The following is a 113,106-nucleotide window of genomic DNA, read 5'->3' as shown; positions in this document are numbered from 1 at the left end:
CCAGCGAGCCGATTTCCAGCACGGTCGGCGGCACGAAGGTGCCGGCCTCCAGCAAGCTGCTTGGGAGTTCAAGCGCGAAGTGGCTGCGCGCGGTGGCGCGCATGCGCTCGATGTGGGCCAGCAGGTTGCGCTGGGCTTCGGCATCGATCACCGGGCCGATGTCGGTGGCCAGGCGGTCCGGGCTGCCCACGCGCAGTTCCAGCATGGCGCCCTTGAGCATCTTGATGGTCTTGTCGGCGATGTCTTCCTGCAGGAACAGCACGCGCAGCGCCGAGCAGCGCTGGCCGGCACTATCGAAGGCCGAGGACAGCACGTCCGAGACCACTTGCTCCGGCAGTGCCGACGAATCGACGATTAGCGCATTCTGGCCACCGGTTTCGGCCACCAGCGGGATGTCGCTGCCCTCGATTTCGGCACGCTTGGCCAGGGTGCGGTTGATCAGCTGCGCCACTTCGGTGGAGCCGGTGAAGATCACGCCTTTTACACGCGCATCCGCGGTCAGGGCTGCCCCGACCACTTCGCCGCGGCCCGGCAGCAGCTGGATCGCCGCGCGCGGGAAGCCGGCTTCATGGAACAGTTCTACCGCGCGGTGCGCGATCAAGGGGGTCTGTTCGGCGGGCTTGGCCAGCACCACGTTACCGGCTGCCAGCGCTGCTGCTACCTGGCCGGTAAAGATCGCCAGCGGGAAGTTCCACGGGCTGATGCAAGTCACGGGACCCAGCGCGCCATCCGCTTTCGAGTCGCGCACCTGCACGGCGTAGTAGCGCAGGAAGTCGACCGCTTCGCGCAGTTCGGCGATCGCGTTCGGCAGCGACTTGCCGGCTTCGCGCACGGCCAGCGCCATCAGCTCCAGCCCGTTCTGTTCGAACAAATCGGCGGTGCGCTCGAGCATGGCGGCGCGGCTTTCCACCGGGGTGGTTTCCCACTCGCCGGCGAAGGCGGCAGCCGCGGCCAGCGCCGTCTCGACGTCGGTGCGCGAAGCCTCGGCTACCCGTCCGACGATATCGCTCGATTGTGCCGGGTTGATGATGTCGGCATGTTCGCCTGCTTCCACCGGGCCAGCGATCAAGGGCGCCGCGACGTGCTGGCGCTGTTGGGCCAGGCCGTCGGCGACGATGCGCAGCGTGTTTTCGTTGACCAGGTCCAGGCCCGCGGAATTCGCGCGCTCGGCGCCGAACATCTGCAGCGGCAGGGCGATCGCCGGGTGCGGCTTGCCGCCCGCGGCGCGGGCCTGCTCGAACGGGTCGGCCAGCAGCGAGTCGATGGCGACGCTTTCGTCCACGATCTGGTTCACGAACGAGGAGTTGGCGCCGTTTTCCAGCAGGCGGCGCACCAGGTAGGCCAGCAGGGTTTCGTGCGAACCGACCGGCGCATAAATGCGGCAGGCCTTGTCCAGCTTGTCCTTGCCGACTACCTGGTCGTACAGGGTCTCGCCCATGCCGTGCAGGCACTGGAATTCGTAGTTGCTGACGCCATCGGCCTTGGCCCAGGTGTAGATCACCGCCAGCGAATGCGCGTTGTGGGTCGCGAACTGCGGGTACAGGATGTCGGCGGCTGCGAGCAGTTTGCGCGCGCAGGTGAGATACGACACGTCGGTATACACCTTGCGCGTGTACACCGGATAGCCCGGCATGCCTTCGACCTGTGCGCGCTTGATCTCGGCATCCCAGTAGGCGCCCTTCACCAGGCGCACCATGAATTTCTGGCCGCTCCTCTTGGCCAGGTCGACCAGGTAGTCGATCACGAAGGGGCAGCGCTTCTGGTAAGCCTGCACCACCAGGCCGATGCCCTCGAAGCCTTTCAGCTCCGGGTCAAAAGCCAGCACTTCCAGCATGTCGAGCGAGATCTCGAGGCGGTCGGCTTCTTCCGCATCGATATTGATGCCGATGTTATAGCTCTTCGCCAGCAGCACCAGGCTGCGCACGCGCGGCAGGAGTTCGTCCATCATGCGCGCATGCTGCGAGCGGCTGTAGCGCGGGTGCAGCGCCGACAGCTTGATCGAGATGCCCGGGCCATCCTTGATGCCGCGGCCGTTCGAGGCGCGGCCGATCGCGTGGATCGCGGTTTCGTACGAGGCGTAGTAGTTCTTCGCATCGCTTTCGGTCAGCGCCGCTTCGCCCAGCATGTCGTAGGAATAGCGGTAGCCGCGGGTTTCGTTCTCGCGGCTGTTCTTCAGCGCCTCAACGATGGTCTGGCCGGTGACGAACTGGTTGCCCAGCATGCGCATGGCCATGTCGACGCCCTTGCGAATCAAGGGTTCGCCGCCCTTGGCGATGAGGCGTGTGAGCGCCGAGCCCAGGTTCTTTTCGCTGTTGGTCGAGACCAGCTTGCCGGTGATGAGCAGGCCCCAGGTGGCCGCGTTGACGAACAGCGAAGGCGATTCGCCCAGGTGCTTGCGCCAGTCGCCGCGGCTGATCTTGTCGGCGATCAGGCGGTCGGCGGTTGCGCTGTCCGGGATGCGCAGCAGCGCTTCGGCCAGGCACATCAGCGCCACGCCTTCTTCCGACGACAGCGAGAACTCATGCATCAGCGCGTCCACGCCCGACGACCGGGTGCGCTTTTCACGCACGCTCGAGACCAGGCGGTGGGCCAGCATGTGGGCATCGCCGTTGGCGCTGGCGCCCTGCGCCAGCAGCCACTGCACGGCTTCAGGCTCGTCGCGGCGGTAGGCCGCGGTGATGGCGGCGCGCAGCGGGGCCTGGTCGTGCTTGACCTCAGCCTGGAGGGCGTCGAAAGGAACAAAGGTGGTGGCCGGGGTGGCGGCAATCTGCATGGCTGATTCTTTAAAAAAGGAAACGGGTGTGGTCGACCGCCCAGCAAAAAACGCCGTGCTGCTCAACATGCAGCCGGCGCGGTTCCGGGAGTCGACCGATGATTCGGTGGAATGATCGATTGTAGAAGGAAATCTTCTGGATTAATTCTGTTTTTAAGACAGACTAGCAATAGATAGTTTTTGGTGCGACAATCTGACCAAATAATATTTACATGGCAGGAGATGACCATGCTCGACAAGATCAGCAAGAAAATTCTGGCGGAGCTGCAAAACGACGGGCGCATCAGCAACGTCGAGCTGGCCGCCCGTGTGAACCTTTCTCCTGCCGCTTGCCTGGAGCGCGTGCGCAAGCTCCACGAGTCGGGCTACATCATGGGCTATACGGCCCAGCTCAACCCGCAGCTGCTGGACGTGTCGCTGCTGGTGTTCATTGAAGTGGTACTCGATCGTACCACTCCCGAAGTATTCGACGCCTTCAAACAAAGCGTGCAAATGATCCCGGAAGTGCTGGAATGCCACATGGTGGCCGGCGGCTTCGACTACCTGGTGAAAGCGCGCGTGAAGGACATGGCGGCCTACCGCGAATTCCTGGGCAAGACCCTGCTGCAGAAAGGCGTGCGCGAGACGCACACCTATGCGGTGATGGAAGAAGTCAAGAACACGACCAAGTTGCCGATCAGGTAGGCGTGATCTGGTCCAGTGGACCAGATCACGCTCTGCCGACCTGGTAGGGTGGTCGGCTCTGCCGACCGCGCGTTCAAATCACGTATTCAATACTGGCGCGGCCATTCTATTGCTGGCTGAACGCGCGGTCGGCGAAGCCGACCACCCTACGAACAACCCGATTACTCCACCTTGCGCGACCCGCTCTTCGGCGCCGCGGTCTCCGCCATGCTTTCCAGGTTGGTGCGCAGCCAGCGGTGCGCATGGCTGCGGCCGTCGCGTTCGTGCCAGAGCATGTCCAGGTGCACGGCCGGCAGCTGGAAGGGCAGCTCGCGCCAGATCAGGGCATCGGTCGAGCCGGTCGATGCGATCAAGTGCTTCGGCAGCACGGTAATCAAATCCGAATTCGCCACTACCCGCCCTGCCGTGAAGAACTGGTTCACCGTCAGCAGGATGCGGCGCTCGCGACCAATCTGCGCCAGCGCTTCATCGACCAGCCCGTGGGCGCGGCCCGAAAAACTCACCAGCAGATGATTCGCCTTGCAGTAGGTATCGAGGTCGAGCTTTTCCTTGGCCAGCGGATGATCCTTGCGCATCACGCACACATACACCCCCGAATACAGGCGCTCGTGGCGGATCGGCGAGCCGGTCTCATAGGACAGCTGCGCCGCCACGCCGGGGAAGAAGCCGACTGCCAGGTCGATATCGCCGCGCAGCAGCATCGGCCGCGGTTCGCGCGTGGTCAGCGGCACCATGCGGATGTTCACGCCCGGCGCTTCGCGTTCGATCGAGCGCATCAGTGACGGCAGCCACAGGGCGGCGGTTGCATCGGCCATCGCCATCCGGAAGGTTGCCTGCGCCTTCGACACGTCGAAGGTTTCCGGCATCACGGCCGCTTCCAGCGCCGCCAGCGCCTGGCGCACGGCCGGCCACAGAGCTTCGGCGCGCGGGGTCGGCTTGACGCCATAGGCGGTACGGATCAGGAGTTCATCCCCGAGGCTTTCGCGCAGGCGCTTGATCGCATTCGAGACGGCGGGCTGGGTCATGGCCAGGTGGCCGGCCGCGCGGGTGAGGTTTTGCTCGGTCATCACTGCGTCGAAGACGCGCAGCAGGTTCAGGTCAAGCGTGAGAAAGCTCATGGGACGGTGTAATGGCAATGCGGATAGTGCCCACAAGTGTACCTCAACTATTCACAGAATGCATAAGCGTCATCAGTGAACGGAATTAGATTTATATGTTGCATCGCACTATATTGTCGCCATGTCTACCACGCTCACCCTGATCCAGTCCGCCGGCGCCGCCGTTGTCGGCGTCCTTGCTACCGTTCCTGTCGGCCAGGTCGTCCGTAGTGCCGCAGGGCTGGCGCTATTCGGTGGGGTTGCGATGGTCTTCCGTCCGCTGCTCGTCGGCATTGGCCGCGCCGCCATGCTGGCCGTGCGTCCGCGCCCGCCGAAGTCCTCGCTGGCCAGGCATTCCTGATTCCCACGCTTTCCGTTTGACGCGGCCTCCGACCTGGACGCCGCGTTTTTTTACGTCCGCTTTTTCCGTTTCCCTTCGTTGTAGACCATCCAGCGCTTTGCACTCGGTGACTCTTCGTCACCGGAGTTTTCACGCCCCGTGGATTTAACAAAGTTCACAAAGAGTTACCAATGATGAAAATCGTCACGCCTGCATGAATGAAAATAATCGACAAATTAAAAGGAGTAGTCGAACAATAGCTCAACTATATGCACTATTTGAAGCAAAACGCAGGCGGGCCCCGAGGTGCACGTTCTGAGTGGAAAACTGTGCAGATCAAGCTAAATATAGGGATCTTGTTATCTGATAGATGAGTAATAACAGGTGTTACATAAAATTCACGTTGATTCAGTCGCTATTGATGAGAGTTGGTAATATCAGAGGCGACATCAGGCGCGGTTCGTCCTGAAGGCCGATCAAGGAACCTGCGCAGTCGATTATTTGCGTTCGCAGTTGAGCTGGGCGCCCGACTCTTCGATGATGGACAGGACCGCTTCGGTATCGGTCGGCCTGGACAGCTCTTCGGCCTCGTGGTCGACCTTGTTGCGGACATTGGGCAGGTCGCGGCGCAGTTCTTCCAGCATCCCGATGATCTTGCTGCTCTTTTCTTCCGCCAGCAGATTGACCTGCAAATCGAGGTGGGCGTGCTGGTTGGCGAGGGAGGACATGCGATTCTGGCGAATCAGCACGGCGGTAGAGATGACGAAGGCATTCAGGGCAATGAATCCCTGCAGCCAGAAGAAGGGCGGCTCGTCCCACTGGTCGAAGCCCAGTCCAGGCGCCACCAAATTCCAGCCCATCCACAAGACGGCGCCCACCAGGTTGGCGCCGACATAGGCCGGGGTGCCGAGGATGAGGCTGATATTTTCGAACAGGCGTTGTCCGGCCGTGGCTTTTTCTTCATGCCGGGCATAGAAATCGGATACCGTGCCGACGTGCTCGTGCAGGGCGGACGGCAGGGTTTCCTTGGGCTCGTTGGGCGTCTCCATGAAAATCAGGATAGCACGCAGGATAACGGGCTTATGCGCGTGCCCGCACACAAGGGCGGCGCATTCGGGTCAGGCCAGGGACGGGAAAAAGAAAGCCGGCTGGGAAGCCGGCTGGATCTAAGCGTTTGCCTTGTCGGCAGTAAGGCGTTCGTATTTCGCCTGCAGTTCCTCGCGCGTTTCGCGCCAGGCCGGGTCGAGCGGGATGCAGGCAACCGGGCACAGGACCTGGCAGGTCGGTTCGTCGAAATGGCCGACGCATTCGGTGCACTTGTGCGGATCGATCTGGTAGAACTCGACGCCCATCGAAATGGCGTCGTTCGGGCATTCGGGTTCGCAGACGTCGCAGTTGATGCAGTCGTCGGTAATCAGCAGTGCCATTGGTTAAAGCTCGCTCAGGCTGCCGGCGCCGCTTTGATGGCTGCGATCTTCTTTTGCAGCCAGCGGTCCACCGACGGGAAGACAAATTTCGATACGTCGCCGCCCAGCATCGCGATCTCGCGCACGATGGTGCCGGAGATGAACTGGTACTGGTCGGACGGGGTCAGGAACAGGGTTTCGACATCCGGCAGCAAATAGCGGTTCATGCCCGCCATCTGGAATTCGTATTCGAAGTCGGACACCGCGCGCAGGCCGCGCACGATCACGCGCGCATCGTGCTTGCGCACGAAATCCTTGAGCAGGCCGGAGAAACTTTCCACTTGCACGTTCGGATAATGGCCCAGCACTTCATTGGCGATTTCCAGGCGCTCGTCGAGCGAGAAGAAGGGCTTCTTGTTCTTGCTGTCGGCCACGCCAACTACCAGGCGGTCGAACAGGCCCGAGGCACGGCGCACTAAGTCTTCGTGGCCACGCGTGAGCGGATCGAAAGTACCTGGATAAACGGCTACAACCATTGCGGCTCCCCTGGAGAATCACCTAATCGGAACGCGCATTATGCCTGAAAATCCGGCAGCCGCCCCAGCCTGGGGCGGTCTTTGCCCAATCCTTGTGCAGATTGGAGGCGCAAGGCGCGCTCAGCTAACTCGCTTATGCAACTTTTTCGTGCAGCTTCAGCAGGTAGTAATAGACCATGCCCGCTTTATCCGCGCGAATGGCATCCCACCCTAGCAGCCAGTCGGGAATATCGTCGCCTTCCTGCGGCAGCGGCTCGCCGGTTTCTGCATACACCAGGCCGCCTTCATTGAGGATGGCCGGGCACAGCGGCAGGATCTGGCTGAGCAGGCCGAGCTGGTAGGGCGGATCCAGGAAGATCACGTCGAAGCGCTGGCCGCGGGCGCCAAGGTCTGTGACCAGGGTCAGCGCGTCCGCACGCAGCACCCGCACGTTGGCGGCTTTCAGCTTTTCCTGGTTGGCCTCTAACTGGCGTGCCGCCGGACCATGGTTGTCGACCATCGTCACCGAGGCCGCGCCGCGGCTGGCCGCTTCGAAGCCGAGGGCGCCGGAACCGGCGAACAGGTCGAGGAAGGCGGCCTGGTCCCAATCGCCGCCGAGCTGGTGGTTGATCCAGTTAAACACGGTTTCGCGGACGCGGTCCGGCGTCGGGCGCAAGCCTTCGGCATCGAGGACCGGGAGCAGGACGCGTTTCCAGGCGCCGCCGATGATGCGGACCTGGCGCGGCGCCAGGCGCGGGGCGCCGTGGGCCTTGGGTTTGGCTGGCTTTTTTTGCATGGGCGGCACTATATCATGGGCACCAGCACCAGGATCGCAGCGCCCTGCCCCCGCCAGCCAGCCTTTATTTACCTACGGCCAGTCCCTGGAAATCGGTGATCCAGCCCTGCATGCGCTCCTGCGCGTGTTTCTTCTGCGCCGGGGTCGCGATGCGGATCGCCGTCAGGATGTATTTCGTGGTCTGGTCGAGGCTGGTGTCATAGAAGGCCTTGCGCTCCGGGGACTCCATGCGGGTAAAGAACTCGCGCTGCATGGCCTGGATCTGCGCAGCCGCCTGCTCGCGGTTCAGCTTTTCTTGCTGGATCTTGCGCAGCACGCCCACGATGCGGCGCTGGCGCCAGACCCGCTCTTCGAGCCAGGCTTCGTTGTCGAGCGGACGCGCATCGGACGCACGGCGCAGGGTCGCTTCCTGCTCGCTGCTGAAGTTGCCGAACCACAGGTCGAACTGTTCCATCGACTTTTTAAAGCGGGCTTTCTGGCGCTTCTCCGTGTTGCCCTGGATGAATTTCTTGCGGTATTCCTCGTTTTTCGACTGGAATTTGCGCTCGATGTTGGCGATCTGGTCCGGTTTGATCGACAGTGCAAGGGTCGTGATTTCCGGAACGGCACGCGCGGCCAGGCGCTCGCCGCGTACGCGGATCTCGCGGTAGGCATTGAGCAGGTCGGCCTGGGTCGGGTTGCCGGCCAGCTGGCGCTGGAAGCCGCCGAGCAGGGCCGCATAGTCGCGCAACTGGGTCTGGCGGTGCCATTTGAACAAATTGTCGATATCGCGCTTGGCGATGTCGGCTTGCTGGCCTTCCAGGTCGGCATAGGAATCCATCCACCAATACAGTAAGGTATCGCCTTGGTTGTAGGTGAACTTGACCGAGCTGCAGCCTGCCGCAAGGGCAAGCACAGCAACCATGAAGAGCGCAATCGTGCGCCGGAGCAAGTTGTCTGGCGTGTTAAACTTTTTCATATTATCAACTTTTTGAGAACGGCTTATGAACGTTGTGATCCTCGCCGCCGGCATGGGAAAGCGCATGCAATCTGCGCTGCCGAAAGTCCTGCATCCACTGGCGGGGAAGCCGCTGTTGCAGCATGTCATCGATACGGCGCGAAGCTTATCGTTGAGTAAATTATGCGTGATTTACGGTCACGGGGGCGCAGCGGTGCCGGAGATGCTCGGCAAGCTGTCCGCGGCAACCGGTACCGCGATCGATATCGCCCTCCAGCAGCCGCAGCTCGGCACTGGCCACGCGGTCATGCAGGCGGTGCCGCAGCTGGATGAAAGCGTGCCGACCCTGGTGCTCTACGGCGACGTGCCGCTGACCACCGCCGCAACGCTCGCTCGCCTGGTCGAGGCCGCCGGTAGCGACAAGCTCGCCATCCTGACCGTCGAGCAGGGCAACCCGTTCGGGCTGGGCCGCATCGTGCGCGAGAACGGCAGCATCGTGCGCATCGTCGAAGAGAAAGACGCCAGCGAGGCCGAGCGTGCGATCCGCGAGATCAACAGCGGCATCATGGTCGTGCCGACCCCGCACCTCAAGAAATGGTTGGCCGCGCTGTCGAACAACAATGCCCAGGGCGAGTATTACCTGACCGATATCGTGGCCCAGGCAGTTAGCGATGGCGTGCCGGTGGTATCGGCCCATCCTTCGGCCGAGTGGGAAGTGGCAGGCGTCAACAGCAAGGTGCAATTGGCCGAGCTCGAGCGCCGTCATCAGCTGAACATTGCCAATGCACTGCTGGAAAAGGGAATCACCCTGATGGATCCGGCACGCATCGACGTGCGCGGTGAACTGATTTGCGGCCGCGACGTGACGATCGACGTCGGTTGCGTGTTCGAAGGCCGCGTCGAGCTGGCCGACGGCGTCACCGTGGGCCCGCACTGCGTGCTGGTCAATGCGCGGGTCGGCGCGGGCGCCACCATCAAGCCCTTCTGCCATATCGAAGACGCGATCGTCGGCGCTCAGTCCCAGATCGGTCCGTACGCACGCCTGCGCCCGGGCACCGAGCTGGGCGAGGACGTCCATGTGGGAAACTTCGTCGAGATCAAGAACAGCACGGTGGCCGCGCACAGCAAGGCCAACCACCTGGCCTATGTCGGCGACGCCACCATCGGTTCGCGCGTGAACATTGGCGCCGGCACCATTACCTGCAACTACGATGGCGCCAACAAATTCCGCACCGTGATCGAAGACGACGCCTTCATCGGCAGCGACAGCCAGCTGGTGGCGCCCGTGACCGTCGGCAAGGGCGCGACCCTGGGTGCGGGCACGACGCTTACCAAGGATGCGCCGGCAGGCAAGCTGACCATCTCGCGTAGCAAGCAGATGACCATCGAAGGATGGAGCCGTCCGGTGAAGGCCAAGAAGTAATCCACCGTCAATTCACAGCAAAGCCACAGGATAAGCACAGGGTCATACCGTGCTTATCCACGGCTCTTACCCCTACCAGTCCACAGCCTTATCCACAGGACCTCACACAGTAATGCGCGTGTCGAACTTGCTGCGGTGGGTGGAGAAATAGGCTTTGACGTTGCGCACGTTGGCATGCGCCGTGAACAGGCGGTGCGCCAGCTCGTGGTAGGCCGGCATGTCCGCCACCTGCACGACGAGCACGAAATCCGGGCCCGGCGTGACGCGGTAGCATTGCAGGGCGGCCGGCTCGAGCGCCACCAGGCGTTCGAATTCCTCCATGCGCTCGGCTGCCTGCACGTCCAGCGTGATCTCGACGATGGCCGTCAGGCGCGCACCAAGCTTGTCGGGGGACACGATCGCTACTTGCCGCTCGATAACACCATTGTCGGTGAGCTGTTTTACGCGGCGCAAACAAGTGGGCGGTGACACGTGCACCAGTTCAGCCAACTCGGCATTCGTATGCGATGCATCAGCCTGCAATGCATTGAGGATGCGACGATCAAGCTCGTCGAGAAGTAATTGATCTGACATGGTGTGAAATAATTAAAAAATAATTGTGCGTTAAATGAAATAATATTTCATCGCGAGTAGCACGTGGAATAATATTTCAAATATGTGTTAAATCTGAAAGCTTATTTCACACTGGTTGCTCTACGATAGGACTTATTGCTAATTTTTAAACGAGGTCTACCATGTGCGGTATCGTCGGTGCAGTCGCCAAGCGCAACATCACTCCAGTCCTGATCGAGGGCCTGAAGCGCCTCGAATATCGCGGTTACGACTCCTGCGGCGTCGCCGTGCACCTGGACGGCAAACTGACCCGTTCGCGCAGCACCTCGCGCGTGGCCGAGCTCGAATCGCAAGTGCGTGAAGCGCGCCTCGAAGGTTTCACCGGCATCGCCCACACCCGCTGGGCCACCCACGGCGCACCGGCTTCGCACAATGCCCACCCGCACTTCTCGCCGACCGAAGACAATGCCCGCATCGCCCTCGTCCACAACGGCATCATCGAAAACCACGACGAGCTGCGCGCCGAACTGACCGCCCTCGGCTACGTCTTCACCAGCCAGACCGATACCGAAGTCATCGCCCACCTGGTCGACCACATGTACACCGGCGACCTGTTCGAGACCGTGCAGCAGGCGGTGAAACGCCTGCATGGCGCCTACGCCATCGCCGTGTTCTCGCGCGAAGAGCCGCACCGCGTGGTCGCGGCCCGCCAGGGCTCGCCGCTGATCCTGGGCGTGGGCGAAGGCGAGAATTTCGTCGCTTCGGACGCGATGGCGCTGGCCGGCACCACCAACCAGATCATCTACCTGGAAGAAGGCGACGTCGTTGACCTGCAACTGGCGCGCTACTGGATCGTCGACGTCGACGGTCGTCCGGTCGAGCGAGAAGTGAAAACCGTGCACGCCCACACCGGCGCAGCCGAGCTGGGCCCGTACCGCCACTACATGCAAAAGGAAATCTTCGAACAGCCGCGCGTCATCGGCGACACCCTCGAGGGCGTCACCGGCATCATGCCGGAGCTGTTCGGCGACGGCGCCTATGGCGTGTTCAAGGAAATCGACCGCGTGCTGATCCTGGCCTGCGGCACCAGCTACTACGCCGGCTTGACCGCGAAATACTGGATCGAATCGATCGCCAAGGTCCCCGTCAACGTCGAGATTGCCAGCGAATACCGCTACCGCGACAGCGTGCCGCACCCGCAGACCCTGGTCGTGACGATTTCCCAGTCCGGCGAAACCGCCGACACCCTGGCCGCGCTGAAGCACGCACGCAGCATGGGCATGCCGCACACGCTCACCATTTGCAACGTCTCGACCAGCGCCATGGTGCGCGAGTGCAAGCTGAACTACATCACCCGTGCCGGCGTCGAAGTCGGCGTCGCCTCGACCAAGGCCTTTACCACCCAGCTGGCGGCGCTGTTCCTGCTGACCCTGACCTTGGCGCAAGTCAACGGCCGCCTGACCGAAGAAGCCGAAGCCGAACACCTCAAAATGATGCGCCACCTGCCGGTCGCGATCTCCGCGGTGCTGGCGCTCGAACCGCAAATCATCGCCTGGGCCGAAGAATTCGCGCGCAAGGAAAACGCCCTGTTCCTGGGCCGCGGCATGCACTACCCGATCGCCTTAGAGGGCGCCTTGAAACTCAAGGAAATCTCGTACATCCACGCCGAAGCCTATCCAGCTGGTGAACTGAAGCACGGCCCGCTGGCGCTGGTGACCGAAGAGATGCCGGTAGTAACGATCGCCCCGAACGATGCCCTGCTGGAAAAACTGAAATCGAACATGCAGGAAGTGCGCGCCCGCGGCGGCCAACTGTACGTCTTCGCCGACGTCGACTCGCGTATCACCTCGGGCGATGGCGTGCACGTGATCCGCCTGCCGGAACACTATGGCGACCTGTCGCCGATCCTGCACGTGGCCGCACTGCAGCTGTTGGCGTATCACACCGCGCTGGCACGTGGTACCGACGTGGACAAGCCGCGCAACCTGGCGAAGTCGGTGACCGTCGAATAAGCCTGGCGACCTGATTGTTAAAAAGCCTGAAGAGTGCGAGCTCTTCAGGCTTTTTTTATTTGATGGCAATGGGAAACGCGTCTCGACAGGCCATGCTAGAGCCCATGCGACTTCCCTCATTCCGGCACGGTGAACCGCGGAAATTTTCGTCCGGTTTACACGACTCTGCGTACCGGGCTCAAGCGGGAATTCGGTTGACTTCGCAAATGAACAAACTTATCTTAAATTTAATCGATGAGCAGCCAAGAGCATTGCTAGTCCGATATTGATTGCTTCGGGCGGCGAGGTGGAGACGCACCCTGCGCGTGTCTCAGGGTACGTTTGTGCGTGCTTCCAAACCTGTTGCCGCTTCTGATGAACCTGTTAATCAAGCCGCCGCTGCCTTGCGGACCAGGTCGCTGACGCTTGCCGCGTCGTGCCCTTGCTTGGTCGAATGGAGGACGCATGAACGTGTTAATGGTTGGTGCAGGCAATGCCGGATGTGCGCTCGGCGCAATCCTCGCGCAGGAAGGAAACCGCGTCGTCCTGTTCAAGACGTCGCACTCCCTGCATGACGAGAATTTCGACATGGTGCGTGAATCGCGCACGATCCGGATCGTCAGCAATCCGAAAGGGGGCGAGACCAGCATGGCCTCGATCGCGCTGGCCACGCGCGATGTCGACGAAGCCTTTGCAGTGACGCCCGACGTCATCTACATCACCACCCAGACCCAGTGCCATGCCGCCATCGCCGCACTGATCGGCCCCTACCTGAAGGCGCACCAGCTGGTGCTGCTGGCGCCCGGCTACATGGGGTCCTGCCATTTCCTTCCCTACCAGGCCAGGGAAGCTTTCCTGCTGGCTGAAGGTGAAAGCCTGCCCTACGATGCGCGCATTACGGCGCCGGGTGTGGTCAATGTCCTGTTCCGCAACACGCGCAATGCGCTGGCCTTCCTGCCGCGCGACCGTGCCGCCGAAGGACTCGAACGTGCCGCCCAATTGTTCCCGACCTATGTCGCAACGCGCAGCAACGTGGTCGAGTCGGCGATGCACAACCCGAACCTGATCGTCCACACCATCGGCGCGCTGCTGTCGGCCAGCCGCATCGAATATGCGCAGGGCGAATTCTGGATGTACCGCGAAGCCTTCACGCCTTCGGTCCTGAACCTGCTGTACCGGCTCGATGCGGAAAAGAGCGCCGTCATCGCCGCAACCGGCGGCAAGCCTTCGCCCTATTTCGACGAATGCAAGTTCCGCAACGAAGAAGACCTGTCGCAGCCCTCGCTGTCCGTCTTCCGCCGCTACGCCGCTGAAGGCGGGCCCAAGGGACCGGCCACCCTGCAGACCCGCTTCATTACCGAAGACGTGCCGATGGGGCTGGCGCTGCTGTCCTCGATCGGCCGCCTGATGGGCGTACCGACGCCCACGGCCGATGCCTTGATTGTGATCGCCAGCGGCCTGCTCGACCGCGATTTCACTGCGGAGGCGCGCACCCTGGCCAGCCTGGGACTGGGTGAAGTGTCCCCGGACGAATTCAAACGCATCCTGAACGGGTGACGCGTGGCCCTGCACGACGTCCTTTCCAAGCATTACTACGCCTGGCGCCGCTATATTCCGAGCCGCGTCCTCTATCACCCCGACTTCTTCCGCGTGCGCGAACTGCTGGCACAGGACAGCACAGTGGTTGCCGCACAGGCTGGCCTGCGCCTGCGCCAGGTCCTGGTCCACGCGCTGGAACATGTGCCGCACTACCGCCGCACGGTCAGGCTCAGCGCCCACGAGGCGGCGAATGAGCCGCTGCAAGAGGTGCTGGCAGCCTTTCCTTATCTCGCCAAGGAAGAGGTCATGGCGCAGCAGCGCGAGTTCCTCGACGAGCGGCTCGACCCGTCCAAGCTGATGTATGCCACCAGCGGCGGTTCGTCCGGGCAGGGCATCGGCATGTGGCGCACCAAGCGGCTGGCGGACATCGAAAAAGCCTTCTTCACCCACGAATGGGGCAAGCTCGGCTTTTCCTTCGACAAGTCCCGCATCCTGCGCATCGGCGCCGACGCCCGCCGCCTGGCCCATGAAGAACCGTGCCGCGTGGTGGGCAACCGCTTGATGCTGTCGCCTTATCACGTGCACGAACAACACAAGGCGGCGATCCTCGATGCGATTGCTCGCTTCCGCCCCGAGTACGTGCATGGCTATCCGAGTTCCGTGACGGCGCTGGCCGACTTGCTTCAGCCGGGCGAGCTGGACGTGCAGGTAAAAGCGGTGTTGCTGGCGTCGGAGCCGGCGACCCCGGCACAGCTCGGGTCGATCCGGCGGCTGTTCCACGCCTCGGTGTCGCTGAACTATGGATTGTCGGAGCGCACCAACCTGGCTTTCCTGGATGTGAACGAGCAGGGAAGGTCCGACTACATGTTCCAGCAGCTCTACGGTTGGAATGAAAACCGCATGGATGGCGAGCGCGCTGAAATCGTGGGAACTTCGCTATGGAATGACGTGATGCCGCTGATCCGTTACCGCACCGGTGACTACGGCCGCATCGATGCGGACGGCCGCTGCCCGGTGATCGATGGACGCGGCCATGAATTCCTGGTTGACCGGGCCGGAAAGCGCATTCCCGGACTCGCCATTGTCATCGATGAAGTGACCTGGGACTTCGTGCGCCTGTACCAGGTGCGGCAGGCACGGGCCGGCGAGATCACGCTGGCCGTGGTGCCGCGTCACGGCAGCCTGAATCCGGAACAGCGCGCCTTCGTGCTCGATGCCCAGCTACGGCGCTGGGGCGGCTTCTTCGATATCTCGCTGCAGGAAGAAAATGATATTCCGCTGGCGGCGAACGGCAAGCGCAAGCTGGTAGTCAGCTCACTCAGCGTTTAAGGCCTTGCATCTGCAGCGCAGCTCGCGGGGCGCATCAGTGCGGCGCTGCGCAGGTAGGGATCTTCGTTGCTGATGCACAGGACCGGCGCACTGCGCTCGAGTGCGTAGTGGCGTGCCAAGGCCAGGGCGGTCAGGAAAGGCACGGCACCGCAGCTTCCACTTCCCAGGCCGACACGTACGACATCGTCGGCAGCATCGAGTTGCGGGATTGCTGGTGCGGTAAGGCCCATCAGCTCGAGGACACGATTGGGGCGGTGGGCGGTATCTGCGACGATCATGGAAATCTGCGACAGTTCGATGGCGCCGGCCTTGCAGAGCTGCTCGGTCATGTCCAGCAACAGCGCCGAATCGGCGCGGCGGGTGTCATCGGCCGAGCTGTCGCGGCGGCGCTCGTGGAGGGCGGCGAGCAGTACCATATCTGCGCCATTGATCGACTCCGCCCGGCGCAGGTCGGTTAGCAGCAAGCCGCAAGCGCCCTCCCCTGGGATCTGGCCACTCCCTTTCGATGAGTTGAACAAAGCCGAGTTCGCAGCCAGGCGGTCCACGCTTTCCTGGCCGATCAGCGACGCGCAGGCAATGACGATCGCCACCAGCGGTTTGTGGTCTGCCGATGTGATGGGCAGCAGTTGCGCGAGGATGCCTGTGGGGCTCGTCAGGTGCATTTGCTCAGGTTCCGGCGTGGCGATGGCGGTGTCCGGCCAGCCGTACTGGCTGACGGTATGCCTGAGCCAGATGGTTGCCGCGCGGCGCACGTTCACGGCCCAGTCGTGCGGCAGCATCAGCTTCAGCTGGAGCATCGGGGGCTGTCCCTCGGACGGCATGCACTCGTTGGCAACCAGGCTGGCCAGCTCGTCAGCCACGCCGGTCGCGAGGATCAGCGCGCGCCACTGCTCTTCAGTGAAATCCATTGCCGGCATACCGTGGCTCGCCAGCCATTCAGCAATCTCATCCTGCAGCATGTCATCGTCTGCACCATCAACGCGCGCGGTCATGACCGGAAATCCATTGTCATCGACCAGTTCCTTGTCCAGGTCGGCACGCGCTTCGTTGTCGGCGATGGCGCAGGCAAGCTCTTCCACCGACCCACCGTAAGGCGAACGCAGCGCTGTGGCCATGGCAGCCACAACGGGTGTTGTCACAGGCGCTTGGGCTGCCGGGGAGGCTGCAGCTGGCTTCGACAGGCCGGCAGGCAGTTCCGACATGCGTGCCGCCACGAGTTTACTGCCACCCCAGAACCCGAGCAACAGGACGACAGGAAGCAGGAGCAGTGCCATCGCCAGGTCACCCGTTGCCGGATTGTGATTGGTTGAATGCCAATACCAGAGCACGATTGCCCAGCACACCACGAAGGTAGTTGCGATTACCGCGCCGAGCTTGAGCCACACAGCGGGGTGACGCGTTGGTGAGGATGGAGCCGAGGTCGAAATAGTCGTCATGTCCGTCGCTCAGAGTTTGTCGATGGTTGCCTGCTGGCCTGCGATCAGGGAGGCGCCGCAGGCTGTCTTGTCGCCATGCCGTGCCGCCGGTTTGCCGTCGATGATCAGCGACGAGTCGCCGCTGATGATGGGACTGGAACCGTGTTTGGGACAGACTGTTTTGTCACCCATGCGGGCAATACCGATGCCGCCAGTGTCGGTTTGCATGGATGCCTCAACGACAGCACCACCATGGGAAGTTTTATCTCCGAGCTTTATTAATGGACCTGCCATATATGCTCCTGAAACTTTTAATAATCGTTGCTGAAAATGCACAAATCTCTGTCGAGAAACTTATATCCTCTTTATAGAGATCGAAACGCGCGAAGCGAATATCTACTATTGAGATTCGATCGTATAAAAAGGAGGATCCGCTACTCTAGGGCAGTTGCACAACTTCAATGTCTATCTCGTTTGACTGATACCCGGCATATTCGACCGTTATGCGATAACGTGCAGGTACCAATGGCAGCTTTATGTAATCTACTGCATTGATGTTGAAATAGCTGCCGAAGGCCTGGTTTTTGGAAGGCTTGACTGGACGCGACCGGGGAGGCGGGATGGTCCGGTCAGTGTCATATTTGACAATTTCACCTTTAAAAATATCCCCGGATGTAACATCCGTAGCGACCAGGATTTGATGTCCCGGATGATTAAATGCAGCCTCGAGATCAACAAGGTATAGGCCGCATATAGGAATAATGAATGCAGCGTCATCTGCCGATTTTTCAGGCAGCACAACTCGAGAAGGGGCGCGCAAGCTGATTCCGCGCCAATTGATACCTGGATCAGTAGGAGAGCATATATTTTGGGTACTTGTATCTAGTGGAATTTCTTGAAATAAGCTGTCGTTGACCATTGCGCTGACTCTCGTTGGGAGTGTGGGTGCTGTAGGGCTTGCCGTTTGCATGGAAATTTGTCCAAATACTGCACTGCAGCCGGCAATAAAAATCAGTCCTAATGCACATATGATATTCACAATATTGGCCTTCATCGGAGAATGTCTTAAAGAGGATCCCATCCCTCGCTTATATCGAGTTTACGGACAATCGGAGCACAATTGATACAAAAATCGCTCCTGCCATTGGTGGTGCCATACATAATACATTTAGACTGCTTTTCATCGCCATTTAAGTCGTAACGACTGCGATTTGCCGGAAGTCCATGAAAGCAATGATCTCCAACATGTCCTTTTTCATTGTCGTACCAAGTTGGCGGCTTGTCTGGCAGTTTTCTGCGACCGTCTGCCACCATTCCTATCTTATGCCCCAATTCGTGGATAATAATCTGATTTTGCTCAGTCTGTTCGATAGTTTCCCACCATGCCATAGTGCAAACACATATCAGGTTCATGCCTCCGAAAGCCATACCTGCACGCATCTTGTCCACAACATTGACTATTAGTTCGATCGATCCAATCGCTTTAGGTAGGTCGCTTACGTCAATGCTAACCTCCATCGATGATTGCGAGGTTTCAGGCATAGGCAGAGCTGAACATTTTTCTAAGGGAATCTGGATCACATCAGTAAGCTTTCCTCCTTCTTTAACGAATCTTGCTGATACGAACCAACTATCGTTTTCTGTAAGTCCTTTCCAGAGAAACCGGTGTTCGGGCAATGGTGATGATGGCGTTTTTTCTTTAACTTGAATAATTACTGGAGTAGCATTAGGCCCAACTTGAATCGAAGTTTCTAGCATACGAATACCGTCCTTCTTGACTGCCAGTTGGCCAGTGTATGCAATAGCTATAACGTGCGGGGCCTTATTAACTGCGTCAGAGCTACGAAAAGCAGTCGTCGCATGGTCTAAGAATTTTCCTTTTTCATCATGTCCAATATTAGGCATATACGTCATCTCAACTGAAGGGAGCTTCAGTAGCTTGATATTATGCTTAGTATATTCTTCCTGGGCGATAGATAAGTCTTTGGCACATGTAGAAAGCGAGCGCATCTTTAATTCAATATAGTAAATTAATCGTTGTACTTCCAAATTTCCGGTGGTTATGGTCTTGCCACTATCATCGGTTGCCTGAAAAAAATATCTGTCATGCCCAGCTGCACTTACATAAAAATCTTGTGCTGGCAATATCAGACTTCCGCCACTATCCGTCGTATAAGATTTTGGTTCGCTCTGCCATTTAAAACGGGCGTTTCGTGCCAATTCCTCGCTGCTATATTTGGCGTTGCCATCGAGAGGCAAACATTTAACTGTAAAATGGTGATTGCCTGGTCTATCAAAGCAAATTTTGACCCGCGGACTATACCCGACACGGTCGAGGCTACGGACTATTGAGCCATCAACGAAATTCGCCGAACGACTCAAATTGACAAATTGGCTAACACTCTTGGCTTTCGAATTGTCAGAACCATCAATAAAAAATATTTGATCTATCTGAGCATTGCTCGATCTAACGATGATTTCTTTTCTTTTTTTATTTTCTAAAGGACTCAAACGTGAGGATCCAACGGGTTTGGACTTTGAGTTGGCCATATGCTATATAAGTTGAATTTGAAATGAGTGGTGTTCGCTAGCGTCGGCTTGAATAAAATTTCGCATGGCGTTACATCGATGTTAAAAGAATGCTAGGCTCGGTCCGTTAGAACCGCTATCCACAGAACGAACATTCGTCATGTCTATTGACGAGCTGATTTGTTTGCCAGCATGGTCCTGTTGGCACATCCTTTAAAAGAGATGAAGCTTAAGTTCTTTTGCCTCAGCATCTATAACGACGTGAGTTTGTCCCTCCTCGTCAGTAATTCCATCCTCAAAGGTCCCATCGGGTAATTCGATTCGGTAACGCAGCCCAGCAACCGCACGACCGTCAGAATCCTTAATAGTGAAAGCTTCGTCGAAAAGCTTTAGGCGGGAATCAGGTAGGGACTGAAGCGATGCAGCGACGCTCGCACCCTTATCAAAAACATGCTGCCCCCCCTTCACCGAAAACGTCCCCGGACACGCAAACGTAATATCCCCACCCTCCAGCGTGATCGAGGACTCCCCCGCCTGCAGTACGATCTTTTCCTTGGCCTTGATCTCGATGCAGTCATTCACCGAGATCACGACGACTTCCTTATCCGCCAGGATTTCCAATGCATCCGTATGCGCCTGCAGCGACACCGGCCCGTTCGCCGCGATCGCCTGGATCCCACCCGAGTGCGTAAAGAAGCTGGCCGCCCCGCCGGCCACAGAAGAAAACGTATGCCCGGCCGTCATATGCAGATCCGACTGCGTCGTCCACTGCAGGTGTTTTCCCGCAAACAGCACGGTCGATGCCGGCGTCGCCCAGTTGATGCTGGCCGCCGAATCCATCAGCACGATGGGAGAACCAAACTTTTCCACAGGCTGCGAGGCATCGATCTCGCGCGATCCCGCCTTGGCCTTGAATGCCTGCTGCCCATTCACCGGACCGTCATACTTGCCCTTCGCCTGCGGATCGACCTGCTCGATGAGTTCCGACAGCGCCTTCGCTGCATCCTTGCTGAACAGCGCCTGCTGCGCCGCCGCCGCATCGCCCAGCGCAGTCGTCAGTTCCTGCGCACCCTTGAACTGCGCCACCGCTTCCGCCACATCCATCTGCGTCGAGCTCACGCTACTCCCCATTGCAAGACGGGCGCGCGTCGACAGCAACACGCCTTCCCCGCCGCGGATGACGGCCCAGGCATCCGTACGCAGCTCGAAGCCGCTGCCGCGATAAGCGCCGCGTTGTGCGCTGCCGGGCTCCTGGTGGATCAGGTAGCCAAGGTTCAATTGCGTCGCGCCGACGCTGGTGGCGAGCCGCATGCGCACCTGGCCAGACGTATCGTCGACCTGCCACTGGTTGTAGCCGCTGCCATCGAAATTGCGCGTGTGGATCCCCGACAGCGCGCCCGCATGATTGGCGCCGGAATCCACACCGGCCGAGAATGGCGGCAGGTCCGCCCCGTTGTAGAGCTGGGCCACGATCACCGGCCGGTCGATATCGCCTTCGATAAAATCCACCAGCACTTCGGTGCCGATGCGCGGCGTGAATACGGTGCCCCAGTTGGGTCCGGCCAGCGCCTCGGCCACCCGCACCCAGGTACCCGACGTTTCATTGCCCGGCGCACAGCCCTTGCCGTCGGTGTTGTGTGCCATGCCGCCCACGTTCGGATTGGCGCCGCGCTGCCATGCGAACTGGACACGGACTTGGTGGTCGCGCGTGGTGGTCGAGACGTCGTTCGCCAGTCCCATCACCAGCGCACATTGCGGCCCGGGTGCGGTGATGCGCTGCGGCGCGGCGATCGCGCGCGGTACCAGCGGCACCACCTCGCGCACGCAGGCAAAGGAGTTGCGGTAAGTTCCATTCTCGACGCTGGCTGCATCCAGCCCAACAATCCCCGTCTGGAAATTGTTGCGGGCCTCATGCCGCACCCACAGCACCTTGAAGGCATTCGCCCCCTCGGGATAGCGGTCGTGCTGGGTCAGCTGGAAGGCGCAGCCGGCTGCCAGCCTGCGCACGGCGCCAGTTCCCTCGAATACCTTGTTCTCGAGCTCGAGTGCCTGCAGCATCAGTTCGCTGTGCGAGTCGGCCGCCTGGCGCTCGGCGACAATACGTTCGGCGCTGCCGTCATAGACCTGCAGGAAGGGCAACTCGCCCGCATCCAGCATCGATTCGTGCTCCGCGCCTGGCGCCAGCAGTTGCGCCGGATCCCAGCTGCTGATCGACACGGCATTGGCCTGCACCGTGCGGCGCGCCCGGAAGCCGTCGATCGCATCGTCATGTTCGGTGGCCCGCACGCCATGGAAGCGCAGCACGTCTCCGCCCGGCGTCGCGGGTGCCGTTGCCCGGCTATCGAAAATCACCAGCTTGTGCCGCGCCTGCCCATGTGGGCCATCGTCGCCGTCTTCCGCCTGGTCGTGCTCAAAGCGCCAGTTCAGCCCTTCCGAGGCCAGCAGCCGCAGCAGGAAATCCAGGTCGCTCTCGCGGTACTGGGTGCAGACCGCGTGCGGCGCGAGTTCCTGCGACACCTGGAAATCGAAACGCACCTGTGGATAATCCGCCAGTAATTCACAGGCGATGTCGCGGACGTTCTTGTCCTGGAAGATATAGCTGTCGCGGCGCAGCGCCAGCATTGCCAGCGCCGGTTCCAGCCGCAGCCGGTAGCGCGCCAGGCCACCGTCCGCGCCCAGCCAGGAGGCCCCGGTACAGAGCCCGTGCCACATGCGCCGTCCGCCGTCCGGCTGCAGCAGGCCGACAGTGAGCTCTTCGCCGATGAACAGCGCCAGGTCGAGGTCGGTCGAGGTGCTGAGTGCCTCCACGTCAAAGGCGAACAGCTCGTTGACAGCTTCGCGTCCGGTGAATTGCTCCGCGACCAGGGATTCCGGCAGGCCGCTGTCCTGGGCGCTGGCCAGCGTGATCAGGCGCGCGTGCTGGCTCAGCCCAGTACCGAACAGCCCCAGTGCGACGCCCAGGGCGGCAAACTCCGGCGCCGCCTTCATGCAGCGACGGCCAGCAGTTCCAGGCGCAGCTCTTTCATGCCAGCCGGGACATAGATCGAGATCGATTGCGCCTTGAGCATGCGCTCATACATCGGCCCCTTCGCCTCGAGGATGAAATAGCAGGTCTCGGGCCGCACCGGCACCGCAGCCGGCAGTTGCGGCGCGTATTGCAGGCGAACGCCGGGCAGGGCCGACAGCACGAATTTCTCGACATCGTCGGGCGCGCCGACCTTGAAGCGCAGCGGCACCACGTCCACCAGTTCCACCGCCGGGATCGCGGCCGACACGGCGACATAGAAGGTGGTCTTGTCGTCGATCTTGCCGGAGTCGAGCATGCCGATGTGGTAAGACGGCCGCACTTCGTTGAGGGCGATCGCGAAATACTTCGACGAGATCACGGTGTCGAGCAGCTCGCGGATGATCATGTGCAGCTTGGCGAAGGCCGGACCCGGGTCGCCGTGCTGGTAGGGCGGCAAATCGGCCAGCGTCCAGCTCTTGGAGAAGGTCATCAGTCCGCCCGCCACGTCGAGCAAGCCTTCGTACAGGCGTTCGGGATGCAGCGCCGGATGGTGGAAGTGGTGGGTCAGGCTCGCATAGGCCGAGCTGGCCGTGTGCAGCAGCCAGAACGAGGACATATCGCCGGAGCGGAACTCCACCACGTTGCGGCTCGGCTCGCGCTGGTGGCCGTAGAGCGCGGCGACCTTGGCCTGCAGCGCATCGAGCAGGCGGCGCAGGGCCTGGAACAGCACCGGCGCCGCGCTAAGGGACAGCGAAGGCGGCACGAAGCTGTCGTCGATCTCGAATCCGCCGGTGGCCGCGCGGCGCAGCCGCAGCAGCGGGAAGTGAACATAAGAATCGCGCGGCTCGAACTCGGACACCAGCCGCACCGCCTTTTTCAGGTAGGCCAGCTGCACCGGCGCCGCCTGCGTGTACAGGTCGGGCGTGTCGCCGTTGGCCTGGACGAAGCGCGCCGTATTGGTCGCCTGTCCTGGCGGCGCGAAATTGCCGCTGAACGGTTTCATCCCGGGCAGGGCAAGGTAATAGGTGACCGTTTGCTGCGATTGCTGCAGCAGGCTCAAGTCCACCGTCTCGGGCAGCGCGTCGATCTCGGGCGCGTCGACCAGTTCACCGTCCTGGAAGCGCACCGACAGCGCCAGCAGCCGCAGCATGCTGTTGGCCAGCGCCTCGCGGTCGACCTGCAGGTTGTCGACGCCCCAGGCATAGGGGTGCACGGCCTTGATGCTCTTGTGGAGACATTGTTCGTGATAGTGGTCTTGCCGCTGGAAGTGCTGTGGACGCAATAACAGGCCTTCGCCCCAGAGAACCTTGCTGGTCATGTCTCTGCCTTCGCTCAAGTTTTTGTCGTATTCAGTGGAACAACTCTCCGGAAACCATAACAACTCCAATGGGTTGCCTATGTGAAGTTGATCAAACGTTGGTGCTGCGCGCCGTGGCAACATCGGGTTTGGTTTTTTTCCGTCCACACGCGGTGCCCGGGTCAACCGGAGACAGGTAGAGGAAGCCCCATGAAGGGATATACGCCAGGCTTGTTCGACCGCCTGCTGGGTGTGCCGAACCGCGGCCAGGGCCAGTCCGCAGCGGCGCGCATGACGATCGAGGAACTGAAGGACACAGTGGCGCGCGACCTCGAGTCGCTCCTCAACACGCGCTCGAGCATCGTGGACGGCGCGCTCAAGGCCTATCCGGAATGCAGCCGCTCGATGGTCACTTATGGCCTGAACGACTTTGCCGACCTCTGCCTGTCGAGCCCAACCGACCGCGCGGCGATTTGCGCCAGCATCGAAAAAACCATCGGCTGCCATGAGCCGCGCCTGCGCAACGTGCGTGCGCTGCTGGAGATGCGCGACGATTCCGTGAACCGCCTGAACTTTTCGATCACGGCCGTGCTGGTGGCGAGCGTGTCGCAGGAACCGGTCAACTTCGACGCCGTATTGACGCCATCGACCCTGCAATACAGCATCAGCAAGGCCGGTAAAGTAATGCGTCCGGCACCGGTCGGAGCCTGAACATGGAACAACTGCTCCCGTATTACGAAGGCGAGCTTGGCTACCTGCGCCGCAACCTGCGCGAGTTTGCCGAGCGCTATCCGCGCATTGCCGGACGCCTCCTGATCAGTGGCGAGGTGTGCGAAGACCCGCATACCGAACGCATGATCGAATCGTTCGCGCTGCTCAATGCGCGCATCGCGCGGCGGCTGGACGACGATTACCCTGAATTCACCGAAGCCCTGTTCGAGGTGCTGTACCCGCATTACCTGCGTCCCTTCCCCTCGTGCTCGATCGCACGCATGGACTTCGGCGGCGCGGCCAAGCAGGGCGGCGCCAGCCTGATTGCACGCGGCACCCAGCTCAACACCCGGCCGGTACGCGGCGCCGCGTGCACCTTCCGCACCGTCTATCCGGTGGTGGTGGCGCCGGTCGCGCTGACCCGCGCCAGGTTTTCCGCCATCATCGACGCGCCCGAGGCCGTGCGCCTGCCGGGGGCGGCATCGTCCAGCATCAGCTTGACCCTGGCCTGCACCGCCGAGCAGGGTGCGCTGGCCCAGCTGGAGCTGCCCAGCCTGCGCATCTTCATCGATGGGGAGCCCTCGTTCTGCGCCGCCCTGCGCGACGCGCTGTTCATGCGCACAGTAAGCGCCTATGTCGAAGCCGGGGACAGCGGGCGCTGGACAAGCTTGCCGGCGGTCCCGGTGCACCCGGCCGGCTTCGGCGAGGACGAAGCCATGATCGATTTCCCGGCGCGCTCGCATGCCGCCTACCGGCTGCTCACCGAATACTTCTGTTTTCCCGAAAAGTTCAATTTTTTCGACATCGACCTGGCCGCGCTGGCGGCTGCTGCCCCGCCGGGGACGCGCACGCTGACGCTGCACCTGGCGCTGTCCGGCCTGCGCTCGGATTCGAACACCGCGCGCATGCTCGGCACCCTGTCCACCAATAATGTCCAGCTGGGCTGCACGCCGGTGATCAACGTGTTCCGCCAGCGCGGCGAGCCGATCCGGGTGACGCATACCAGCGCCAGCTATCCAGTGCTGGCCGATGCGCGGCGCGCCTTTGCCTACGAGGTGTATGCGATCGAATCGCTCAACCTGCTGCGCCAGACGCCGCAGGGTGAAACCCTGGTGCAGTTCCGCCCCTTCTATGCGCTGCGGCATGCGCAGGCGCCGGAAGACGCTGGCCACTATTACGCGGTGCGGCGCGACGAATCGCTGGCTGACAAAAGCCCCGGCTTCGAGACCCAGGTGTCGATCGTCGACATCGATTTCGACCCGGCCGAAGTCGAAACCGACACCCTCAACATCGAACTGACCTGCACCAACCGCGACCTCCCCGCCTCGCTGAGCTATGGGCAATCGGGCGGCGATTTGTTCATGGAGGGCGGCTCCAGCGTGCGTGCGATCGCCTTCCTGCGCAAACCAACGGCCTCGTACCGCTTTGCGAGCGGGCGCGGCGCGCACTGGCGCCTGATCTCGCACCTGGCACTGAACCACCTGTCGCTGGCCGATGGCGGGGTCGAGGCTTTTCGGGAGATGCTGGCGCTGTACGACCTCCCTCGCTCGCCCTCGTCGCAGCGCCAGATCGGCGGCATCAAGGCGATCGCGCAGCGCGCCGCCACTACCTGGCTGGCCGGTAACCCGTTTACCTGCCTGGTGCGCGGCGTCGAGGTGCGCTTGAGCATCGATGAAGAAGCGTTTATTGGCAGCGGCATCCACGCCTTCGCGCAGATCATCGAGCGCTTCCTCGCCCTCTACGTGCATGCCAACAGCTTCACCCAGCTGGTGATCGTGTCGAACAAAACCGGAGAAGAGTTATTGACATGCCAGCCACGCAGCGGCGATTTGAGCCTGCTGTAATCGACCGCCTGTTCCGGGAGCCCTACCGCTTCGAGTACTTCCAGGCGGTGCGCATGCTCGAACTGTGGGCGCGGCGGCGTGGCCTGCCGTGCAAGGACCTGGTGGCGAACTTCCTGCGCTTCCAGAATTCGCTGTCTCTCGGTTTCCCGGCCAGCCAGGTCGAGGCGATCCACACCGAACCGCGCGACATCGACACCCAAGCTGCGCCACTCGGCGCCGCCCTGAAGGATGGAACCCTCAAATACATCCGCCTGACACCCGCCTTCATGGGATTGCTGGGCGGGCAGGGCATCCTGCCCCTGCACTACACCGAGCGCATCGCCGAACACCAGTCGCTGGAAAAGGACGAGGGCGCGCGCGCCTTCCTCGACACCTTCTCGAACCGCTCGCTGGCGCTGTTTTACGAAGCCTGGCGCAAATACCGGCTGGCGCTGCAATACCAGCTTGATGGCCAGGACAGCTTCCTGCCGCTGCTGCTGAGCCTCGCAGGATTGGGCGACAAGTCGCTGCGACGGCGCCTGGCCGCCAGCGAGGATGGCACGGTGCTGGATGAATCGCTGGCTTATTTCGCGGCCTCGATCCGGCACCGCCCGGCTTCGAGCGTCCAGCTGGCGCGGGTGCTGTCGGAATATTTCGGCCAGCATGTCGTCGCCGAGCAATTCGTCGGCTGCTGGTACGATGTGCCACCAAGCCAGCAAACCATCCTGGGGAGCAGCAATGCGGTGCTGGGCGTCGGCACCATCGCCGGCGTCCGGGTCTGGCAACGCGACCTGCGCCTGCGGCTGGTGGTGGGGCCGCTCGACCGCGCGGGCTTCAACAATTTCCTGCCCGGCGGGCTGGCCGCACGGGCGTTAAAGAGCATGCTGTCGATGTTCACCGGGCTGTCGCTTGAATACGAAGTCGAGCTGGTGCTGCTGGCGGCGGATGTGCACAACATCCGGCTGGCCGGCGATGAAGGCCGGCTCGGGTGGGATGCCTACCTGGTGGAAGGCCTGCAGACGGAAGACCGGCGCGACGTGCGCTACGAACTGCACAGCCTGTAGCCGCAGTCGGCAATGCAGGCAGCGGCTCAGCTAACCGTTCAGCTAGCCGTTCAACTCCCGCTCCAGGTCGACGCGCAGCATGTAGATGGTCGGCGTCAATCCCCGCTCGCCTGGCGTATAGAAAATGCCCGGCAATACGCCGTCTTCCTCGAGCTGCGGCAGCAGGTCGGTCATGAGGTCGTCCAGTGGGAAGGATTGCGGCTCGTAGCCGTCCCATTCGAATTCCGCGCACAGGTCGGCGAATTCGCTGGCCGGCCACATGGCGAACACCAGGGTGCCGTCATCGGTCTTGGCCAGCGCCCAGCCGTCGCGGTACAGCCCCCAGACTTCGCCGTTCTCGGCCACTTGCCGCACGAAATGCGTGTAGCGCCGCGGCGCCGGCAGGGTGACGACGTCCGCCAGTTGCTGCGCGCCCAGCTTGATTGCTGAAAGAGTGTGCTCGCTCAAGATGTCCACCGCCTTTCGTGCCTGGGCCGTGTTCGGATAGTCATGCTCTCAGCATGAGAATACTGCACATCCTGAACCGGTGGCGCAGGCAGGTCAAGCTGCGCGGCGTGAATTGGCAAGGGTGGGTGGCAGTTGATAAGATTAAAGTTTTCCACAAGCCAGCCTGACCCATCCGCCGATGTCCTTCGACCTGCTGTCCACCGGCCGCCTCGCCGGCCTGTTCTTCATTACCGCCGTCGCCGAGCTGCTCGGCTGCTACCTGCCGCTGCTGTGGATCACGGGTAAGGGTTCGGCGTGGCTGCTGCTGCCGGCGGCGCTGAGCCTGGTGGCCTTCGTCTGGTTGTTGACGCTGCATCCGGCGGCGAGCGGGCGCGTGTACGCGAGCTATGGCGCGGTGTATATCGCGACCGCGCTGGCCTGGCTGGTTGTGGTGGACGGCGTCAAGCCGATCTGGAGCGACTACCTGGGCGTGGGACTGGCGCTGCTCGGGGCCGCCTGCATCGCCCTCGGCCACCGCCAGGCCTGACCCTGCCTCAGGCCGCGATCTGCCCCAGCAGCTCCTGCACGGTCGCCAGCTGCACCGGCTTGGTGAGATGGTGGTCGAAGCCGGCCTCGTTCGACTTCTGGCGGTCGCTGTCGGCGCCCCAGCCGGTCAGGGCCACCAGCGTCATGCCTTCCAGGCCTGCCACCTGGCGCATGGCGCGAGCGGTGTCGTAGCCGTCCATGCCGGGCATGCCGATGTCGAGGAAGGCAACCTGCGGGCGGAAGGTCCGCGCCACCTCCACCGCCCCGGCGCCGTCGTGGGCCACCTGCGCGGTATAGCCGCAGGCTTCCAGGATCATCGACAGCGTGACCGCAGCGTCGACGTTGTCGTCCACCACCAGGATCTTCATGCCTTCGCCGGCTGCGCCGGTAGTGCCAGCGTGCGCGTTGTCCGCAGCGAGGCCAGCTTCATCGAGCGCTGCCAGCGGCAGGCGCACGGTGAATACGCTGCCGGCCTGCAGCCCCCTGCCTGCGGCCGAGACCCAGCCGCCGTGCATGTCCACCAGCCGGCGCACCAGCGACAGGCCGATCCCGAGGCCGCCCTGCGAGCGGTCGGTATGCTGGCCGATCTGGCTGAACATCTCGAACACGGACGACAGCGAATCCTGCGGGATGCCGATGCCGTTGTCCGACACGGCGATCACGGCTTCCCAATCGTCGACCTCCATCGACAGGCCGATGCGCCCGCCCGCCGGCGTGTACTTGGCTGCGTTGTTGAGCAGGTTGGCTACCACCTGGGCGATGCGGGTGATGTCGACGTCGGCCATCACCGGCGCTTCCGGCAGGTTGACCGACAGCTCGTGGCGGCCGCTCTCGATCAAGGGCAGGCTGGTTTCGATGGCGCTGGACAGCACGGCGCGCAGGTCGGCGCGCTCCTTCTTGAGTTCGAGCTTGCCGCCGCTGATGCGGGCGATGTCGAGCAGGTCGTCGATCAGGTGCACCATGTGGCTGACCTGGCGTTCCATCATCTCGCGCACGCGCGCCACCGTGGCCGGGTTGTCGCCTTTCAGGCGCATGACGCTCAAGCCGCTGCGGATCGGCGCCAGCGGGTTGCGCAGTTCGTGCGCGAGCGTAGCCAGGAACTCGGTCTTGCGGCGGTCCATTTCGGCCAGGTCGGCGGCCAGCTTGCGCAGGGTGTCTTCGGATTGCTTGCGGGTCGTGATGTCGCTGAACAGCAGCGCCACCTTGTAGTTGCCCGGCGCGCCGATGCGGGTGGCGTAGACGTCAAACCAGCGGCTCATGGCTGGCGCCTCGTTCTCGAAGCGTACCGGCTCGCCGGTGAGCGCCACCCGGCCATAGGTCTCGAACCAGAAGCTGTCGAGCGTGGGCAGCATCTCTTTCGCGGTCTTGCCCACCGCGTCGTGCAGGCCGGTGTGCGCCTCGAACATCTTGTTCATCTCGAGGAAGCGGTAATCGATTGGCCGTTCCTGCTCGTCGAAGATCATCTCGAAGATGCAGAAGCCCTGGTCGACCGACTCGAACAGGGTGCGGTAGCGTTCTTCGCTGGCGCGCAGCTTTTCGGCGGCGCGCTTGCTCTCGGTGGTATCGACCACGATCGCGACCAGGCCCTGGAATTCGCCGTCCGGGCCGCGTAGCGCGTTGACGCTGCTGGTGGCCGGCATCAGGCTGCCGTCGGGGCGCAGGTACTGCTTGTCGACGATGACGCCCGCTTCGCCTTCGGCCAGCCGGCGCACCGCCTCGAAGGTGACCGGCAGCGAATCGGGGGCGGTGACGTCGAACACGCTGGTCCCCAGCAGGTCGGCTTCGGAGCGTCCCACCATGTGGCAGTATTTCTGGTTGACCAGGGTGATGCGGCCTTCCGGATCCATCTGCACCACGCCGGTGGCGGCCTGGCTGACGATCTTCTCGAAACGCTCGCGGCTTTCGTACAGTTCGATCTCGGCCAGCTTGCGCTCGGTCTGGTCGACCCCGTGCACCAGGATCCCGGTGACCCTGCCTTCGGCATCGCGCAGCGGGAGGTAGACCTGGTCGACGAAACGCCGCTCGAGCGGCGCGCCCGGGCGCCGCCGCAGCATGACCGGCACGTCGGTGCCGGTAAATGGCTCGCCGGTCCGGTACACCCGGTCGAACATCTCGATGAATCCCTGGCCGGCGATCTCCGGCAGCGCTTCGCGCAGCGGCACGCCGACCGGATCGCGGCCGCCGACCAGTTCCAGGTAGCGTTCGTTGATCATCTCGAACACGTGGTCCGGGCCGCTCAGCACGCACATGAAGGCCGGCGCCTGCCGGAACACGTCTTCCATGCGGTCGTTGGCGGCGCGCAGCTGGCGCAGCAGGCGTTCGCGCTCGGCGTCGGCCTGCACCCGGGCAGTAATGTCGCGTGAGACCACCAACAGTCCGTCGCTCGGCGCGCCCACCGCGCTGATCGTGACATCCCACCACTTGGGCGTGCCCGCGGCCGTCGGGCAGGCGCCGCGGAAGCTTCCGTTGCCGATGCTGCGCGCAGCCGCGATCGCGGCGTCGATCTCGGCATGGCTGGCGGCCGGCCACAAGGTCGCCCAGACGCTGCCCACCAAGGGTGTAAGGTCGGCGATGTCCATCGCGCGCTGGCCGTTACGGTTCATGGCGACGACGCGTCCCTCGGCGTCAAGCAGCTTGACGCAGTCGGGACTGGCTTCGAAGAGGTGCAGGCCGAGGGCGGCCGGGTCGATGGTGGGGGCGGGGGTACTGCGATGCTGCATGCAATCTGTCCTTGGTGGGCCGCTGCTGCGCGAGATGGGAGGGTACCGGGCAGTATATCTGCACGGCGCGCCACACGGCGCTGGATAGACTGGTTTGTCACGAAACTGTTATCGAATCGTCACAAGGCAGTCATCTGGGCTGCCTACCATGCAGGGACTTCTCCCACAACCAACAGGACCATCCGTGAACAAGCCGCCAGACATCGCCCGTATCCCTGTCGACCATGACGACATCGATACGAACGTCTCGTCGAATGAACACTTCGGCAGCGTGCTCGAAGCGCGCCTGAGCCGCCGCAGCCTGCTGCGCGGCGGCGCCGCCTCGGCCGCCACTGCGATGCTCGGCGCGCTGGGCCTGGGCGGCTGCGGCGGTTCCAGCGACGACGCCCCGGCCACCAGCACCCCGCCGGTGGTGGTCACGCCACCGGCGGAGAAGCTGCTCGGCTTTACCGCCGTGTCCAAGAGCCTGGCCGATACTGTCGTGGTCCCGGCCGGCTACACGGCCAGCGTGCTGTACGCCATGGGCGACCCGCTCACCGCGTCCACGCCGGCGTTCAAGAACGACGGCACCGATACCGACCATGAAAACCGCGCCGGCGACCAGCACGACGGCATGGAATTCTTCCCGCTTTCCAGCCTGGGTGCGGCGTCGACCACCGCCAACGACCGCGGCCTGCTGGCGATGAACCACGAAGCGACCATCGACGAGAAGCTGTCGGCCTTCTTCCTGCACCCGAACGGCGGCACCATGAGCCTGCCGCGCCCGGCGGGGGAAGTAGACAAGGAAATGGCGCTGCATGGCCTGTCGGTGGTCGAAGTGCGCCGCACCGGCGCGAAATGGGAAACCCTGAAGGATTCCAGCTTCAACCGCCGCGTGCACCAGCAGACCGAGATCGAGATCTCGGGCCCGGTGCGCGGCAATGCGCTGGTGGTCACGAAGTATTCGAACAATGGCACCAAAATCCGCGGCACGCTGAACAACTGCGGCACCGGCAAGACCCCGTGGAACACCTATCTGTCGGGCGAAGAGAACTGGTCGGGCTATTTCACCCGCGCCAGCACGGATGATGCCGCGCGCGGCGACAAGAGCGTGGTCTCGCTCAAGCGCTACGGCCGCGACGCCGGGGCCGCCTCGCGCCATGGCTGGGAAACCGGCGGCGTGGAAGATAAATACCAGCGCTGGAACCTGGGCCGGAAGGGCGCCTCGCTCGATGGCAGCGACGACTACCGCAACGAGATGAACGGCATGGGCTATATCGTCGAGATGGATGCCTACGACAAGACCCGCGCCATCAAGAAGCGCACCGCGCTGGGCCGCTACGCGCACGAGAGCGCGGCCTTCGGCAAGGTGGTCGTGGGCCAGCCGCTGGCCGTATACATGGGCGACGATTCGCGCAACGAATACATCTTCAAGTACGTGTCGACCGCGCTGTGGACGGCTGCCGATGCGACGCCGCTGGACCGCATCGCCACCGGCGACAAATACCTCGACAACGGCAAGCTGTACGTCGCCAAGTTCCTGGCCGACGGCACGGGCCAGTGGATCGAGCTGTCGATCGCCAATCCCCTGATTGCCGCTTATGCAGCGTATAAATTCGCCGATCAGGCCGACGTGCTGGTCAACGCTCGCCTGGCGGGCGACGCCGTGGGCGCCACCAGGATGGACCGGCCGGAATGGTGCGCGGTGAACCCGGTCAATGGCGAGATTTACTTCACGCTGACCAACAACAGCAACCGCCGCGTCGAACCGAGCGGCGCGAGCCAGGCCGCGCCGGATGCCGCCAACCCGCGCGTCTACACCGACATGAAAGGCAGCACTGCGCAGGTGGGCAACCCGAATGGCCACATCATCCGCGTCAAGGAAGGCGCCGCCGGTTCGGCCGCCACCAGCTTCCGCTGGGACGTCTACCTGTTCGGCGCCGAAGCCGCCGCTGCCGCCGCCACGGTCAACCTGTCGGGCCTCTCCGCCGACCAGGACTTCTCCAGCCCGGACGGCCTGGCCTTCAGCGCCGCCACCGGCATCTGCTGGTTCCAGACCGACGATGGCGCCTACACCGATGTCACCAACTGCATGATGCTGGCCGGCGTGCCGGGCCAGGTTGGCGATGGCAAGAAAGTCACCCTGAGCCATCCGCGCGCCAACGGTACTAGCCTGAACGTGGACACCTATGTCGGCCTGGCCGCCACTCCGGATACGCTCAAGCGCTTCCTGGTCGGCCCGGTCAGTTCGGAGATCACCGGCATCGCCGAGACCCCGGACGGCAAGGCGCTGTTCGTGAACATCCAGCACCCGGGTGAAAGCACCGCGTCCGCCAACGTCGGCGATCCGAGCAAGTACACAAGCCAGTGGCCGTCGAATGCCGGCTACGGCGCCGGCAAGCGCCCGCGCTCGGCGACGATCGTCATCACCAAGAACGACGGGGGCCGTATCGGCACCTGATCGTTTCGACAAACGTTCTCCGTTTCCCTTCGGGCTGGATGCGCAGGCATCCGGCCCTTTTTTCGTTCATCGCAAGAAACGCTCGAAGCAGGCATGGCAGCATCGGGAGATGCGCAATCCAGCTGCAGGAGCAGGCCATGCCGAGCATGTCGTTATCAAATTATTTCCACATCACGCGTGCCAGCGCGCTGTACGACATCGTCGTCACCGCGCCCTTCGCCACGCCCTGGACCTTCGCCATGCTGCATGCCCAGTTATCAAGCACGAATGTCTGGCTGGGAGGCGAGCCGCTGGCGCCGTTCGCGCTGGTGAACATCCTGATCACCGGTTTGATGGGCAGCCTGGTCATGCTGTGGTCGGCCATGCGGCTGTTCCAGCCCAGCCTGGCGCTGGGGCGCTACGATGGGGCCGGGCGTTTCATGTTTGCGGGCTGGATGATCTGGGCGCTGGCCCAGGGCGGGCTGCTGCTGGTGTGGCTGTTCCTGATCCCCGAAGTGTTGTGGGGCGTGGCCCAGTTCTGGCCGGTCGAGCGGACGCAGGCCGTGGAGCGCCGCCGGCCGTCGCGCCTGCGGCTGGTCAGCCTGTCGTCAACGCCCTAAGGAAGCGGCAGCAGCGCGCCGCGTGCGGCCTTCAAAAGCGCCGCACCCATGCGCTCCAGGCGCGGCGGCTGGATGCGCCAGGCGTGCCAGTACAGCGCCACGTCCACATGCAGGTGCGGCGTCAGGTCAACCATGGTCCCGTCGAGCAGCATCGCTTCGCACTGCTCCAGCGGCAGCAGGCCGTAGCCCATGCCGAGGCGGATCGCCTGGCCATACGGGTCGCTCGCCGGCACATAGTGAAACGGATAGGCGCCTTCCGGCAGCCCGAAGTGCTTCAGCAGGAAGGCCGATTGCAGCGAATCCTTGCGGTCGAAGACCACCACCGGCGCACGTTGCGCGGCGTCGCGGTTGAAGCCATCCGGGAACCATGTGTGCGCAAAACCCTTCGAGGCCACCATCCGGTAGCGCATCAGGCCCAGCGCGCTCACCGTGCAGCCATGCATGGGCGTGGCTTCGCCCGAGATGCAGGCCACCACGCGGCCCTGCTCGAGCAGGGCGAAGGTGTGGCCCTGGTTGTCGAGCACGAATTCCACCAGCAGTTCTTCGGCGCGCAGGATCGGCGCCAGCACCGGCAGCAGCCAGGTGGCCAGCGTGTCGTTGTTCACCGCCAGCGCCACCCGCGCCGGCCCTTCGTCCATGCCCATCTCGGCCAGGAATTCCGATTCCAGCAGCGTGCTGCGGCGCAGGTATTGCAGCAGGCGAGTGCCCGGCCCAGTGGGGCGGCACGGGCGGCTGCGCACCAGCAGCGGCGTGCCGAAATCCTGCTCCAGCGCCGAGATGCGCTGCGAGACGGCGGACGGCGTGATGGCCAGCTGCACGGCGGCCAGTTCCAGGCTGCCGGTATCGACAGCGGCCATGAAGGCCGCGCTGCGGCGGGGATCGATCTGCATTGGATTAATTTTTCTTATGCGTCTTTAAATATCATGAATATATTTGAATTAGCGGGCTTTGACATGGAGCATGTCGGTTCTCGCAAGGAGTCCGCATGTTTTCGCAACAAATTTTTCTACAGGGCCTCGGCCTGGGCGCCAGCCTGATCATGGCCATCGGTGCCCAGAACGCGCACGTGATCCGCACCGCCGTGCGCGGCCAGCACGTGCTGGCCACGGTCCTCACCTGCATCGCGGTCGATGTGCTCCTGATCGCCCTCGGCATTGCCGGCCTGGGCGCGATCGTCGAAGCCTCGCCTGTGTTGCTGGCGGTGGCCCGCTATGGCGGCGCCGCCTTCCTCGTCTGGTATGGCTGGCGCTGCTGGAAGAGCAGCCTGCGCGGCGGCGCTTCGCTTGAACTCTCTGGCCAGCAAGCACAGACGCTGGGCCGCGCGCTGGCCACCGTACTCGCGCTGTCGCTGCTGAACCCGCACGTCTATCTCGACACCGTGGTGCTGCTCGGCGCCGTCGGCAGCAGCCTGGCGGGCGACGCCCGCCCCTCGTTTGCCGCGGGTGCGATGACGGCGTCGGTGCTGTGGTTCGCGGCACTTGGCCTCGGCGCGCAGCGCTATGCACAGGTGCTGGGGCGACCGGCAGTATGGCGCGCGATCGAAGCGTTTACCGGGACCCTGATGCTGGTGCTGGCCGTCCTGCTGGTGCGCCAAGCGTAAGTGGGCGGCATTGGCTACCCTTCGCTATAATCGTGTTCCGACCTTCACTTGCCGGAGCCGATCATGCGCCCCAACCTGCTGTCGATGCTGAACATCCGCTACCCGATCATCCAGGCCCCGATGGCGGGCATCTCGACCCCGGCGCTGGCGGCAGCCGTTTCGGAAGCGGGCGGCCTCGGCTCGATCGCGGTCGGCACCAGCACGCCGCAGCAGGCGCGTGCCGCCATCGCCGCCGTGCGCGAAATGACCAGCAAGCCCTTCAACGTCAACGTGTTCACCCATGCGCCCGCGACGGGCGACCCGGCGCGCGAAGCGGCCTGGTTAGCGTGGCTGCGTCCGCATTTCGCCCACTTCGGCGCCGAACCGCCGGCCGCCCTGACGGAGATCTACCGCAGCTTCATGACCGACGACGCGATGTTCGAGCTGCTGCTGGCCGAGCGCCCGGCCGTGGTCAGCTTCCACTTCGGCCTGCCGGCCCAGGTGCATATCGACGCGCTGAAGAAGGCCGGCATCGTGCTGTTCACCACTGCCACCTCGCTGGAAGAAGCGCAGCAGATCGAAGCGGCCGGCATCGATGTGATCGTCGCCCAGGGCATCGAGGCGGGTGGCCATCGCGGCATGTTCGACCCGTCCGCGTCCGATGCGGCCTTGCCCACCTTCGAGCTGCTGCGCGAGTTATCCGGCAAGGTCTCGGTGCCGCTGGTGGCCGCCGGCGGCATCATGGACGGGAAAGACATCCGCACCGCGCTGGAGAATGGCGCCAGTGCGGTCCAGATGGGCAGCGCCTTCATCGCCTGCCCGGAATCGTCGGCGCCGCCGCACCACCGCGCGCTGATCGCACAGGGCGCCGGCTTGCAGACCGAACTCACCGCCGTCATTTCGGGACGGCCGGCGCGCGGCATCGTCAACCGCCTGTTCCTCGATGCCGGCGCGCCCGGCCATCCGCCGCTGCCGGACTACCCGATCGCCTACGACGCCGCCAAGGCGCTGCACGCCGCAGCATCAAGCAAGGGCAACCAGGATTACTCCGTCAACTGGGGCGGCACCGGATTCGCGCGGGCACGCAGCATGCCGGCCGGCGAACTGGTAGCCGCGCTGGTCGCGGAGATGAACGAGACGCCCTAACCAAGCGCAAGCAAGGCCAGCGCCAGTGGGCGGCAGCGCTCCTCGATCAGCGCGTGCAGCAGTTTCACCGCCGGCGAGAACTGCTTGCGGTGCGGGCAGACCAGGCTCAGTGGGGTCGGTTCGCCCGCTACGCCAGGCAGCAGCACCTCGAGCCGTCCAGCCGCTACGTCGGCGCTGACGTCGAGCCACGACTTGTAGACGATGCCCTCCCCCGCCACTGCCCACCGGCGCACCACGTCGGCATCGTCGCTAACCAGGCGGCCCGATACCTGGATGACCCTCGCGCCCTCGCTCGAAGGAAAAATCCAGCGGTCGTAGGTGCGGCCAAGCAGCCGGTATTGCAGGCAGTTGTGTTCCGCCAGCGCATCCAGCGACCCTGGCCGTCCATGGCGGGCGATGTAGTTGGGCGAGGCTACCAGCACGCGCCGGTTGTCGGGCGCAATCGGCAACGCGATGAAACTGGCGTCGTCGATCTGCCCGTAGCGCACCGCGATATCGACCGGATCGCGGAACACGTCGGCCACCTGGTCCGACACCAGCAGCTGGATATCGAGGTTCGGGTGCGCGCGGCGGAATTCCGAGATCCATGGCAGTAGCATGTTGCGCCCGAAGTCCGACGGCGCCGCGATCTGCAGCGTACCGCTCAAGCGGGAATCATCGCCGCGCAAGCCTTCATGGCCGTCGCGCAAGGCTTGCAGCGCATCCTGCGCGAACGGCAGGTAGCGCTTGCCCTCCTCGGTCAGGCGCAGGCTGCGCGTCGAACGCGCGAACAGGCGGATGTCCAGCTCGCGCTCGAGTCTCCCGATCGCGGCGCTGGCCTGCCCGGGCAGCAGGTTGACCTCGCGCGCGGCCTTCGAAAAGCTGCCAAGGGCAGCGGTGCGCACAAACAGCGCCAGATCGTCAAACCGGATCATTTTCTCTCTGGATGTGAAAGTGAAATCGCTCCAGGCTGGTTTTTCGTTGCAGGAGACGAGATTAGAATCTCCTCCAAGTCAAACTTACCGGAGATTCAACATGAAAGCAGTAGTGTATACGCAGCACGGCCTGCCCATCAGCGACGCCGCTGCCTTGCAGGACATCGAGCTGCCGATGCCGGAGGCCGGCGCCCATGACCTGCTGGTGGAAGTGCGCGCGGTGTCGGTCAACCCGGTGGATACCAAGATCCGCCTCGGTGCGAAAGTAGACCAGCCGCGCGTGCTGGGGTGGGACGCCAGCGGTATCGTGCGCGCAGTCGGTGCTGGCGTGACCCTGTTCGCGCCGGGCGACGAAGTGTTCTACGCCGGCTCACTGGTGCGTCCCGGCTCGAACAGCCAATACCAGGCCGTGGACGAGCGCATCGTCGGCCGCAAGCCGGCCTCGATCGACTTTGCCCAGGCAGCGGCCCTGCCCCTGACCTCGATCACCGCGTGGGAACTGCTGTTCGATCGCCTGCAAGTGCCGGAGCAGGGCGGCGCCGGCAAGACGCTGCTGGTCATCGGCGCCGCGGGCGGGGTCGGTTCGATCCTGGTCCAGCTGGCGCGTACGCTCACCGGCTTGACCGTCATCGGCACCGCATCGCGCGAAGAGACCCGCAACTGGGTGCGCGAGCTCGGCGCCCACCACGTCATCGACCACACGCAGCCGCTGCGCGAACAGCTCGAGCTGCTGCGCATCCCGGCAGTGGACATCGTCATCAGCCTCACCCACACCGACCAGCATTACGCCAGCATCGTCGACGTGCTCGCGCCGCAAGGCCAGTTCGCCCTGATCGACGACCCGGCCACGCTCGACGCCGTGCCGCTCAAGCGCAAGTCGATCTCGCTGCACTGGGAACTGATGTTCACGCGCTCCATGTTCGGCACCCCGGACATGATCAAACAACACGAGCTCCTGAACCGCGTGGCCCGGATGGTCGACGACGGCACCCTGCGCACCACGCTGGGCCAGCATTTCGGGCTGATCTCGGCGGACAACCTGCGCCGTGCGCATGCGCACATCGAGAGCGGCCGCGCGGTCGGTAAAATCGTACTCGAACACTTTTAAACTCACCAAGGAACTACCTGATGGATATCCTCGCCGCCGCCCGCAAGCGCCACACCGCCAAAGCCTACGATAGCGAACGCCGCGTTCCCGAAGACCTCATGCAGCAGGTGTACGCCCTGCTGCGCCACAGCCCCTCGTCGGTGAACTCCCAGCCCTGGCATTTCATCGTCGCCAGCACGGCGCAAGGCAAAACACGCATCGCGAAAGCGGCGCAGGGCGGCTATGTCTACAACAGCGCGAAGATCCAGGATGCCTCGCATGTGATCGTGTTCTGCTCGCGCATCGACATGGATGACGCCCACCTGGAACGCCTGCTGGCGCAGGAAGGGCGCGACGGCCGCTTCCGCGACGATGCCGCCCGGGCCGGGCAGGATGCGGGCCGGCGCGGCTATGTGCGCCAGCACCGCTACGGCAGCCGCGACATGCCGCAGTGGCTGGAAAAGCAGGTCTACCTGGCGCTCGGCACCGCCCTGCTGGGCGCGGCCTCGCTCGGCATCGACGCGACGCCGATGGAAGGCTTCGACCAGAAGATCCTGGATGAAGAATTCGGCCTGCACGAGCAAGGTCTCGCCAGCGTGGTGCTGGCCAGCTTCGGCTATCACTCGGGTGCGGACTTCAATGCCGGCCTGCCGAAATCGCGCCTGCCGGAAGAAGTCACGTTTACTTTCGTGTGAGCTTGTCGCGCGCCGGACTGTCCGGCGCTGGCGGGGCGTAGTGATATTCCTTCGATGAACCGGTTGGGCAGTGCTGCATCTCCAGCACCAAGCGCTTGTAGGCGTCCCGCGGCGGCATCTTGAGCGCCGCGCGGCGCGCCTCCACCTGTTCACGGTCGTCCATCGGTTCGAAGACCAGGTCGCACATGTCGCTGCCGCGCGATACCAGCTGCGTTCCGTAGCGCTGCGGGCGCTTTTCCGCCACCGCGATCCGGTCGCTCATCAAGGCAAACAGCTGATCTACTCCCTTGCCGCTCCTGTCGGCGTCCCGTTCGATCAGCACCAGCGCCTCTTTCTGGAATGCGACATCATGGTCTGCATGCTGCGCCAGCAGCCAGGCGTCGCCTGCCGCCCGGTCGCCATGCGCCTCACGGGATGGCCAACCGCAGCGCGCGATCCATGCCTTCAGGCGTTCGGTATTGAGACGGTCGACCAGCGTCAGATGGCCGCGCAGCTTCACTTGCGCGTGACTTTCCGGGTCGAGGAAGTCGATGCGACTGCGCAGCGCCTGGTCGGCGCCCGTCATGGCCGCGAGGTCAGCGGCATAGGTGCTGCAAGCCGCGTCGGCATGGGCGGGGCTCGACATGCCCAGGCAGGCGGCCAACAGCGCGGTGGATAAGCAGGTGCGGTGCATCGTGTCTCCGAAGTATCCGGCCTAGTCTACCGAGCCGCCCTGCCCCGGTCCATGCTGGCCGCATGGAAGCGGCTTTTCCATGAAAACCGAGCGCAAGCCAATCCCGCTGCGATGCGGATAGACCTCTTCGCGCAGCGAGATAAAACCCGCGCGCTCGTAAAAGGGCACCGCGTTGAGCGAGGCCGACAGGAACAGCCGTTTCAAGCCGCGCTCCATCGCCATCGCTTCGAGCGCCGCCAGCATCCGCAGGGCGATGCCGCGTCCCTGCTGGGCCGGGTCGACGAATACCGCATCGACTTCGCCGCTGTCCAGGTTGACGATGGCGTAGCCGAGCATGCATCCATCTTCTTCCGCCACCAGCGCGCCGCCGGCGGCCACCAGCCCTGGGAGCGACTCCGGCGCCGGGCTGGCGCACCAGGTGTCGATCACCCCGGCCGGATAGTGCGAGGCGCAGGACGCGCGAACCGCACGGGTACGCAAGGTCCACAGATCGGCAAGGTCGGCCTGGGTGGCCGGGCGCTGGGTCGGCATGGCGGTCGGATCGGATGGGTGAACGCATCAGCTTAGCCGATTCCGGCAGTCGTGCGCTCATCTGCGGCGCCCGGATCGATAATGAATATCGATCCGACGAAGGCTACGGAGGCTAAAACCATGCTTCGACGACACTGTCTAGCAGCAATTGCCGCGCTCACAAGCGGGCGCCTGGCGGCGGCCAATGGCGAGGACGACCTGTGGCAGCGCCTGCAGGCCGGCGGCCATGTGCTGCTGATCCGCCATGCCGCTACCCATCCCGGCATCGGCGATCCTCCCGGTTTTCGCCTGGGCGTCTGCAGCACCCAGCGCAACCTGTCCGAGGCCGGCAAGCGTGACGCGCGTGCGATCGGCGCGGCTTTCCGCCAGCGCGGCATTTCGCTCGGGCCGGTATGGTCGAGCCGCTGGTGCCGCTGCCTCGACACCGCCCGCCTTGCCTTCGGCCGCGTGGAAGACGCCCCGATGCTCGATTCCATGTTCCGGGACAGCGAGGGGGCTGGACAGGCCAAGGTGCGCGAAACCCTCGCCCGGGTTGACGCCTATGCCGGCAAGGACAACCTGGTGCTGGTGACGCATGACGTCAACATCCGCGCACTGGTGAACGAATCGGTGGCGCAGGGGGAGATCGTGGTCGCCCGGGCCGATCGGGGAAAGCTGGACGTCATCGGCCGCCTGCGCGCGCATGTCGCCGAAAACTGACGGTCCCCATCGCCACCCGGGCGTAGAATCAGGTGTCTTTTCCATCACTGGAGTGTGCCCATGAAACGCTGGTTCCTGCTGGCCGCATTGGTGGCCACCACTGCTTCCGCCCACCACGGTTGGAGCGAATACAACGCCGACAAGCCGCTGACCCTGGCCGGCACCATCGAGGAGTCCGGCTACATGCAGCCGCACGGTTTTGTTCGCCTCAAGACGGCCGATAAAACCTGGTTGGTGGTGCTGGCGCCCCCAAGCCGTATGGAAAACCGCGGCCTGCCGAAGGAAAACCTCGCAGTCGGCGGCCAGGCCACGGTGGTGGGGTATGCCCACCGCAGCAAGGCCGATGAGCTGCGCGCCGAACGCATCACGATCAAGGACAAGACCACGGAGCTGCGCTGACCTCGCTGCAGGAGGCAGCCAGCTGGGCCGCGTCCCTGCCGCTGGCGCTGGCCCTGCGCGAACACGCCTGGCTGTACCCGATCGTCGAGACGCTCCACATCCTCGGCTTTGCCGTGCTGGTGGGAGCGGTGGCGATGTTCGACCTGCGCGTGCTCGGTTTCGGGTACCAGCTTCGCGTAAAAGCGCTGGCGCGCCACCTGCTGCCATGGTCGGCGGGCAGCATGTTGCTGGTCGTTCCTACCGGGCTGCTGTTGTTCATCGCGGATCCGCTGGCGCTGTTGGCCAACCGGGTCTTCCTGGTCAAGCTGGGCTTGATCCTGGTTGCCGGCATCAACGCCCTTGCCTTTCATGCGGGGCCTTACCGGCATGCCGACGCGTGGTCGGGCCGCGGCCCGCCAGTGGCGCTAGTGCACGCCCTGCTTTCGCTGGCCTTGTGGATCGCCGTGATTACCGCCGGACGGTTGATCGCGTATTTCTAGTCCCATAGGCGGTTGCCAAGGCGCGCCTGCCGCACTATGCTGGCCGGACCATGTGCGTCAACTATCACACCCCCACCCGCGAGCAGTTCGGCACGCTCGGCGCCTTCAGCGACTTGCCCGCCGACTGGCGCTGGCCCGACGAAGTCTGGAAAGACTACCTCGCCCCGATCATCCGCAGCGGCCGCGACGGCCTGCCGGAGCCCTGCCTGGCCAGCTACGGCATCGTGCCGCGCCGGCACATCCCGCCCGGCGTCAAGCCCTTCGACACCATGAATGCGCGCGCCGAGTCGCTGGGCGAGCGGCGTTCGTTCGCCCCAAGCTGGCGCCGGCTGCAGCTGTGCGCCGTGCCGATGGCCTGGTTCTACGAGCCCTGCTACGAAAGCGGCCGCGCGCAGCGCCATGCGATCGGGATGCAGGACGACAGCCTGTTCTTCGTGGCGGGCCTGTGGCGCGAGTGGAGCGAAGCCGATGGCTCAATGACCTCTTCGTTCACGCAGATCACGATCAATGCCGACGACCACCCGCTGATGTCGCGCATGCACAAGCCGGACGACGAGAAGCGCTCGCTGGTCGTGATCGCACCGGATGAAGTCGAGGACTGGCTGGCCTGCCGCGATGTCGAGGTGGCACGCAGCTTCCTGCGGCCGTATCCGGCCGGACGCATGAAGGACTGGGCCGCGCCGCAGACGGTGCGCAAGGCGCCCGTGGAATCGCCGAACCTGTCGCTGTTTTAATCCGGTGACGGGGTAGTGGCGGCGATGGCCTGATGCCAATCACTTGAGCGCCGCCGGCGGCTCGTAGGGTGGGCAGATTCTGCCCACGCGTTCAACCAGTGCCTGAATATAGTCGCCTTTCAACGGAGCAAAGACGATTTGAACGCGTGGGCAAGGTAATTCAGGTCAATGCCCTGAATTACGGATTGCCCACGCTACGAGTCGCCAACGGCTCTTACGTGACCTTGAGCCATGTCTGGAAGCACGCCCGCCCTACTGGCGTGCTACAGTTCTCATCATGCTGAAACGACTCGCCACCTTCGCCCTCGCCTGCACGCTCGCCAGCGCCGCCCAGGCAGCCGTTCCCCTCTACGGCTTCGTCGTCAAGAACAGCTACCCGCACGACCAGAAGGCTTTTACGCAGGGCCTGTTCTTCCGCGACGGCCACCTGTTCGAGACCACGGGCCGTGCCGGCAGTTCGTCACTGCGCAAGGTCGACCTAGGCAGCGGCAAGGTGGTGCAGAAGGCGGACATGCCGGCAGACGTGTTCGGCGAAGGCTCGACGCCGGTCGGCCAGGACATCGTGGCGCTGACCTGGACTTCGCAGGTCGGCTATGTGTTCGACATGAAGACCTTCAAGCTGAAGAACACCTTCAAGTACGCCGGCGAAGGCTGGGGCCTGGCCAGCGATGCCAAGCAGGTCTACATGAGCGATGGCAGCTCCTTCATCCGCATCCTCGCGCCAAACAGCTACAAGGAACTGCGCCGCATCCAGGTGACGCATGAAGGCAAACCGATCGCGCAGCTCAACGAGCTCGAAGTCGTCGACGGCGAATTGTTTGCGAACGTCTGGGGCAGCGACTTGATCGTCCGCATCGATCCCACTACCGGCAAGGTCAAGGGCGTGATCAACCTGGAGGGCCTGCTGCCACCCGCGCAGCGAGGCACCGCCGACCCGGACGCCGTCCTGAACGGCATCGCCTGGGACAGCAAGCGCCGGCGCCTGTTCGTCACCGGCAAGCTGTGGCCGAAGGTGTTCGAGATCGAGCTGGTGCCGCTCAAACGCTGATCACGCGCTGATTACGACCTGTCGGTCACGTCGATCACCACCTTGCCGAAGTGCGAGCCCGACTCCATGTAGCGGTAGGCCTCTTGCGCCTGTCTGAAGGGGAAGACGCGGTCGATCACGGGCTTGATGCCCGCGACGTCCGTGAAGCGCATCACGTCTTCCAGCATGCCGCGGCTGCCCACGAAAATGCCGACCAGGCGCTTGGCGGTGGCCAGCAATGAGGCCGGGTTCACTTCGCCGCCGAAGCCGCTGACGCCGCCGATGATGGCCACCGTCCCGCCCATCGCCGCCGACGACACCGAGCGGTTGACGGTTCCCTTGCCGCCCACTTCCAGCACCACGTCGGCGCCCTTGCCCTGCGTGAGGGCCAGCACTTCCTCATGCCATTCTGGGATCTCCTGGTAGTTGATCGTGTGGTGGGCTCCGAGCTCGCGCGCGCGCTGCAGCTTGTCGTCGCTCGACGAGGTGATGATGGTGCGCAGGCCGGCCGCCTTGGCCAGCTGCATGCCCAGCACCGAGACGCCGCCGGTCCCGAGCAGCAGCACGGTGTCGCCCGGCTTGATGCCGTTACTGGAGACAAAAATCGCATTCCAGGCAGTGACGCCGGCGCAGGGCATGGTAGACGCTTCCAGGAAGCTCAGGCTGGCCGGGATCTTCGCCAGCGCGTCTTCGTGCAGCACGACTTCTTCGGCCAGCATGCCGTCGATGTCGCCGCCCAGCGAACGGCGGATTCTCTCGGCCGAGGTCCTTCCGTCCGCCCAGTGCGGAAAGAACGAGCCGACGACGCGGTCGCCGACCTGCACGCGCGTGACGCCCGGCCCGGTCGCCAGCACTTCGCCGGCGCCGTCCGAACAGGGGATGATCGGGTCGTCCACGTTGACGAGGTAGTTACCGCTGGCGACCATCAGGTCGCGGTAGTTGAGCGACACCGCATGCACGCGGATGCGCACCTCGCCCGGCGCCAGGGCGCGGTCGGGATAATCCACACACTGCAGCCCGTCGATGTTTGCGCCGGGAAGAATCTGGTAAGCCCGCATGGGGTTCTCCTTGAAAAACAGCTTGTCGTTGGCTCCGAATCCGGCCGGGTTGAACACACTTGGACAGGACCGCCGGATCGGCGCGCCAGCCAGACGCATTGTTCGGTATTGTGGTCAATGCAGCAACATTCACCTCCATGCTTTCTTTTACCAAATCACCAGGGGACCTCATGCAAAACTGGACCACGACACTACAGCGCGGCCTCGTCTCCGGCGCCGCTTCCAGCATTCTCTCGACGGTGGCGCTGGCCATCGTCGGCAAGAAGGAAACCGGCAGCGCATTCGCACCGACCAATGCAGTCAGCCACTACGTGCATGGCGACAAGGCCGCGCGCCACAGCGGGCCGTCGATGCGCTACACCGTGCCGGGCTACCTGATCCACCACGCCAGCTCCACCTTCTGGTCGATCGTGTTCGAAAAAGTGGCAGGGAAATATCTTGACCGTAAAACGCCGGTCGGCATCCTGACCGCGTCGGCCGCCACCTCGGCCTTTGCCGCCTTTGCCGACTACAAGCTCACACCCAAGCGCCTGCAACCGGGCTACGAAAAGCACATTTCCACGCCGGGCCTGGCAATCGTGTACGCGGCCCTGGCGCTGGGCCTGGCTGCCGGCACCGCCCTGACGCGCAAGGATGAACCGCCGCCGCCCTCAGTCTAGGTCAGACAGAAAAAACGCGCCGTCCGGTCTCCGGAGGGCGCGTGATGCTCTACAAATGCGCCCGGCAGAACCGCCGGGCCAGAATCACCAGGGCGAATCAGTGCGCGACCGCCTTCTTGCCGCGCATGCGCTGCACCAGGGTCACGGCCATCAGCACCAGGGCGCCGACGATGATGCCGGCAATCGCATCGACCACCGTCGGGGCAATCGCCGCCAGCACGCCGCCTACGCCAGGCACGCCGGCTACCATGCCGGCTGTGCTTTCCGAAAAATGGTGCAGCGGCGCCCAGGCGTGGGCGATGATGCCGCCGCCGACCATGAACATGGCCGCAGTGCCGACCACCGACAGGAATTTCATCAGGCGCGGCGCAGTCGCCAGCAGCAGCTTGCCGGTGTTGCGCGCCAGTCCGCCGGTCTTCTGGCTCAGGTAAAGGCCGGCATCGTCCATCTTGACGATGGCCGCCACCAGGCCGTACACGCCGATCGTCATCGCCAGCGCAATGGTGACCAGCACCATGACCTGCTGGCTGAAGGGCGCGTTTTCCACGGTGCCCAGGGCGATCACGATGATTTCCGCCGACAGGATGAAGTCGGTGCGAATCGCACCCTTGATCTTGTCCTTCTCCAGCGCGACCATGTCGACCGCCGGATTGGCCAGCGCGGCCGTGAGCTCGGCCTTGTGCCGGGCGTCTTCTTCCTTGTGCAGGAATTTGTGGGCGAGCTTTTCTGCGCCCTCGAAGCACAGGAAGGCGCCGCCGATCACCAAGAGCGGGGTGATCAGCCAGGGAACGAAGGCCGAGATGGCCAGCGCCGCCGGTACCAGGATCGCCTTGTTCTTGAACGAGCCCTTGGCCACCGACCACACCACCGGGATCTCGCGCTCGGCATTCACGCCGGTCACTTGCTGGGCGTTCAGGGCCAGGTCGTCGCCGAGCACGCCGGCGGTTTTCTTCACCGCCACCTTGCTCATCACCGCCACGTCGTCGAGGACGCTTGCGATATCGTCCAGTAATAACAGCAGACTGCCAGCCATCGATTGCTCCAATTGTGTCAAGTTTGCATCATCTTACCCGAGGCGGGAATTGCAGTCACACGGTTCAGCGCGGCTTTTTGCATTCCAGTCGCGGAAATCTGCATCTCGTCGCTTTTGGCAGGCACTGGCGCGAGGACGTACGTATATTGCACACTGTTGGCTGCGGTACTGCAGCCTCGCCCACCGAAGGAGACGCCATGAATATCGAATCGACCCTGCAAGCAACCCAGGTTGCCGCACCTGTGCGCCGCGCTCGTCCGCCGAAACGCAAGACCCGTATCACGATCTACCTCGACGACGAAGTCCTGAACGAATTCCGCAACCTGTCCGAGCGCTGCGGCACCGGCTACCAGACCCTGATCAATGCCGCCCTGCGCCACCGCCTGGCCGCGCCGGTCGGTGAAACCGGGCTCGCCTGACGCCTCGCCTGCGCATTGCCTGAAGCCTGGTTTGAAGCGCGCCTGAATTCGCCTCCCGGGAGCGAGATTACACATAGCAATATTTATGCTAATCTTCCCGCTCTTTTAACCCCGGAGAGACTTATGAAAAAAGGCGAACTGATCGCGGAATTCGCGAAGCGCACCGAGATGTCTGGCGCGGCCGCCAATAGCGCCGTGAACACGATCCTCGAGATCATCACCGAGCGCCTGAAGAAAGGTGACACCGTCGGCATCACCGGCTTCGGCACCTTCTCGGTCACCAAGCGCGCCGCGCGCAAGGGCCGCAACCCGGCAACCGGCGACGTCATCAAGATCGCTGCATCGAAGTCGCCACGCTTTGCTGCCGGCGCTACGCTGAAAGCTGCTGTCAATCCAAAGAAGAAGTAAGGCAGTACCCAGGGCTCGCGCTGCGCTCCGTCACCGGATGCGCGCGCCGGCCCCTTTTCGTTTCCCCCCTTTTTTCCTCATTCCCCCGCCTGCAGCATGAGCTTCGCCACCTGGATCGCCTTTGTCATCGCCGGCACCCTGATCGCCATTTCGCCCGGCTCCGGCGCCGTGCTGTCGATGTCGCACGGGCTTGCCTACGGCCTGAAGAAAGCCAGCGCCACCGTGCTCGGCCTGCAATTCGGGCTGATCCTGGTGCTGGTCATCGCCGGCGCCGGCGTCGGTTCGCTGCTGCTGGCATCAAGCCTGGCCTTCACCATCGTCAAGACCATCGGCGCGCTCTACCTGATCTGGCTCGGCATCCAGTCCTGGCGTGCCAGGGCCGAAGCGACCTCGGTGGACACCGCCGGACTGGCCGCGCACCCGAGCTTCGGCAAGCGCGTGATGACCGGCTTCCTGACCAATTCCACCAACCCGAAGGGCATCATCTTCATGGTGGCGGTGCTGCCGCAGTTCATCTCCAAGGAGGCGCCCCTGCTGCCGCAGCTGGCGATCCTGGGCGTGACGATGGTGACCATCGACTCGATCGTGATGCACGGCTATGCCGCACTGGCTTCGTCGATGCAGCGCTTCTTCCGCGACGTGCGCGCCGTGAAACTCCAGAACCGCATCTTCGGGGCCGTGCTGGTGATCATGGGCGCGCTGCTTTTCCTGGTCGAGCCGGGCCGCCGCGCCGCCTGAGCGCTTGTGAAAAATTCCTCCATGGCTGCGTTGCCTCGTCTCGCCGTACTAGCGTACTGTCTTCGACTCAGCGGCGGATTGCCGCACCACTTGCCCTGAAGGTTTTTTCACAAGCGCTGAGGGTGGTTCCGTGTATCCGTTACACAGCAGTTGCAACTTTCTGTAAGTACCGTAGCTGCTGCGCGTCCCTGTGCGTTGTAATCTGGTAGCCGCACCTCGTCCACGCCTTTTGCCCACCGCCAGCCGGAGCACACCATGAACAACCGATTCGCCAAGACTGCCGTGATGCTCGCGCTCGCGGCACTATCCACTGTCGCGCCGGCACAGGACACGCGGCTCGATACCGAGCCGCCGGGCCGGGTCGGCCGCGTCTCGCTGGCACAGGGCAAGGTCAGCATCAGCACCGGCGTGGGCGACACCGCCACCGAGGCCCTGGTGAACTGGCCGGTCACCACCCGCAACCTGGTCACCACCGCGGCGAACGGTCGCACCGAACTGCGCATCGGCTCGACCGCGATCCGCGTCGACGGCGACAGCTCGCTCGAAGTCACCGAGCTCGATGACGACAGCATGCGCCTGCGCCTGCATTACGGCAGCGCCAGCATCCGCATCCTGAGCGAAGACGTGCTGCCCGAATTCGAGCTGGTCACGCCGCAGGGACGCGTGCGCATGCTGCAACCGGGCCGCCTGCGGGTGGATGCCGAGCGCGTGCGCGACACCAGCGTGGTAAGCGTGTTCGATGGCGAAGCCCAGGTCGACGGCGGGGGCGCCAGCCTGACGGTGCGCGCCGGCCGCAGCGCCGAACTGCGCGACGACGACGTGCGAACCCTGCAGGCCCGGCGCGACGGGTTCGACGACTGGGCGCTGGCGCGCGACCGCCAGGACGACAGCGCGCGCTCGACCCGCTATGTCACCACCGAGATGACCGGCTACGAAGAGCTGGACCGCCACGGCAGCTGGCAGGACGACGTCGAATACGGCGCGCTGTGGATCCCGCAGGTTGCCTCCAGCTGGGTGCCCTACCGCGACGGCCGCTGGACGTATATCGCCCCGTGGGGCTGGACCTGGGTCGACAACGCGCCCTGGGGCTATGCGCCCTCGCACTACGGCCGTTGGGTGCACGTGAGGAACCGCTGGGCCTGGGCGCCCGGCCACCGCGAGCGCCGCCCGATCTGGGCGCCGGCGCTGGTCGGCTGGGTCGGCGGCAGCGGCTGGAACGTCAATTTCAATGTGCACGGTTCGCGTCCGGCGACCGGCTGGTATCCGCTCGGTCCGGGCGACCATTTCGTGCCGGGCTACCGCCTGTCGGACGAGCGCCTGCGTCGGCTGAATGCCTGGCGCGACCGCGACGGCCGCCGCGACCGCAAGAACGATGACCGCCGCGACGACCACCGCCGCGACCGCGACGGTGACCGTAGCGACGGACCGGGCAAGCCCGACTACCGCCAGCGCGGGCTGACCGTGGTCCCGCACGCGAACTTCGGCGGGCGCGGGCAGGTCGTGGTGTCGAACGTGCCGCGTGCGACCCTGTCGCCGCAGGCCGTGCCAAGTGCTGCGGGCGCCGCACCGCCGCCGCCGCAGGGCTGGCGCGGTGCCGGCGCACGCCGCGACGCCGACCGCGACGGCATCCCCGACCGCATCGACCGCGACCGCGACGGCGATGGGATCCGCAACCGCGTCGACCGTGATCGTGACGGCGACGGTATCCCGAACCGCATCGACCGCGATGGCCGCGAGCGCGATCGCTTCGAGCGCGGCCAGCGCCAGCCGGTGCTGACGACCAACCCGGCGCCGCGTGCCCCGGTGGCGGCAGCGCCTGCCCCGCAGGTACCGTTCCAGCCGGGCGTGATCACGGAGGCGCCGCCCCCTGCAGCGGCGGTGGTGCAGCCATCCCGTCCACAAGCCTGGCGTGGTGTCGAGCGCGATGACCAACGCGCCGGCACCGAACGCGGCGAGCGAGGGGATCGCGGCGACCGGGGTGAGCGCGGCGATCGTTTCGAGGGCCGCCGCGAGCGCCAGCAGCCGCCGGTAGCGATGCCGCAGCCACAGGTGCAGATGCAGGCACCGCAGGCCCAGGCCGTGGCCCCGCCGCCACGCCCTGCCGCCCCGCCGCCGCAAGCCTTCTCGCCGCCGCCGCAGCAGCGTGCCGCCTCGCCGGCGCCGGCACCTGAACAGTCAGGCCCGCCGCCGGGCCGCCAGCGGGAGGGACGCACGCGCAGCGAAGAGCGCGGCGTCCGCCAGCAGGAGCGCTGACAGCGAGAGCCGGATGGAGACATCCGGCTCTTTTTACATCCGGATGCCGTCCATCCCTTGGTTTGCCCCGCCCGTCGCGGCATACTGCCGTTTATCTCATTGCGCTCGCGGCCCGGGCCCGGCCTGGGTAAAGTGGCATCACTCGCTCGAGGCAGCAACGCTGCTCCGAGCGGCCCGAATGTCCCGCTATTTCTCCAGGTAAAAGAAATAGTTCAGGCCGGCCACAGCGCCGGCCTCTTTTTTTCCCGCAGTGCAGCCCACAATTGAAGCAGCTACAATGCTGCTTTGCACAGGACGAAAAGCCATGGACCCGAAAGATAGCCTCATCGACTCGAAAGATTCCCTCATTGAATACCCGAGCGACTTCCCGATCAAGGTGATGGGGCCGACGCACATCGACTTCGCGCCGACGATCATCGAGGTTGTGACCGGGTTCGATCCGACTTTCCATGCCGGCAAGGTGGAGACCCGCCCTTCGTCGAAAGGCAACTACACCGGCCTGACCGTCACCGTCTGGGTCACCAGCCGCGAGATGCTGGACGAGGTCTACCGCGCCCTGTCGACCCATCCCATGGTCAAGATGGTGCTGTAAAGCCACAGCGGGCCGGCTGCGGCGGAGCGCGGGCCTTCGCGCTGCCTTATAATGACGGGGCTGTCCATATTCCCGCTTGATACCCATGCTCCCGACCCGTCCTGCCACGCCGCTCATCCGCGAGCTCGGCCGCGCCGACTACGAACCGACTTTCGCTGCGATGCGCGCCTTTACCGACGCGCGCACGCCCGAGTCGCAGGACGAGCTGTGGATCGTCGAGCACCCGCCCGTGTTTACGCTGGGCCTGGGCGCCGACCGCGCCCACGTGCTGGCGCCGCATGGCGTGCCCGTCGTCCAGACCGACCGCGGCGGCGAAGTGACCTACCACGGCCCCGGCCAGGTCGTGATCTACCTCCTGATGGACCTGCGCCGCAACAAACCAGGCGGCAAGCTGTATGCGCGCCAGTTTGTGGAGAAAATCGAACAGGCGGTCATCGACGTGCTGGCGGCGTATAATCTCGCGGGCGAACGCGTTGCCGGGGCACCCGGCATCTACATGGCAGGCGGCCCGCGCAAAGGCGCGAAGATCGCCGCCCTCGGCCTCAAGGTACGCGGCAACGGCTGCACCTACCATGGGGTCTCGCTGAACGTGGCGATGGACCTGGCCCCGTTCACCTGGATCAACCCGTGCGGTTACTCTGGCCTGGCCACGGTCGACATGCGCACGATGGGTGTGGAAGCCCCGCTGGAGGATGTCCAGCAGGCGCTGGCGCAGCAGCTGGTGCGCCAACTGGCATCGGTCGAAGCGACTGAGCCGGCAACGAACAACCTCTAATGGAAGCCCGCCAGGGCACTAGGCTATGACTACCGAAACCACCACTGCCAGCAACCTCGCTGCCCCCGCCTACAACGCCACCGACAAGCAAAAAGGCGCCAGCAAGACCTCGCGCATTCCGATCAAAATCATCCCGATCGCCGACGGCGAGCGCCTGAAGAAGCCGGACTGGATCCGCGTGAAGGCGGCGACCGCGTCGTCGCGCTTCTACGAGATTAAGGACATCCTGCGCGCAAACAACCTGGTGACGGTGTGCGAAGAAGCCAGCTGCCCGAACATCGGCGAATGCTTCGGCAAGGGCACCGCGACCTTCATGATCATGGGCGACAAGTGCACCCGCCGCTGCCCGTTCTGCGACGTCGGCCACGGCCGTCCGGACCCGCTCGACGTCAACGAGCCGGGCAACCTGGCCAAGACCATCGCCGACCTGCGCCTGTCGTATGTCGTGATCACCTCGGTGGACCGCGACGACCTGCGCGACGGCGGCGCCGGCCACTTCGTCGAGTGCATCCAGAAGACCCGCGCCCAGTCGCCAAGCACCAAGATCGAAGTGCTGGTGCCCGACTTCCGCGGCCGCCTGGAAAAGGCCCTGAACATCTTCGCCGACGGCCTGCCGGACGTGATGAACCACAACCTGGAAACCGTGCCGCGCCTGTACAAGGAAGCGCGCCCGGGCGCCGACTACACGCACTCGCTGGTGCTGCTGCGTGACTTCAAGAAGATGTACCCGAGCGCCGTCACCAAGTCGGGCATCATGGTCGGCCTGGGCGAAACGGATGAAGAAATCCTGCAGGTGATGCGCGACATGCGCGAGCACGACATCGACATGCTGACCATCGGCCAGTACCTGGCGCCGTCGAACTCGCACCTGCCGGTGCGCCGCTACGTGCACCCGGACCAGTTCAAGAAGTTCGAAGAAGCCGCTTACGAAATGGGCTTCGTGCACGCGGCAGTCGGTGCAATGGTGCGTTCGTCCTACCACGCGGACGTGCAGGCGCATAACGCAGGCGTCGCCGCGTAACTCGATCGCTGTCGCAACCTAACGCTACACCGTAGGGTGGTCGGCTTTGCCGACCGCGCGTTCAACCGGTGCGTGATCATCCGATGCGCGTCTGGTCAAGCGTGATTTGAACGCGCGGGCGGGAATCCGCCCACCCTACCGTGCTCCCCCTCTTGCTGCGATATAGTTGATAGCAACTAGACATCGCGCAGGCGCCATGACCCAATCCCACACCCCACCCGACGACACCCAGGACGACGACGCCTTCCTCGAACGCGAACTCGATTTCGCCGAGCGCGGCATCGAGCTTGTAAAAATGGAAGGCCGCGTATTCCTGCGCTTCTCGGGCGAAGTGCGCTACGAAGGCCTGCGCGTGCCCTACCGCCTGGTGCCCTCGCGCGGCGTGCTGGCCAAGCCGAGCAAGTGGCGCAAGATGGACATGCTGGCCCGGCGCGGCGTGCTCGAAGAACGCGCCACGCCCGATGCGCTCGAACAGCTGCAGACAGAAGCCGAAGAATTCGTGCGCAACATCGCCGAGGAAGCCGACGATTTCGGCTGGAGCCCGATGCTCTTCCTCGATGTGCTCGACGAGCTGGAAACTTCGGAGCCGGCTGAATACGTCTTCCAGCGCATCTCGCAGCGCCTGGCACACGCGGTCGAACGCGAACAGGAAGAACGCCACGCCGCGCGCACCAAGGAAAGCATCAACCTGGCCGAGTACCCCGAGTCCTTCGAGGTCGCCAGCCGCATGCAGCGCAAGTTCATCGCCCTGCTGGGGCCCACCAACTCGGGCAAGACCCACCGCGCGATGGAAGCGCTGGCCAAGGCCGAGAGCGGCGTCTACCTTGCGCCCCTGCGCCTGCTGGCGCTGGAAAACTACGAGCGCCTGCAAGCGGCGCGCCCGCACGGCAAGCCCATCAAGGTCAGCCTGGTCACCGGCGAAGAACGCCGCCTGGCCGAAGGCGCGACCCATGTCGCCAGCACGGTCGAAATGTTGAATACCAAGGCGCCGGTGGAGGTGGCGGTGATCGACGAGATCCAGATGCTGGCCGACCGCGACCGCGGCGCCGCCTGGACCGCGGCTGTCTGCGGCGCGCCGGCGTCCACCGTGTTCCTGGTCGGCGCTCCGGAAGCGCGGCGCGCCATCGAGGCACTGGCCGAGCGCCTCGAAGTGCCGCTCGAAGTGCATGTACTGAAACGCATGGCGCCGCTGGCGATGGAGCCAGGCCCGGTGCGCAAGCTCGGCAACCTGCGGCGCGGCGACGCGGTGATCGCCTTCTCGCGGCGCGAGGTGCTGATGTGGCGCGACATGATCACCGAGAAGGGCCTGTCGGTGGCCACCGTGTACGGCAACCTGTCGCCCGAGGTACGGCGCGCGCAGGCCGAACGCTTCCGCGAGGGCCAGGCCGACATCGTGGTCGGCACCGACGCGCTGGCGATGGGCCTGAACATGCCGATCGCCCGCATCGTGATGACCACGGCGGTGAAGTACAACGGGGTCGAGGAAGAAGAGATCTCCGCAGCGCTGGCCAAGCAGATCGCCGGTAGGGCAGGGCGCTACGGCGTGCACGAGGAAGGTTTTGTCGCCGGCTACGACGACGAGACCCACTCCGTCATGCGCTCGCTGATGAAGGAGAAGATCCCGCCGCTGGCGGCCAATGGTTTCGCCGTGGCGCCCTCGCTCGAGCAGCTGCACCGTATTGCCTCGGTCACCGGCGAGACCTCGCTGGTGAAGCTGCTGCGCCGCTTCGTGCACAACATCGACGTGCCGGATGGTTTCTTCTACCCGCGCATCACCGAGGAGCAGAACGAACGCGCCGAATGGCTCGATACGCTGCCCCTGAGCGTGGCGGACAAGTTCATGCTGTCGCTGGTGCCGATTTCCAGCAGGGTGCCGACCCTGCAAAGCGCCTGGGAGCACTGGGCGCTGTCGCTGGCCAAGAAGAAGGTCTTCAAGCTGGCGCCGCCCACCCAGGAGCTGTTCTACATGAACCTGCAGGAGGTCGAGGATACCTGCCGCCTGTATTCGGCCTATGCCTGGCTGGGCTATCGCGAGCCGGAATTCTTCCCGAGTATCGACCTGGCCCAGCAACTGGCGCGCGAGGCGTCGGAACGGGTGGATGCGATGCTGCAGCAGCAGAATACGGCGGCCAGGCAGAAGGGTGGGGGGCAGAAGCAGGGTGGGGGCAAGCGCAGGCGCTAGTTGGTGCGGTACGAACTTGGAGTGAACAATGCTAGTGGCATTGTTCACGCCTTCGCCGGGATGACGGTTCAAATGTATGCGGTCACAGAGCGGTTTTCGTAGCCCTCACACTAAAGACCGTCGTACGCGCCACTGGCGCCTACGACTTCCGGCGAAGGCCGGAACCCAAGTTTCGTAGTTCAGCCTCCAACGCTCACCGGACCACCACAGCAAGAACCCCACGCACAGTGTACGATCCCGCTTTTTACCCAAAAGCGACCCACCGTGACCCTGAAACACACCCCAGAATCCTTCAACGAATTCGGCAAGTCCTTCCTCCCCGGCCACCTCGGCATCCGCATCACCGAAGTCGCCGAGGGCCGCGTCAGCGCCGAGCTGCCGGTCGAGCCGCACCTGCTGGCCCCCAACGGCTACCTGCACGCCGGCAGCGTGGTCACGCTGGCCGATACCGCGGCCGGCTACGCCTGCATCGCCAACCTGCCGGAAGGCGCCCAGAGCTTCACCACCATCGAACTGAAATCGAACCACTTGGGCACCGCGCGCCAGGGCACGATCGCCGTGGTGGCAACCGCCGTGCACCTGGGGCGCACGACGCAGGTATGGGATGCGATCGTGACCGACAAGGCTAGCTCCAAGACGATTGCGCTGTTCCGCTGCACCCAGATGATCCTCTACCCGAAGTAAAAGATCAGCCGGCGAGCTCTTTCTCGATCAGCTTGTGCAGGACCGGGAATTCCGGCTCGCCGACATAGCGCTTGATGATCTTGCCGTTCTTGTCGATCAGGAAGGTGGTCGGCGTCAGGGTGACGTCGCCGAACTGTCTGGCGATGTCGCCGGCCGCGTCGATCGCCACGATGAAGGGGAGCTTGCGGGTCTCGGTAAAATTCAGCACGTAGTCGGGCCGGTCGTACTGCATCGCCACCGCCACGAATTCCAGTCCCTGTCCCTTGTACTTCTCGTAGGTCTCCACCATCTGCGGCATCTCCTTGACGCAGGTGACGCAGGAAGTCGCCCAGAAATTCACCATGACGACCTTGCCGCGCATGGACTGGGTGCTGATCTTGTCGCCGGTGATGCTGATGAAGGTGACGTCGGGCGCCGCGCTGCTGGCCGTGAAGGAGGCGTAGCCGATGCCGGCCAGCGCCAGCACGACCGCACCGATGGCGGCGGGCTTGAACCAGGTGCGGGAAGGGTTAGGTGCGGTCATGTGGGAGCAGGTGTAAAAACGGCAGGACCGAAGTCCTGCCGCTGGGGGGGCGAAGCTTACGAAGCCTGGCTAGACTTGACGTCTTCTTCGCTGATGTACTCGAAGATCTTGACGACGCGGTTCACGCCGGCCACGCCTTTGGCGACGTCGGCCGCGATATTGCCCTCACGCGGAGTGACAAGGCCCATCAGGTAGACAACGCCGCGCTCGGTGGTGACTTTCACCGAGCTGGCCGAGATGGTCTTCTTGTCGACCAGGCTGGCCTTGACCTTGGTAGTGATCAGGGCGTCGCTCGAACGCGAGGTATAGCTCGACGGGCCGGCGATTTCCAGCTCGTTGACCACGGCGACCACGTTCGAGATCTCGCGCACTTCGCGCTCGGCGGCCTGCTTCATGGCTTCGTCGCGGACTTCGCCGGTCAGCAGCACCTTGCGGTTGTAGCTGGTCACGTTGACGTGGCCATGCTCTCCGGTGAGCTGCTGCATCTTGATCTCGGCCTTGACGTTGATCGACTTGTCTTCGGTCTGCATGCCGATGGTGCGGCGGTCGTTTGCGGAGACAGCGGTCATCACAGCGCCGCCTACCGCCAGGCCGATACAGCCCGACAGCGAGGCAGCCAGCGCGGTGCCCAGTACGATTTTTGATACCAGGCCGGCCAGCGGGCGCTTATTCATCATTCTTCATCTCCTCCGAACAATGCGACGTCAATGCCGTCGCAAATGCAGTGAATCGCGACCAGATGCACTTCCTGGATGCGAGCGGTACGTGCGTGGGGCACGTTGATATGGACATCGGCATCGGTCAGCAGCTTGGCAAGCGCGCCGCCGTCCTTGCCGGTGAAGGCCACGATACGCATTTCGCGTTCCAGCGCCGCTTCCACCGCAGCCAGCACGTTGGCCGAGTTGCCCGAGGTCGAAATCGCCAGCAGGACGTCGCCGGCCTGGCCGAAGGCCTGCACCTGTTTCGAGAAGATCTCGCGGAAGCTGTAGTCGTTGCCGACGGCCGTCAGGATGGAGGTGTCGCAGGTCAGGGCGATGGCGGGCAGCGGGAAGCGCTCGCGCTCGAAGCGGCCTACGAGTTCGGCAGCAAAGTGCTGGCAGTCGGCGGCGGAACCGCCATTACCGCAGGCCAGGATCTTGTTGCCGTTGGACAAAGCGCCGAACATGAGTTCGATCGCCTGCGAAATAGGTTGGGCGAGAGTAGCAGCCGACTTCATTTTCAGGTCGGCGCTCTCCTGGAAGTGAGCGAGGATGCGTTGAGTATTCATAGCCGGGGATTATAGTGTAGTAGCAACCGAAGGCGGGCAACCACAGTAAAAATTGCTTACATTTCAATCAGGAAGTAATGACATCTTGTAACCATTCGATGTGGCTGCCATCGATGGCGACCACGTCGAAGCGGCAGGGCGGCGTCGTGGAGAAGCGCAACAGGTAACACTGGGCCGCCCGCACCAGGCGGCGGATCTTGGGGGGAGTGATGCTGGCGGCCGCGCCGCCGTGTTCAGTATCCGCGCGCTGGCGCACTTCGACGAACACGAAAGTATCGCCATCACGCATGACCAGGTCGATTTCGCCGCCCTTGCAGCGGAAATTTTCCTCGGCCAGGACCAGGCCCTGGCGTTTCAGGTGGAGCAGGGCGGCCTGCTCCCAGCTGCGGCCCTGGGCCTGCCGCAATGACAGGCGCAGCGGCCACATGTCAGCGCCCGAATGCTGCCGCTTCGAAGGTGCCGCCGTCGCGGTAGACCGTGCCGGTCTCCACGCGCCGGAAAGATGGCGCGCCCGCCCCGTTGCCCATGTCGATCGACAGGCGGCCGGTGACGCCGTCCAGCTGGAAGGCGCCGCCGGGGCGCAGGGCCAGCTCGCGCGCGATACGGTAGGCGTCGATGCCCAGCGCGTACAGGCGCTGCATGTCGAAGCCATCAAGCGCGCCGCCCCAGCGCGGATAGCTCGCCACCAGCGGGTGGTCGGGCTGCACGGTCCAGGGCAGGTCGAGGATGCGCACTCCTGCCAGCTCGGGGGCCTGGGTAGCCGGGTCGCGCCCAGGATTGACCGAGGCGGTGCCATAGGTCGGCAGCGAGGTGCCGATGGCGCTGCGCACCTGGCGCAGCTGCACCGCGTCGAGCGCCGCGAATATCAATTGCGGCGGGTCGGCCTGCATGCGTGCGCGTAGCTCGGCCAGGGCGTTGCCGTCCACATAGCCGTCGGCGCTGGGTAAATCGACCACGGAATTCTTCAGGCCCAGCTGCGACCAGCGCGCGGTAAACGCGCCGGTCAGGCGTTGCTGCCATGCGGCGGACCCGGTCAGCACCAGGGCGCGGCCGCCCGGCTGTTCGGCGGCGGCCCAGTCGGCGACCTGTCGCGCTTCGTCTTCGAGCGAGAGGCCGACCACCAGCATCTGGCGCGGCAGCGGCCCGTCGAGTTGCGGGTGGTTCAGGGCAATGGTCGGCCGGCTGACGGCGCCGCTGGTGGCCAGCGCAGCCACGGCGCCCCTAGCCAGCGGCCCGACCATGATGTCGTGATGCGGCGCGGCGCGGCCATAGGCGTCGAGCGTGGCCTGGGCCGAGTCGCCGGTGGGAATCACGCTGACGGTCACGCCGGTGCGGTCGCGCTCGTAGGCGGCCATGAAACCCGCGCGTACCGCTTCGGCCGGCTGGGCGAGCGTGCCGGACTGCAGCGGCAGCAGCAGGGCAATGCGCACGCCTGCTGCCGGCATCGCATCGGTGGCGAGCGGGCGGCCGTCGCCCGGAGGCGGCAGTTCGACCGGGCTGGTACGGGCAGGCTCGACGGGAGGAGGGGGCGTATAGCCGGGTTCGCTCGGCACCGGACTTGCACTCGGCGCGGCGGGCGCGCACAATCCGCCCGGTACGCCACAACCGGTGTCGGGTGGCAAGGGCGTACTGCCGCATCCCGCCAGCAGGCCCAGGGAGGCCAGCGCGGTTGTCGCAAGCAGCGCCTTGATATTTTTCTTCAGCATCGGAACCCCTTATGACAGAACAGCAGACCATCGACATCGCCCGGCTACCCGTCATGGGCGAAGCGGCCCAACAGTCCTATCCTACCGCAACGCTGTATGTCGTGGCTACACCGATCGGCAACGTCACCGACATCACGCTGCGCGCCTTGCACCTGCTGGCCCTCAGCGATGTCGTGGCCTGCGAAGATACCCGCAAGACCGGCGCGCTGCTGCAGCGTTTCGGGTTGAGCAAGCAAACCATTGCCGCGCACCAGCACAACGAACGCGAGGTAGCGGACAAGATCGTCGAACGCCTTCGGGGCGGGCAGCGGGTGGCGCTGGTGTCGGATGCCGGCACGCCGGCCGTGTCCGACCCCGGTGCGCGGATCGTCGATGCGGTGCGCGCGGCAGGCCTGAACGTGGTGCCGTTGCCGGGACCGTCGGCGGCGATCACGGCCCTGTCCGCCAGCGGCCTGGTGAACGACCGGTTTCACTTTGTCGGCTTCCTGCCGGCCAAGTCGAAACAGCGCGAGTCGGCGCTGGCGCTGCTGGCGCGCGAAACCTCGACCCTGGTCTTCTACGAAGCGCCGCACCGGATCGTCGAATGTGTCGAAGGCCTGGTATCGGCATTCGAACCTGTGCGCCAGGTGGTGTTCGCGCGTGAGCTCAGCAAGATGTTCGAGGAAATCCACCGCTGCCCGCTGAGCGAGGCACTGGCCTGGGTCAAGGCCGACCAGCACCGCGAGCGCGGCGAGTTCGTCGTGCTGGTCGAGGGCGCGGTGCTCGAGACGGATGCGCAGGATGTCGAGGCGGAACGCATTTTGCAGATCCTGCTGACGGAGTGTTCCGTCAAGCAGGCGGCCAACCTGGCCGCGCAGATTACCGGACGCAAGAAAAATGCCTTGTACGACCGTGCGTTGCAGATCAAGGGAAGTGCAGACTAGATAGTTGTGTCGCTGTACGCACCGGCCAAGCTGACCGCAGTGCGCCTGAGCGCATCTGACGCCACCTCAAGATCCAGCGAAGGGCGCCCCTGCACCCAATGCTCGACAAGCGAGAGCTGGGCCTCCGCTATTTGCCGTGCAATTATCTCGAGCGGGATGCGCGAAAAGCCAGCGGGACGACGTTTAAGACGTTCGACGATCAGATTGGCCAGCGTATTGCCGAGCAGGGGTCGCGTCGGCCAGCTCAGCAAGACGCGCGCCACCTGCTGGTGGTCCCGAAAATGCCGAAGCAGGACCGTCACGGCCTCGGTCGATATGGGTGGACAGACCAGGTCAGCCAGGATCGAGAACGGGCCGGCGATGCTGGCGCGCAAGAGGTCGTGCTTGGTCCGGTAATGCTCATAGAAGGTCGAGCGACCCACATTGGCGCGCTCCGCGACGGTGCCGATCTTGAGCGATTCGTAGCCTTGTTCCAGCAATAGTTCGACGAATGAACTGTGCAGCAAGGCGCGGGTGCGCTGGCGGCGGCGGTCCAGCATCTCGTCAACCATGCAAGCCTCTCTTTTCGACGGACAATATGGCGGGTTTGTCTGCTAGCGGACAAACGGGTGGGAGTGCTGTGCCGCTCTACGTGGCCGCAATGATATTACTGGGATACCAGCCACAAAGTAAAGGTATCCCATGTCCTTGCCAGCAGCAGTTCCCCTCCCATCGCATCGGCGCCGGGCCGCGCTCGCCATCGCTTCCACCACAGGTCTTGCCCTGTTCGCCTTGTCCCATCACCCCGTCGCCAGCAAAGCATCGTCTGTCCAGGAAAGCCTGGCCCAGCTCGTTTCGCTGCAGCTCCTTGACGGCCTCGTGCATGGCGTGCTGATTGTCATGCTGGCGATGTTGGCCGGTGGTTTTGCGGTGTTCAGTGCGCTGCTCGGGCGTCGGCGCGCTCCAGTGATCGTTGCAATGGCCGCCTATGGAATTGGCTGCTGTGTCGTTGTCGGGGCGATGCTGCTCGATGGCTTTGCGGTACCTCAACTAGCGCGGCAGTTCGTCGCAGCGTCTCAAAACGAGGTCGACATCATCTACATCGTCCTGCGCGTTATCGGAACCATTATTCAAGTGCTGACCAAAGCAGGGCTGCTGTCGATGTGCGCTGCATTCTTGGCGTGGTCATACGCCCTGGCATCCGCGCCTGGTTTACCATGGTCACGTTGGTGCGCGGCGCTCGGGGTTGCGGCCGGATTGTTTACCGGGCTGTTCATCCTGATCGCCGACGTGCGCCTGACGCCGGCCAGCCTCGTGGCAATTTTTGGTGTGCATTCCATCTGGCACCTGGGAGTGGCAGCCGTATTAGTTCGATCGAGCGGGAATACGCAAAATATGACAGTGCCCAGCTGAACTCGCGGGGGTCGCTGTGCTCGACCATTCAAGCGTCGAGAAGCGCCCCCGCCTCACCATTTGCACCCACTATCCTTCTTGTCCATCATCAGGAACAGCGGCGCCAGCAAGCCTCCCGGCAAGCCATCCTTGCAATTGCGCCGCTTCGCCTTGCTGATCGCCTTTGCATACTTCGATTCCGTCTCCAATGGCGGCTCGGGAAACTGCGCCAGCGCCGTTCCCTCGCGGCCGAGCCTGGTGTGACCAGCCAGCTGGCGCGCCGTCTGTTTCGCCGCATTCATGTCAAACGTTGGCGCACCTTCGGCTGCTGGGGCCGGTGCGTCAGGCTGCTGCACGACAAACGGATCCGCAGGCGCTTCCTGCGGTGACGCGGGCACGGCAATCACCCGCTTCGGCACCGGCTTGCGGGCGCTGCGTTGCGCCACCGGTTCCGCACGTAGCTGCGGCGCCACTTCCACCCGCGGCGGCGCGGGCGGCGGCGGGCGGATGAACACGACAAGTGGTTGCGGTTCCGGCGCGGCCGCCGGCAGGACCGTCCCGCTGTGGCGATAAGCGAACATCAGTAACACGTGCACGGCAACCGATACGCCGATGCCCATGAGAAAACGCCGGTTTCCCTGCGCGCTGCCCTTATCCATGCTGCCCTGCACTGCAAAATTCACAATATTGTCCGCTTGAACACGATCGGCAAAGAATACGATGAGTCACTTATTTTGCCCTTAAACCTTGACCGAAGCCTGCTTCCCCGCTATGATCTTGGTCTTCGGAGTGTAGCGCAGCCCGGTAGCGCACCTGGTTTGGGACCAGGGGGTCCAAGGTTCGAATCCTTGTACTCCGACCAGCATTAAGAGAAAAGCCGACAGTGAAAACTGTCGGCTTTTTTCGTTTCCGGCTCTTGTCCGGCTTCCGGAATCTTCCGGCGCCGGACGCGAAGCGGGTCAACCCGCCCGTTTGGCCAAGAGGGCGTTCCCCGCGCGGCTGGCGCCCTTGCGGCCCAGCTGCTGTGAAATGAACTGCCCGGCATCGACCACCTGGTCCAGGTCAATACCGGTCTCGATCCCCAGGCCATGCAGCAGGTACAACACGTCCTCGGTCGCCACGTTGCCGGTGGCGCCCTTCGCATACGGGCAGCCGCCCAGTCCCGACACCGACGAGTGGAAGATCGCTACGCCAACCTCCAGCGCCGCGTAGATGTTCGCCAGCGCCTGGCCGTAGGTATCGTGGAAGTGGCCGGACAGCTGCAGCAGCGGGAATTCCCGGCTTGCCGCCAGCATCACCGCCTGGGTCTGGCGCGCGGTGCCGACGCCGATGGTGTCGGCGATGTCGATCTCGTCGCAACCGAGGTCGCGCATGCGGCGCACCACGTCGGCCACCGCATCCAGCGGCACCTCGCCCTGGTAGGGGCAACCGAAGGCCGTGCTGATCGAACCGCGCAGGCGCAGCCCATTGGCCTTGGCCGCCTTGGCCACCGGTTCGAAGCGCGCGATCGATTCCGCGATCGAGCAGTTGATGTTCTTTTGCGAGAAGGCTTCCGAGGCCGAGCCGAAGATCACGACTTCATCGGCTTTGCTTGCTAACGCCGCCTCGAAGCCCTGCATGTTCGGCGTCAGCGCCGAATAGATCGTGCCGGGCAGGCGTTCGATGCCTGCCATGACTTCCGCGCTGGTGGCCATCTGCGGCACCCATTTCGGCGACACGAAAGACGCCGCCTCGACATTCGGGATGCCGGCGCGTGCGAGCCGGTTCACGAGCTCGATCTTCACCTCGGCCGACAGCGCCTCTTTTTCGTTCTGCAGGCCGTCGCGCGGGCCCACTTCGACAATCTTGACCTTCTTCGGCAAGCTGGCTTGTTGGTTCATGCTGTTCAGTATCCTAATTGGCGGTCGACGAGGTCGGCGACCGGTTGGCCGTTTTCCAATGCCGCGATCTTGTCGGCGATCTGGCGCACGGCATCATGGCGCACGGTCAGCGCCGAGATATGCGGGGTGATGGAAATGCGCGGCTCGTTCCAGAAAGGATGCGGGGCCGGCAGCGGCTCGTGGCGAAACACGTCGAGCGTGGCGCCCGCGATGTGGCCCGAGCGGATCAGGGTCATCAGGTCGGGCTCGGCCAGGATCGGGCCGCGCGCGACGTTGATGAGGTAGGCGCCCGGCAGCAGCTTGCCCATGTTGTGGCGGTCGAGCAGGTTGGCCGTATCAAGCGTAAGCGGCAGCATGCAGACCAGCACGCGGGTCCCGCGCAAAAAGGCATCCAGCCCGTCCGTGCCGTGGAAGCAGTCGACGCCAGCGATAGCCTTGGGCGTGCGGCTCCAGCCGCGCACCGGGAAACCGAACAGGCGCATCGCCTCCACCACCGGCAGGCCCAGCCTGCCCAGGCCCATGATCCCGACCGAAAAATCCTGTTTCGCGATCTGCGGCAGCGGGTTCCAGGCGCCGTGGCGTGCCTGCTGCTCGTATTCCTCGAAGCGGCGGAAATAGCGCAGTACGGCGTGCGCCACGTATTCCGCCATCTGCACGCCCATGCCGGCGTCGCCCAGGCGCACGATCGGCACGGGCGGCAAGGCGTCGCCCAGCTTGAGCAGGGCGTCGACCCCGGCGCCCATCAGGAAGATCGCCCGCACGTGCGCGAGCTGGTCCAGCAGGGCCGGCGTGGGGCTCCACAGCACGGCGTAGTCGCAGGGCGGCAGGGCTTCGCCTTCCCGCCATGCGATGGTCTGCACTTGCGGCATGAGGGCGGCGAATTCGCGCGCCCACGGCTCGATCACGCCGTCTTCGCGGAACAGCAAAATGCGCATAGTCCCCCCCGAATGTGATCGTTAATCAGGCCGTCTTGAAAGCCAGCAGCGGCGCGCCATCGGCTACCTGGTCGCCGACCTGGTACAGCACTTCTTCCACCAGGCCGTCGCTCGGTGCTGAAATCGTGTGCTCCATCTTCATGGCTTCCATGATCACCAGCGCGTCGCCCTTTTTCACTTCTTTTCCGGCCACGGCCAGCACCGCGACGACCTTGCCCGGCATCGGCGCCGTCAGGCGGCCTCCGGCGGCTTCCTGTTCGCCCGCATGGGCCATCGGATCATTGTACGCCAGCGTGAAATGACGGCCGCCCGTGAAGACGTGGAACACATCGCCGTCGCGGCGCACGCTGCCGTGCAGCGAAGTTTCACCGAGGCGGATGGTCAGTTCGGCCCCAATCTGGCGGACCAGCGCGAGCGGCTGGCGTTCGCCATTGGCATCGATTTCCCAGCCGTGGGACGTGTAGGTGAGGCCCACCTGGTAGCCGCCTTCCTTGCCCGTGAACTCGTCGGCAAAGCCCAGCACGCGGCGATAGGCGCTGTTCATGCGCCAGCCGCTGGCCTGTGCCCATGGTTCGGCAGGGTTCGACGCACCGCGCTGGGTTTCGCCCGTGCCAAGGGCCAGCGCGGCGAGGGCCAGCGCGCCCAGCGGTGCGGCGCTTGGGGCCGGGAACAGCGTCTCGCCGTGGCGCTCGATCAGGCCGGTGTCCAGGTCCGCGCTTGAGAAGGCTTCGCCTTCGACCAGGCGCTTGAGGAAGGCGATGTTGGTCGCCAGGCCGACGATCTGGAACTCGCTAAGGGCCTGCGACAGCCGCGCCAGCGCCTGGGTGCGGTCCGCGCCCCAGACGATCAGCTTGGCGATCATCGGATCGTAGAAGGGCGAAATGGCGTCGCCTTCGCGCACGCCCGAATCGACGCGGACGGCGGCCGGGTCAAGCCCGAAGGCGCCCAGCTCGAATTCGACGGCGGCCGGGGTATCCATGTGGCGCAGCGTGCCGATCGACGGCAAAAAGCCCTTTTCCGGATTCTCGGCATAGATGCGCGCTTCGATCGAATGGCCGTGGATGGCCAGTTCGCTCTGCTTCTTCGGCAGCGGCTGGCCCGCGGCCACGCGCAGCTGCCATTCGACCAGGTCGGTCCCGGTGATCATCTCGGTAACCGGGTGCTCCACCTGCAGGCGGGTGTTCATCTCCATGAAGTAGAACGAGCCGTCCTGGTTGGCGATGAATTCCACCGTGCCGGCGCCGACATAGCCGACGGCGCGCGCGGCGTTCACAGCTGCCTCGCCCATCGCGGCGCGGCGGTCCGGCGGCATGTTCGGCGCCGGCGCTTCTTCCAGCACCTTCTGGTGGCGCCGCTGCACCGAGCAATCGCGCTCGTGCAGGTAGACGCAGTTCCCAAACGTGTCGGCGAACACCTGGATCTCGATGTGGCGCGGGCGGATCAGGTATTTCTCGACCAGCACCTTGTCGTCGCCGAAGGAGCTGATCGCTTCGCGCTTGCACGACGCCAGCGCGGCTTCGAAATCTTCCGAACGCTCGACCACGCGCATGCCCTTGCCGCCGCCGCCGGCGCTGGCTTTGAGCAGCACCGGATAGCCGATGCGGTCGGCCTGTTCGCGCAGGAACGCGGGCTCCTGGTTGTCGCCGTGATAGCCCGGCACCAGCGGTACGTTGGCGCCTTCCATCAGCTGCTTGGCGGCCGATTTCGAACCCATCGCGCGCATCGAGGAACCCGGCGGGCCGATGAAGACCAGGCCGGCCGCATGCACGGCTTCGGCGAATTCCGCGTTCTCCGACAGGAAGCCGTAGCCCGGATGGATCGCCTGGGCGCCCGTGGCTTTTGCGACCTCGATGATCTTCTGGCCGCGCAAATAGCTTTCCTTGGCGGCGGCCGGGCCGATCAGCACTGCCTCATCGCAGACCGCCACGTGCTTCGACCCCGCGTCGGCTTCCGAGTACACGGCGACGGTGCGGATACCCATGCGGCGCGCGGTGGCGGCGACACGGCAGGCGATTTCGCCACGGTTGGCGATGAGGATTTTGGTGAGCATGCGTTGTCTTTCGCTTGTTGATTATCGGTTCATGAGCGGCCGTGTCTCCCCGGCCGCCGCGTGGTTCAGCAGGCGCAAGCGGCTTTGGGCGCCGAATCCAGGGTTGCCGCGCGGGTCTTCAGGCCCAGCTTCTCGAGCAGCACGCGGTCGTCGTCCGCTTCCGGGTTGCCGGTGGTGAGCAGCTTGTCGCCATAGAAGATCGAGTTGGCGCCGGCCATGAAGCACATCGCCTGCACGGCCTCGCCCAGTTCGCGGCGGCCCGCCGACAGGCGCACGCGCGCCTCAGGCATGGTGATGCGCGCCACCGCGATGGTGCGCACGAATTCGATCGGGTCGAGCTTCTCGATGCCGTGCAGCGGCGTGCCTTCCACCTGAACCAGGTGGTTGACCGGGACCGATTCCGGGTAGGGGTTCAGGTTGGCCAGCTGGGCGATCAGGCCGGCGCGCTGTTCGCGCGTCTCGCCCATGCCCACGATGCCGCCGCAGCAGACCTTCAGGCCGGCGCTGCGCACGCGGCCCAGGGTGTCCAGGCGGTCCTGGTATTCGCGGGTCGAGATCACGTTGTCGTAGAAGTCGGGCGCGGTGTCGATGTTGTGGTTGTAGTAGTCCAAACCCGCGCGCTTGAGCTGTTCGGCCTGGCCTTCTTCGAGCATGCCGAGGGTGGCGCAGGTTTCCATGCCCAGCGCTTTTACCTCGCGCACCATGGTCTCGACCTTTTCCATGTCGCGCTCCTTCGGGCTGCGCCATGCGGCGCCCATGCAGAAGCGGGTGGCGCCGCTGGCCTTGGCCTGGCGCGCCGCATCGAGCACGGTGTCGAGGTCGAGGATCTTCTTGGCCTCGACGCCGGTGTCGTAACGCGCGGCCTGCGGGCAGTAGCCGCAGTCTTCCTCGCAGCCGCCGGTCTTGATCGACAGCAGGGTGGCCAGCTCGACGTCGCCGTCAGGGAAGTGCGCGCGGTGCAGGGTCTGGGCGCGGTGCATCAACTCGGTGAACGGCAGTTCGAACAGCGCCAGCACGTCGGCCAATGGCCAGGTGGCGTTCTCTGCCTGCTTGATGGCGGCGACAGGGCGGTGCAGGGCGACGGTGTTAAGTTGGGACATGGTGGTTCCTTGAGTAGCTATTCTTTGATTACAGACGTGGGGAATGCCAGCCCGGCAGTCCCGCAAGGTCGATGAATTCGGCGGCGGCGGCGGCCGTGGGTTCGGTCAGGCGTGGCACGTGGCCCAGCAGCGGCGCCGGGATGCGCTGTTCGAGCGCCTCGATGTTCTCAGCCTCGAAGCGCATGTCCGGGTCGACCGTATTGGCGACCCAGCCGGCCAGCACCAGTCCGCGCGCGACAATCGCTTCGACCGTCAGCAGCGCATGGCTGATGCAGCCCAGGCGCAGGCCCACCACCAGCACCACCGGCAGGTTCAGTTGCGCGGCCAGGTCGGCGCTGTCGAAGTCGTCGTTGAAGGGCACGCGGAAACCGCCCACCCCTTCGACCACCACGGCGTCGGACGCCGCCTGGATTTCGGTAAAGGCGGCCAGGATCGGCACAGCTTCGATGGTCACGCCTTCCAAAGCGGCGGCGATGTGCGGCGCGGCCGGTTCCTTCAGCATGAAGGGAGTGGTGATACTGGAGGGCAGGTGCACGTTGCCGGCTGCGCGCAGCATATCGGCATCCTCGTTGCGTAGTTCGCCGTCGACCATGGTGGCGCCTGCCGCCACCGGCTTCATGCCGCAGGCACGGCGGCCGCTGTGGGCCAGCTTGTACAGGATGGCGCTGGAAACCAGCGTCTTGCCGATCTCGGTATCGGTTCCGGTGACGAAGCAGCAGAAGCGCGAGGGCATGGCGTCATGCGCGAGTGCTTCCGGCTGCGCCTCGGCGGTGACCACGCCACCAGGCATCGGCACGGTGACGACCGGCGTCAGCGCCAGCGGCAGGTCGGGTTCGTTCAGGTTGTTCATGTGGACCTTTCGATGTCGTTGAGCGCCCCTGCCAGCAGCGCCACTTCCTCAAAAGTGTGTGCGGCCGACAGGGTCACGCGCAGGCGCGCGGTGCCCGCCGCCACGGTCGGCGGGCGGATCGCCGGCACCCACAGGCCCTGCTCGTGCAGGCCGGCCGCGGCGCGCAGCGCATCCTCGTTGCTGCCGATGATGATCGGCTGGATCGCAGTGCTTGAAGCCGCCAGCTGCCAGCGCTTTAAACGCAGCGCGCCCTGCAGGCTGTCCACCAGCGCCGCCAGGTGGGCGCGGCGTTGCATGCCTTCGGGTCCGCCGATGATGTCGAGGCTGGCCTGCAGCGCATGCGCCAGCGCGGGCGGCGCGGCCGTGGTGTAGATATAGGGACGCGAGCGCTGCACCAGCAGTTCGATCACGCTGGCATGCGCGGCGATGAAGGCGCCGCCCACGCCGGCTGCCTTGCCCAGGGTGCCCATGTAGACCAGGTTCGGCGAGCGCAGTTCGAAATGTTCGAGCGCGCCGCGGCCGTTCTGTCCCAGCACGCCGAAGCCGTGGGCGTCGTCCACCACCAGCCAGGCGCCATGGCGTTCGCACAGCGCCAGCAGCTCGGGCAGCGGCGCCAGGTTGCCGTCCATGCTGAAGACGCTGTCGGTAACGACGATTTTCGTACTGGCGCTGCTGGCGGCCAGCAGCTTGTCGAGTGCTTCGACGTCGCCATGCGGATAGACCGTCACGCCGGCCTTCGCCAGGCGCGCACCGTCGATCAGCGAGGCGTGGTTCAGCGCTTCCGAGAAGATCATCGCGTCAAGGTCGGCGCCCAGGGCGGTGAGGATGGCCAGGTTGGCCATGTAGCCGGTGCACAGGTAGAGAGCCCTGGCCTTCTCGATATGCGGCGACATCCACTCGGCCAGGCGCTCTTCCAGCAGCGCGTGCGCGCGGCTGTGGCCACTGACGAGGTGCGAGGCGCCGCTGCCGGCGCCGTAGCGGCTGGCGCCTTCGCGCAACGCTTCGATCACCAGCGGGTGCGCCGCCAGGCCGAGATAATCGTTGCTGCAGAAGGCCAGCATGGGGCGGCCATCGACGACCTGGCGCGGAGCGCAGGCGCTGTCGGCGACACGCAGGCGGCGCGTGAGGCTGTGCGCGGCGAGCGTGGCGAGCTTGCGGTCGATGGCGGCGATGAGGTTCATGCAATTAGCCCGCGATCACCGATTCGAAGACGCGCTGGGTGCGCTCGGCCAGGCCGGCGATTTCCTCGTCGTCCAGGATATACGGCGGCATCAGGTAGACGGTGCGGCCGATCGGGCGCAGCAGCAGTTCGTTCTCCGTCGCGGTGGTGAAGAAGCGGCGCGAGAAGCTCGAGGCGCGGCTCGGGTCGGGTTCGACCGCGTCGAACGCGAAGATCATGCCGCGCTGGCGGAAGTGGCGCGCGCGGTCGTGCTCGGCCAGCGGCGCCAGCGCCACGGTCAGTTTTGTCGCCAGCTCGCGGTTGCGGTTCAACACGTCGTCGTCTTCGAAGATCTGCAGCGTCGCCAGCGCCGCGCGGCAGGCCAGCGGGTTGCCGGTGTAGGAGTGCGAGTGCAGGAAGCCGCGCGTGATGTCTTCGCTGTAGAAGGACTGGTAGATCTCGTCGCTGGTCAGTACCAGCGACAGCGGCAGGTAACCTCCGCTGATGCCTTTCGACAGGCATAAAAAGTCTGGCCAGATGGCGGCCTGCTCGCAGGCGAAGAAGGTGCCGGTGCGGCCGCAGCCCACGGCGATTTCGTCGGCGATCAGGTGCACATGGTGCTGGTCGCACAGCTCGCGCAGCAGTTCCAGATAGAGCGGGTCGTACATCGCCATGCCGGTCGCGCACTGCACCAGCGGCTCGACGATGATGGCGGCGATGCGTTCGCCGCGTGCCTCGAACAGGGCGCGCACGTCTAGGATAGCCCGGCGCGCCACGTCCTGCGCCGACTCGCCCTCAATGGCGTTGCGCGCATCGGGGCTTGGTACCACGTGCGAGGCGCGCAGCAGCGGGCCGTAGGCATCCTTGAACAGCGGGACGTCGGTGACGCTGAGCGCACCGATGGTCTCGCCATGGTAGCTGCCCTGCAGGCAGACGAATTCCTGCTTGCCCGCATGGCCGGCATTGCGCCACGAGTGAAAGCTCATCTTCATGGCGATTTCGACCGCCGAGGCGCCGTCGGACGCATAGAAGGCGTGTCCCAGCGCATGGCCGGTGAGGGCCGCCAGCTGCTCCGACAGTTCGATCACCGGTTCGTGCGTGAAGCCGGCCAGCATCGCATGTTCGAGCTTGTCCAGCTGGTCTTTCAGGGCCGCGTTGATGCGTGGGTTGGCGTGGCCGAACAGGTTGACCCACCAGGAGCTGATGGCGTCCAGGTAGCGCCGCCCTTCATGGTCGTACAGCCACGGACCCTTGCCGTGGCTGACCGCGATCAGCGGCACCTCTTCGTGGTGCTGCATCTGGGTGCACGGGTGCCACACGCTGCGCAGGCTGCGTGCGATCCAGTCGGAAGAGGTTTGCGGTTTCAAGTTCAATCCAGTATTCAGTTCAGCCAGGTCGGCTTGCGCTTCTCCAGGAAGGAGGCGACGCCTTCTTTTCCTTCCATCGAGGCGCGGATGGCGGCGATGCGGTTGGCGGTGTCCGCCAGCAGCGCGTCGTTGACCGGCTGGCCCACGACTTCGCGCACCAGTTTTTTCGCCTCTACCACGGCATTCGGGCTGTTGGTCACCAAGGACTTCACGATGCCGGCCACGGAGGCGTCGAGCATGTCCGCCGCGACCACTTCGTGCGCGAAGCCGATGCGGTGGGCTTCACGCGCATCGAAGCGTTCGGCGGTGAGGAAATAGCGGCGCGCCGCCTGCTCGCCCATCGCCTTGATGACATAGGGCGAAATGGTGGCCGGGATCAGGCCGAGCTTCACTTCGGACAGGCAGAAGTTGGCGACCTCGCTGCTTACTACGATGTCGCAGGCCGCGACCAGGCCCATGCCGCCGGCGTAGCAGTCGCCCTGCACCTTGGCGACAGTGGGCTTCGGGCACAGGTAGATGGTGCGCAGCATGTCGGCCAGGCGCGCGGCGTCTTCCTGGTTCTCGCTGTGCGAGTAGCCGGCCATCTTCTTCATCCAGTTCAGGTCCGCACCGGCGCAGAAGGCCGGGCCGTTCGCGGCCAGCACGATAGCGCGTACGGCATCAATGCGGCCAAGCTCGTCGAAAGCCAGCGCCAGTTCGGCGATGGCGTGCTCGTTGAAGGCGTTGCGCACGTCCGGGCGGTTCAGGGTAATCGCGGCCACCTTGTCGTCGATGGCGATGGTGAGGGTCTGGTATTCCATTGTAAAGCTCCCTTTACATCCGGAACACGCCGAACTTCGTGTCCTCGATCGGCGCGTTGAGCGCAACCGACAGGCCCAGTCCCAGCACGGTGCGGGTATCGGCCGGGTCGATGACGCCGTCGTCCCACAGGCGCGCGGACGCGTAATACGGGTGGCCCTGGTGCTCGTACTGTTCCTTGATCGGCTGCTTGAAGGCGGCTTCTTCCTCCGCCGACCACTGGCCACCCTTGCCCTCGATGCCGTCGCGTTTCACGGTGGCCAGCACCGATGCGGCCTGGTCGCCGCCCATCACCGAGATGCGCGCGTTCGGCCACATCCACAGGAAGCGCGGCGAGAAAGCACGGCCGCACATGCCGTAGTTACCAGCGCCGAACGAGCCGCCGATGATGACGGTGAACTTCGGCACCGAGGCGGTAGCGACCGCGGTCACCATCTTGGCGCCGTTGCGGGCGATGCCTTCGTTTTCGTATTTGCGGCCCACCATGAAGCCGGTGATGTTCTGCAGGAAGACCAGCGGGATCTTGCGCTGGCAGCACAGCTCGATGAAATGGGTGCCCTTCAGTGCCGATTCCGAGAACAGGATGCCGTTGTTCGCGATGATGCCGACCTTCATGCCATAGATATGGGCGAAGCCGCATACCAGCGTGGTGCCGTAGCGCGCCTTGAACTCGTCGAACTCGCTGCCGTCGACCACGCGGGCAATCACTTCGCGCACGTCGAAGGGCTTGCGGGTGTCGACCGGGATGACGCCATACAGTTCTTCCGGCGCATAGCGAGGCTCAAGCGATGGGCGCAGCGCGCCTTGAACCGGCTTGACCCGGTTCAGGTTCGACACAATGGTGCGGGCCAGCGACAGCGCATGCAAATCGTTCTGCGCCAGGTGGTCGACCACGCCCGACAGGCGGGTGTGGACGTCGCCGCCGCCCAGGTCTTCGGCCGTGACCACTTCACCGGTCGCGGCTTTTACCAGCGGCGGGCCGCCCAGGAAGATGGTGCCCTGTTCCTTGACGATGATCGATTCGTCGCTCATCGCCGGCACGTAGGCGCCGCCCGCGGTGCACGAGCCCATCACGACCGCGATCTGCGGGATGCCTTTCGCAGACAAATTCGCCTGGTTATAAAAAATGCGGCCGAAGTGGTCGCGGTCCGGGAACACGTCGTCCTGGTTCGGCAGGTTGGCGCCGCCGGAGTCGACCAGGTAGATGCAGGGCAGCTTGTTCTGCTCGGCGATCTCCTGGGCACGCAGGTGCTTTTTCACCGTCATCGGGTAATAGGTCCCGCCCTTGACGGTGGCGTCGTTACAGACGATCACGCATTCCTGGCCGGCCACGCGGCCGATGCCGGTGATGATGCCGGCGGCGGGCGCCGCGCCGTCATACATCTCGTACGCGGCCAGCTGGGAGAATTCGAGGAAGGGCGTGCCCGGATCGAGCAGCATCTGCACGCGGTCACGCGGCAGCAGCTTGCCGCGTGCGACGTGCTTGGCGCTGGACGCTTCGCCGCCACCGAGTGCAACCTGGGCGACTTTCGCGCGCAGGTCGTCCACGATCAGCTGCATGGCTGCCGCATTGGCCTTGAAGTCTTCGCCGCGCGGGTTGAGTTTGCTCTCGATAAGGGGCATGTCTTGTCTCTTCTGTTGGGACCTTGAATAACCTACTGCGCGTTGCATTGTCGCCCTGCGATGCTCGCTGTACCTATCGTACAGCTGCGCTTCTCGGCCAACACTGCCGCCGCTCGCGACGGTTCTTCAAGGTCCCTTCTGTTATGTCGGGAAACTGCCGTCCACGTAATACCAGCGCGGCGCCCCGGTCTGTGGATCGGGCTCGCGCAGGAAACGGCTCACTTCGTGCAGCCGGTGCGCCCGTCCTCCCACCTTGAAGCGGGCGACGAATTCAACGGTGTCACTGTCTGGATCATCCGGCAAATTTACTTTACGTTGACGTAAACGTAAAGCAGATTTTACCTCAAGTCCCAGCCACCGGATTGGCTCTTTTTGGTCGATGATCGGCTCGCCCGGACGGGTGCTGGGGTGCCAGGTCGCCATCAGGTAAGACTCGTTCTTCTGGCTGTAGGCGGTATAGCGCGAGCGCATCAGCGCCTCTGCCGTCGGCGGCAGGGCTTCCCCCAGGATGAAGGGGCCGCAGCAGGCGGCCAGCGACGGCCCGCCACAAGGACAGGGTCCGGGTGTGGTCGTTTTGGACATGGGCGCCATTATCCGCCATTTCCGGCGGGGGCACGGACCGCGGTCAGCCCCGCAGGGTCAACCCGTCGAGCGAAAACGGCGGCGCCTCACCCTGCATCGCGCCCGCCAGCAGGGCGGCACTGCCGCAGGCGAAAGTAAAGCCCAGCGGGCCGTGGCCGACGTTCAGCCACAGGTTGGCGTACGGCGTGGCGCCGATGATCGGGGCGCTGCTCGGGGTGGCGGGGCGCAGGCCGGCCCAGACCGACAGCTTCGAGTAGTCGGCCGCGCGCGGCATGGTTTCCTTCACCTGGCGGGTCAGGCTGTCCACCCGTTTCTGGTTGTGGCTCAGGTCTTCGCCCACCATGTCGACCATGGCGGCCACGCGCAGCTTGTCGCCGATGCGCGCATAGAGCACCTTGCGCTCGAAGTCGGTGACGCTGATTTCCGGCGCCACGTCGTCGGCGCGGATCGGGGCGGTCAGGCTGTAGCCCTTGAGCGGGTAGAGCGGCAGGGTGATGCCGACGGTGTCGGACAGGGTGCGGCTCTGGATGCCGGCCGCCAGCACATAGCTGTCGGCGGCGATGGTGCGGGTGTCCGCGCCATCCTGCACTTCGATGCCGGTGATGAGGCCCCCGTCGACCAGCAGGCGGCGCGCCTCGCCGCCCACGAACCCCTGGAAGCATGGATGGGCGCGCAGGCGATCGGCCAGCGCCAGGCAGAAAGCGTGGCAGTCGGCCACCGCTTCGCCGCTGTTATAGATGCCGCCGGCCAGCAGCGGTTCGGCCGCCGCCAGCGAAGGTTCGCGCGCGGCGCATTCGCTCGGGGACCAGATTTCGCCGGCGCCGGCCTTGCCGGCCGCTTTCACGAACAGGTCGCGCGAGCGGTAGACCACCAGCTTGCCGGCGTCGCGCCAGTCGAATTCGTCGAGCGGGATGGTCACTTCGAGCTGCTTCATGCCCTGGCGCGACAGTTCGCCCAGTTCGAGCAGCTTGGCCGTGGTCTTGCGGTTGACGTCGGCGCGGCAATGGGCCAGGAAGCTGGCCAGCCAGCGGTACTGACGCAGGTCGGCTTCGGGACGGAAGTGCAGCGGACCGGTGTCCTGGAACATCCACTGCAGGGCTTTCAGCGGCACGCCCGCGTCGGCCAGCGGCGACACGTAGCGGTAGCTCAGCTGCCCGCCATTGCCGTAGCTGGACCCGCTGCCGACTTCCGGGGCGCGTTCGAGCACGGTGACGCGGTAGCCGGCTTCGGCCAGCCACCAGGCCGAGGCCAGGCCGACCACGCCGCCGCCGATGACGAGCACTTGTTCCCTCATTTGCTGCATCCTGCACTCTTCTTGTTAAGTACGAGCATGGAGCTTAGGCGCTGGTCCCCATCACGGCCAATGAAAGTCGCGCCGGACGCCATAACCACGGTATATAAATAGGAGCTTGGCATCATGTTGCCGCCCGTTGGCCGACGATGGCATACCGGTAGAGCGCGGTGAGGATGCGTTCCTCGAAGCGCGCCAGGCTGGAATAGCTCCCCTTCTGCAGGTCGGGGTCGGCCGAGCTGCCGCCCACCAGTACCACCAGGCCATCGCCGCGCGCCGGATCGAAGGCGAACACCGAACGCAATCCATATGCTTCGCCGAGGTGTCCGACGGCCGCGAAGCCGCCGCCGTCGACCAGCCCCATGCCCGGACGGTCGGGGAAGTGGGCATTGCCCAGGCCCCAGGCATTGAACAAGCCGCCCAGGGTATCGCCATTGCCGCCGGCGCCGTCGGTGGTCCACTGGCGCGCGAACATGCGCTCGAGCGTCGCGCGCTGGAACAGGCGCGTGGCCCCGTGCATGCCGCCGTTGACCAGCATGCGCATGACCACGCCCATGTCGCGCGCCGAGATGCGCAGGCCCCCGGTCGGGCTGAAAGGCGTGGCGTTGCTGCCCGGGACATAGGTGGCGATGCCAATCGGCGGCGCCGGCGGCTTGACGGAATAATCGTCGACCTGGGCAATCCACAGGCCCTGCGCATTCCAGAATTCGGTGTCCACGGTGCGCTTGCGGTACAGCGTCGCCAGGCGCCCGAGCGCCGCCGGCGGCAAGGTCGACGGGTGGTAACCGGCCTGGATGCCGAGTGGCTGCAACAGCAGGCGCTGCATGAGCAGGTCGAAGCGCTCGCCGGTGGCGCCTTCCATGGCCGTGCCGATCACGCCCCAAGCGAGATTACAGTAAGTGAAGAAGGCGCCCGGACCGGCGCGTTCGGCCCACATCTTGCCGCTACCGAACAGCGGACCGCCCGGCAGCAGCACGTCTTTCAGCGAGGTGGCCAGGGGCCAGGAATAGCCGGCGTCGTCGCGCAGCGACGAGGTATGGGTGAGCAGGCTGCGCAGGGTGATGGCCTGCTCGGGGAAATGCGGGTTGCGCAGGCTGAAGCCCAGGTAGCGCGACACATCGGCCTCCAGGTCCATCCTGCCGTATTCGACGAGCCGCATCAGGCCCAGGGTCGTCATCATCTTGGAGACCGAGGCGATCCGGTACAGGGTGCCTGGCGTAGCCGGCTTGTCGGGCAGGGCGCCATGGCCGATGAAGCGGCGCCCGAGCGCCTGTTCATACACCGGTTGTCCGGCGCGGAGCGCGACCACCGACAGGCTGGCCAGCTGCATCGCCGGATCGGCCACGACCGCCGCGAGTTCGGCATCGAGCGCCCGGCGCGCCTCGGCCGGCAGGGACGGCGCGCCAGAAGAAGGCGGCGCCGCGAACAGCGGTTCCACGCTGCCCAGCAAGGCCATGCCCAGCAATGATCGCCTGCGTTCGTTCATCCGGTCTCCCTTTCGCCCTTGCGGCTTGTTATTGTGTGCGCCAACTGAAGCTTCCTGCTGAGCATACGGAGGGACAGGAAGCCTTGCCAAATGAATAGCCGTGGCGGTGGCATAACCGTTTTATATTGGTATCAAGTGGTATGCTTATAAGGCAAGCGAATGCCATTACAACGCTTTTTCATGGGCTGCTTTGTGCCGGGCGACGATGTCGCCATTACACTTTGTGCGCCACCTTCGACACGCCGATGACCACGACCAGCCCCGTCTTCCAGCTCGACCTGAACGACAACTCGCCACTGTACATGCAGCTGGCGCGCAAGCTCGCGCAGGACGTACGCGATGGCCGCTACCAGGCCGACCAGGCGCTGCCCTCCGAACGCACCCTGTCCGAGCGGCTCGACGTCTCGCGCGTCACCGCGCGCAAGGCGATCGACCAGCTGGTCGACCAGGGCCTGGTGGTGCGCAAGCGCGGCTCGGGTAATTACATTGCGCCGCGCATCGAGCAGCCGCTGTCCGATTTGTCGAGTTTTTCGGAACAGCTGCAGCAGCGCGGCTATACGCCGAGCAGCCACTGGCTGCGGCGCGAAGTCGTGCTGGCCGACGCCGACGAACAGCTCTCGCTCGGCCTGTCGCCGAATTCGCGGGTGGCACGGCTCGAGCGCCTGCGCCTGGCCGACGGCGTGGTGATGGCGTATGAGGTCAGCATCATTCCGGCCACCGTGCTGCCGCGTCCCGAGAATGTCGGCGGTTCCCTGTATGCCCACCTGGCCAAGACCGGCCACATGCCGGTGCGCGCGCTGCAGCACCTGCGCGCCATGAACGCATCCAGCGAACTGGCGGCACGCCTCGACGTGCCGGAAGGGCGCGCGGTGCTGTTCATTACCCGCATCGGCTACCTGGAATCCGGCGAGCCGGTCGAGCTGACGCATTCATATTGCCTGAGCGACCATTACGATTTCGTTGCCGAGCTGCGCCGGCCTGCATAACTTTTCGGCATGATGCCGGGCCTAGCTTTCATGGGATAAATCCGAAAATTGGTATTACACTGGTTTTATCGATCACTCCGCACCCAGAGACAAGTCCATGCTGAAAACCGAAACCCCGGCCCAGGACCATGCCACCCTCGACCAGTACCCGACGGTCGAACTGGTGAATGTATTCATCGACGACCAGACCCGCGCAGTCGAGGCAGTGCGCGCCGCGGCGCCGCGCATCGCTGCCGCCGTCACTGCGGCGCTGCCGCGGATGGAAGCGGGCGGCCGCCTGATTTACGCCGGCGCCGGCACCTCCGGCCGCCTGGGCGTGCTCGACAGCGTTGAGCTGAACCCGACCTTCTCGTGGCCGCATGGCCGCGCGGTGGCGCTGCTGGCCGGCGGCGTCGATGCCATGTTCGTGGCGGTCGAGGGCGCCGAGGACGATCTCGAGCAGGGCGCGGCAGACCTCAAGAGCGTCGGCGTCGGTCCCGACGACGTGGTGCTGCTGCTGGCCGCATCGGGCCATACGCCCTATGTGCTGGGCGCCTTGCGCGCGGCGCGCGAAGCGGGCGCGCTGACGATCGGCTTTTCCAACAATGCCGATGCGCCGGTCGCGAACGATGCCGAGATTGGCATCACCCTGGATACCGGGGCGGAAGTCATTTCCGGCTCCACCCGCCTGAAAGCGGGCACCTCGCAGAAGATCGCGCTGAACACTTTTTCCAGTGCGCTAATGGTGCGTTTGAACAAGGTTTACGGCAACCTGATGGTAGACTTCCGGGCGACCAATGCCAAGCTGGTGCGGCGCGCCGTCCGCCTCACTGTGTTTGCCACCGGCGCCGATGAGGCGGCTGCGCAGGCAGTGCTGGAACAGTGCGGCTACCACGTCAAGACTGCGATCGTGGCCTTGATCAAACAAACCACCGTCGGGCAGGCGCAGGCGCTGCTGGAGTCGGCGCACGGCAGCGTGCGCGACGCCATCGCCTGACGCAGCACCTGGCGCACTGCGCCTGCCGAACACGAAAGACCTATGCAGACTTCGCTCGATAAAAGCCCCCCGCCTTCCAGCCCGTCGCAGCCAAGTCCGTGGGGCTGGATACCTTCCCTGTACTTCTCCCAGGCCATCCCCTATGTGGTGGTGATGAGCCTGTCGGTGATCATGTACAAGGACATGGGGATCTCGAATTCCGACATCGCCTTCTACACCAGCCTGCTCTACCTGCCCTGGGTCATCAAGCCCCTGTGGTCGCCCATCGTCGACATGTTCGGCACCAAGCGCCGCTGGACGGTGCTGCTGCAACTGGCGGTCGCGGCTTCGCTGGTCGCAGTGGGCCTGACGCTGCACCTGCCGAACTTCTTCGTCGCCAGCCTGGCCGTGATGTGGCTGATGGCCTTCAGTTCTGCCACCCATGACATCTCGGCCGACGGCTTCTACATGCTCGGCCTGCGCCAGAAGCAGCAGGCTGCCTTTGTCGGCGTGCGCTCCACCTTCTACCGCCTGGCGACGCTGGCCGGACAGGGCCCGCTGGTGGTGCTGGCCGGTTACCTGGCGACCCGGCTGGGCGACGTGCACCAGGCCTGGTCGATCGTGTTCTTCGTGCTCGCCGCGTTCTTCTTCCTGGCCTTCCTGTGGCACGGCTACATCCTGCCGCGGCCGGACGCCGACCACAAGGTCGCCCGCACCGACAACCCGCTGCGTGACTTCTTCGTCACCTTCGCGCTGTTCTTCCGCAAGCGCGACATCTGGCTGATCCTCGGCTTCATCCTGACCTTCCGGTTAGGGGAAGCGCAGCTGCTCAAACTTGTGGCGCCCTTCCTGAAAGACCCGCTCATCAAAGGCGGCCTGGGCCTCACGACCGCGCAGTACGGCGTCGCCTACGGCACCATCGGCATCGCCTTCCTGACGCTGGGCGGCCTGGCCGGCGGCTACCTGATCTCGCGCCTGGGCCTGAAGCGCTGCCTGTGGCTGATGGTGTTCGCGGTGCACCTGCCGGACCTGGTGTTCGTCTACCTGTCCCAGGCGCAGCCGACCAGCTTCGCCCTGGTCTGTGCTTCGCTGGCGGTCGAGCAGTTCGGCTACGGCTTCGGCTTCACCGCGATGATGCTGTACATGATCATGGTCTGCGAGGGCGAGCACAAGACCGCCCACTACGCGATTTGCACCGGCCTGATGGCCCTGGGCATGATGGTGCCGGGCATGTGGAGCGGCGACCTGCAGGAATACCTCGGCTACAAGAACTTCTTCATCTGGGCCTGCCTGTCGACCATCCCGGCTTTCATCATGGCGGCGCTGGTGAAGATCGATCCGGAATTCGGCAAGAAATAACGGTGGCAACCAACTTGTGGACGATGCGCGTCCATACCGCAAACCCGTAGGGTGGGCAGATTCTGCCCACGCGTTCAACCAGCTTAGAAATGAACGCACATCTGTTCACAGTCGGTTTGAACGCGCGGGCGTTTGTAATTCCGGGCATTGCCCAGAATTACCCCGCCCACCCTACGATATAGATGTAGCCAACGCGTGCCATGCAGGTCCGCAGCATTGAAACAACAACCAAATGAGGAATACGCAGCAATGCGCGATGCACCGGTGCGCCTGATCTCGCTCGACGCCTTCCGCGGCTTTACGATCGCCGCGATGGTGCTCGTGAATAACCCGGGCGACTGGGGCAACCTGCATGCGCAGCTGGCCCACGCCAAGTGGAACGGCTGGACCTTCACCGACTGTATCTTCCCCTTCTTCCTGTTCATCGGCGGCGTCGCCATGACGCTGTCGCTCGGGCGCCTGGCAGCGGCCGGCGCCGACAAACCGCGCCTGCTGGCCAAGCTGGCCAAACGCGCCGCGCTGATCTTCCTGATCGGCTTCTTGCTGAACCTGATCCCGCATTTCAATTTCGGCGCCGTGCGCATCCCGGGCGTCCTCCAGCGCATCGCGCTGTGCACCGTGCTGGCCGCACCCATCGTGGTCTACCTCGGCTGGCGCGCCCAGCTCGCGGTGGTCGCCGCGTTGCTGGCGCTGTATGCGGTACTGATGCTGTGGGTGCCGGTGCCCGGCATCGGCGCCGGCGTGCTCGAACCGGGCAAGGACTTCGGCGCCTGGATCGACCGCATGGTCCTGGACGGCCACATGTGGGTGCAATCCAAAACCTGGGACCCGGAAGGTTTAATGAGTACCATCCCCGCCCTGTGCAGCCAGCTGTTCGGCGTGCTCGCCGGGCGCGTACTGGCCTCCAAGCTGCCGCGCATCGAGCAGACCGTCTGGATGCTGTTCGCGGGCCTGGTGTTCCTGGCGCTGGGTTCCAGCCTGGACGTGGTCCTCATGCCGATCAATAAGAGCCTGTGGACGGTGTCATACTGCCTGTGGATGACCGGCTGGGCGCTGCTGGCCTTCGGCGTGTTTTTCTGGCTGCTCGACGCCGCGCCGCAGGCCCTGGTGCGCGAGCGCGCGGCCGTGTGGGCGAAACCGTTTGTGGTCTACGGGATGAACGCGCTGTTCATTTTTGCCTTCTCCGGCTTCGTGGCCAAGATGCTCGGGTTTATCAAGCTGGCGCAGCCGGACGGCAGCCAGCTCTCGCTGGGCCGCACACTGTATGCGCCGATCAAGGCGCTGCCGCTGGGCGCCGCCAACACCTCACTGTTATATGCCATCCTGTTCAATGCCTGCATGTTCGCGCTCGCGTATGCCATGTGGCGCAAGCGGTGGTTCGTCAAAGTCTGAATAAAAATATTGGAGCGAAATTGAAACCCGATCTGAAAAAACGCGCGCTGACGCTGGCAGGCCTCACCGGTGCGCTGGCGCTGGGCGGCCTGATGACCGCCTGCACCACACAGCCGGGCAAACCAGGCGACCAGGCCGACATGCCGCCGCCGGCCCCCCGCGAATTCCGCGCTGCCTGGGTCTCGACCGTCGCCAACATCGACTGGCCAAGCAAGCCGGGCCTCCCGAGCGCGCAGCAGCAGCAGGAAGCCATCGCCATCCTGGACCGCGCCGTGTCGCTCAAACTGAATGCCATCGTGCTGCAGGTGCGCCCGGCCGCCGATGCAATCTATCCATCGAAGATCGAGCCGTGGACCGAATATTTGAATGGCGCGCAGGGCAAGCCGCCGCAGCCTTTCTATGACCCGTTGAAATTCTGGGTGACCGAAGCGCATGCGCGCGGGCTGGAACTGCACGCCTGGTTCAACCCCTACCGCGCGCGCCACGACAATGCACGCTCGCCGGCGGCGCCGAACCACATCACCAACACCATCCCATCCGCGGTGAAGCGCTACGGGAAGTTCATGTGGATGGACCCGGGCGAAGAAGCCGCTTCGAAGCAGACCATGGACGTGATCCTCGACGTGGTGCGCCGCTACGACATCGACGGCGTGCACATCGACGACTATTTTTATCCCTACCCGATCGAAGCACCTGACGTCGCCGGCAATGCGTCGGCCCTCGATGGCAACGGCAACGGAAAAGCGGCGGCCAAGCCGGAACTGGACTTTCCGGATACCCCGGCCTGGGAACGCTACCTGCAAAGTGGCGGCAAGCTCGATCGCCCGTCCTGGCGCCGCGACAATGTCAACCGCCTGATCGAATCCATGTACAAGGGCATCCACCGCGAGAAGAGCTGGGTGCGTTTTGGCATCAGCCCCTTCGGCCTGGGCCGCCCGGACCGCCGCCCGCCCGGCATCAATGGCTTTTCGCAGTACGACAAGCTATACGCCGACGCCGAGCTGTGGCTGCAGAACGGCTGGGTCGATTACTTCACCCCGCAGCTGTACTGGGCGATCGCACCGGCGGCCCAGTCCTATCCCGTGCTGCTCGATTACTGGATCGGCCAGAACACCCAAGGCCGCCACATGTGGCCGGGCCTGTTCACCAGCCGCATCGGCGCCCCGGCGCCGACCAAGCAGTTCGAGCCGGACGAGATCCTGCAGCAGATCGCCGTCACGCGCGCGCGCCCGCTGTCCACCGGCCACGTCCATTTCAGCATGGTCGCCCTGACCCAGAACCGCAAGGGCATCAGCGACCAGCTGCGCGCCACCACCTATGCCGGCCAGGCACTGGTGCCGGCCACCACCTGGCTCTCGAGCGAGCGTCCGGGCATGCCGCAGGTCTCCAGCATGCAGCGCAAGGACGGCGTGAGCTTGACCCTCAAGGCGGGCAAGGGCACCGCGCTGTACGCGATCTGGGCGCGCCACGGCGGCGAGTGGCGCTTTGCGGTGGCCCCGGCCTCGCGCGTGGACTGGACGGTGCCGGACGACGCCAGGCTTGGCGCCGCCAACCTGGTCTATGTGAGCGCGGTCGACCGCCTCGGCAATGAGGGCGCGCCCGTGCAGGCCTGGCGCAAACCGAAATGACGATGCAAGGCTCATAAGCTTTGTTCATATGCACAGCGCCAGCATTCATTCGCGTGCCGGCGTGGCGACAACTACACTTGCGGACTTATGCATAACTCCGAACAGCAGCAAGAGGGCCTCGGCCTCGGCATCGATGCCGGCGGCACCCAGACCCGCTGGGCCCTGGCGGCGCCGGGCGGGCGCATCGTCGCCGAGGGCACGGCGCCCGGGCTGTCGGCCCTGCAGATGGGCAGTGCCGAAGGGCGCGAATCCGTGCAGGCGGCCTTTGCCGGGATCGCGAGCGCGGTGCTGGCCCAGGGCCGCCCGGCTGCGGTGCGCGCCGGCCTGACCGGTTTTGGCGGCGAGTCCGACCAGCTGCAGCAGTGGCTGGGCGGCCTGCTCGGCCTGGCCCCTGGCGCGGTAGCTTTTAGTAACGACATCGAAATCGCCTACCTCGCCAGCTTCAAGCCGGGCGAGGGCTATCTCGTGTATTCCGGCACCGGCTCGATCGGCGCCTTCATCGACGACCGCGGCGGCTTCCATCGCGCCGGCGGGCGCGGCGTGGTGCTGGACGATGGCGGCGGCGGATTCTGGATCGCGCGCGAAGCACTGCGCCACATCTGGCGCCTGGAAGATGAGCGCCCCGGCGCCTGGGAAGAGTCGCCGATGGCGCATGCCGTGTTCCAGCACGTGGGCGGCTCGGACTGGTCGTTCTCGCGCCAGTTCATCTATGGCCGCGAACGCGGCGAGGTCGGCAAGCTGGCGATCGCGGTGGCCGCGACCGCCGAGCGCGATCCGGCCGCCGCTGCTATCCTGCGCGAAGCCGGCACCGAGCTGGCGCGCCTGGCGCTGGCCCTGATCCGGCGTTTCGGCCCGCGCCCGGTGGCGCTGGCCGGCCGCGCCGCCGAGCTGCACCCGGCCATCGTCGAAACCATGCGCGCGGCCCTGCCGCCGGATGCCACGCTGAGCCAGACCGGCCTGCGCGCCCACTACGCGGCCGCGCGGCTGGCCGCAGCACCCAACCAATAACAGTACAGGATTGCTTTAGATGAAAACCCTGATCGTCCCCGTCATCCTCGCCCTGCTGGCAGGCTGCGCCACCGCGCCCGTCGAACCCGTCGGCCCCAGGGTCGACACCAGCTTGACCGCCAAGGGCCAGTCGAGCCGCGCGCGCTTCCTGGTGCTGCACTACACCGTGGCCGACACGCCCCTCTCGATCAAGATCCTGACCGAGCAGCAGGTAAGTGCTCACTACCTGCTCACGGACGCGCCACAGCCGGTCATCTACCGCCTGGTCGACGAAAGCCGGGCCGCTTATCACGCCGGCAATTCGAGCTGGAAGAACTATACACAGCTGAACAACAGCTCGATCGGCATCGAGATCGTCAACGCCGGCTGGAAGGACACGCCGGCCGGCCGGGTGTACGCCCCCTTCCCGCAAATCCAGGTCGACGCCCTGGTGGGGCTGGTGAAGGACATCGTCCAGCGCCACGGCATCGCGCCCGAGAACGTGCTGGGACACAGCGACATCGCGCCGCAGCGCAAGCAGGACCCGGGTCCGCTGTTCCCGTGGCAGCAGCTGGCCCAGGCCGGCCTCGTGCTGTGGCCGGACGCCAACCGCGTGGCCGCCGTGCGCCCCGTCTTCGAGGCCTTCCTGCCGGACGTCGCCTGGTTCCAGCGCAAGCTGGCCACCCACGGCTACGCCATCGTGCAGAGCGGCTTGCTCGACCCGCAAACCCGCACCGTGCTGTCCGCGTTCCAGATGAAATACCGTCCTGCCGATATCGCCGGCAACCTGGACGCCGACACCGCGACGCTGCTGGAAGTGCTGACCACGCCGGCCAATGCGCCGCTGCCGGTCGTGCCGCCAGCTGTAATCACGAGCCCGGTGCCGCCGCTGCCGCCCGCGCAGGTGCCACTGCCGCCGCCGGCGCCGCTCATCCCGGAAACCGCGCCTGCCCCGGCCGCCCCGCTGCCAGTGCCGAGCCCGGCGGTTCCGGTCCCCGAGCCGACCCCGGTCAGCCCGCCGGTCCCCGCTGCGGCGCCTGCCTCTCCGGCGACACCAGGCACACTGTGACGGTCGCCCCAGCCGGGTTTTCCCTGTATCCTTCGACCAATCCGCGCCCGCTGCGCGGGGACTCTACTGAAGGATAAAGCGATGCGCCTGCGTCATATCGAAGTTTTCCACGCCATCATGCAGGTCGGTACCATCAGCGGTGCCGCCCAGGTCCTGCATATTTCCCAGCCCGCGGTGACGAAAGTGCTCCAGCACGCCGAGCTGCAGCTGGGCATGCCGCTGTTCGAACGCGTGCGCGGCAAGCTGTATCCGAAGCCGGAAGCGCACCGCCTGTTCGTGGAAACCGAAAAGCTGAACCGCGACCTGCAGGGCATCCGCCGCCTGGCGGCCAGCCTGAAGGGCCGCGCGGTGGAAACCGTGCGCCTGGTGTCGACCCCGACCATCGCGATCAGCGTGCTGCCGCAGGCGATGTCGGCCTGGCGCCGCGATTTTCCCATGGCGCGCTGCGAGCTGGCGACCCACCACACCAGCGAGATCGTCAACGCGCTGCGCCTGGGCGAAGCCGATCTCGCGCTGTCGCTGCACGACCCGCGCCACCCCGGCATCGTGGCCGAGCCGATCGCCCACGGCAACCTGACCGTGATGGCGCCTAGTGGCACCTGGACCGACGCAGAATTGGCCCTGCCTTTCGGCGCCGAAGGCCTGGTCGGTGAGCTGATCGGCCTGAACGACGGCGACCCGCTCGGCGAGATCGTGGTCGCGGCCTGCGAAGCCGAGGGCGTGCAGCCGGTCTACCACACGGTGGTGCAGACCTACCAGATCGCCCGTTCGCTGGTGGAAGCCGGCGCCGGCATGGCCGTGCTCGATCCGTTCACGGCCGCCTCGGCCACCCCTGGCAAGGTCCAGTGCCGCGAGTGGGCGCCGGCGATCCCGGTGCATTTGTATTTGCTGAGCGCCAGCCATTCTCCCCTGTCGCACGGGGCGCGCGAGCTGGCCAACTGTATCGGCGCGACCGCGCGCGCCTGTCTCGACAAGGGTTGTGCATGACCAGCATCGGGCTGGAACCGGGCGTGGCCAGCGAAGACATCGCCGGCAGCCCGGAATTCCGCCATCTCTCGAGCATCGCCGGCATCGCCGTCGACCTGCGCTACGCCACCAGTAACAACTTCGTCGGGCGTGACCTGTATTCGCCTTTCGACTGCGCCTGGCTGCACCGCGATGCCGCCGCCGCGCTGGAAAACGTGGTGGCCTGGCTGGCGCGTGAGCGCCCCGGCTACACCGCGCTGGTGCTCGACGCCCTGCGCCCGCAGCGCGTGCAGGAGCAGCTATGGAATGCATTGGAAGGCACCGGCCTGCAGATGTACCTGGCCAACCCGGTGCGCGGCTCGATCCATTCGTATGGCATGGCGCTCGACATCACCCTGCTCGATGAAGCAGGCGTGGAGCTGGACATGGGCACCGGCTTCGACGACATGACCGAGCTGTCGCACCCGGCGCTGGAAGAAGGGTTTCTCGTGGCCGGCCAGCTGACGGATGAACAGGTGGCCAACCGCCGCCTGCTGCGCGCAGGGATGCTGGGGGCGGGCTTCCTCGGCATCAATACCGAATGGTGGCATTTCGATTGCGGCGACCGCGAGCTGGTGCGCGCGACTTTCCGCCGGGTTCTCTGAGCCCATTCCTTCCGCACGACTCCCGACTGCGAATAAGGTCGACACCCTGGCGCCGCCCGGCTATATTCAGCTTTTCGGTCTTCTCCTGCTGACGATGCGCGTCTTCCTGCCTGCGGCTTTACTCTCTTTGCTGCTGTCCGTCCCCGCCGCCGCCCAGTCGGTCGCCTTCAGCTTCGACGATGGCCCTACGCTGGCCACGACCCCGCGCCTGTCGCCGCAGGCGCGCAACGAGGCCATGCTATCCGCGCTGGCGAAGCATAAAGTGAAGGCTGCGCTGTTCGTCACGGCCGGCAACGGCGCCGACCGCCCGGAGGGCCTGGCGCTGGCGCGCGCCTGGGGCCAGGCCGGACATGCCGTTGCCAACCACACGATGACCCACCCCGACCTGGACAGTGCCAAGGTCAGCCTGGCCCACTACCAGCAGGAAGTGCTCGACTGCGACCGCATCATCGCCGCACTGCCGGGCTACCAGAAATGGTTCCGCTTTACCTACCTGCGCGAAGGGAACACCAAGGACAAGCGCGACGGCATGCGCGTCTTCCTGCGCCAGCACGGCTACCGCAACGCCTATGTCACGCTCGACACCAGCGACTGGCGGCTGAACGAGAAGCTGGTCGAGGTGCTGGAAAAGAATCCGCAGGCCGATGTCGAGCCGATTCGCCAGGCCTACCTGGCGCACATCCGCCAGCGCGCCCTGGCCTACCGCGCACTCAGCCAGCGCCTGCGGGGCCGGGACATTCCCCAGGTGCTGCTGCTGCACCATAACCTGATCAATGCGCTGTGGCTGGACGATGTGGTCAAGCAGTTCAAGGACATGGGGTGGGCGATCACGACCCCAAGCGAGGCGTTTGCCGATCCGGTGTACCAGTTGATGCCGGATCGGGCAGCGCCGGGTCAGAGTTTGTTGCTGTCGATGGGGAGGAGTTTGGGCTTGTCGACTGCGGAGCTGGGGTTGCGGCTGATGGACGATGGGGATTTTGAGATCGAGGCTTTGGAGAAGAAAGGCTTGTGATTTGTGGCTGCGTTTTGAGCCGACCTCATTCACGCAAACTTGGCCGGAAGTCGTAGCCGCCAGTGGCGGGTACGACGGTTTTTAGGGTGGTGGTATAGAAACCGCTTCCGAAACTCAGCTGACAAAATAAAACAAGGTCGCTCCGGCGAAGGCCGGAGCCTAAGTTCGACGCGCAGCCACGATCACCTCACGGCGCCGCAGGCGCCGCCACCTGCGGATGTACGCTCCCCGACCGCGCCACCCACTCCACCAGCGCCTCCAGCACCGCACGCCCGCGCCCATTCCCCGCCTGCTCGCTATTGACCATCGCCACGAACACGTTCTGCACCCCGTTCGCATCCGGCACATAGCCGGCCAGCGCCACCACGTTGCGCAGCGTCCCGGTCTTCAAGCGCGCACGGCCCGCAGCGGCGGTGCCGTGCAGGCGGCGGCGCAGGGTGCCGTCGATGGCGGCGATCGGCATGCTGGCCTGGAATTCGGGCGCCCAGTTGCTGCGCAGGCCGGCCTGCAGCAGGTAGGCCATCTGCTGCGGCGAGATGCGCTCAAGGCGCGACAGGCCCGACCCGTTCTCGATCACGAAACCGGCATCGTCGATGCGATGGCCGCGCATCCATTCGCGCACGGCCGCGTCGGACCGCGCAAAGGTGGTCTCGCCGGTGGCGGGCACCGCAAAACTGCCGGCCGCCGGATCCGCCTGCAGGCTGCCCAGGCTCAGGAACAGGGTGCGCGCCAGCAGGTTGTCGGAGGGCTTATTGGTGTCGCGCACCAGCTCGGGCAGCATGCGCGAGGTGTGCTCGGCCAGCAGGGTGGATCCCGGCGGTGTCACGCCGTCGACCACCTTGCCGCTGAATTTGCCGCCCAGTTCCTTCCACTTCTGGCGGAACAGGCGGTCGATGTAGTCGTCGCGATCGAGCACGTTGATGCTGTAGGTGCGCGCACAGTCTTTCGGGAAGGTCCCGTGCAGGACCACCTTGATGCGGCCATCCTTCTGGCGCACGGCTTCGGGCAGCTTCCAGCCGGTCTCCCATGTCGAGCAATCGGCATCGACCAGGGTCATATCCGAGCCAATGCTCACGCGGTCCAGCGCCGGCTGCATCTGCAGCTTGAGCTGTTTGCCGGTCGAGCGCATGTCGATTTGCAGCATGTTCTTGTTGACCAGCAGCGCATCGGGAATCACGTTGTAATAGGCTTCGGGCGACTCGTCGAAAGGCGGGATGCCGACGTCGGTGCGGGCAGGCTGGAATAGCTGGCGGTCCAGCACCAGGTCGCCCTCGATGCGGCGAATGCCCTGGTAATGCAGGGCGCGCAGCATGTTCTCCACATCTTCGCCGGAAAGGTCGGCGTCGGCGCCGCCTTTTAAAATCAGGTTTCCGCGCAGGACGCCCTTGTCGATGCTGCTAGTCGCGCGCAGTTCGGTGCGGCCGCGAAAAGCAGGCCCGAGGCGTTCCAGGCTGGCCAGGGTCGTCACCAGCTTCATCGTCGACGCCGGCTGCATCGGCCGTGCGGCCCCGTGCGACAGCACCACCGCATCGCCCTTGAGCACCAGCACGCCGAGTGCATCTTCCGGCAGGCCCTGCTGCGCCATCACCTGCGCCACCGGGGCCGGCAGCTGCGCATGGGCCAAGCCAAACGTGGCAAAGAGGGCGGTGGCGAGAGTCAAGGGGGGCAATAGTCCGCGCAGCATGGCAATCCTTTAACCGAAGAAGAGATAGGCGACGAAGATGGCGGCAATGATGCCGATCAGGTCGGCCAGCAAACCATAGCTGACCGCATAGCGCGTCTTGCGGATGCCGACCGAGCCGAAATACAGCGCGATGATATAGAAAGTCGTGTCGGACGCGCCCTGCAGGATGCTGGCCAGGCGGCCGACAAACGAATCCACGCCATAGGTCTTGATCGCATCGATCATCATGGCGCGCGCGCCGCTGCCCGACAGGGATTTCATCAGCGCGGTCGGCAGGGCGCCGACGAAGTCGGTCTGCAGGCCGAGTGCATTGAAGACCCAGGCGAAGCCGCTCACGATCAGGCCCAGCACGCCCGAATTACGCACCACGCTGATGGCGACGATCATGCCAACCAAATAGGGAATGATCTTGATCGAGGTCTCGACACCGGCCTTGGCGCCTTCGATGAAGGTCTCGAACACGTTGACCCGCTTGCGCAGGGCGGCCGTCATGAAGGCAGCGATCACCCCGAACAGCACCAGGTTGGCGACGACGCTCGAGACCAGCTGGATCTGCGACTTGTCGAGGAAATAGGTGAAGCTGAACACCATCGAGGCGATCAACGCGGCAGTGCCGCCGATCCAGGCGAAGATCACCGGGTCGAGCAGGTTGATGCGCTGGCGCAGCCCGACCAGGATGATGCTGGCGATCGTCGCGGTATAGGTCGCGATCAGGGTGGGAATAAAAATGTCGGCCGGGTTGGCCGCGCCCAGCACTGCGCGCTGCGCCATCACGGCCAGCGGGATGATGGTCAGGCCCGAGGTCTGGATCACCAGGAACATCAGCTGGGCGTCGGTCGCCTCGTCCTTCTGCGGGTTGAGCGACTGCAGGCTTTCCATCGCCTTCAGGCCGAACGGGGTGGCGGCATTGTCCAGGCCCAGCATGTTGGCCGAGAAGTTCATCACCATGTGGCCGTTGGCCGGGTGCTCACGCGGTACGCCGGGGAAGATGCGCGCGAAGAAGGGCGCGATGACGTGCGCGAAGCGCTGGATCAGGCCGGCCTTTTCGCCCACGTTCATGATCCCGAGCCAGAAGGTCATGACGCCGGCCAGCGGCAGGGCGATGTCCATCACCGCCATCTTGGCCGCGTCGAAGGTGCCGTCGATGATGCGCTTGAAGATTTCGGTGTCGCCCATGAACAGCCACTGCGCGAGTGCCGCGATGAAGCCGACGAGGAAGAAACCGGTCCAGATGTAATTGAGTGCCATGAGTTCGCTGCCGCTGAGATACCGTTCGATTGTGCAGCGAGAGTATAGGCCGGGAATAAGCTGCACAGATGAAAGAATGCGTCTGCGCCATGTTCAAAAGTTATGAATTTTATGGTGTGGCCTGTCCAGGACCTGGTTTTTGTTTTCTCAATAGCATCAGAATCCGGGCATAATCTTCTCTCCAAAATCGCGCCTATCGGGAAGAGACCAGCATGCATCGTCAATCCTGCAGTATCTTGTGCAGCCTTGTTTTCGCACTCGGCAGTGCCGTCGCCGCGAATGGCTACGCGCAGGCGCAGGCCCCTGGCCGTAGCGAACGCGTTGCTGCGCTGCTTCCCGAAATCGACAAGCTGTACGCGGACCTTGCCGCCAAAGAACACCTGCCGGGCCTGGTGTATGGCGTGGTCCTGGACGGCAAGCTGGTGCATGTTCGCGCGCTCGGCCTTGCCGATGTCGGGAGCAAGATCCCTGCGACGAATTCAACCGAATTCCGTATCGCGTCGATGACCAAGAGCTTCGTGGCGCTGGCGGCACTGAAGCTGCGTGACGCGGGCAAGCTGCGGTTGGAGGATCCGGTCGCCGATTACCTGCCCGAACTGCGCCGCCTCCAGCTGCCGACCACCGACTCGCCCGCGCTGACGATACGCCAGCTGATGACCATGACCACCGGTCTGCCCGAAGACAATCCCTGGGGCGACCGCCAGATGGCCATTTCCAGCGCCAGGATCGAACAGCTGGTCGGCGGCGGGCTGTCGTTCTCCAACGCTCCCGGCGTCGGCTTCGAGTACAGCAACCTGGGGTACATCATGCTGGGCAAGGTGGTCAGCAAGGCGTCCGGCATGCGCTTCCAGGATTACGTCACGCGCGAGGTACTGCGCCCGCTCGGGATGAACAACACGCGCTGGGAATATACGCAAGCCGCGCCGGGCAAGCTGGCGCTGGGCTACCGCTGGGACCGCGACCACTGGGAGCTTGAACCGATCCTGCCCGATGGCGATGGCGCCGCAATGGGCGGACTGATCACCACTAGCGACGATTTTGCCCGCTACATCGCCTTCCACCTGGACGCCTGGCCGGCCCGCAGCGACCCGGAGCGCGGCCCGCTGCGCCGTGCCTCGGTGCGCGAGATGCATCAGCCGCACGCATTTGAAAGCTTGGCCGGCAAGGCGACTATGCTTGATGGCAAAACTCCGAATCCGCGGATGCATTCCTACGGCTACGGCCTCGAATGGATAGGCGATAGCCGCGGCGTGGTGATCTCCGGCCATGGAGGCGGGTTGCCCGGCTTCGGCAGCCAGTACTATTTCGCGCCGGACCATGGGGTCGGCGTATTCGCCTTCAGCAACCTGCGCTATGGGCCGGTGTACGGCCCCACGGCCAAGGTGCTGGTCACCTTGGTCGAGCGGGCCGATCTCGGCCCGGCCCCGGTTGCCGTATCGCCGATCCTGGCGACGCGCCAACTGCAAGTGGCGCAACTGCTGCAGTCGTGGGATGCTTCGCTGGGGAGCGCGATCACGGCCGACAACTTCTTCCTCGACCGCTCGCGCGAAGACTGGATCGTGCACGCGCGCGAAAAGCTGGAGCCGATCGGTAAAATCACCTCGGTCGGCCCGGTCAAGGCCGAGAACGGGCTGCGCGGCAGCTTCCCCTTGCATGGCGAGCGCGGTACGGTGACCGTCAAATTCACGCTCACGCCCGAACGTGATCCCAAGGTGCAGGAGCTCAAGCTTACCCCAGTCAAGCCATGACATTTCGCCTGACCACCGCCCTCGTGTTCTCCCTGCTGTGCGCCGGCAGTGCGGGCGCGCAGCCGGCAGCGCAGCCGCAGGAAAAAGTCCTGCGCATGTTCCTGTCCACCAGCGAGACCGGCCTGGACCCGGCTTCGGCGTCCGACAACGCCACGCTCTCGCTGCTGGAAAACCTGTTCGATCCGCTGCTGCGCTACGACTACCTGGCGCGCCCGGCCAGGCTGCGCCCGAATACCGCGACTGACATGCCGGAGATCAGCGCCGATGGCTTGAGCTACACCTTCCGCATTCGTCCCGGCATCTACTTCACCCCGGACCCGGCCTTCAAGGGGATAAAACGCGAGATGACGGCGCAAGACTACGTCTACAGCATCAAGCGCCTGTACAACCCGGCGCTCAAGTCGCCCTGGGCCTATATGTTCGAAGGGAAGCTCGCGGGCGACGAGGCGCTGCGCGAGGACTTCAACATCGACGCGCCCATCGCCGGCCTGCAGGCACCTAGCCGCTACCTGCTCCGCATTCGTTTGAAGGCGCCGGACAACAACTTCCTGTTCTATCTCGCCACGTCGGCCACCGGCGTGGTCGCGCGCGAAGTGATCGAGGCCTATCCCGGCCAGGCCGGCAACCATCCGATCGGCACCGGCCCCTTCATGATCGGCGAGTGGAAGCGCAGCGACCGCATCATCCTGCTGGCCAACCCCTACTCGAGCGCCGTGTTCCAGGCCACGCCGGGAGACGGGGCGAATTACAGCGCGGAAGACAAGGCCATCGCCGCCGCCTTGAACGGCAAGCGCCTGCCGCGCGTGGACCGCGTCGAGGTGCGCATCGCCGAGGAATTCCAGGGCCGCATGCTGGGCTTCCTGAACGCCGAATACGATTACCTCGAGCAGATCCCCGAGTCGATGACCGACATGGTGGTGCGGGACGGCCAGCTGAAACCCGAGCTGGCGGCGCGCGGCGTCACCCTGTCGCGCTTCCCGGTGCTGCAGACCTATTACATGTGGATGAACATGACCGACCCGGTGGTCGGCGGCTACGGCAAGGACAAGCTGGCGCTGCGCCGCGCAATCTCGCTGGCCTATAACAATGCCGAAGACATCGCGCTGCTGAAAAAAGGCTTCGCAATCAAGGCCGAGTCGCCGCTACCGCCCAACGTGCTCGGTTACGACCCGAACTACCGCAGCCCGGTGCCCTACGACCCGGCGCTTGCCAATGCGCTGCTCGACCGCCACGGCTATACGCGGCGCGATGCGGATGGATTCAGGCGTACGCCCGACGACCGTCCGCTGACGCTCACGATGCACAGCGAAGCGACCGTGGGTGGACGCCTGCGCGACGAGCTGTGGCGCAAATGCCTGAATGCGATCGGCCTGCGCGTCACCTTCAAGTCGGACAAGAAGACCGAGATCATCAAGGCCTCGCGCCTGGGTACGGTCCAGATGTTCGAAAGTAACTGGATCGCCGACTTCCCGGACGGCGACAATTTTTACCAGCTGCTGTACGGACCGAATGCCGGCCGCGCCAATTACTCGCGCTTCAACCTGCCGGCCTATAACCAGCGCTATGAACATGCACGCGCCTTGCGCGACGGCCCGGAGCGCCAGAAGCTGTACTTCGAGATGAACCAGCTGCTCCACGCCTGGAACCCCTGGGTGCCGCTGACCCACGTGCTGTCGGGGGACCTGCGCCATCCGTGGTTGAAAAACTACAAACGCCATCCGGTCGAATTTACGCAGTGGCGCTACCTGGATGTCGATGTTGCGCAAAGGGCACGTTCCGGCCGGGCTAGGCGCTAGATTTCGTTAGTTTTTCCTAAATAAAACATTCCTGTTAGTTATACTGGCCGCCAGATATTTCATTGGATAGCGCCAAATAACCCGGCGTACCCTGAAATGGAAAAAATAACGTAATGCCAAGACATTACATATATACGAGCCGGTGACGCACCCTCCGGCCGCCCAGGGAAAACGTTAGGAGAAACGCGTGAAGTTAAAGAAGCTTGCCCATTTGATCGCCCTGATCGGCGTAGTCGGCCCAGCAATGGCCCAGGACGTCCCGGTCACCGGCAAGATCCAGCGTGTCGAAATCACCGGCAGTAGCATCAAACGCATTGCCAAGGAAGGCGCGCTGCCGGTCGAGATCATCTCGCGCAAGCAGCTCGAAGACCAGGGCATCGTCACTGCCGAGCAGCTGATCGCGACGCTCAACGTCAATGGCAACGGCTCGGACAACCTGGCCTCGAACGCCGACGTCACCTCCGGCGCCCAGCGCGGCAACAACGGCGCCTCGTCGGCCAACCTGCGCGGCCAGGGCTCGGATTCGACCCTGGTGCTGCTCAACGGCCGCCGCGTGGCGACCCACGGCATGAAGGGTTCGGCAGTCGACCTGAACTCGATCCCGATGGCGGCGGTGGAACGCGTCGAAGTGCTGAAAGACGGCGCATCGGCCATCTACGGCACCGACGCGATCGGCGGCGTCATCAACTTCATCCTGCGCAAAAACTACAACGGCCTGGAAGCCCAGGCCTTCACCGACGTCGCCCAGGAAAGCGGCGGCGAAATCGGCCGCGTCTCGCTGACCGGCGGCTGGGGCGACCTCGATGCGAACGGCTGGAACGTGCTGGCCACCGTGGCGCACAGCCAGAACAAGGCCCTGCGCGGCGACCAGCGCGACTTCGTCAACACCTTCCAGCCGGACCGCGGCGTGTCGGTCGATACCCGAGGTTCGCCGCATGCGAACATTTTCGCCACCACGCTTGCGCCGACCCTGCTGTCGCGCACCGGCACCGGCCCGACCATCCCGGGCGGTGGCACCACGACCTATAACGGCATCAGCATCCTCGACCTGCCGGGCGGCGCCGGCTGCACCAGCATCGACGGCATGGGTCCGTACGACGAGAAGCTGTGGAACAGCGCCGGCGCCGCCTATGGCTGCGCCTGGGACACCGGCCGTGCCGCCGTCCTGCAGCAGCCGGTCAAGAACAGCAATGCCCTGGCGCGTGCCACTTTCCAGTCGGGCGAGCACCAGTTCTTCATCGAAGGCGTGGGCTCGAACGTGGAAGTGTCCAAGCGCTTCTCGCCGAACCAGATCTCGCCGGGCGCCACGACCTTCGGCGCCAGCTCGTTCTACCCGAGCACCGGTGCGGCCTATAACGACGTCTACAACCGCCTGGTCGCCGTCTTCCCGAGCATTTCGGCGAACCGCGGGCTGCCAATCGCCTACCGCTGGCGCTGCATGGACTGCGGCAACCGCGAGATCGTCACCGAAACCAAGGCAGCTCGCTTCCTGGTTGGCGCCGATGGCCCCTTGAACCTGTTCGGCAACCGTTTCGACTACCGTGTCGGTGCTTCGCGCGCCTTCAGCGAGTCGGAATCGCAACTGGGCACCGGCTTCAACTACACCGTCGCCCTGGCCAATGCGCTGGGCAGCGGCAAGATCAATCCTTTCCTGCTGCCGGGCCAGACCCAGTCGCAGGAAGCGATCGACCTGATCAAGAGCACTTCGGCCGCAGGCGTGACCCTGTACGGCGGCAAGACCATTCTGACCCAGGTCGATGCCGCCCTGTCGGGTGAAATCTTCAAGCTGCCTGCCGGTTCGGTGATGGCCGCCATCGGCACCGACCTGCGCCGCGAAGAGTACAAGTTCAACGGCGACGCCCGTGCCGCTGCCGCCCGTCCGGCGATCCTGAACGCGCCCTTCGACGATGCCAACGCGCTGGACAACGTGCACCGCGATATCAAGGCGGTCTACGCCGAGCTGCTGGTCCCGGTGATCAAGGACATGGAAGTGACCTTGGCCATCCGCCGCGACAACTACAGCGGCATCGGCAGCACGACCAACCCGAAGATCGCGTTCCGCTACCAGCCGATCCCGCAGGTGCTGTTCCGCGGTTCGTACAACGAAGGCTTCCGCGCCCCGTCGTTCAACCAGCTGTTCAATGGCCTGACCGAATCGCCGTACGCCGGCAAGGACCTGGTCGACCCGGCCAGGTGCCCGACCGGCCTGGTCGATGCCAGCCGTCCTGGTTGCGAATCGATCAATCCGAGCTATGTCACCGGCGGCAAGGCCAACCTGGGCCCGGAAACCGCGAAGCAGGCGACCGTTGGTATCGTCCTCGAGCCGTTCAACTGGTTCTCGGCCAATGCCGACCTGTGGGAAATCCGCAAGGAAAATACCATCGACGTGTTCCCGATCACGACCATGGTCGCGAACTACAACCTGTTCGAAGAGCAGTTCATCCGCAACGCCGCCGGCGAGATCATCATCATCGACCAGCGCTGGGTCAATGCCGGCGAGCGCCATACCCGCGGCCTGGAGGTGGGTGCGCGCTTCAATGGCAAGTTCAGCACCGGTTCCTCGTGGACCTTAGGGCTGGACGGTTCGCGCCTGCTCGAGAAGAAGTCGCGTCCGACGACCAACGCCCCGTTCGGCGCCAGCGAAGTGGGCCGTTTCATCTTCACCGGCGACCTGGGCCTGAAGTGGAAGCACAGCGCCTACGCGACCTACAAGTACGGCAACTGGAGCGGCATGCTGCAGAACATCTACCGTTCGGGCTATACCGACCAGGTGCTGCCGGGCGTCGCGAACGGCCTGGTGAAACCGTCGAACTACAACCCGAAAGTCGATGCTTACTCGATCTTCAACCTGACGGCGACTTATACCGGCTTCAAGAACGTGTCGCTGACCGCGGGCATCAAGAACATGCTGGATGAAGATCCACCGTTCGCGATCACCTACGACAGCAACACCGGCGCCGGCAGCTCGTGGGAACCACGCGTCGCCGACCCGCGCGGCCGCTCGTTCACCCTGATGGCGACCTACAAGTTCTTCTAAGTTGACCGTTTATGGCGGCCCGCTGTCGAGGGAGGCGAAAGCTTCTGCGGCGCGGGCCGTTTTTCTTTGTGGTGGAGGGCATGAACAGTGGAAGTGTGCATTCTCTCCAGTTACCTCAGCACGTCATCCCGGCGAAGGCGTGGCCAATGCCATTGGCATTGGCCACTCCAAGTTTGCAAGCGTCACCACAACGCACGCAGAACTTGGCCGGAACGACGGTAACTGTTTAGCTCATTTCACATGACTATCAACCGGCGCAGCTTCGGCGCCCTCACCGCAGCAGGCATCGCCGCCAGCTTCCCCAGCCTTGCCTCCGGTGCATCCCGCCGTCCCACAAAGAAGCTGATCAAACCCCCGCGCGTGCGCCCCGGCGATTTGGTCGGCCTGGTCGCCCCCGGCGGCTACGCCAACGATCGCTCCATCGACAAAGCCATCCGCAACATCGAAGCGCTGGGCCTGCGCGTGAAAGTGGGTACTTACCTGCGAGCGGTGCACGGCAACTACGCCGGCTCGGTGCAGCAGCGCCTGGCCGACCTGCACGCCATGTTCGCCGATCCGGAAGTGAAGATGATCTGGCCGATCCGCGGTGGCTCCGGTTGCATCTCGCTGCTCGCCGGCCTTGACTACGGCCTGATTCGCCGCAACCCGACCATCCTGCTCGGCTACTCGGATATTACGGCGCTCCACCTGGCGATCTACAACAAGACCGGCCTGGTAAGCTTCCATGGCCCGGTGGCCTCGTCGACGCTGTCGGATTACTCGCGAGAGCACATGATGGCCTTGTTGAGCGATCCGCGTGCGCCGTACACGATCCCGATGGCGCAGGAGAACGTGCTGCGCGCCCAGGCCGAACCGCATTACGGGATCCGCACCATCACGGCGGGCGTGGCGACAGGCCCGCTCATGGGCGGCAACCTGTCGTTGGTGGCGGCCCTGAGCGGCACGCCGTATGCCGCCAACTTCCGAGACAGCCTGCTGTTTTTGGAAGAGGTCGACGAAGCGCCCTACCGGCTCGACCGCTGGCTGACCCAGCTCGATTTGTCGGTCGGGCTGGCGAATGCCGCCGGTGTCATGGTCGGCATCTGCGAAGACTGCAAGCCCGAACCGGACCGCCCGTCGCTGACGCTGGACGAGACCTTCGCCCAGCACCTCAACCGCCTCACGATTCCGGCGGTGACCGGCTATTCGATCGGCCATATCCGCAACCAGTTCACGCTGCCAATCGGGGTCCGGGCCACGCTCGATACCGCGGCGCAGACCGTGACGCTGCTGGAAGCTGCCGTGTCTTGAGGCTCGGTGCGCCGGACCGGCTTATTTCAGGTAGAAGCGGAATCTGATCGGGAAGATCATCTGGCACGGCGAACCGGCACACTGCGCCGGCTTGAAGCGCTGCAGCATGGCGATCATCGACAGGTAGCGCCCGAACTCCTGGTGCTTCACGCCGTAAGTGCTGGTCGTCACAGGCACGCCGTCGGCGCCTACGGTGACATAGACCAGCGCGTCGCCCTGGAAGTCGGTAAATTTACGGTACAGGTTTGCCACCCCCGCATAGAACGCGCGCGTGCCCTTGAGTGGATAGGGTGGTTCATCGTCATCGTCGAGGGCGGGATAGGCGTTTCGCATGATATTTTGCTGTTCCGGCGTCAAGGCCTGCCAGGTCGCATCGACCGGCGCAACTGCGCCGTGGACGCGGTCGCGCCGCACGTGCGAGCCGACGGAAGGATACTCGTCCCTCAAGCCGAACCGTTCGTAATCGCCGCTGGGCATGGGGGTCGCACCAAGGGCACGATGATCGACGAATTCACCGGAATAGGTTCGGCCACTGCCGTTATAGACGATCTTCCCAAGGCCATGGAACCGGCCGTTGCGCCATTCCCCTTCGTAGCTACCGCCGAGCGTGAACACGGCTTTACCGGCGCCGTGGCGCCTACCCGTCTTCCATTCGCCTTGGTAGGTCGAGCCGTCCAGCGCGATCTGCACACCCGTGCCTTCGGGCCGCCCGTCCACGACGCCGCCTTCATACTGGCCGCCTTTGGCATACTCGAAATAGCCGGTCCCGTGCGGCATGCCTTGCCTGAGGGTTCCGATGTATTTGCCTGCCTCATAGGTCAGGGTGCCTTCGCCCCCCAGCTCCCCCCGGACAAGAACGCCCTCCAGCCGGCGCTTGCTGTCGCCCACTACCTGCCATTCGAGCACGCCCTTGCCTTCCGCGTAACCGTCCTTGCACGCGCCCGACCAGGACACTGCAGCATTCACGGGTGCGGGCAAAAGCGGTGCGATGCGGCAGTCCGCTTTGCCGAGATAGGCAACCGGTTCGGCGGCGTGAACGAGGCCGCACAGCAAAGGAATGAAAGCGAGGAGAGAACGGGATAAACGAGTCATCCCGCGAGTATTGGACCTGCCGCGAACCCGGTCAATGCGCGCGGCATAAGTACTGCTTCAGGCCAGCGCGAAGCTCATCGACACCGCGCCAACCGACACGCCGCCAATGCGGTACAGGTCCGGCACTTCGCCGGTGACGTGGAAGCCGGTGCGCACGTAGAGCGCGCGCGCCTTGTGGTTCTGCGACAGCACTTCCAGGTCGACCCAGTCGAAAGGAGGCGTGGCGCGGGCCCAGGCCAGCGCTTCCTGCACCAGCCGCGTGCCCAGGCCCGCCTGGCGCTGGTCGTGGCGCACGCCCATGCCGAGCAGGGCGCGGTGGCGCGATGCCGCCTCGGGATAGCTGCGCAGGTCGATGTGCCCGGCTACCGCGCCAAGCTCGTCGAGCGCAATCCACACATGGCGCCAGCCCGGCTCACCGACCGGCGTCGCCATGCCGCTTGCGAAGCGCTCCTGCATCGCCGGCGGAACACCGGCATCGGTCTGCTCCATCGGCTGGAACAGCGGGGCGCCATCGCGGCCGTTTTCCGCCAGCTGTTCGCCCAGGTAGGCGAACAGCGCCGGCAGGTCTTCCGGCGTGGCAGGACGAACCCTCATCACAGTGCGCGCGCGATCAGGATCTTCTGGATGTCGCTGGTGCCCTCATAGATCTGGCACACGCGCACGTCGCGGTAGATGCGCTCGACCGGGAAGTCGGCCACATAGCCATAGCCGCCGAACACCTGCATCGCATTCGACACCACGCGCTCGGCCATCTCGGAGGCGAACAGCTTGGCCATCGCCGCTTCCTTCAGGCAGGGCAGGCCGGCATCCTTCATCGAGGCCGCATGCAGGATCAGCTGGCGCGCCGCCTCGATCTGCATCGCCATCTCGGCCAGGCGGAACTGCACCGACTGGTGCTCGAAGATCGGCTTGCCGAAGCTTTCACGGTCTTTCGAATACGCCAGCGCCGCCTCGTACGCGGCGCGGGCCATGCCGACCGACTGCGAGGCGATGCCGATGCGGCCGCCCTCGAGGCCCGACAGGGCGATTTTATAACCCATGCCCTCGGTGCCGATCAGGTTCGCCGCAGGCACGCGGCAATTGTCGAACAGGATCTGCGCGGTGTCCGACGAGTGCTGGCCCATCTTCTCTTCGATGCCGGCGACGATATAGCCGGGCGTCGCGGTCGGCACCCAGAAGGCGCTGATGCCCTTCTTGCCGGCCGCCTTGTCGGTGACGGCCAGCACGATCGCCACGTCGCCGTATTTGCCGCTGGTGATGAACTGCTTGGTGCCGTTGATGACGTAGTCGTCGCCGTCACGTACGGCCGTGGTGCGCAGTGCCGACGCATCGCTGCCGGTATGCGGTTCGGTCAGCGCGAAGGCGCCGAGCATCTCGCCTTGCGCCAGCGGGCGCAGAAAGCGCTCCTTCTGCTCTTCGTTCGCATACATCATGGCGATCGAGCATACCGGGCAGTTGTTGACCGAGATGATGGTCGAGGTGCCGCCGTCGCCGGCCGCGATTTCCTCGAGCACCAGCGCCAGCGACACGTAGTCGAGGCCCGCGCCGCCGTATTGTTCCGGCACCGCGACGCCGAAGGCGCCGAGTGCGGCCAGTTCCTTCAGCTCTTCTTTCGGGAAGCTGTGTTCCTTGTCGCGGCGGGCGGCGCCGGGGGCCAGGCGCTCCTGCGAAAAGCTGCGCAGGGCGTCGCGGATCATCTGGTGTTCTTCGCTCAGTATCATCGTGTCTCGTTGTCTCGTTGTCTTGTTATGTGGTGTGCGGCTTACCAGGGGATCGGTTCGCCGTCGTGGTTCAGGAAGCTGCCGTTGCTGGACGCGTCCAGCTTCGCCAGCGTGGCGCGCAAATCGCCCACGCTCTGCTCGACCGTGAGGGCCGCGCCTGCGCCGCCCATGTCGGTCTGGACCCAGCCCGGATGGAAGGCCACGCAGGTCACGCCTTGCGCGCCATAGGTGATGGCGGCATCGGCCAACACCGAATTGAGTGCGGCCTTGCTGGCGCGGTAGAGCGTGCCTTCGGTGCTGTGGCGCGCGCCGATCGAGCCCATTTTGGAGGACAGCACGGCCAGCTTGCCGCGGGTGTCGGCCAGCAGCGGGCCGACGACCGGGATCAGGCGCATCGCGGCCAGCACGTTGGTGTGCATGACCGTGTCGAATTCGGGGCCGGTCGGGAAGCTCGAGCCAGATGGGCCATAGACGCCGGCCACCAGCCAGGCCAGGTCGACCTGTTCGTCGTCGAGGCGCCAGGCCAGCGCGGCGATCGACTCGGCGCCCGTCACGTCGAGCTGGTGGGCGACGGCGCCCAGCTGGGCGAGTTCGTCGCAGTCTTCCTGCTTGCGGGCAGTGGCGATGACGCGCCAGCCATCGATGCGGTACTGGCGCACCATCTCGTGGCCGATGCCGCGCGAGGCGCCGAGGATCAGGGCAGTAGGCATGACAGGCTCCTTTTCATTCGTAGGGTGGTCGGCTTCGCCGACCGCGCGTTCAACTCATGGATGCATTGTGGTGACGCGTTCTTTCGTTGAACGCGTGGGCAGGGAACCTGCCCACCCTACGGGATCGCGATTCATATCGTATTGTGGTTAATGCAAGTAAAAACCATTCCATTAACCACATTTCGTGATTAAACCAGCTCGATCGCCATCGCCGTCGCTTCACCGCCACCAATGCACAGCGACGCGACGCCGCGCTTGCCGCCGGTGCGCTTGAGCGCGCCCAGCAGGGTCACGATGATGCGCGCGCCCGATGCGCCGATCGGGTGGCCCAGGGCGCAGGCGCCGCCGTGGATGTTGACCTTGTTGTGCGGGATGTCGAGGTCGCGCATGGCGGCCATCGGCACCGCGGCAAAGGCTTCGTTGATCTCGAACAGGTCGACGTCGGCGGCGGTCCAGCCGGTCTTCTTGAACAGCTTCTGCATCGCGCCGATCGGGGCGGTGGTGAACAGGTTCGGTTCCTGCGCGAACGTAGCGTGGCCGATCACGCGGGCGATCGGGGCCAGGCCCAGTTCCTTGGCCTTCGATTCGCGCATCATCACCAGGGCGGCGGCGCCGTCGTTGATCGACGAGGACGATGCGGCGGTCACGGTGCCGTCCTTCTTGAAGGCAGGCTTGAGCGACGGGATCTTGTCGATCTTGGCCTTCAGCGGGCCTTCGTCCTTCTCGACTACCAGCTCGCCGGCGCGGGTAGCCACGCTCACCGGCGCGACTTCCCAGTTGAACCAGCCTTCGTTGTTGGCAGCCTGCGCGCGCTTGACCGATTCAATGGCAAAGTTGTCCTGCTCTTCGCGCGAGAACTGGTAAGTCGCCACGCATTCTTCGGCGAAGGTGCCCATCGAACGGCCTTCGCCGGTCTTCTCGTTGCGCGAGTAGGCGTCTTCCAGGCCGTCCATCATCATGTGGTCGAACATCGGCGCGTGGCCGATGCGGTAGCCGCCGCGCGCTTTCGGGATCAGGTAAGGGGCGTTGGTCATCGATTCCATGCCGCCGGCGACCACGATGTCGGCGCTGCCGGCCACCAGCTGGTCATGCGCGAAGATCGCGGCCTGCATCGCCGAGCCGCACATTTTCGACAGGGTCACGGCGCCGACCGACATCGGCAGGCCGGCCTTGATCAGCGCCTGGCGCGCCGGGGCCTGGCCCTGGCCGGCCATCAGGCAGTTGCCGAAGTAGACGTGTTCGATGCTGTCGGCGGATACGCCGGCGCGCTCGACTGCGGCCTTGATCGCCACCGCGCCGAGGTCGCTCGCCGACTTCGACGAGAAATCGCCCTGGAAGGCACCCATCGGGGTACGGGCGGCGCCAACGATAACGACTGGATCATTCATTGTGTGTTCTCCAAAATGGTTGGCTGTGCAGGTGAATGCTGCGGCGCCGGGGTGGGGATAGCCTGGTGATTGCAAAAGCGGATCTGCTGCGGGTACGGGAAGACGTCGTCGACGACGCCCGCCAATATGCGGTCCTTGTGGGACTGCCAATAATCGCGGGTAAGCAAGTCCGCGTGGTGTTTCATAAAGTAGTGACGAATCCTGGGATTTCCAAGCAAAAAGCGGCCGAATTGTTCCGGGAAGACGTCGTGCTTGCCGATCGGGTACCACGGTTCTGCCGACATCTCGTCTTCTTCGTTGCGCGCTTCCGGGATATCGCGAAAATGGCAGTCGGTGAGGTACTCGATCTCATCGTAATCATAGAACACGACGCGGCCGTGGCGGGTGACGCCGAAATTTTTATACAGCATATCGCCGGGGAAGATATTCGCCGCCACCAGGTCCTTGATCGCATTCCCATATTCGATCACGCCGTGCTCGATGCGTTCCTCGTTTCCCTGTTCCTGCGCATTGCCGAGATAAATATTCAGCGGCACCATGCGGCGCTCGATATACAGGTGGCGCACGATAATGCGCTCGCCTTCGATCTCGACCAGTGAGGGCGCGAATTCCTTCAGTTCGGCCAGCAGCTCTTCGGAAAAGCGCGCCAGCGGGAAGGCGACGTCGGAATATTCGAGGGTATCTGCCATGCGCCCGACGCGGTCGTGGTGCTTCACCAGCAAGTATTTTTCCTTGACCAGCGCGCGCGTGGTGTCCTTCGGGGGCGGATAGAAATCCTTGATCACCTTGAACACATAGGGGAAGGACGGCAGTTCGAACACCAGCATCACCAGCCCGCGGATGCCGGGCGCGATCTGGAAGCGGTCCGAGCTGTGTTTCAGGTGCTGCAGGTAGTCGCGGTAGAACAGGGTCTTGCCCTGCTTCTGCAGGCCCAGCACGGTATAGATTTCGCTGCGCGGCTTGCGCGGCATCAGGCTGCGCAGGAAGCCCACGAACGCCGACGGCACTTCCATGTCTACCAAAAAGTAGGCGCGCGTGAAGCTGAACAGCAGGGTGATGTGATACACGTCGGTCAGCACCGTGTCGAGCACCAGCTCGCCCTGGCGATTGTGCAGTACCGGGATCACGAAGGGATAGTCGCGCGGCCCATTGATGGCGCGGCCGACAATATAGGCGCCCTTGTTGCGAAAGAAGGGGCTGGACAGTACGTGCAGCTGCAAATTCGGTTCGGCCTGGTCGAGACCGAAGGCTTCGGTAATGCGAGCCTCGACCTGGGCGACATCGCGGTCGAGGTCGGCGAAGGGTACGTTTAGCTGGAAGTTGGTGACGACGCGCTTGAGGGCGAATCGCAGGCCGTCCGCCGCCGGGTAGTACACGCGGTAGGTCGGCTGCAGGTCGTCGGTCTCGATGTACTCGGTGGAGATCACCGGGCGCACGAAGATATAGTCATTATGGTAATAGCTGCGATGCAAAATGATGCAGCTGACCGAATTGAAGAAGGTCTCGGCCAGTTCCGGCTGCTTGTGGCCCGACAGCAGGCCAATATAGTGCAGCTTGGTTTCGCGCCAGACCAGGTCGGTGAGTTCTTCGGGCGAGTACTCGTCTTCGAGTACATGCACGCATTCCTGCACCCGCTTGTCGTAATAATCGATGCGCTCGCGCGCCGCCGCCTGGGCAGTGCTCCAGTCGGCCGTCTCGAAATAGCGCCTGGCCTGCTGGGAGGCTTGGCGGAACAAGCGGTAATGCTTGTCGAAGCCATCCAGGATGGTGCGCGCGATGTCGAAGGCAATCTGGGAAGACAGCAGTTTGGGAAACGCTTGCTGGGTCATCGTTCGTCTCGCGCGCAATCCAGGAAAGCGGACATTCTAGCAATGTAGGGTGGTCGGGTCCTCCCGACCGCGCGTTCAACCAGCCGATGCGTTATCTATATGCCGGTTATGGTTGAACGCGCGGTCGGCAAAGCCGACCACCCTACGAGCGGCATACGCCATTGATCTGCCTTACATCGTCTCGCCAAACAACTCACGCCCAATCAGCATGCGGCGAATTTCGCTGGTGCCCGCGCCGATCTCATACAGCTTGGCGTCGCGCCACAGGCGGCCGACCGGATACTCATTGATATAGCCGTTGCCGCCCAGCGTCTGGATCGCTTCACCCGCCATCCAGGTCGCCTTTTCAGCCGAGTACAAAATCGCGCCGGCAGCATCCTTGCGCAGCGCACGGACTGCTTCCGGCGAGGCGGCGCGGTCGCAGGCCTGACCAACGGCATACACGTAGGCACGGCAAGCCATCATGGTCGAATACATGTCGGCGATCTTGCCCTGCATGAGCTGGAACTCGCCGATGGCCTGGCCGAACTGCTTGCGCTCGTGGATGTAAGGCACCACCGAGTCCATGCAGGCCGACATGATGCCCAGCGGACCGCCCGACAGCACGGTGCGCTCGAAGTCCAGGCCCGACATCAGCACGTTCACGCCCTTGCCCAGGCCGCCCAGCACGTTCTCGACCGGCACTTCGCAGTCCTGGAACACCAGTTCGCCCGTGTGCGAGCCGCGCATGCCCAGCTTGTCGAGTTTTTGCGCGATCGAGAAACCTTTAAAACCTTTTTCGATCAGGAAGGCGGTCATGCCGCGCGCGCCCGCTTCGATATCGGTCTTGGCATACACCACCAGCGTGTCGGCGTCGGGGCCGTTGGTGATCCACATCTTGGTGCCGTTCAGCACGTAGCGGTCGCCCTTCAGTTCGGCGCGCAGTTTCATGCTGACGACGTCGGAACCGGCATTCGGCTCGGACATGGCCAGTGCACCGATGTGCTCACCCGAGATCAGCTTCGGCAGGTATTTCTGTTTCTGCTCTTCGGTGCCGTTGCGCTTGATCTGGTTCACGCACAGGTTCGAGTGGGCGCCGTAGGACAGGCCGACCGAGGCCGACGCGCGCGAGATCTCTTCCATGGCGATGATGTGCGCCAGGTAGCCCATGTTGGCGCCGCCGTATTCCTCGCTGACGGTGATGCCCAGCAGGCCGAGCTCGCCCATCTTCTTCCACAAGTCCATCGGGAACTGGTCAGTGCGGTCGATCTCCGCAGCGCGCGGTGCGATTTCGGCCGCGGCGAACTGTTGGACTGCTTCGCGCAGTGCGGCGATGTCTTCGCCATGGTCAAAGGTCAAGCCTGGGAGATGCAGCATGTCGTCCTCTTGGTGAACGGTGGTTGGGCGCGCCTGACAATTCCCCTGATGGCGGCGTTACATCGTCTTGCCGTACTAGCGTACTGTCTTCGACGATGCGCCTTGCCCTCAGGGTTTTGTCAGGTGCTTTAGGAATGAATCATACTCGCCTCTTACGTTAACGTAAACGTCAACTAGAGGGCGAAAAAAAGCCGGGTTAACCAACCGGCAGTGCTTCAGGCAGCGTCCTGGCGCTCGGTGCTCTCGAGCAGCAGGCGGCGGCATTCTTCCTCGTGCGCGGCAATTTCTTCCAGCGCCATCTCGATGTCGGCACGCTGCTGTTCCAGCGTCACGCGCTGGTGCGCCAGCACGCCGAGGAAACGGTCGATCTGGGCCACGGTGTCGCGCGGCGACTCGTACATGTCGACGATGCTCTTGATTTCCGACAGGGTGAGGCCGAGGCGCTTGCCGCGCAGGGTCAGCTTGAGGCGGGTGCGGTCGCGCGCGGTGTAGACACGGTTGCGCCCGCCGACGCCTTCGCGCATGGGGCTGAGCAGGCCCTGGTCTTCATAGAAACGGATGGCGCGGGCGGTGATGTCGAATTCGCGCGCCAGTTCGGCGATGGTGTAGGTGACCATGGTGGGCGATGAGGGCAAGGGCAGCAAAGGGCAGGCAAATAAGGCAAAACGCGGAATGGCTTAAAATGACGGCTCGGCGCATTTCCGTTTACGTTAACGTTAAACACATTGTAGCGCGCTCGCCTTTCCACGGACACGAAAGATTTCCATGAACCCGCTCGAAGCCCAGCTGGCCTATCCACTTGGCGACACGATTCCCGCGCCCGGCACCCTGCACGAGATCGCGCCGGGGCTGGTATGGATCCGCATGCCGCTGCCGTTTGCGCTGGATCACATCAATTTGTGGCTGCTGAAGGACGAGCAGGAGGGAAGGGCCGGCTGGAGCGTGATCGATTGCGGCGCCGGCACTGACGCCACCCGCGCCGCCTGGGAACAGGTGCTGGGCGAGGGCCTGCACGGCGCGCCGCTGCTGCGCGTATTCGCTACCCATTGCCACCCGGACCACGTCGGCCTGTCCGGCTGGCTCAGCGCGCGCTTCGAGGCGCCGTTCTGGACCACCACGGGCGAGTTTGCCTTCGCCCGCATGATGGCGGCAGCCTTGCCCGGTGTCGATGGCCCGTCGGCCATCCCGCACTTCGAGCGCCACGGCCTGACCGACGCCTCCATGCTCGATCAAATGCGCAGCCGCAAAAATTACTATCCATCCCTGGTGCCGGCCGTGCCGGATGCCTATACCCGCCTGCAGGATGGAGACCAGGTCGACATCGGCGGCATGCAATGGCGCGTCATCACCGGCTTCGGCCATTCGCCCGAGCATGCCTCGCTGTATTGCGAATCCTTGAATATCCTGATTTCCGGCGATATGGTGCTGCCGCGGATCTCGACCAATGTCTCGGTATTCGCGGTCGAGCCGGAAGGCAACCCGCTTCAGCTTTACCTGGATTCACTGGAAAAGTTCACAAACTTGCCTGAAGACACCTTAGTGCTGCCTTCGCACGGCAAGCCCTTCCGCGGCCTGCATACCCGGATCGCCCAGTTGCGCGACCATCATGCCGAGCGCCTGGCCGAAGTGGTGGTGGCCTGTGCCGAGCCGAAATCGGCGGTCGACATCGTGCCCATCATGTTCCGGCGCCAGCTCGACGCCCACCAGCTCAGCTTTGCGCTGGGCGAGGCCCTGGCCCACCTTCACAAGCTCTGGCGCGACGGCATCCTGCGCCGGACAAAAGATGCGGGCGGGATCCTACGGTTCCAGATTCTGTAACAATTGCATTGGTCAGTTCCGGGTCAACTCTCCCTTTATAGCTGTGAATTGTGCGGCGCGGTCATAAAATTTCCGGTAGGATATATTTTCTCTTGCATAAACGAGAAATTAGATAGTTTTCCTGCTTATAAAGCCGGTGAATTCTATTAAATAATCACATCTTTGTTAATTTTTAAGGGTATGATTATCCGCGAGGCTTCTCAGCAATAGGAAGCCGGCCGTCCGTGGCCATCCGTATACAATTTGTAAGTGTCACAATGAATTCATCCAATGAACGGGAGAGCTTCAGTGAGCGTCTCCAGCAAGCGCTGAAGAACGCTCATTACTCCCCCGATAGCCCGACCCGCCTCGCCAGGGAGTTCAATATCAGGTTCGAAGGCCGCCCGATTACCGTCCATGCCGCGCGCAAGTGGCTGGTGGGCGAAGCCATCCCGACCCAGGAAAAGCTGCGCATGATCGCCCAGTGGCTCGGTGTGCCTGCCGACTGGCTGCGCTTCGGCGGCGCCGAGAATGTCGCTGCCGGCAGCGAAGGCGGCGGCGGGGCGCGTTTCGAGTCCGCCGACGTGAAGCTGATTGCCGATTTGCAGCGTCTTGACGAACACCACCGCCAGCTTGCCCGCGAGTTCATTCGCATGCTGGTGCGGATGAATCACCAGAAGCCCGAGCAAAAATAGTTTCGCAAGTGCACTTTTCGTGACCTCCGGAACGCACAAACGGCCGGGAGTGGTTCATAATCAGCCAAGTGGCGAGCGGATCCGCCGCCACTGGTCACGTCAAGGAGCAGTTGCCGCATGCGAAACAATTACGCCAATACCGCCCAGCTCAAGGAACTCATGACCGCCCCGCCGATGACGGCAGCGCGCCATGCAGAAGTGATGCGACAACGCAATGCCAAACGGCGGATGATCGAAGAAGCGCGCGAGGCAAAGAAGGCCGACGACCCGTTCGACAGCGACAAACGCTGAAGCAGAGGTAAGCCGGTCAGGCCTCCGGCGCGCTTTTCATGCCGCCCCAGCGCGGGGCGTGGGCATTCTCGAGCCCAAGCAGGTCGACCGCGCGGTCGACCGTATGTTCGACCATCTCCTCGATGGTCGCCGGGCGATGGTAAAAGCTCGGCAGCGGCGGGAACACGATCCCGCCCATTTCCGTCACCGCCGTCATATTGCGCAGGTGCGCCAGGTTGAACGGCGTTTCGCGCACCATCAGCACCAGCCTCCGTCTTTCCTTCAGCATCACATCCGCAGCGCGCGTGACGAGGTTGTCCGACAGGCCATGCGCAACCGCTGCCAGGGTTTTCATCGAACAGGGAGCAATGATCATGCCGTCGGTCTGGAACGAGCCGCTGGCGATCGAGGCGCCGATATCGCGGTTGCGGTGGACGACGTGGGCCAGTGCTTCGGCATCGCGCCGCTGCAGGCCCAGTTCCTGGTGCAGGGTAAGGGAGGCGGCGTCGGAAATCACCAAGTGGCTTTCGACGCCGGGCATGGCATGCAGGCGCTTGAGCAGCTGCACGCCATAGGTCGCGCCGGTCGCGCCAGTGATGGCGACGATAATCCGGCGCACGCGGTCATCCATTGTTTCAGCCGTTGTTCAGCAGGGTCTTCAGTTCGCCGGATTCGAACATTTCATTCATGATGTCCGAGCCGCCGATGAATTCGCCGCGCACGTACAGTTGCGGAATGGTTGGCCAGTTCGAATAATCCTTGATGCCCTGGCGGACTTCGGCATCGTCCAGCACGTTGACGGTAGCGATGTTGTCGACGCCGCAGGCTTTCAGGATCTGGATGGCGCGGCCCGAGAAACCGCATTGCGGGAACTGGGCAGTCCCTTTCATGAAGAGCACCACCGGGGTGTTGGTCACGGTGTCTTTGATCCAGGTTTGAACGTCGCTCATATTGTTTGCCTTCAGTGAGAATGGGTGAGATGGCGACATTTTATAAGAATTCGGCCTGCCAGACATTGGCAGCCGGTCCAGGCGCTCAAATCTTTTGCCAATAGTGAAAATTAGCAAGTTTCTGCTCGATTAGCTTCGCTATCATGGGATCTTTACCCGTTGATGCTGGAGCTGAACGTGATGAACCATCGAGGCTTTGCCGCCATGCCGACGCCGCTGCTATGGATCCTGGCCGTGTTATTCGGCGTCCCCGGCCTGTATGACGTGGCAACCGAACTAACGGTGGCGCCGCTGGTAGATGTCTTGACGAGCGTATCGGGGCTGGCCCTGGGCGCTTTCCTGCTGTACTGCGCCCTGAAAGCGCGCCAGGGCAAGCGCGCCGAACTCGAATCGAGCCGCACGACCATGGTCGGTTATGTGTGCTTCGGCGCGTGCATACTGTGCTTTATGGTGAAAGTCACATCGACCGCGGTGCGCGTCTTCGCCTGAGCCGTCCGCTGGCAGGTGGCCGGTGATATGATCGCGCGGATTCCTTTCACTCGCAGGTCCTCGCCATGCAACAGCCACCGAAACGCGTTCCTTCCTCGAACGCCAACCTCGTCATCGCCGCCCTGCTCGGTATTCCCGGCATGATCAACCTCGTCGGCGGCGTCATGCGAGATAGTACCGGCGACATCATCAGCGGCATCGCGGCGCTCGCGTACGCGGCGCTGCTGGTGCGCGACGCGATGTACGTCAAGAAAACCGGCGTGCCGGCCATGCCGCAGGCGCGCATGCTGCTGATCGGCTTCGGCTGCCTCGCCGTCTACCTGGTCGGGCTGCTCATCAAGCACAGCTGACGTAGGGGCTTTGCCTTGGCGGAATTTGTAGGGTGGGCGGGGTAACTCAGGCCAATGGTCTGAGTTACGAACGCCCACGCGGTGATAGTTAAAATTCGAATAGCTGCACAGGCAGCATTACCGTGATTTGAACGCGCGGGCGGCGAAGCCGCCCACCCTACGGTTCTCACTTGACCGGCATCGCCTCACAGCCCGCCCATCATTTCTTCAGCTTGGCGAAGGCTTCTGCCATCGCGCCGCCGGCCGCCGGCGTGGATTTTTCCTGGCGCTGGTGCTGTTGCTGATGCTGCGCCAGGCGCTTGCTGTCGTTGCGGTCGCCGCGCTGTTCCGGCTTCGCACCCGGCTGTGGCGCCGAGTCGGTGAGGCGCATGGTCAGTGCGATGCGCTTGCGCTTTGGGTCCACTTCCAGCACCTTCACCTTGACCACCTGGCCGGCTTTCACCACCGTGTGTGGATCTTTTACAAACGTGTTCGACAGCGCCGAGATATGCACCAGTCCATCCTGGTGCACGCCGATGTCCACGAACGCACCAAAGGCGGCCACGTTGGTGACCACGCCTTCCAGGATCATGTCTGGACGCAGGTCCGAGATCTCTTCCACGCCTTCCTTGAAAGTGGCGGTGGTGAATTCCGGGCGCGGGTCACGGCCCGGCTTTTCCAGCTCTTTCAGGATGTCGGTGATGGTCGGCACGCCGAACTTCTCGTCCGCATATTTTGCCGGGTTGAGCGACTTGACCAGCGCACTGTCGCCGATCACCGCCTTCATGTCGCGCTTGAGGTCCAGCAGGATCTTCTGCACCAGCGGATAGGATTCCGGGTGGACCGCCGATGCATCGAGCGGGTTCTCGCCATTCATCACGCGCAGGAAACCGGCTGCCTGCTCGAAGGTCTTGTCGCCCAGGCGCGGCACGGCCTTGAGCGCCGCGCGCGAGGTAAACGCGCCCTTCATATCGCGGTAGGACACGATGCTCTGCGCCACGCTCGACGACAAACCCGAGACCCGTGCCAGCAGCGGCGCCGAGGCGGTGTTCACGTCCACGCCCACCGCGTTCACGCAATCTTCCACCACCGCGTCGAGCGAACGCGCCAGCTGGGTCTGCGACACGTCGTGCTGGTACTGGCCGACGCCGATCGATTTCGGGTCGATTTTCACCAGCTCGGCCAGCGGGTCCTGCAGGCGGCGCGCGATCGAGACCGCGCCGCGGATCGACACGTCCATGTCCGGCAGTTCGCGCGAGGCGAATTCCGAGGCCGAATAGACCGAGGCGCCGGCTTCGGACACGACGATCTTGGTGAGCTTGAGTTCCGGGCGCTGCTTGATCAGGTCCTGCGCCAGCTTGTCGGTTTCGCGCGAGGCCGTGCCATTGCCGATCGAGACCAGCGACACGTTATGCTTGGCCGCGAGCTGGCCGAGGACGTGCAGGGAGCCGTCCCAGTCGTTGCGCGGCTGGTGCGGGTAGATCGTGGCGGTATCGACCACCTTGCCGGTGGCATCGACCACCGCCACCTTCACACCGGTGCGCAGGCCCGGGTCCAGGCCCATGGTGGCGCGCGGGCCGGCGGGTGCGGCCAGCAGCAGCGCTTTCAGATTACGGGCAAATACCTGGATCGCATCGAGTTCGGCTTTTTCGCGCAGGGCGCCCATCAGCTCAGTCTCGATATACATGAAGCTTTTTACGCGCCAGGTCCAGCGCGCGGTATCGAGCAGCCATTTGTCGGCCGGACGCCCGGCAGACTTGATGCCGAAGGCGGCGCAGATGCGCCCTTCGCAGGGATTGTGCGGCGCGTCCCATTTCGGTTTCTCGGCTTCCGTATCCAGGCGCAGCGTCACGTCCAGCATGCCTTCGCGGCGGCCGCGCATCAGGGCCAGCGCGCGGTGCGAGGGGATCGTCGACAGGGTCTCGGAGTAATCGAAATAGTCGGCGAATTTTTCGCCTGCGTCTTCCTTGCCGGCGACAACCTTGGATTCGACCACGCCATGCTCTTGCACGTATTCGCGCAGC

105 protein-coding genes, 1 tRNA gene and 1 pseudogene (2 of these 107 running past the window's edge) are annotated in these 113,106 nt (G+C 64.3%); 53 read left to right on the top strand and 54 right to left on the bottom strand.

What is annotated here, in order from left to right:
* A protein-coding gene (putA, locus tag HGB41_RS18635; RefSeq protein WP_171087231.1) for a trifunctional transcriptional regulator/proline dehydrogenase/L-glutamate gamma-semialdehyde dehydrogenase crosses the window boundary here: on the bottom strand, positions 1 to 2,773 show its 5' portion. It extends 875 nt beyond the left edge of the window; 2,773 of the gene's 3,648 nt are visible here — the first part of the coding sequence; the start codon lies at positions 2,771 to 2,773; its stop codon lies off the left edge, out of view.
* 228 nt (positions 2,774 to 3,001) lie between these two features.
* On the opposite strand from putA, the gene HGB41_RS18630 reads away from it, so the two are divergent.
* Positions 3,002 to 3,457, top strand: a complete 456-nt coding sequence (locus HGB41_RS18630; RefSeq protein WP_005664065.1) for an Lrp/AsnC ligand binding domain-containing protein — start codon at positions 3,002 to 3,004, stop codon at positions 3,455 to 3,457.
* Between the two features lie 161 nt (positions 3,458 to 3,618).
* Here HGB41_RS18630 and HGB41_RS18625 read toward each other — a convergent pair whose 3' ends face one another.
* On the bottom strand, positions 3,619 to 4,575 hold the full coding sequence (locus HGB41_RS18625) for a LysR family transcriptional regulator (RefSeq protein ID WP_171087228.1): 957 nt from the start codon (positions 4,573 to 4,575) through the stop codon (positions 3,619 to 3,621).
* 121 nt (positions 4,576 to 4,696) lie between these two features.
* Here HGB41_RS18625 and HGB41_RS18620 point away from each other — a divergent pair, with 121 nt between their 5' ends.
* The gene (locus HGB41_RS18620; RefSeq protein WP_171087226.1) at positions 4,697 to 4,915 is read left to right on the top strand and encodes a hypothetical protein; all 219 of its coding nucleotides are present in this window, start codon (positions 4,697 to 4,699) and stop codon (positions 4,913 to 4,915) included.
* Between the two features lie 476 nt (positions 4,916 to 5,391).
* On the opposite strand, the gene HGB41_RS18615 is transcribed toward HGB41_RS18620, so the two are convergent.
* The 5 genes from HGB41_RS18615 to HGB41_RS18595 all read right to left on the bottom strand — a co-directional run bounded on the left by HGB41_RS18615 (position 5,392) and on the right by HGB41_RS18595 (position 8,515).
* Positions 5,392 to 5,943, bottom strand: coding sequence for a DUF1003 domain-containing protein (locus HGB41_RS18615; protein ID WP_171087224.1), 552 nt, complete (start codon positions 5,941 to 5,943; stop codon positions 5,392 to 5,394).
* Between the two features lie 117 nt (positions 5,944 to 6,060).
* Positions 6,061 to 6,321: a YfhL family 4Fe-4S dicluster ferredoxin gene (locus HGB41_RS18610; protein ID WP_171087222.1), complete on the bottom strand. Its 261-nt coding sequence runs from the start codon at positions 6,319 to 6,321 to the stop codon at positions 6,061 to 6,063.
* Positions 6,322 to 6,335: 14 nt separating this feature from the next.
* A complete protein-coding gene (gene coaD, locus HGB41_RS18605) occupies positions 6,336 to 6,836 on the bottom strand; it encodes a pantetheine-phosphate adenylyltransferase (RefSeq protein ID WP_171087220.1) in 501 nt (166 codons plus the stop codon).
* Between the two features lie 133 nt (positions 6,837 to 6,969).
* Positions 6,970 to 7,611: a 16S rRNA (guanine(966)-N(2))-methyltransferase RsmD gene (gene rsmD, locus HGB41_RS18600; protein WP_171087218.1), complete on the bottom strand. Its 642-nt coding sequence runs from the start codon at positions 7,609 to 7,611 to the stop codon at positions 6,970 to 6,972.
* A 64-nt stretch (positions 7,612 to 7,675) separates the two neighbouring features.
* On the bottom strand, positions 7,676 to 8,515 hold the full coding sequence (locus HGB41_RS18595) for a DUF6279 family lipoprotein (protein ID WP_229423113.1): 840 nt from the start codon (positions 8,513 to 8,515) through the stop codon (positions 7,676 to 7,678).
* 79 nt (positions 8,516 to 8,594) lie between these two features.
* Here HGB41_RS18595 and glmU point away from each other — a divergent pair, with 79 nt between their 5' ends.
* Entirely contained in the window at positions 8,595 to 9,971 is a 1,377-nt protein-coding gene (glmU, locus tag HGB41_RS18590) for a bifunctional UDP-N-acetylglucosamine diphosphorylase/glucosamine-1-phosphate N-acetyltransferase GlmU (protein ID WP_171087214.1), read from the top strand.
* Positions 9,972 to 10,073: 102 nt separating this feature from the next.
* On the opposite strand, the gene HGB41_RS18585 is transcribed toward glmU, so the two are convergent.
* Positions 10,074 to 10,544 carry an Lrp/AsnC family transcriptional regulator gene (locus HGB41_RS18585; RefSeq protein ID WP_171087212.1) on the bottom strand — a complete coding sequence of 157 codons (471 nt, stop codon included), beginning with the start codon at positions 10,542 to 10,544 and terminating at the stop codon, positions 10,074 to 10,076.
* A gap of 161 nt (positions 10,545 to 10,705) precedes the next feature.
* Here HGB41_RS18585 and glmS point away from each other — a divergent pair, with 161 nt between their 5' ends.
* From glmS to HGB41_RS18570, 3 genes are all read left to right on the top strand, one after another.
* The gene (glmS, locus tag HGB41_RS18580; RefSeq protein WP_171087210.1) at positions 10,706 to 12,535 is read left to right on the top strand and encodes a glutamine--fructose-6-phosphate transaminase (isomerizing); all 1,830 of its coding nucleotides are present in this window, start codon (positions 10,706 to 10,708) and stop codon (positions 12,533 to 12,535) included.
* A gap of 444 nt (positions 12,536 to 12,979) precedes the next feature.
* Positions 12,980 to 14,071 (top strand): NAD/NADP octopine/nopaline dehydrogenase family protein, encoded by a 1,092-nt coding sequence (locus HGB41_RS18575; protein WP_171087208.1) that lies wholly within the window; start codon positions 12,980 to 12,982, stop codon positions 14,069 to 14,071.
* Between the two features lie 3 nt (positions 14,072 to 14,074).
* Positions 14,075 to 15,382, top strand: a complete 1,308-nt coding sequence (locus HGB41_RS18570) for a phenylacetate--CoA ligase family protein (RefSeq protein WP_171087207.1) — start codon at positions 14,075 to 14,077, stop codon at positions 15,380 to 15,382.
* Here the strand turns inward: HGB41_RS18570 and HGB41_RS18565 are convergent.
* The 6 genes from HGB41_RS18565 to tssK form a co-directional block, all read right to left on the bottom strand.
* Positions 15,379 to 16,818 (bottom strand): hypothetical protein, encoded by a 1,440-nt coding sequence (locus tag HGB41_RS18565; RefSeq protein ID WP_171087205.1) that lies wholly within the window; start codon positions 16,816 to 16,818, stop codon positions 15,379 to 15,381. The two genes, HGB41_RS18570 and HGB41_RS18565, sit on opposite strands and share 4 nt — an antisense overlap.
* A 9-nt stretch (positions 16,819 to 16,827) precedes the next feature.
* On the bottom strand, positions 16,828 to 17,091 hold the full coding sequence (locus tag HGB41_RS18560; RefSeq protein WP_171087203.1) for a PAAR domain-containing protein: 264 nt from the start codon (positions 17,089 to 17,091) through the stop codon (positions 16,828 to 16,830).
* Positions 17,092 to 17,236: 145 nt separating this feature from the next.
* A complete protein-coding gene (locus HGB41_RS18555; protein ID WP_171087201.1) occupies positions 17,237 to 17,851 on the bottom strand; it encodes a hypothetical protein in 615 nt (204 codons plus the stop codon).
* A gap of 11 nt (positions 17,852 to 17,862) precedes the next feature.
* Positions 17,863 to 19,308: a hypothetical protein gene (locus HGB41_RS18550; protein ID WP_171087199.1), complete on the bottom strand. Its 1,446-nt coding sequence runs from the start codon at positions 19,306 to 19,308 to the stop codon at positions 17,863 to 17,865.
* Positions 19,309 to 19,539: 231 nt separating this feature from the next.
* Positions 19,540 to 22,314: a type VI secretion system Vgr family protein gene (locus tag HGB41_RS18545; RefSeq protein ID WP_171087197.1), complete on the bottom strand. Its 2,775-nt coding sequence runs from the start codon at positions 22,312 to 22,314 to the stop codon at positions 19,540 to 19,542.
* Entirely contained in the window at positions 22,311 to 23,651 is a 1,341-nt protein-coding gene (tssK, locus tag HGB41_RS18540) for a type VI secretion system baseplate subunit TssK (RefSeq protein WP_171087195.1), read from the bottom strand. Before tssK ends, HGB41_RS18545 begins: the two co-directional genes overlap by 4 nt.
* Positions 23,652 to 23,840: 189 nt before the next feature.
* Here tssK and tssE point away from each other — a divergent pair, with 189 nt between their 5' ends.
* Genes tssE through tssG form a run of 3 tightly spaced genes read left to right on the top strand, consistent with a single transcriptional unit; the run spans position 23,841 to position 27,228 of the window.
* Positions 23,841 to 24,341 carry a type VI secretion system baseplate subunit TssE gene (tssE, locus tag HGB41_RS18535; protein WP_171087187.1) on the top strand — a complete coding sequence of 167 codons (501 nt, stop codon included), beginning with the start codon at positions 23,841 to 23,843 and terminating at the stop codon, positions 24,339 to 24,341.
* Positions 24,342 to 24,343: 2 nt separating this feature from the next.
* A complete protein-coding gene (gene tssF / locus HGB41_RS18530; protein WP_171087180.1) occupies positions 24,344 to 26,185 on the top strand; it encodes a type VI secretion system baseplate subunit TssF in 1,842 nt (613 codons plus the stop codon).
* On the top strand, positions 26,149 to 27,228 hold the full coding sequence (gene tssG / locus HGB41_RS18525; RefSeq protein ID WP_171087174.1) for a type VI secretion system baseplate subunit TssG: 1,080 nt from the start codon (positions 26,149 to 26,151) through the stop codon (positions 27,226 to 27,228). Before tssF ends, tssG begins: the two co-directional genes overlap by 37 nt.
* Before the next feature lie 42 nt (positions 27,229 to 27,270).
* On the opposite strand, the gene HGB41_RS18520 is transcribed toward tssG, so the two are convergent.
* Positions 27,271 to 27,675 (bottom strand): DUF2750 domain-containing protein, encoded by a 405-nt coding sequence (locus HGB41_RS18520; RefSeq protein WP_212761018.1) that lies wholly within the window; start codon positions 27,673 to 27,675, stop codon positions 27,271 to 27,273.
* Positions 27,676 to 27,853: 178 nt separating this feature from the next.
* Between HGB41_RS18520 and HGB41_RS18515 the strand changes: the two genes are divergently transcribed.
* Entirely contained in the window at positions 27,854 to 28,201 is a 348-nt protein-coding gene (locus HGB41_RS18515) for a YnfA family protein (RefSeq protein ID WP_171087172.1), read from the top strand.
* A gap of 7 nt (positions 28,202 to 28,208) precedes the next feature.
* On the opposite strand, the gene HGB41_RS18510 is transcribed toward HGB41_RS18515, so the two are convergent.
* On the bottom strand, positions 28,209 to 30,920 hold the full coding sequence (locus tag HGB41_RS18510; RefSeq protein WP_171087170.1) for a PAS domain-containing hybrid sensor histidine kinase/response regulator: 2,712 nt from the start codon (positions 30,918 to 30,920) through the stop codon (positions 28,209 to 28,211).
* 184 nt (positions 30,921 to 31,104) lie between these two features.
* Here HGB41_RS18510 and HGB41_RS18505 point away from each other — a divergent pair, with 184 nt between their 5' ends.
* Together HGB41_RS18505 and HGB41_RS18500 are read left to right on the top strand one after the other, a co-directional pair.
* Positions 31,105 to 33,360, top strand: a complete 2,256-nt coding sequence (locus tag HGB41_RS18505) for a PhoX family protein (protein WP_371868548.1) — start codon at positions 31,105 to 31,107, stop codon at positions 33,358 to 33,360.
* A 137-nt stretch (positions 33,361 to 33,497) separates the two neighbouring features.
* The gene (locus HGB41_RS18500; RefSeq protein WP_212761017.1) at positions 33,498 to 33,959 is read left to right on the top strand and encodes a hypothetical protein; all 462 of its coding nucleotides are present in this window, start codon (positions 33,498 to 33,500) and stop codon (positions 33,957 to 33,959) included.
* Here the strand turns inward: HGB41_RS18500 and HGB41_RS18495 are convergent.
* On the bottom strand, positions 33,956 to 34,849 hold the full coding sequence (locus tag HGB41_RS18495; RefSeq protein ID WP_171087166.1) for a LysR family transcriptional regulator ArgP: 894 nt from the start codon (positions 34,847 to 34,849) through the stop codon (positions 33,956 to 33,958). The genes HGB41_RS18500 and HGB41_RS18495 overlap by 4 nt on opposite strands.
* Before the next feature lie 95 nt (positions 34,850 to 34,944).
* On the opposite strand from HGB41_RS18495, the gene HGB41_RS18490 reads away from it, so the two are divergent.
* A complete protein-coding gene (locus tag HGB41_RS18490) occupies positions 34,945 to 35,559 on the top strand; it encodes a LysE/ArgO family amino acid transporter (protein WP_171087164.1) in 615 nt (204 codons plus the stop codon).
* 63 nt (positions 35,560 to 35,622) lie between these two features.
* Positions 35,623 to 36,684: an NAD(P)H-dependent flavin oxidoreductase gene (locus HGB41_RS18485; protein ID WP_171087163.1), complete on the top strand. Its 1,062-nt coding sequence runs from the start codon at positions 35,623 to 35,625 to the stop codon at positions 36,682 to 36,684.
* Here HGB41_RS18485 and HGB41_RS18480 read toward each other — a convergent pair.
* Positions 36,681 to 37,598, bottom strand: coding sequence for a LysR family transcriptional regulator (locus HGB41_RS18480; protein WP_171087161.1), 918 nt, complete (start codon positions 37,596 to 37,598; stop codon positions 36,681 to 36,683). The genes HGB41_RS18485 and HGB41_RS18480 overlap by 4 nt on opposite strands.
* Before the next feature lie 100 nt (positions 37,599 to 37,698).
* Here HGB41_RS18480 and HGB41_RS18475 point away from each other — a divergent pair, with 100 nt between their 5' ends.
* Positions 37,699 to 38,706 (top strand): zinc-binding alcohol dehydrogenase family protein, encoded by a 1,008-nt coding sequence (locus tag HGB41_RS18475; RefSeq protein ID WP_171087159.1) that lies wholly within the window; start codon positions 37,699 to 37,701, stop codon positions 38,704 to 38,706.
* Positions 38,707 to 38,726: 20 nt separating this feature from the next.
* Positions 38,727 to 39,380 (top strand): oxygen-insensitive NAD(P)H nitroreductase, encoded by a 654-nt coding sequence (nfsB, locus tag HGB41_RS18470; protein WP_171087158.1) that lies wholly within the window; start codon positions 38,727 to 38,729, stop codon positions 39,378 to 39,380.
* Here the strand turns inward: nfsB and HGB41_RS18465 are convergent.
* Positions 39,367 to 40,053, bottom strand: a complete 687-nt coding sequence (locus tag HGB41_RS18465; RefSeq protein ID WP_171087157.1) for a DUF6624 domain-containing protein — start codon at positions 40,051 to 40,053, stop codon at positions 39,367 to 39,369. The two genes, nfsB and HGB41_RS18465, sit on opposite strands and share 14 nt — an antisense overlap.
* Before the next feature lie 21 nt (positions 40,054 to 40,074).
* Positions 40,075 to 40,584 carry a GNAT family N-acetyltransferase gene (locus tag HGB41_RS18460; protein ID WP_171087156.1) on the bottom strand — a complete coding sequence of 170 codons (510 nt, stop codon included), beginning with the start codon at positions 40,582 to 40,584 and terminating at the stop codon, positions 40,075 to 40,077.
* A gap of 120 nt (positions 40,585 to 40,704) precedes the next feature.
* Here HGB41_RS18460 and HGB41_RS18455 point away from each other — a divergent pair, with 120 nt between their 5' ends.
* The 5 genes from HGB41_RS18455 to HGB41_RS18435 all read left to right on the top strand — a co-directional run bounded on the left by HGB41_RS18455 (position 40,705) and on the right by HGB41_RS18435 (position 43,943).
* Entirely contained in the window at positions 40,705 to 41,283 is a 579-nt protein-coding gene (locus HGB41_RS18455) for a histidine phosphatase family protein (protein ID WP_171087155.1), read from the top strand.
* 60 nt (positions 41,284 to 41,343) lie between these two features.
* Positions 41,344 to 41,682 (top strand): DUF6152 family protein, encoded by a 339-nt coding sequence (locus HGB41_RS18450; RefSeq protein ID WP_171087153.1) that lies wholly within the window; start codon positions 41,344 to 41,346, stop codon positions 41,680 to 41,682.
* Between the two features lie 134 nt (positions 41,683 to 41,816).
* A complete protein-coding gene (locus tag HGB41_RS18445) occupies positions 41,817 to 42,161 on the top strand; it encodes a hypothetical protein (RefSeq protein WP_229423112.1) in 345 nt (114 codons plus the stop codon).
* Between the two features lie 50 nt (positions 42,162 to 42,211).
* Positions 42,212 to 42,895, top strand: coding sequence for an SOS response-associated peptidase (locus HGB41_RS18440; protein WP_171087151.1), 684 nt, complete (start codon positions 42,212 to 42,214; stop codon positions 42,893 to 42,895).
* Positions 42,896 to 43,172: 277 nt separating this feature from the next.
* Positions 43,173 to 43,943 carry a glutaminyl-peptide cyclotransferase gene (locus HGB41_RS18435; protein ID WP_171087149.1) on the top strand — a complete coding sequence of 257 codons (771 nt, stop codon included), beginning with the start codon at positions 43,173 to 43,175 and terminating at the stop codon, positions 43,941 to 43,943.
* An 11-nt stretch (positions 43,944 to 43,954) separates the two neighbouring features.
* Here the strand turns inward: HGB41_RS18435 and HGB41_RS18430 are convergent, their stop codons facing one another.
* Entirely contained in the window at positions 43,955 to 44,980 is a 1,026-nt protein-coding gene (locus HGB41_RS18430) for a zinc-dependent alcohol dehydrogenase family protein (protein ID WP_171087147.1), read from the bottom strand.
* Between the two features lie 170 nt (positions 44,981 to 45,150).
* Here HGB41_RS18430 and HGB41_RS18425 point away from each other — a divergent pair, with 170 nt between their 5' ends.
* Positions 45,151 to 45,639: a hypothetical protein gene (locus HGB41_RS18425; RefSeq protein WP_171087145.1), complete on the top strand. Its 489-nt coding sequence runs from the start codon at positions 45,151 to 45,153 to the stop codon at positions 45,637 to 45,639.
* Between the two features lie 97 nt (positions 45,640 to 45,736).
* Here the strand turns inward: HGB41_RS18425 and HGB41_RS18420 are convergent, their stop codons facing one another.
* On the bottom strand, positions 45,737 to 46,672 hold the full coding sequence (locus tag HGB41_RS18420) for a DUF808 domain-containing protein (protein ID WP_171087143.1): 936 nt from the start codon (positions 46,670 to 46,672) through the stop codon (positions 45,737 to 45,739).
* Positions 46,673 to 46,869: 197 nt separating this feature from the next.
* On the opposite strand from HGB41_RS18420, the gene HGB41_RS18415 reads away from it, so the two are divergent.
* The 9 genes from HGB41_RS18415 (at position 46,870) to HGB41_RS18375 (ending at position 55,744) form a co-directional block, all read left to right on the top strand.
* Positions 46,870 to 47,091 carry a BrnA antitoxin family protein gene (locus tag HGB41_RS18415; RefSeq protein ID WP_171087141.1) on the top strand — a complete coding sequence of 74 codons (222 nt, stop codon included), beginning with the start codon at positions 46,870 to 46,872 and terminating at the stop codon, positions 47,089 to 47,091.
* A gap of 123 nt (positions 47,092 to 47,214) precedes the next feature.
* Complete coding sequence (locus HGB41_RS18410; RefSeq protein ID WP_171087140.1) at positions 47,215 to 47,499, top strand: HU family DNA-binding protein; 285 nt, start codon at positions 47,215 to 47,217, stop codon at positions 47,497 to 47,499.
* Positions 47,500 to 47,595: 96 nt separating this feature from the next.
* On the top strand, positions 47,596 to 48,237 hold the full coding sequence (locus HGB41_RS18405) for a LysE family transporter (protein WP_171087138.1): 642 nt from the start codon (positions 47,596 to 47,598) through the stop codon (positions 48,235 to 48,237).
* Between the two features lie 255 nt (positions 48,238 to 48,492).
* Positions 48,493 to 50,490 carry a DUF6600 domain-containing protein gene (locus tag HGB41_RS18400; RefSeq protein WP_171087136.1) on the top strand — a complete coding sequence of 666 codons (1,998 nt, stop codon included), beginning with the start codon at positions 48,493 to 48,495 and terminating at the stop codon, positions 50,488 to 50,490.
* 304 nt (positions 50,491 to 50,794) lie between these two features.
* Entirely contained in the window at positions 50,795 to 51,082 is a 288-nt protein-coding gene (locus tag HGB41_RS18395) for a DUF493 family protein (protein ID WP_171087134.1), read from the top strand.
* Positions 51,083 to 51,167: 85 nt separating this feature from the next.
* Positions 51,168 to 51,857, top strand: a complete 690-nt coding sequence (gene lipB / locus HGB41_RS18390; RefSeq protein WP_171087132.1) for a lipoyl(octanoyl) transferase LipB — start codon at positions 51,168 to 51,170, stop codon at positions 51,855 to 51,857.
* Between the two features lie 25 nt (positions 51,858 to 51,882).
* Positions 51,883 to 52,878, top strand: coding sequence for a lipoyl synthase (gene lipA / locus HGB41_RS18385; protein WP_171087130.1), 996 nt, complete (start codon positions 51,883 to 51,885; stop codon positions 52,876 to 52,878).
* Between the two features lie 196 nt (positions 52,879 to 53,074).
* Positions 53,075 to 55,060, top strand: coding sequence for a helicase-related protein (locus HGB41_RS18380; protein ID WP_171087128.1), 1,986 nt, complete (start codon positions 53,075 to 53,077; stop codon positions 55,058 to 55,060).
* A 264-nt stretch (positions 55,061 to 55,324) separates the two neighbouring features.
* Positions 55,325 to 55,744 (top strand): PaaI family thioesterase, encoded by a 420-nt coding sequence (locus tag HGB41_RS18375; RefSeq protein WP_171087126.1) that lies wholly within the window; start codon positions 55,325 to 55,327, stop codon positions 55,742 to 55,744.
* 4 nt (positions 55,745 to 55,748) lie between these two features.
* Here the strand turns inward: HGB41_RS18375 and HGB41_RS18370 are convergent, their stop codons facing one another.
* The 5 genes from HGB41_RS18370 to HGB41_RS18350 form a co-directional block, all read right to left on the bottom strand.
* A complete protein-coding gene (locus HGB41_RS18370) occupies positions 55,749 to 56,267 on the bottom strand; it encodes a TlpA disulfide reductase family protein (RefSeq protein WP_171087124.1) in 519 nt (172 codons plus the stop codon).
* Positions 56,268 to 56,323: 56 nt separating this feature from the next.
* Entirely contained in the window at positions 56,324 to 56,944 is a 621-nt protein-coding gene (locus tag HGB41_RS18365; RefSeq protein ID WP_171087122.1) for a BON domain-containing protein, read from the bottom strand.
* Positions 56,941 to 57,534 (bottom strand): phosphoheptose isomerase, encoded by a 594-nt coding sequence (locus tag HGB41_RS18360; protein ID WP_171087120.1) that lies wholly within the window; start codon positions 57,532 to 57,534, stop codon positions 56,941 to 56,943. Before HGB41_RS18360 ends, HGB41_RS18365 begins: the two co-directional genes overlap by 4 nt.
* 67 nt (positions 57,535 to 57,601) lie before the next feature.
* The gene (locus HGB41_RS18355; RefSeq protein WP_171087118.1) at positions 57,602 to 57,961 is read right to left on the bottom strand and encodes a YraN family protein; all 360 of its coding nucleotides are present in this window, start codon (positions 57,959 to 57,961) and stop codon (positions 57,602 to 57,604) included.
* A gap of 1 nt (position 57,962) precedes the next feature.
* The gene (locus HGB41_RS18350; protein WP_171087116.1) at positions 57,963 to 59,240 is read right to left on the bottom strand and encodes a penicillin-binding protein activator; all 1,278 of its coding nucleotides are present in this window, start codon (positions 59,238 to 59,240) and stop codon (positions 57,963 to 57,965) included.
* A gap of 11 nt (positions 59,241 to 59,251) precedes the next feature.
* Here HGB41_RS18350 and rsmI point away from each other — a divergent pair, with 11 nt between their 5' ends.
* Positions 59,252 to 60,163: a 16S rRNA (cytidine(1402)-2'-O)-methyltransferase gene (rsmI, locus tag HGB41_RS18345; protein ID WP_171087114.1), complete on the top strand. Its 912-nt coding sequence runs from the start codon at positions 59,252 to 59,254 to the stop codon at positions 60,161 to 60,163.
* Here the strand turns inward: rsmI and HGB41_RS18340 are convergent.
* On the bottom strand, positions 60,160 to 60,714 hold the full coding sequence (locus HGB41_RS18340) for a TetR/AcrR family transcriptional regulator (RefSeq protein WP_171087111.1): 555 nt from the start codon (positions 60,712 to 60,714) through the stop codon (positions 60,160 to 60,162). The genes rsmI and HGB41_RS18340 overlap by 4 nt on opposite strands.
* Positions 60,715 to 60,844: 130 nt before the next feature.
* On the opposite strand from HGB41_RS18340, the gene HGB41_RS18335 reads away from it, so the two are divergent.
* Entirely contained in the window at positions 60,845 to 61,555 is a 711-nt protein-coding gene (locus tag HGB41_RS18335; RefSeq protein ID WP_171087109.1) for a hypothetical protein, read from the top strand.
* 53 nt (positions 61,556 to 61,608) lie between these two features.
* Here HGB41_RS18335 and HGB41_RS18330 read toward each other — a convergent pair whose 3' ends face one another.
* A complete protein-coding gene (locus tag HGB41_RS18330) occupies positions 61,609 to 62,205 on the bottom strand; it encodes a hypothetical protein (protein WP_171087106.1) in 597 nt (198 codons plus the stop codon).
* 114 nt (positions 62,206 to 62,319) lie between these two features.
* On the opposite strand from HGB41_RS18330, the gene HGB41_RS18325 reads away from it, so the two are divergent.
* Positions 62,320 to 62,396, top strand: a tRNA-Pro gene (locus tag HGB41_RS18325).
* A gap of 97 nt (positions 62,397 to 62,493) precedes the next feature.
* On the opposite strand, the gene HGB41_RS18320 is transcribed toward HGB41_RS18325, so the two are convergent.
* From HGB41_RS18320 to HGB41_RS18265, 12 genes are all read right to left on the bottom strand, one after another.
* Positions 62,494 to 63,414, bottom strand: coding sequence for a hydroxymethylglutaryl-CoA lyase (locus HGB41_RS18320; RefSeq protein ID WP_171087104.1), 921 nt, complete (start codon positions 63,412 to 63,414; stop codon positions 62,494 to 62,496).
* Between the two features lie 5 nt (positions 63,415 to 63,419).
* On the bottom strand, positions 63,420 to 64,349 hold the full coding sequence (locus tag HGB41_RS18315; RefSeq protein ID WP_171087102.1) for a 2-hydroxyacid dehydrogenase: 930 nt from the start codon (positions 64,347 to 64,349) through the stop codon (positions 63,420 to 63,422).
* Between the two features lie 25 nt (positions 64,350 to 64,374).
* Positions 64,375 to 66,399 carry an acetyl/propionyl/methylcrotonyl-CoA carboxylase subunit alpha gene (locus HGB41_RS18310; protein WP_171087100.1) on the bottom strand — a complete coding sequence of 675 codons (2,025 nt, stop codon included), beginning with the start codon at positions 66,397 to 66,399 and terminating at the stop codon, positions 64,375 to 64,377.
* A gap of 65 nt (positions 66,400 to 66,464) precedes the next feature.
* The gene (bioB, locus tag HGB41_RS18305) at positions 66,465 to 67,499 is read right to left on the bottom strand and encodes a biotin synthase BioB (RefSeq protein ID WP_229423111.1); all 1,035 of its coding nucleotides are present in this window, start codon (positions 67,497 to 67,499) and stop codon (positions 66,465 to 66,467) included.
* 28 nt (positions 67,500 to 67,527) lie between these two features.
* Complete coding sequence (bioD, locus tag HGB41_RS18300; RefSeq protein ID WP_171087099.1) at positions 67,528 to 68,349, bottom strand: dethiobiotin synthase; 822 nt, start codon at positions 68,347 to 68,349, stop codon at positions 67,528 to 67,530.
* Entirely contained in the window at positions 68,346 to 69,530 is a 1,185-nt protein-coding gene (gene bioF, locus HGB41_RS18295; RefSeq protein WP_171087096.1) for an 8-amino-7-oxononanoate synthase, read from the bottom strand. The genes bioD and bioF overlap by 4 nt, the downstream gene beginning before the upstream one ends.
* Positions 69,531 to 69,534: 4 nt before the next feature.
* Positions 69,535 to 70,875: an adenosylmethionine--8-amino-7-oxononanoate transaminase gene (gene bioA / locus HGB41_RS18290; protein WP_171087094.1), complete on the bottom strand. Its 1,341-nt coding sequence runs from the start codon at positions 70,873 to 70,875 to the stop codon at positions 69,535 to 69,537.
* 14 nt (positions 70,876 to 70,889) lie between these two features.
* On the bottom strand, positions 70,890 to 71,675 hold the full coding sequence (locus tag HGB41_RS18285) for an enoyl-CoA hydratase/isomerase family protein (RefSeq protein ID WP_171087092.1): 786 nt from the start codon (positions 71,673 to 71,675) through the stop codon (positions 70,890 to 70,892).
* Positions 71,676 to 71,688: 13 nt separating this feature from the next.
* Complete coding sequence (locus tag HGB41_RS18280; RefSeq protein WP_171087090.1) at positions 71,689 to 73,296, bottom strand: carboxyl transferase domain-containing protein; 1,608 nt, start codon at positions 73,294 to 73,296, stop codon at positions 71,689 to 71,691.
* Between the two features lie 141 nt (positions 73,297 to 73,437).
* The gene (locus tag HGB41_RS18275) at positions 73,438 to 73,878 is read right to left on the bottom strand and encodes a YchJ family protein (RefSeq protein WP_171087089.1); all 441 of its coding nucleotides are present in this window, start codon (positions 73,876 to 73,878) and stop codon (positions 73,438 to 73,440) included.
* Between the two features lie 43 nt (positions 73,879 to 73,921).
* Entirely contained in the window at positions 73,922 to 75,172 is a 1,251-nt protein-coding gene (locus tag HGB41_RS18270; RefSeq protein WP_171087087.1) for a D-amino acid dehydrogenase, read from the bottom strand.
* Between the two features lie 121 nt (positions 75,173 to 75,293).
* Entirely contained in the window at positions 75,294 to 76,655 is a 1,362-nt protein-coding gene (locus tag HGB41_RS18265; protein WP_229423110.1) for a serine hydrolase domain-containing protein, read from the bottom strand.
* A 245-nt stretch (positions 76,656 to 76,900) separates the two neighbouring features.
* Between HGB41_RS18265 and HGB41_RS18260 the strand changes: the two genes are divergently transcribed.
* The 10 genes and pseudogenes from HGB41_RS18260 (at position 76,901) to HGB41_RS18215 (ending at position 87,653) form a co-directional block, all read left to right on the top strand.
* Positions 76,901 to 77,641 (top strand): GntR family transcriptional regulator, encoded by a 741-nt coding sequence (locus HGB41_RS18260; RefSeq protein WP_171087085.1) that lies wholly within the window; start codon positions 76,901 to 76,903, stop codon positions 77,639 to 77,641.
* 97 nt (positions 77,642 to 77,738) lie between these two features.
* A complete protein-coding gene (locus HGB41_RS18255) occupies positions 77,739 to 78,617 on the top strand; it encodes an N-acetylmuramic acid 6-phosphate etherase (RefSeq protein WP_171087083.1) in 879 nt (292 codons plus the stop codon).
* A 42-nt stretch (positions 78,618 to 78,659) separates the two neighbouring features.
* Positions 78,660 to 79,955, top strand: a complete 1,296-nt coding sequence (locus HGB41_RS18250) for an MFS transporter (protein ID WP_171087081.1) — start codon at positions 78,660 to 78,662, stop codon at positions 79,953 to 79,955.
* A 249-nt stretch (positions 79,956 to 80,204) separates the two neighbouring features.
* Entirely contained in the window at positions 80,205 to 81,347 is a 1,143-nt protein-coding gene (locus HGB41_RS18245) for an acyltransferase family protein (RefSeq protein ID WP_171087078.1), read from the top strand.
* Positions 81,348 to 81,367: 20 nt separating this feature from the next.
* Positions 81,368 to 82,975 carry a glycoside hydrolase family 10-like protein gene (locus tag HGB41_RS18240; RefSeq protein WP_171087076.1) on the top strand — a complete coding sequence of 536 codons (1,608 nt, stop codon included), beginning with the start codon at positions 81,368 to 81,370 and terminating at the stop codon, positions 82,973 to 82,975.
* Positions 82,976 to 83,062: 87 nt separating this feature from the next.
* Complete coding sequence (locus HGB41_RS18235) at positions 83,063 to 83,983, top strand: N-acetylglucosamine kinase (RefSeq protein WP_171087074.1); 921 nt, start codon at positions 83,063 to 83,065, stop codon at positions 83,981 to 83,983.
* A 19-nt stretch (positions 83,984 to 84,002) separates the two neighbouring features.
* Positions 84,003 to 84,785 (top strand): annotated as a pseudogene (locus HGB41_RS18230) (N-acetylmuramoyl-L-alanine amidase); the annotation flags it as partial.
* Positions 84,786 to 85,112: 327 nt separating this feature from the next.
* Positions 85,113 to 86,018 carry a LysR family transcriptional regulator gene (locus tag HGB41_RS18225; RefSeq protein WP_171087070.1) on the top strand — a complete coding sequence of 302 codons (906 nt, stop codon included), beginning with the start codon at positions 85,113 to 85,115 and terminating at the stop codon, positions 86,016 to 86,018.
* Positions 86,015 to 86,641, top strand: coding sequence for a M15 family metallopeptidase (locus HGB41_RS18220; protein WP_229423109.1), 627 nt, complete (start codon positions 86,015 to 86,017; stop codon positions 86,639 to 86,641). Before HGB41_RS18225 ends, HGB41_RS18220 begins: the two co-directional genes overlap by 4 nt.
* Before the next feature lie 127 nt (positions 86,642 to 86,768).
* Complete coding sequence (locus HGB41_RS18215) at positions 86,769 to 87,653, top strand: polysaccharide deacetylase family protein (RefSeq protein ID WP_229423108.1); 885 nt, start codon at positions 86,769 to 86,771, stop codon at positions 87,651 to 87,653.
* Positions 87,654 to 87,840: 187 nt separating this feature from the next.
* Here HGB41_RS18215 and dacB read toward each other — a convergent pair whose 3' ends face one another.
* The gene (gene dacB / locus HGB41_RS18210; RefSeq protein ID WP_308788941.1) at positions 87,841 to 89,313 is read right to left on the bottom strand and encodes a D-alanyl-D-alanine carboxypeptidase/D-alanyl-D-alanine endopeptidase; all 1,473 of its coding nucleotides are present in this window, start codon (positions 89,311 to 89,313) and stop codon (positions 87,841 to 87,843) included.
* A gap of 33 nt (positions 89,314 to 89,346) precedes the next feature.
* On the bottom strand, positions 89,347 to 90,585 hold the full coding sequence (locus tag HGB41_RS18205) for a spore maturation protein (RefSeq protein WP_171087064.1): 1,239 nt from the start codon (positions 90,583 to 90,585) through the stop codon (positions 89,347 to 89,349).
* Positions 90,586 to 90,797: 212 nt separating this feature from the next.
* Here HGB41_RS18205 and HGB41_RS18200 point away from each other — a divergent pair, with 212 nt between their 5' ends.
* The 4 genes from HGB41_RS18200 to HGB41_RS18185 all read left to right on the top strand — a co-directional run bounded on the left by HGB41_RS18200 (position 90,798) and on the right by HGB41_RS18185 (position 98,456).
* Positions 90,798 to 92,333 (top strand): serine hydrolase domain-containing protein, encoded by a 1,536-nt coding sequence (locus tag HGB41_RS18200; protein ID WP_171087063.1) that lies wholly within the window; start codon positions 90,798 to 90,800, stop codon positions 92,331 to 92,333.
* On the top strand, positions 92,330 to 94,129 hold the full coding sequence (locus tag HGB41_RS18195) for an ABC transporter substrate-binding protein (protein ID WP_171087062.1): 1,800 nt from the start codon (positions 92,330 to 92,332) through the stop codon (positions 94,127 to 94,129). The genes HGB41_RS18200 and HGB41_RS18195 overlap by 4 nt, the downstream gene beginning before the upstream one ends.
* Positions 94,130 to 94,316: 187 nt before the next feature.
* Positions 94,317 to 97,166 (top strand): TonB-dependent receptor domain-containing protein, encoded by a 2,850-nt coding sequence (locus HGB41_RS18190; RefSeq protein WP_171087061.1) that lies wholly within the window; start codon positions 94,317 to 94,319, stop codon positions 97,164 to 97,166.
* Between the two features lie 240 nt (positions 97,167 to 97,406).
* Complete coding sequence (locus tag HGB41_RS18185; protein WP_171087060.1) at positions 97,407 to 98,456, top strand: S66 peptidase family protein; 1,050 nt, start codon at positions 97,407 to 97,409, stop codon at positions 98,454 to 98,456.
* Positions 98,457 to 98,477: 21 nt separating this feature from the next.
* On the opposite strand, the gene HGB41_RS18180 is transcribed toward HGB41_RS18185, so the two are convergent.
* The 8 genes from HGB41_RS18180 to HGB41_RS18145 all read right to left on the bottom strand — a co-directional run bounded on the left by HGB41_RS18180 (position 98,478) and on the right by HGB41_RS18145 (position 107,169).
* Positions 98,478 to 99,548 carry an MORN repeat-containing protein gene (locus tag HGB41_RS18180; protein ID WP_171087059.1) on the bottom strand — a complete coding sequence of 357 codons (1,071 nt, stop codon included), beginning with the start codon at positions 99,546 to 99,548 and terminating at the stop codon, positions 98,478 to 98,480.
* 57 nt (positions 99,549 to 99,605) lie between these two features.
* Positions 99,606 to 100,142 carry a GNAT family N-acetyltransferase gene (locus HGB41_RS18175; RefSeq protein ID WP_171087058.1) on the bottom strand — a complete coding sequence of 179 codons (537 nt, stop codon included), beginning with the start codon at positions 100,140 to 100,142 and terminating at the stop codon, positions 99,606 to 99,608.
* Positions 100,142 to 101,269, bottom strand: a complete 1,128-nt coding sequence (locus tag HGB41_RS18170) for an acyl-CoA dehydrogenase family protein (protein WP_171087056.1) — start codon at positions 101,267 to 101,269, stop codon at positions 100,142 to 100,144. Before HGB41_RS18170 ends, HGB41_RS18175 begins: the two co-directional genes overlap by 1 nt.
* Positions 101,270 to 101,310: 41 nt before the next feature.
* The gene (locus tag HGB41_RS18165; protein ID WP_171087054.1) at positions 101,311 to 101,979 is read right to left on the bottom strand and encodes an SDR family oxidoreductase; all 669 of its coding nucleotides are present in this window, start codon (positions 101,977 to 101,979) and stop codon (positions 101,311 to 101,313) included.
* A gap of 188 nt (positions 101,980 to 102,167) precedes the next feature.
* Positions 102,168 to 103,367 (bottom strand): acetyl-CoA C-acyltransferase, encoded by a 1,200-nt coding sequence (locus tag HGB41_RS18160; protein WP_171087052.1) that lies wholly within the window; start codon positions 103,365 to 103,367, stop codon positions 102,168 to 102,170.
* A complete protein-coding gene (gene aceK / locus HGB41_RS18155) occupies positions 103,364 to 105,196 on the bottom strand; it encodes a bifunctional isocitrate dehydrogenase kinase/phosphatase (protein WP_171087050.1) in 1,833 nt (610 codons plus the stop codon). The genes HGB41_RS18160 and aceK overlap by 4 nt, the downstream gene beginning before the upstream one ends.
* 171 nt (positions 105,197 to 105,367) lie before the next feature.
* Entirely contained in the window at positions 105,368 to 106,552 is a 1,185-nt protein-coding gene (locus HGB41_RS18150; RefSeq protein WP_171087048.1) for an isovaleryl-CoA dehydrogenase, read from the bottom strand.
* A gap of 215 nt (positions 106,553 to 106,767) precedes the next feature.
* Complete coding sequence (locus HGB41_RS18145; RefSeq protein WP_171087046.1) at positions 106,768 to 107,169, bottom strand: MerR family transcriptional regulator; 402 nt, start codon at positions 107,167 to 107,169, stop codon at positions 106,768 to 106,770.
* A gap of 148 nt (positions 107,170 to 107,317) precedes the next feature.
* Here HGB41_RS18145 and HGB41_RS18140 point away from each other — a divergent pair, with 148 nt between their 5' ends.
* From HGB41_RS18140 to HGB41_RS18130, 3 genes are all read left to right on the top strand, one after another.
* Positions 107,318 to 108,370 (top strand): MBL fold metallo-hydrolase, encoded by a 1,053-nt coding sequence (locus HGB41_RS18140; RefSeq protein ID WP_171087044.1) that lies wholly within the window; start codon positions 107,318 to 107,320, stop codon positions 108,368 to 108,370.
* 257 nt (positions 108,371 to 108,627) lie between these two features.
* Positions 108,628 to 109,044, top strand: a complete 417-nt coding sequence (locus HGB41_RS18135) for a hypothetical protein (RefSeq protein WP_171087042.1) — start codon at positions 108,628 to 108,630, stop codon at positions 109,042 to 109,044.
* A gap of 117 nt (positions 109,045 to 109,161) precedes the next feature.
* Positions 109,162 to 109,335: a hypothetical protein gene (locus tag HGB41_RS18130; protein ID WP_171087040.1), complete on the top strand. Its 174-nt coding sequence runs from the start codon at positions 109,162 to 109,164 to the stop codon at positions 109,333 to 109,335.
* A gap of 16 nt (positions 109,336 to 109,351) precedes the next feature.
* Here the strand turns inward: HGB41_RS18130 and HGB41_RS18125 are convergent, their stop codons facing one another.
* Positions 109,352 to 109,945, bottom strand: a complete 594-nt coding sequence (locus HGB41_RS18125; RefSeq protein WP_171087038.1) for a UbiX family flavin prenyltransferase — start codon at positions 109,943 to 109,945, stop codon at positions 109,352 to 109,354.
* A 4-nt stretch (positions 109,946 to 109,949) separates the two neighbouring features.
* On the bottom strand, positions 109,950 to 110,264 hold the full coding sequence (grxD, locus tag HGB41_RS18120) for a Grx4 family monothiol glutaredoxin (protein ID WP_171087035.1): 315 nt from the start codon (positions 110,262 to 110,264) through the stop codon (positions 109,950 to 109,952).
* Positions 110,265 to 110,441: 177 nt separating this feature from the next.
* Here grxD and HGB41_RS18115 point away from each other — a divergent pair, with 177 nt between their 5' ends.
* Both HGB41_RS18115 and HGB41_RS18110 read left to right on the top strand, forming a co-directional pair.
* Entirely contained in the window at positions 110,442 to 110,753 is a 312-nt protein-coding gene (locus HGB41_RS18115; protein ID WP_171087033.1) for a hypothetical protein, read from the top strand.
* Between the two features lie 65 nt (positions 110,754 to 110,818).
* Positions 110,819 to 111,103 (top strand): hypothetical protein, encoded by a 285-nt coding sequence (locus tag HGB41_RS18110; RefSeq protein ID WP_171087031.1) that lies wholly within the window; start codon positions 110,819 to 110,821, stop codon positions 111,101 to 111,103.
* Between the two features lie 199 nt (positions 111,104 to 111,302).
* Here HGB41_RS18110 and HGB41_RS18105 read toward each other — a convergent pair whose 3' ends face one another.
* Positions 111,303 to 113,106, bottom strand: partial view of a Tex family protein gene (locus tag HGB41_RS18105; RefSeq protein WP_171087029.1) — the 3' portion only. 560 nt of this gene lie beyond the right edge of the window; only the last 1,804 of its 2,364 coding nucleotides appear in the window; the start codon falls outside the window, past its right edge — the gene reads right to left on this strand; it ends in the stop codon at positions 111,303 to 111,305.

Origin of the sequence: Telluria aromaticivorans (assembly GCF_013003915.1) — a bacterium.
Taxonomy (GTDB): domain Bacteria; phylum Pseudomonadota; class Gammaproteobacteria; order Burkholderiales; family Burkholderiaceae_D; genus Telluria; species Telluria aromaticivorans.
This window is presented reverse-complemented; position numbering and strand designations above follow the sequence as displayed.

Coding starts and splice junctions, on each gene's coding strand:
- HGB41_RS18630 (WP_005664065.1), top strand. CDS start 3,002: ATGCTCGACAAGATCAGCAAGAAAATTCTGGCGGAGCTGCAAAACGAC.
- HGB41_RS18625 (WP_171087228.1), bottom strand. CDS start 4,575: ATGAGCTTTCTCACGCTTGACCTGAACCTGCTGCGCGTCTTCGACGCA.
- HGB41_RS18620 (WP_171087226.1), top strand. CDS start 4,697: ATGTCTACCACGCTCACCCTGATCCAGTCCGCCGGCGCCGCCGTTGTC.
- HGB41_RS18615 (WP_171087224.1), bottom strand. CDS start 5,943: ATGGAGACGCCCAACGAGCCCAAGGAAACCCTGCCGTCCGCCCTGCAC.
- HGB41_RS18610 (WP_171087222.1), bottom strand. CDS start 6,321: ATGGCACTGCTGATTACCGACGACTGCATCAACTGCGACGTCTGCGAA.
- coaD (WP_171087220.1), bottom strand. CDS start 6,836: ATGGTTGTAGCCGTTTATCCAGGTACTTTCGATCCGCTCACGCGTGGC.
- rsmD (WP_171087218.1), bottom strand. CDS start 7,611: ATGCAAAAAAAGCCAGCCAAACCCAAGGCCCACGGCGCCCCGCGCCTG.
- HGB41_RS18595 (WP_229423113.1), bottom strand. CDS start 8,515: ATGGTTGCTGTGCTTGCCCTTGCGGCAGGCTGCAGCTCGGTCAAGTTC.
- glmU (WP_171087214.1), top strand. CDS start 8,595: ATGAACGTTGTGATCCTCGCCGCCGGCATGGGAAAGCGCATGCAATCT.
- HGB41_RS18585 (WP_171087212.1), bottom strand. CDS start 10,544: ATGTCAGATCAATTACTTCTCGACGAGCTTGATCGTCGCATCCTCAAT.
- glmS (WP_171087210.1), top strand. CDS start 10,706: ATGTGCGGTATCGTCGGTGCAGTCGCCAAGCGCAACATCACTCCAGTC.
- HGB41_RS18575 (WP_171087208.1), top strand. CDS start 12,980: ATGAACGTGTTAATGGTTGGTGCAGGCAATGCCGGATGTGCGCTCGGC.
- HGB41_RS18565 (WP_171087205.1), bottom strand. CDS start 16,818: ATGACGACTATTTCGACCTCGGCTCCATCCTCACCAACGCGTCACCCC.
- HGB41_RS18560 (WP_171087203.1), bottom strand. CDS start 17,091: ATGGCAGGTCCATTAATAAAGCTCGGAGATAAAACTTCCCATGGTGGT.
- HGB41_RS18555 (WP_171087201.1), bottom strand. CDS start 17,851: ATGAAGGCCAATATTGTGAATATCATATGTGCATTAGGACTGATTTTT.
- HGB41_RS18545 (WP_171087197.1), bottom strand. CDS start 22,314: ATGAAGGCGGCGCCGGAGTTTGCCGCCCTGGGCGTCGCACTGGGGCTG.
- tssK (WP_171087195.1), bottom strand. CDS start 23,651: ATGACCAGCAAGGTTCTCTGGGGCGAAGGCCTGTTATTGCGTCCACAG.
- tssE (WP_171087187.1), top strand. CDS start 23,841: ATGAAGGGATATACGCCAGGCTTGTTCGACCGCCTGCTGGGTGTGCCG.
- tssF (WP_171087180.1), top strand. CDS start 24,344: ATGGAACAACTGCTCCCGTATTACGAAGGCGAGCTTGGCTACCTGCGC.
- tssG (WP_171087174.1), top strand. CDS start 26,149: ATGCCAGCCACGCAGCGGCGATTTGAGCCTGCTGTAATCGACCGCCTG.
- HGB41_RS18515 (WP_171087172.1), top strand. CDS start 27,854: ATGTCCTTCGACCTGCTGTCCACCGGCCGCCTCGCCGGCCTGTTCTTC.
- HGB41_RS18510 (WP_171087170.1), bottom strand. CDS start 30,920: ATGCAGCATCGCAGTACCCCCGCCCCCACCATCGACCCGGCCGCCCTC.
- HGB41_RS18500 (WP_212761017.1), top strand. CDS start 33,498: ATGCCGAGCATGTCGTTATCAAATTATTTCCACATCACGCGTGCCAGC.
- HGB41_RS18495 (WP_171087166.1), bottom strand. CDS start 34,849: ATGCAGATCGATCCCCGCCGCAGCGCGGCCTTCATGGCCGCTGTCGAT.
- HGB41_RS18490 (WP_171087164.1), top strand. CDS start 34,945: ATGTTTTCGCAACAAATTTTTCTACAGGGCCTCGGCCTGGGCGCCAGC.
- HGB41_RS18485 (WP_171087163.1), top strand. CDS start 35,623: ATGCGCCCCAACCTGCTGTCGATGCTGAACATCCGCTACCCGATCATC.
- HGB41_RS18480 (WP_171087161.1), bottom strand. CDS start 37,598: ATGATCCGGTTTGACGATCTGGCGCTGTTTGTGCGCACCGCTGCCCTT.
- HGB41_RS18475 (WP_171087159.1), top strand. CDS start 37,699: ATGAAAGCAGTAGTGTATACGCAGCACGGCCTGCCCATCAGCGACGCC.
- nfsB (WP_171087158.1), top strand. CDS start 38,727: ATGGATATCCTCGCCGCCGCCCGCAAGCGCCACACCGCCAAAGCCTAC.
- HGB41_RS18465 (WP_171087157.1), bottom strand. CDS start 40,053: ATGCACCGCACCTGCTTATCCACCGCGCTGTTGGCCGCCTGCCTGGGC.
- HGB41_RS18460 (WP_171087156.1), bottom strand. CDS start 40,584: ATGCCGACCCAGCGCCCGGCCACCCAGGCCGACCTTGCCGATCTGTGG.
- HGB41_RS18455 (WP_171087155.1), top strand. CDS start 40,705: ATGCTTCGACGACACTGTCTAGCAGCAATTGCCGCGCTCACAAGCGGG.
- HGB41_RS18450 (WP_171087153.1), top strand. CDS start 41,344: ATGAAACGCTGGTTCCTGCTGGCCGCATTGGTGGCCACCACTGCTTCC.
- HGB41_RS18445 (WP_229423112.1), top strand. CDS start 41,817: ATGTTCGACCTGCGCGTGCTCGGTTTCGGGTACCAGCTTCGCGTAAAA.
- HGB41_RS18440 (WP_171087151.1), top strand. CDS start 42,212: ATGTGCGTCAACTATCACACCCCCACCCGCGAGCAGTTCGGCACGCTC.
- HGB41_RS18435 (WP_171087149.1), top strand. CDS start 43,173: ATGCTGAAACGACTCGCCACCTTCGCCCTCGCCTGCACGCTCGCCAGC.
- HGB41_RS18430 (WP_171087147.1), bottom strand. CDS start 44,980: ATGCGGGCTTACCAGATTCTTCCCGGCGCAAACATCGACGGGCTGCAG.
- HGB41_RS18425 (WP_171087145.1), top strand. CDS start 45,151: ATGCAAAACTGGACCACGACACTACAGCGCGGCCTCGTCTCCGGCGCC.
- HGB41_RS18420 (WP_171087143.1), bottom strand. CDS start 46,672: ATGGCTGGCAGTCTGCTGTTATTACTGGACGATATCGCAAGCGTCCTC.
- HGB41_RS18415 (WP_171087141.1), top strand. CDS start 46,870: ATGAATATCGAATCGACCCTGCAAGCAACCCAGGTTGCCGCACCTGTG.
- HGB41_RS18410 (WP_171087140.1), top strand. CDS start 47,215: ATGAAAAAAGGCGAACTGATCGCGGAATTCGCGAAGCGCACCGAGATG.
- HGB41_RS18405 (WP_171087138.1), top strand. CDS start 47,596: ATGAGCTTCGCCACCTGGATCGCCTTTGTCATCGCCGGCACCCTGATC.
- HGB41_RS18400 (WP_171087136.1), top strand. CDS start 48,493: ATGAACAACCGATTCGCCAAGACTGCCGTGATGCTCGCGCTCGCGGCA.
- HGB41_RS18395 (WP_171087134.1), top strand. CDS start 50,795: ATGGACCCGAAAGATAGCCTCATCGACTCGAAAGATTCCCTCATTGAA.
- lipB (WP_171087132.1), top strand. CDS start 51,168: ATGCTCCCGACCCGTCCTGCCACGCCGCTCATCCGCGAGCTCGGCCGC.
- lipA (WP_171087130.1), top strand. CDS start 51,883: ATGACTACCGAAACCACCACTGCCAGCAACCTCGCTGCCCCCGCCTAC.
- HGB41_RS18380 (WP_171087128.1), top strand. CDS start 53,075: ATGACCCAATCCCACACCCCACCCGACGACACCCAGGACGACGACGCC.
- HGB41_RS18370 (WP_171087124.1), bottom strand. CDS start 56,267: ATGACCGCACCTAACCCTTCCCGCACCTGGTTCAAGCCCGCCGCCATC.
- HGB41_RS18365 (WP_171087122.1), bottom strand. CDS start 56,944: ATGATGAATAAGCGCCCGCTGGCCGGCCTGGTATCAAAAATCGTACTG.
- HGB41_RS18360 (WP_171087120.1), bottom strand. CDS start 57,534: ATGAATACTCAACGCATCCTCGCTCACTTCCAGGAGAGCGCCGACCTG.
- HGB41_RS18355 (WP_171087118.1), bottom strand. CDS start 57,961: ATGTGGCCGCTGCGCCTGTCATTGCGGCAGGCCCAGGGCCGCAGCTGG.
- HGB41_RS18350 (WP_171087116.1), bottom strand. CDS start 59,240: ATGCTGAAGAAAAATATCAAGGCGCTGCTTGCGACAACCGCGCTGGCC.
- rsmI (WP_171087114.1), top strand. CDS start 59,252: ATGACAGAACAGCAGACCATCGACATCGCCCGGCTACCCGTCATGGGC.
- HGB41_RS18340 (WP_171087111.1), bottom strand. CDS start 60,714: ATGGTTGACGAGATGCTGGACCGCCGCCGCCAGCGCACCCGCGCCTTG.
- HGB41_RS18335 (WP_171087109.1), top strand. CDS start 60,845: ATGTCCTTGCCAGCAGCAGTTCCCCTCCCATCGCATCGGCGCCGGGCC.
- HGB41_RS18320 (WP_171087104.1), bottom strand. CDS start 63,414: ATGAACCAACAAGCCAGCTTGCCGAAGAAGGTCAAGATTGTCGAAGTG.
- HGB41_RS18315 (WP_171087102.1), bottom strand. CDS start 64,349: ATGCGCATTTTGCTGTTCCGCGAAGACGGCGTGATCGAGCCGTGGGCG.
- HGB41_RS18310 (WP_171087100.1), bottom strand. CDS start 66,399: ATGCTCACCAAAATCCTCATCGCCAACCGTGGCGAAATCGCCTGCCGT.
- bioB (WP_229423111.1), bottom strand. CDS start 67,499: ATGTCCCAACTTAACACCGTCGCCCTGCACCGCCCTGTCGCCGCCATC.
- bioD (WP_171087099.1), bottom strand. CDS start 68,349: ATGAACAACCTGAACGAACCCGACCTGCCGCTGGCGCTGACGCCGGTC.
- bioF (WP_171087096.1), bottom strand. CDS start 69,530: ATGAACCTCATCGCCGCCATCGACCGCAAGCTCGCCACGCTCGCCGCG.
- HGB41_RS18285 (WP_171087092.1), bottom strand. CDS start 71,675: ATGGAATACCAGACCCTCACCATCGCCATCGACGACAAGGTGGCCGCG.
- HGB41_RS18280 (WP_171087090.1), bottom strand. CDS start 73,296: ATGCCCCTTATCGAGAGCAAACTCAACCCGCGCGGCGAAGACTTCAAG.
- HGB41_RS18275 (WP_171087089.1), bottom strand. CDS start 73,878: ATGTCCAAAACGACCACACCCGGACCCTGTCCTTGTGGCGGGCCGTCG.
- HGB41_RS18270 (WP_171087087.1), bottom strand. CDS start 75,172: ATGAGGGAACAAGTGCTCGTCATCGGCGGCGGCGTGGTCGGCCTGGCC.
- HGB41_RS18265 (WP_229423110.1), bottom strand. CDS start 76,655: ATGAACGAACGCAGGCGATCATTGCTGGGCATGGCCTTGCTGGGCAGC.
- HGB41_RS18260 (WP_171087085.1), top strand. CDS start 76,901: ATGACCACGACCAGCCCCGTCTTCCAGCTCGACCTGAACGACAACTCG.
- HGB41_RS18255 (WP_171087083.1), top strand. CDS start 77,739: ATGCTGAAAACCGAAACCCCGGCCCAGGACCATGCCACCCTCGACCAG.
- HGB41_RS18250 (WP_171087081.1), top strand. CDS start 78,660: ATGCAGACTTCGCTCGATAAAAGCCCCCCGCCTTCCAGCCCGTCGCAG.
- HGB41_RS18245 (WP_171087078.1), top strand. CDS start 80,205: ATGCGCGATGCACCGGTGCGCCTGATCTCGCTCGACGCCTTCCGCGGC.
- HGB41_RS18235 (WP_171087074.1), top strand. CDS start 83,063: ATGCATAACTCCGAACAGCAGCAAGAGGGCCTCGGCCTCGGCATCGAT.
- HGB41_RS18225 (WP_171087070.1), top strand. CDS start 85,113: ATGCGCCTGCGTCATATCGAAGTTTTCCACGCCATCATGCAGGTCGGT.
- HGB41_RS18220 (WP_229423109.1), top strand. CDS start 86,015: ATGACCAGCATCGGGCTGGAACCGGGCGTGGCCAGCGAAGACATCGCC.
- HGB41_RS18205 (WP_171087064.1), bottom strand. CDS start 90,585: ATGGCACTCAATTACATCTGGACCGGTTTCTTCCTCGTCGGCTTCATC.
- HGB41_RS18200 (WP_171087063.1), top strand. CDS start 90,798: ATGCATCGTCAATCCTGCAGTATCTTGTGCAGCCTTGTTTTCGCACTC.
- HGB41_RS18195 (WP_171087062.1), top strand. CDS start 92,330: ATGACATTTCGCCTGACCACCGCCCTCGTGTTCTCCCTGCTGTGCGCC.
- HGB41_RS18185 (WP_171087060.1), top strand. CDS start 97,407: ATGACTATCAACCGGCGCAGCTTCGGCGCCCTCACCGCAGCAGGCATC.
- HGB41_RS18180 (WP_171087059.1), bottom strand. CDS start 99,548: ATGACTCGTTTATCCCGTTCTCTCCTCGCTTTCATTCCTTTGCTGTGC.
- HGB41_RS18175 (WP_171087058.1), bottom strand. CDS start 100,142: ATGAGGGTTCGTCCTGCCACGCCGGAAGACCTGCCGGCGCTGTTCGCC.
- HGB41_RS18170 (WP_171087056.1), bottom strand. CDS start 101,269: ATGATACTGAGCGAAGAACACCAGATGATCCGCGACGCCCTGCGCAGC.
- HGB41_RS18165 (WP_171087054.1), bottom strand. CDS start 101,979: ATGCCTACTGCCCTGATCCTCGGCGCCTCGCGCGGCATCGGCCACGAG.
- HGB41_RS18160 (WP_171087052.1), bottom strand. CDS start 103,367: ATGAATGATCCAGTCGTTATCGTTGGCGCCGCCCGTACCCCGATGGGT.
- aceK (WP_171087050.1), bottom strand. CDS start 105,196: ATGACCCAGCAAGCGTTTCCCAAACTGCTGTCTTCCCAGATTGCCTTC.
- HGB41_RS18150 (WP_171087048.1), bottom strand. CDS start 106,552: ATGCTGCATCTCCCAGGCTTGACCTTTGACCATGGCGAAGACATCGCC.
- HGB41_RS18145 (WP_171087046.1), bottom strand. CDS start 107,169: ATGGTCACCTACACCATCGCCGAACTGGCGCGCGAATTCGACATCACC.
- HGB41_RS18140 (WP_171087044.1), top strand. CDS start 107,318: ATGAACCCGCTCGAAGCCCAGCTGGCCTATCCACTTGGCGACACGATT.
- HGB41_RS18135 (WP_171087042.1), top strand. CDS start 108,628: ATGAATTCATCCAATGAACGGGAGAGCTTCAGTGAGCGTCTCCAGCAA.
- HGB41_RS18130 (WP_171087040.1), top strand. CDS start 109,162: ATGCGAAACAATTACGCCAATACCGCCCAGCTCAAGGAACTCATGACC.
- HGB41_RS18125 (WP_171087038.1), bottom strand. CDS start 109,945: ATGGATGACCGCGTGCGCCGGATTATCGTCGCCATCACTGGCGCGACC.
- grxD (WP_171087035.1), bottom strand. CDS start 110,264: ATGAGCGACGTTCAAACCTGGATCAAAGACACCGTGACCAACACCCCG.
- HGB41_RS18110 (WP_171087031.1), top strand. CDS start 110,819: ATGCAACAGCCACCGAAACGCGTTCCTTCCTCGAACGCCAACCTCGTC.